At 47.2% G+C, this 115,343-nt stretch carries 114 protein-coding genes, 1 riboswitch and 1 other annotated feature (1 of these 116 running past the window's edge); of the genes, 42 read left to right on the forward strand and 72 right to left on the reverse strand.

Annotation, left to right across the window (positions count from 1 at the left end; genetic code table 11):
• Positions 1 to 383, reverse strand: a 383-nt coding sequence (locus tag BLQ44_RS10120) for a helix-turn-helix domain-containing protein (protein ID WP_143004712.1), incomplete at its 3' end; no start/stop codon positions are given.
• Between the two features lie 293 nt (positions 384 to 676).
• Here BLQ44_RS10120 and BLQ44_RS10125 point away from each other — a divergent pair.
• Together BLQ44_RS10125 and BLQ44_RS10130 are read left to right on the forward strand one after the other, a co-directional pair.
• Positions 677 to 823, forward strand: coding sequence for an anti-repressor SinI family protein (locus BLQ44_RS10125; protein ID WP_093193991.1), 147 nt, complete (start codon positions 677 to 679; stop codon positions 821 to 823).
• Positions 824 to 901: 78 nt separating this feature from the next.
• The gene (locus BLQ44_RS10130; RefSeq protein ID WP_093193782.1) at positions 902 to 1,186 is read left to right on the forward strand and encodes a hypothetical protein; all 285 of its coding nucleotides are present in this window, start codon (positions 902 to 904) and stop codon (positions 1,184 to 1,186) included.
• A 63-nt stretch (positions 1,187 to 1,249) separates the two neighbouring features.
• Here the strand turns inward: BLQ44_RS10130 and BLQ44_RS10135 are convergent, their stop codons facing one another.
• The 8 genes from BLQ44_RS10135 to BLQ44_RS10170 all read right to left on the reverse strand — a co-directional run bounded on the left by BLQ44_RS10135 (position 1,250) and on the right by BLQ44_RS10170 (position 8,307).
• Positions 1,250 to 1,831 (reverse strand): anthranilate synthase component II, encoded by a 582-nt coding sequence (locus BLQ44_RS10135; protein WP_093193783.1) that lies wholly within the window; start codon positions 1,829 to 1,831, stop codon positions 1,250 to 1,252.
• Between the two features lie 37 nt (positions 1,832 to 1,868).
• Positions 1,869 to 2,675, reverse strand: a complete 807-nt coding sequence (gene trpA, locus BLQ44_RS10140; protein WP_093193784.1) for a tryptophan synthase subunit alpha — start codon at positions 2,673 to 2,675, stop codon at positions 1,869 to 1,871.
• Positions 2,672 to 3,859, reverse strand: a complete 1,188-nt coding sequence (trpB, locus tag BLQ44_RS10145; RefSeq protein WP_093193785.1) for a tryptophan synthase subunit beta — start codon at positions 3,857 to 3,859, stop codon at positions 2,672 to 2,674. Before trpB ends, trpA begins: the two co-directional genes overlap by 4 nt.
• Positions 3,834 to 4,493 carry a phosphoribosylanthranilate isomerase gene (locus BLQ44_RS10150; RefSeq protein WP_093193786.1) on the reverse strand — a complete coding sequence of 220 codons (660 nt, stop codon included), beginning with the start codon at positions 4,491 to 4,493 and terminating at the stop codon, positions 3,834 to 3,836. Before BLQ44_RS10150 ends, trpB begins: the two co-directional genes overlap by 26 nt.
• A gap of 2 nt (positions 4,494 to 4,495) precedes the next feature.
• Entirely contained in the window at positions 4,496 to 5,254 is a 759-nt protein-coding gene (gene trpC / locus BLQ44_RS10155) for an indole-3-glycerol phosphate synthase TrpC (protein WP_093193787.1), read from the reverse strand.
• Positions 5,244 to 6,263: an anthranilate phosphoribosyltransferase gene (gene trpD / locus BLQ44_RS10160; RefSeq protein ID WP_093193788.1), complete on the reverse strand. Its 1,020-nt coding sequence runs from the start codon at positions 6,261 to 6,263 to the stop codon at positions 5,244 to 5,246. The genes trpC and trpD overlap by 11 nt, the downstream gene beginning before the upstream one ends.
• The gene (gene trpE / locus BLQ44_RS10165) at positions 6,260 to 7,747 is read right to left on the reverse strand and encodes an anthranilate synthase component I (protein WP_093193789.1); all 1,488 of its coding nucleotides are present in this window, start codon (positions 7,745 to 7,747) and stop codon (positions 6,260 to 6,262) included. Before trpE ends, trpD begins: the two co-directional genes overlap by 4 nt.
• Before the next feature lie 359 nt (positions 7,748 to 8,106).
• Positions 8,107 to 8,307: a hypothetical protein gene (locus BLQ44_RS10170; RefSeq protein WP_093193790.1), complete on the reverse strand. Its 201-nt coding sequence runs from the start codon at positions 8,305 to 8,307 to the stop codon at positions 8,107 to 8,109.
• Between the two features lie 122 nt (positions 8,308 to 8,429).
• Here BLQ44_RS10170 and BLQ44_RS10175 point away from each other — a divergent pair, with 122 nt between their 5' ends.
• From BLQ44_RS10175 to BLQ44_RS10195, 5 genes are all read left to right on the forward strand, one after another.
• Positions 8,430 to 9,008, forward strand: coding sequence for a TetR/AcrR family transcriptional regulator (locus tag BLQ44_RS10175; RefSeq protein ID WP_093193791.1), 579 nt, complete (start codon positions 8,430 to 8,432; stop codon positions 9,006 to 9,008).
• Between the two features lie 13 nt (positions 9,009 to 9,021).
• Positions 9,022 to 9,360, forward strand: a complete 339-nt coding sequence (locus BLQ44_RS10180; RefSeq protein ID WP_093193792.1) for a DMT family transporter — start codon at positions 9,022 to 9,024, stop codon at positions 9,358 to 9,360.
• A complete protein-coding gene (locus BLQ44_RS10185; RefSeq protein WP_093193793.1) occupies positions 9,360 to 9,674 on the forward strand; it encodes a DMT family transporter in 315 nt (104 codons plus the stop codon). Before BLQ44_RS10180 ends, BLQ44_RS10185 begins: the two co-directional genes overlap by 1 nt.
• Before the next feature lie 688 nt (positions 9,675 to 10,362).
• Complete coding sequence (bshB2, locus tag BLQ44_RS10190) at positions 10,363 to 11,049, forward strand: bacillithiol biosynthesis deacetylase BshB2 (protein WP_093193794.1); 687 nt, start codon at positions 10,363 to 10,365, stop codon at positions 11,047 to 11,049.
• Positions 11,050 to 11,149: 100 nt separating this feature from the next.
• Positions 11,150 to 11,908, forward strand: coding sequence for a FixH family protein (locus tag BLQ44_RS10195; protein WP_093193795.1), 759 nt, complete (start codon positions 11,150 to 11,152; stop codon positions 11,906 to 11,908).
• Positions 11,909 to 11,991: 83 nt separating this feature from the next.
• On the opposite strand, the gene typA is transcribed toward BLQ44_RS10195, so the two are convergent.
• A complete protein-coding gene (gene typA / locus BLQ44_RS10200) occupies positions 11,992 to 13,833 on the reverse strand; it encodes a translational GTPase TypA (RefSeq protein ID WP_093193796.1) in 1,842 nt (613 codons plus the stop codon).
• 113 nt (positions 13,834 to 13,946) lie between these two features.
• Between typA and BLQ44_RS10205 the strand changes: the two genes are divergently transcribed.
• The 3 genes from BLQ44_RS10205 to BLQ44_RS10215 are packed head-to-tail and all read left to right on the forward strand — an operon-like array spanning position 13,947 to position 16,557.
• On the forward strand, positions 13,947 to 14,864 hold the full coding sequence (locus tag BLQ44_RS10205; protein WP_093193797.1) for an RluA family pseudouridine synthase: 918 nt from the start codon (positions 13,947 to 13,949) through the stop codon (positions 14,862 to 14,864).
• 56 nt (positions 14,865 to 14,920) lie between these two features.
• Positions 14,921 to 15,874: a TIGR03571 family LLM class oxidoreductase gene (locus BLQ44_RS10210; RefSeq protein ID WP_093193798.1), complete on the forward strand. Its 954-nt coding sequence runs from the start codon at positions 14,921 to 14,923 to the stop codon at positions 15,872 to 15,874.
• Complete coding sequence (locus tag BLQ44_RS10215) at positions 15,871 to 16,557, forward strand: DUF5694 domain-containing protein (protein ID WP_093193799.1); 687 nt, start codon at positions 15,871 to 15,873, stop codon at positions 16,555 to 16,557. Before BLQ44_RS10210 ends, BLQ44_RS10215 begins: the two co-directional genes overlap by 4 nt.
• Positions 16,558 to 16,599: 42 nt before the next feature.
• Here the strand turns inward: BLQ44_RS10215 and BLQ44_RS10220 are convergent, their stop codons facing one another.
• Entirely contained in the window at positions 16,600 to 18,222 is a 1,623-nt protein-coding gene (locus tag BLQ44_RS10220; protein ID WP_093193800.1) for a BCCT family transporter, read from the reverse strand.
• Positions 18,223 to 18,390: 168 nt separating this feature from the next.
• Here BLQ44_RS10220 and BLQ44_RS10225 point away from each other — a divergent pair, with 168 nt between their 5' ends.
• On the forward strand, positions 18,391 to 18,657 hold the full coding sequence (locus BLQ44_RS10225; RefSeq protein WP_093193801.1) for a hypothetical protein: 267 nt from the start codon (positions 18,391 to 18,393) through the stop codon (positions 18,655 to 18,657).
• Here BLQ44_RS10225 and BLQ44_RS10230 read toward each other — a convergent pair.
• The 9 genes from BLQ44_RS10230 to BLQ44_RS10265 all read right to left on the reverse strand — a co-directional run bounded on the left by BLQ44_RS10230 (position 18,650) and on the right by BLQ44_RS10265 (position 27,726).
• Entirely contained in the window at positions 18,650 to 18,904 is a 255-nt protein-coding gene (locus BLQ44_RS10230) for a hypothetical protein (protein WP_093193802.1), read from the reverse strand. The two genes, BLQ44_RS10225 and BLQ44_RS10230, sit on opposite strands and share 8 nt — an antisense overlap.
• A gap of 87 nt (positions 18,905 to 18,991) precedes the next feature.
• Complete coding sequence (gene mbcS, locus BLQ44_RS10235; RefSeq protein ID WP_093193803.1) at positions 18,992 to 20,557, reverse strand: acyl-CoA synthetase MbcS; 1,566 nt, start codon at positions 20,555 to 20,557, stop codon at positions 18,992 to 18,994.
• A gap of 120 nt (positions 20,558 to 20,677) precedes the next feature.
• Positions 20,678 to 21,529, reverse strand: coding sequence for a YitT family protein (locus BLQ44_RS10240; protein ID WP_093193804.1), 852 nt, complete (start codon positions 21,527 to 21,529; stop codon positions 20,678 to 20,680).
• A 131-nt stretch (positions 21,530 to 21,660) separates the two neighbouring features.
• Positions 21,661 to 23,370, reverse strand: coding sequence for an ATP-binding protein (locus BLQ44_RS10245; protein WP_093193805.1), 1,710 nt, complete (start codon positions 23,368 to 23,370; stop codon positions 21,661 to 21,663).
• 103 nt (positions 23,371 to 23,473) lie between these two features.
• On the reverse strand, positions 23,474 to 24,343 hold the full coding sequence (locus BLQ44_RS10250; RefSeq protein WP_093193806.1) for a DNA-3-methyladenine glycosylase family protein: 870 nt from the start codon (positions 24,341 to 24,343) through the stop codon (positions 23,474 to 23,476).
• A gap of 20 nt (positions 24,344 to 24,363) precedes the next feature.
• A complete protein-coding gene (gene pdaA / locus BLQ44_RS10255; protein ID WP_093193807.1) occupies positions 24,364 to 25,143 on the reverse strand; it encodes a delta-lactam-biosynthetic de-N-acetylase in 780 nt (259 codons plus the stop codon).
• 64 nt (positions 25,144 to 25,207) lie between these two features.
• Positions 25,208 to 26,512 (reverse strand): Na+/H+ antiporter family protein, encoded by a 1,305-nt coding sequence (locus tag BLQ44_RS10260; protein ID WP_093193808.1) that lies wholly within the window; start codon positions 26,510 to 26,512, stop codon positions 25,208 to 25,210.
• Between the two features lie 100 nt (positions 26,513 to 26,612).
• On the reverse strand, positions 26,613 to 26,762 hold the full coding sequence (locus BLQ44_RS16570; RefSeq protein ID WP_176757500.1) for an SE1561 family protein: 150 nt from the start codon (positions 26,760 to 26,762) through the stop codon (positions 26,613 to 26,615).
• 574 nt (positions 26,763 to 27,336) lie between these two features.
• Complete coding sequence (locus BLQ44_RS10265; protein ID WP_093193809.1) at positions 27,337 to 27,726, reverse strand: OsmC family protein; 390 nt, start codon at positions 27,724 to 27,726, stop codon at positions 27,337 to 27,339.
• A gap of 148 nt (positions 27,727 to 27,874) precedes the next feature.
• On the opposite strand from BLQ44_RS10265, the gene BLQ44_RS10270 reads away from it, so the two are divergent.
• Positions 27,875 to 29,044, forward strand: coding sequence for an MFS transporter (locus BLQ44_RS10270; RefSeq protein ID WP_093193810.1), 1,170 nt, complete (start codon positions 27,875 to 27,877; stop codon positions 29,042 to 29,044).
• On the opposite strand, the gene BLQ44_RS10275 is transcribed toward BLQ44_RS10270, so the two are convergent.
• From BLQ44_RS10275 to BLQ44_RS10305, 7 genes are all read right to left on the reverse strand, one after another.
• The gene (locus BLQ44_RS10275) at positions 29,041 to 30,027 is read right to left on the reverse strand and encodes a metal ABC transporter solute-binding protein, Zn/Mn family (protein WP_093193811.1); all 987 of its coding nucleotides are present in this window, start codon (positions 30,025 to 30,027) and stop codon (positions 29,041 to 29,043) included. The two genes, BLQ44_RS10270 and BLQ44_RS10275, sit on opposite strands and share 4 nt — an antisense overlap.
• Before the next feature lie 69 nt (positions 30,028 to 30,096).
• Positions 30,097 to 30,510: a Fur family transcriptional regulator gene (locus tag BLQ44_RS10280; protein WP_093193812.1), complete on the reverse strand. Its 414-nt coding sequence runs from the start codon at positions 30,508 to 30,510 to the stop codon at positions 30,097 to 30,099.
• Complete coding sequence (locus tag BLQ44_RS10285) at positions 30,507 to 31,364, reverse strand: metal ABC transporter permease (protein WP_093193813.1); 858 nt, start codon at positions 31,362 to 31,364, stop codon at positions 30,507 to 30,509. The genes BLQ44_RS10280 and BLQ44_RS10285 overlap by 4 nt, the downstream gene beginning before the upstream one ends.
• A complete protein-coding gene (locus BLQ44_RS10290) occupies positions 31,361 to 32,134 on the reverse strand; it encodes a metal ABC transporter ATP-binding protein (RefSeq protein ID WP_093193814.1) in 774 nt (257 codons plus the stop codon). Before BLQ44_RS10290 ends, BLQ44_RS10285 begins: the two co-directional genes overlap by 4 nt.
• 114 nt (positions 32,135 to 32,248) lie before the next feature.
• On the reverse strand, positions 32,249 to 32,941 hold the full coding sequence (locus BLQ44_RS10295; protein WP_093193815.1) for an amino acid ABC transporter permease: 693 nt from the start codon (positions 32,939 to 32,941) through the stop codon (positions 32,249 to 32,251).
• 12 nt (positions 32,942 to 32,953) lie between these two features.
• On the reverse strand, positions 32,954 to 33,835 hold the full coding sequence (locus BLQ44_RS10300; protein WP_093193816.1) for a transporter substrate-binding domain-containing protein: 882 nt from the start codon (positions 33,833 to 33,835) through the stop codon (positions 32,954 to 32,956).
• 164 nt (positions 33,836 to 33,999) lie between these two features.
• Complete coding sequence (locus BLQ44_RS10305) at positions 34,000 to 34,467, reverse strand: low molecular weight protein-tyrosine-phosphatase (RefSeq protein WP_093193817.1); 468 nt, start codon at positions 34,465 to 34,467, stop codon at positions 34,000 to 34,002.
• A 138-nt stretch (positions 34,468 to 34,605) separates the two neighbouring features.
• On the opposite strand from BLQ44_RS10305, the gene BLQ44_RS10310 reads away from it, so the two are divergent.
• Positions 34,606 to 35,949, forward strand: coding sequence for an alanine/glycine:cation symporter family protein (locus BLQ44_RS10310; RefSeq protein WP_093193818.1), 1,344 nt, complete (start codon positions 34,606 to 34,608; stop codon positions 35,947 to 35,949).
• A 458-nt stretch (positions 35,950 to 36,407) separates the two neighbouring features.
• Here the strand turns inward: BLQ44_RS10310 and BLQ44_RS10315 are convergent, their stop codons facing one another.
• From BLQ44_RS10315 to BLQ44_RS10325, 3 genes are all read right to left on the reverse strand, one after another.
• Positions 36,408 to 38,255 carry a CAP domain-containing protein gene (locus BLQ44_RS10315; protein WP_093193819.1) on the reverse strand — a complete coding sequence of 616 codons (1,848 nt, stop codon included), beginning with the start codon at positions 38,253 to 38,255 and terminating at the stop codon, positions 36,408 to 36,410.
• A 135-nt stretch (positions 38,256 to 38,390) separates the two neighbouring features.
• Entirely contained in the window at positions 38,391 to 38,756 is a 366-nt protein-coding gene (locus BLQ44_RS10320; RefSeq protein ID WP_093193820.1) for a DnaJ family domain-containing protein, read from the reverse strand.
• 16 nt (positions 38,757 to 38,772) lie between these two features.
• Complete coding sequence (locus BLQ44_RS10325) at positions 38,773 to 39,516, reverse strand: YkgJ family cysteine cluster protein (protein ID WP_093193821.1); 744 nt, start codon at positions 39,514 to 39,516, stop codon at positions 38,773 to 38,775.
• Between the two features lie 136 nt (positions 39,517 to 39,652).
• On the opposite strand from BLQ44_RS10325, the gene mreBH reads away from it, so the two are divergent.
• The 6 genes from mreBH (at position 39,653) to BLQ44_RS10355 (ending at position 43,778) form a co-directional block, all read left to right on the forward strand.
• The gene (mreBH, locus tag BLQ44_RS10330; RefSeq protein WP_093193822.1) at positions 39,653 to 40,660 is read left to right on the forward strand and encodes a rod-share determining protein MreBH; all 1,008 of its coding nucleotides are present in this window, start codon (positions 39,653 to 39,655) and stop codon (positions 40,658 to 40,660) included.
• Positions 40,661 to 40,860: 200 nt separating this feature from the next.
• Positions 40,861 to 41,139: an AbrB/MazE/SpoVT family DNA-binding domain-containing protein gene (locus BLQ44_RS10335; RefSeq protein ID WP_093193823.1), complete on the forward strand. Its 279-nt coding sequence runs from the start codon at positions 40,861 to 40,863 to the stop codon at positions 41,137 to 41,139.
• Positions 41,140 to 41,151: 12 nt separating this feature from the next.
• Positions 41,152 to 41,451 carry a hypothetical protein gene (locus BLQ44_RS10340; protein WP_093193824.1) on the forward strand — a complete coding sequence of 100 codons (300 nt, stop codon included), beginning with the start codon at positions 41,152 to 41,154 and terminating at the stop codon, positions 41,449 to 41,451.
• 36 nt (positions 41,452 to 41,487) lie between these two features.
• Complete coding sequence (locus tag BLQ44_RS10345; RefSeq protein WP_093193825.1) at positions 41,488 to 42,405, forward strand: ketopantoate reductase family protein; 918 nt, start codon at positions 41,488 to 41,490, stop codon at positions 42,403 to 42,405.
• Positions 42,406 to 42,555: 150 nt separating this feature from the next.
• Complete coding sequence (locus BLQ44_RS10350) at positions 42,556 to 43,206, forward strand: hypothetical protein (protein ID WP_093193826.1); 651 nt, start codon at positions 42,556 to 42,558, stop codon at positions 43,204 to 43,206.
• 188 nt (positions 43,207 to 43,394) lie between these two features.
• Positions 43,395 to 43,778, forward strand: coding sequence for a hypothetical protein (locus tag BLQ44_RS10355; RefSeq protein ID WP_093193827.1), 384 nt, complete (start codon positions 43,395 to 43,397; stop codon positions 43,776 to 43,778).
• Positions 43,779 to 43,852: 74 nt separating this feature from the next.
• On the opposite strand, the gene BLQ44_RS16795 is transcribed toward BLQ44_RS10355, so the two are convergent.
• Both BLQ44_RS16795 and BLQ44_RS10360 read right to left on the reverse strand, forming a co-directional pair.
• On the reverse strand, positions 43,853 to 43,978 hold the full coding sequence (locus BLQ44_RS16795; protein ID WP_281241407.1) for a hypothetical protein: 126 nt from the start codon (positions 43,976 to 43,978) through the stop codon (positions 43,853 to 43,855).
• 68 nt (positions 43,979 to 44,046) lie between these two features.
• Positions 44,047 to 44,505: a DUF2188 domain-containing protein gene (locus BLQ44_RS10360; protein WP_093193828.1), complete on the reverse strand. Its 459-nt coding sequence runs from the start codon at positions 44,503 to 44,505 to the stop codon at positions 44,047 to 44,049.
• Positions 44,506 to 44,632: 127 nt separating this feature from the next.
• On the opposite strand from BLQ44_RS10360, the gene BLQ44_RS10365 reads away from it, so the two are divergent.
• Positions 44,633 to 45,241, forward strand: coding sequence for a spore coat protein (locus tag BLQ44_RS10365; RefSeq protein WP_093193829.1), 609 nt, complete (start codon positions 44,633 to 44,635; stop codon positions 45,239 to 45,241).
• Positions 45,242 to 45,297: 56 nt separating this feature from the next.
• Here BLQ44_RS10365 and BLQ44_RS10370 read toward each other — a convergent pair whose 3' ends face one another.
• The 7 genes from BLQ44_RS10370 to BLQ44_RS10400 all read right to left on the reverse strand — a co-directional run bounded on the left by BLQ44_RS10370 (position 45,298) and on the right by BLQ44_RS10400 (position 51,216).
• Positions 45,298 to 46,272, reverse strand: coding sequence for a quinone oxidoreductase family protein (locus tag BLQ44_RS10370; RefSeq protein WP_093193830.1), 975 nt, complete (start codon positions 46,270 to 46,272; stop codon positions 45,298 to 45,300).
• A 3-nt stretch (positions 46,273 to 46,275) separates the two neighbouring features.
• Entirely contained in the window at positions 46,276 to 47,346 is a 1,071-nt protein-coding gene (locus BLQ44_RS10375; RefSeq protein WP_407690373.1) for a phosphotransferase family protein, read from the reverse strand.
• A 5-nt stretch (positions 47,347 to 47,351) separates the two neighbouring features.
• Positions 47,352 to 47,762 (reverse strand): acyl-CoA thioesterase, encoded by a 411-nt coding sequence (locus tag BLQ44_RS10380; RefSeq protein ID WP_093193832.1) that lies wholly within the window; start codon positions 47,760 to 47,762, stop codon positions 47,352 to 47,354.
• A gap of 5 nt (positions 47,763 to 47,767) precedes the next feature.
• The gene (locus BLQ44_RS10385) at positions 47,768 to 48,334 is read right to left on the reverse strand and encodes a TetR/AcrR family transcriptional regulator (RefSeq protein ID WP_093193833.1); all 567 of its coding nucleotides are present in this window, start codon (positions 48,332 to 48,334) and stop codon (positions 47,768 to 47,770) included.
• 17 nt (positions 48,335 to 48,351) lie between these two features.
• On the reverse strand, positions 48,352 to 49,131 hold the full coding sequence (locus BLQ44_RS10390; protein ID WP_093193834.1) for an SDR family oxidoreductase: 780 nt from the start codon (positions 49,129 to 49,131) through the stop codon (positions 48,352 to 48,354).
• Positions 49,118 to 50,347: an acyl-CoA dehydrogenase family protein gene (locus tag BLQ44_RS10395; RefSeq protein WP_093193835.1), complete on the reverse strand. Its 1,230-nt coding sequence runs from the start codon at positions 50,345 to 50,347 to the stop codon at positions 49,118 to 49,120. Before BLQ44_RS10395 ends, BLQ44_RS10390 begins: the two co-directional genes overlap by 14 nt.
• A gap of 242 nt (positions 50,348 to 50,589) precedes the next feature.
• Positions 50,590 to 51,216, reverse strand: coding sequence for a FusB/FusC family EF-G-binding protein (locus BLQ44_RS10400; RefSeq protein ID WP_176757501.1), 627 nt, complete (start codon positions 51,214 to 51,216; stop codon positions 50,590 to 50,592).
• 167 nt (positions 51,217 to 51,383) lie between these two features.
• Between BLQ44_RS10400 and BLQ44_RS10405 the strand changes: the two genes are divergently transcribed.
• Positions 51,384 to 52,508: an NADH-dependent flavin oxidoreductase gene (locus BLQ44_RS10405; RefSeq protein ID WP_093193837.1), complete on the forward strand. Its 1,125-nt coding sequence runs from the start codon at positions 51,384 to 51,386 to the stop codon at positions 52,506 to 52,508.
• Positions 52,509 to 52,546: 38 nt separating this feature from the next.
• Here BLQ44_RS10405 and BLQ44_RS10410 read toward each other — a convergent pair whose 3' ends face one another.
• Positions 52,547 to 52,873: a thioredoxin family protein gene (locus BLQ44_RS10410; RefSeq protein ID WP_093193838.1), complete on the reverse strand. Its 327-nt coding sequence runs from the start codon at positions 52,871 to 52,873 to the stop codon at positions 52,547 to 52,549.
• Positions 52,874 to 52,970: 97 nt separating this feature from the next.
• Positions 52,971 to 53,180 (forward strand) — a binding site (T-box leader).
• A 43-nt stretch (positions 53,181 to 53,223) separates the two neighbouring features.
• On the opposite strand from BLQ44_RS10410, the gene argS reads away from it, so the two are divergent.
• Together argS and BLQ44_RS10420 are read left to right on the forward strand one after the other, a co-directional pair.
• A complete protein-coding gene (gene argS, locus BLQ44_RS10415; protein WP_093193839.1) occupies positions 53,224 to 54,843 on the forward strand; it encodes an arginine--tRNA ligase in 1,620 nt (539 codons plus the stop codon).
• Between the two features lie 70 nt (positions 54,844 to 54,913).
• Complete coding sequence (locus BLQ44_RS10420; RefSeq protein ID WP_093193840.1) at positions 54,914 to 55,144, forward strand: hypothetical protein; 231 nt, start codon at positions 54,914 to 54,916, stop codon at positions 55,142 to 55,144.
• A 48-nt stretch (positions 55,145 to 55,192) separates the two neighbouring features.
• Here BLQ44_RS10420 and BLQ44_RS10425 read toward each other — a convergent pair whose 3' ends face one another.
• From BLQ44_RS10425 to msrA, 3 genes are all read right to left on the reverse strand, one after another.
• Positions 55,193 to 55,657, reverse strand: a complete 465-nt coding sequence (locus tag BLQ44_RS10425; protein WP_093193841.1) for an SRPBCC family protein — start codon at positions 55,655 to 55,657, stop codon at positions 55,193 to 55,195.
• Positions 55,641 to 56,747 (reverse strand): ethanolamine utilization protein EutH, encoded by a 1,107-nt coding sequence (locus tag BLQ44_RS10430; protein WP_093193842.1) that lies wholly within the window; start codon positions 56,745 to 56,747, stop codon positions 55,641 to 55,643. The genes BLQ44_RS10425 and BLQ44_RS10430 overlap by 17 nt, the downstream gene beginning before the upstream one ends.
• Before the next feature lie 742 nt (positions 56,748 to 57,489).
• The gene (gene msrA, locus BLQ44_RS10435; RefSeq protein WP_093193843.1) at positions 57,490 to 57,960 is read right to left on the reverse strand and encodes a peptide-methionine (S)-S-oxide reductase MsrA; all 471 of its coding nucleotides are present in this window, start codon (positions 57,958 to 57,960) and stop codon (positions 57,490 to 57,492) included.
• A 122-nt stretch (positions 57,961 to 58,082) separates the two neighbouring features.
• A riboswitch (SAM riboswitch) is annotated at positions 58,083 to 58,203 on the reverse strand.
• Between the two features lie 181 nt (positions 58,204 to 58,384).
• Between msrA and BLQ44_RS10440 the strand changes: the two genes are divergently transcribed.
• Positions 58,385 to 58,870, forward strand: a complete 486-nt coding sequence (locus tag BLQ44_RS10440) for a DinB family protein (protein WP_093193844.1) — start codon at positions 58,385 to 58,387, stop codon at positions 58,868 to 58,870.
• A gap of 214 nt (positions 58,871 to 59,084) precedes the next feature.
• Positions 59,085 to 61,814: a phosphoenolpyruvate carboxylase gene (ppc, locus tag BLQ44_RS10445; RefSeq protein WP_143004715.1), complete on the forward strand. Its 2,730-nt coding sequence runs from the start codon at positions 59,085 to 59,087 to the stop codon at positions 61,812 to 61,814.
• A gap of 51 nt (positions 61,815 to 61,865) precedes the next feature.
• On the opposite strand, the gene BLQ44_RS10450 is transcribed toward ppc, so the two are convergent.
• Both BLQ44_RS10450 and BLQ44_RS10455 read right to left on the reverse strand, forming a co-directional pair.
• Positions 61,866 to 62,921, reverse strand: coding sequence for a C45 family autoproteolytic acyltransferase/hydolase (locus BLQ44_RS10450; RefSeq protein ID WP_093193992.1), 1,056 nt, complete (start codon positions 62,919 to 62,921; stop codon positions 61,866 to 61,868).
• 89 nt (positions 62,922 to 63,010) lie between these two features.
• Positions 63,011 to 64,387 (reverse strand): Glu/Leu/Phe/Val family dehydrogenase, encoded by a 1,377-nt coding sequence (locus BLQ44_RS10455; RefSeq protein ID WP_093193846.1) that lies wholly within the window; start codon positions 64,385 to 64,387, stop codon positions 63,011 to 63,013.
• 156 nt (positions 64,388 to 64,543) lie between these two features.
• Between BLQ44_RS10455 and BLQ44_RS10460 the strand changes: the two genes are divergently transcribed.
• Positions 64,544 to 65,605 (forward strand): NAD(P)/FAD-dependent oxidoreductase, encoded by a 1,062-nt coding sequence (locus BLQ44_RS10460; RefSeq protein ID WP_093193847.1) that lies wholly within the window; start codon positions 64,544 to 64,546, stop codon positions 65,603 to 65,605.
• A gap of 361 nt (positions 65,606 to 65,966) precedes the next feature.
• On the opposite strand, the gene BLQ44_RS10465 is transcribed toward BLQ44_RS10460, so the two are convergent.
• The 5 genes from BLQ44_RS10465 to BLQ44_RS10485 form a co-directional block, all read right to left on the reverse strand.
• Positions 65,967 to 66,344, reverse strand: coding sequence for a RidA family protein (locus BLQ44_RS10465; protein ID WP_093193848.1), 378 nt, complete (start codon positions 66,342 to 66,344; stop codon positions 65,967 to 65,969).
• Between the two features lie 82 nt (positions 66,345 to 66,426).
• On the reverse strand, positions 66,427 to 66,657 hold the full coding sequence (locus BLQ44_RS10470; protein WP_093193849.1) for an excisionase family DNA-binding protein: 231 nt from the start codon (positions 66,655 to 66,657) through the stop codon (positions 66,427 to 66,429).
• Between the two features lie 58 nt (positions 66,658 to 66,715).
• Entirely contained in the window at positions 66,716 to 67,837 is a 1,122-nt protein-coding gene (locus BLQ44_RS10475) for a CapA family protein (protein WP_093193850.1), read from the reverse strand.
• Positions 67,838 to 67,958: 121 nt separating this feature from the next.
• A complete protein-coding gene (locus BLQ44_RS10480) occupies positions 67,959 to 69,797 on the reverse strand; it encodes a monovalent cation:proton antiporter family protein (RefSeq protein ID WP_093193851.1) in 1,839 nt (612 codons plus the stop codon).
• A 92-nt stretch (positions 69,798 to 69,889) separates the two neighbouring features.
• On the reverse strand, positions 69,890 to 70,198 hold the full coding sequence (locus tag BLQ44_RS10485) for a CHY zinc finger protein (RefSeq protein ID WP_093193852.1): 309 nt from the start codon (positions 70,196 to 70,198) through the stop codon (positions 69,890 to 69,892).
• Positions 70,199 to 70,290: 92 nt separating this feature from the next.
• On the opposite strand from BLQ44_RS10485, the gene BLQ44_RS10490 reads away from it, so the two are divergent.
• From BLQ44_RS10490 to rpoN, 8 genes are all read left to right on the forward strand, one after another.
• Positions 70,291 to 71,538, forward strand: coding sequence for a cytochrome P450 (locus BLQ44_RS10490; protein ID WP_093193853.1), 1,248 nt, complete (start codon positions 70,291 to 70,293; stop codon positions 71,536 to 71,538).
• A gap of 120 nt (positions 71,539 to 71,658) precedes the next feature.
• On the forward strand, positions 71,659 to 72,225 hold the full coding sequence (locus tag BLQ44_RS10495; protein ID WP_093193854.1) for a TetR/AcrR family transcriptional regulator: 567 nt from the start codon (positions 71,659 to 71,661) through the stop codon (positions 72,223 to 72,225).
• Between the two features lie 143 nt (positions 72,226 to 72,368).
• A complete protein-coding gene (locus tag BLQ44_RS10500; RefSeq protein WP_093193855.1) occupies positions 72,369 to 73,262 on the forward strand; it encodes a BKACE family enzyme in 894 nt (297 codons plus the stop codon).
• A complete protein-coding gene (locus BLQ44_RS10505) occupies positions 73,259 to 74,209 on the forward strand; it encodes a 3-hydroxyacyl-CoA dehydrogenase NAD-binding domain-containing protein (protein WP_093193856.1) in 951 nt (316 codons plus the stop codon). The genes BLQ44_RS10500 and BLQ44_RS10505 overlap by 4 nt, the downstream gene beginning before the upstream one ends.
• Positions 74,206 to 74,673 (forward strand): thioesterase family protein, encoded by a 468-nt coding sequence (locus tag BLQ44_RS10510; protein ID WP_093193857.1) that lies wholly within the window; start codon positions 74,206 to 74,208, stop codon positions 74,671 to 74,673. Before BLQ44_RS10505 ends, BLQ44_RS10510 begins: the two co-directional genes overlap by 4 nt.
• A gap of 154 nt (positions 74,674 to 74,827) precedes the next feature.
• Positions 74,828 to 76,354 (forward strand): Ppx/GppA family phosphatase, encoded by a 1,527-nt coding sequence (locus BLQ44_RS10515; protein WP_093193858.1) that lies wholly within the window; start codon positions 74,828 to 74,830, stop codon positions 76,352 to 76,354.
• Positions 76,355 to 76,373: 19 nt separating this feature from the next.
• Positions 76,374 to 78,422 (forward strand): RNA degradosome polyphosphate kinase, encoded by a 2,049-nt coding sequence (locus tag BLQ44_RS10520; RefSeq protein WP_093193859.1) that lies wholly within the window; start codon positions 76,374 to 76,376, stop codon positions 78,420 to 78,422.
• Positions 78,423 to 78,461: 39 nt separating this feature from the next.
• Positions 78,462 to 79,736, forward strand: coding sequence for an RNA polymerase factor sigma-54 (gene rpoN, locus BLQ44_RS10525; protein ID WP_176757502.1), 1,275 nt, complete (start codon positions 78,462 to 78,464; stop codon positions 79,734 to 79,736).
• Positions 79,737 to 79,763: 27 nt separating this feature from the next.
• Here rpoN and BLQ44_RS10530 read toward each other — a convergent pair whose 3' ends face one another.
• Positions 79,764 to 81,293, reverse strand: a complete 1,530-nt coding sequence (locus tag BLQ44_RS10530) for a BCCT family transporter (RefSeq protein ID WP_093193861.1) — start codon at positions 81,291 to 81,293, stop codon at positions 79,764 to 79,766.
• A 258-nt stretch (positions 81,294 to 81,551) separates the two neighbouring features.
• Between BLQ44_RS10530 and BLQ44_RS10535 the strand changes: the two genes are divergently transcribed.
• Positions 81,552 to 82,532 (forward strand): acrylyl-CoA reductase family protein, encoded by a 981-nt coding sequence (locus BLQ44_RS10535; RefSeq protein ID WP_093193862.1) that lies wholly within the window; start codon positions 81,552 to 81,554, stop codon positions 82,530 to 82,532.
• A gap of 42 nt (positions 82,533 to 82,574) precedes the next feature.
• Here the strand turns inward: BLQ44_RS10535 and BLQ44_RS10540 are convergent, their stop codons facing one another.
• The 8 genes from BLQ44_RS10540 to BLQ44_RS10575 all read right to left on the reverse strand — a co-directional run bounded on the left by BLQ44_RS10540 (position 82,575) and on the right by BLQ44_RS10575 (position 93,514).
• The gene (locus BLQ44_RS10540) at positions 82,575 to 84,170 is read right to left on the reverse strand and encodes an amidohydrolase (RefSeq protein WP_245688151.1); all 1,596 of its coding nucleotides are present in this window, start codon (positions 84,168 to 84,170) and stop codon (positions 82,575 to 82,577) included.
• Positions 84,171 to 84,230: 60 nt separating this feature from the next.
• Positions 84,231 to 85,682 (reverse strand): aldehyde dehydrogenase, encoded by a 1,452-nt coding sequence (gene aldA, locus BLQ44_RS10545; protein ID WP_093193864.1) that lies wholly within the window; start codon positions 85,680 to 85,682, stop codon positions 84,231 to 84,233.
• Between the two features lie 564 nt (positions 85,683 to 86,246).
• Positions 86,247 to 87,506, reverse strand: a complete 1,260-nt coding sequence (locus BLQ44_RS10550) for a PucR family transcriptional regulator (RefSeq protein ID WP_093193865.1) — start codon at positions 87,504 to 87,506, stop codon at positions 86,247 to 86,249.
• 82 nt (positions 87,507 to 87,588) lie between these two features.
• Entirely contained in the window at positions 87,589 to 89,178 is a 1,590-nt protein-coding gene (locus BLQ44_RS10555) for an ABC transporter permease (RefSeq protein ID WP_093193866.1), read from the reverse strand.
• A complete protein-coding gene (locus tag BLQ44_RS10560) occupies positions 89,178 to 90,074 on the reverse strand; it encodes an ABC transporter ATP-binding protein (protein WP_093193867.1) in 897 nt (298 codons plus the stop codon). The genes BLQ44_RS10555 and BLQ44_RS10560 overlap by 1 nt, the downstream gene beginning before the upstream one ends.
• On the reverse strand, positions 90,071 to 90,703 hold the full coding sequence (locus BLQ44_RS10565) for a TetR/AcrR family transcriptional regulator (RefSeq protein WP_093193868.1): 633 nt from the start codon (positions 90,701 to 90,703) through the stop codon (positions 90,071 to 90,073). Before BLQ44_RS10565 ends, BLQ44_RS10560 begins: the two co-directional genes overlap by 4 nt.
• A 320-nt stretch (positions 90,704 to 91,023) precedes the next feature.
• Positions 91,024 to 92,571 (reverse strand): L-glutamate gamma-semialdehyde dehydrogenase, encoded by a 1,548-nt coding sequence (gene pruA / locus BLQ44_RS10570; protein ID WP_093193869.1) that lies wholly within the window; start codon positions 92,569 to 92,571, stop codon positions 91,024 to 91,026.
• A 25-nt stretch (positions 92,572 to 92,596) separates the two neighbouring features.
• Positions 92,597 to 93,514 (reverse strand): proline dehydrogenase family protein, encoded by a 918-nt coding sequence (locus BLQ44_RS10575; RefSeq protein WP_093193993.1) that lies wholly within the window; start codon positions 93,512 to 93,514, stop codon positions 92,597 to 92,599.
• A 365-nt stretch (positions 93,515 to 93,879) separates the two neighbouring features.
• On the opposite strand from BLQ44_RS10575, the gene BLQ44_RS10580 reads away from it, so the two are divergent.
• Complete coding sequence (locus BLQ44_RS10580) at positions 93,880 to 94,860, forward strand: P1 family peptidase (protein WP_093193870.1); 981 nt, start codon at positions 93,880 to 93,882, stop codon at positions 94,858 to 94,860.
• Here BLQ44_RS10580 and BLQ44_RS10585 read toward each other — a convergent pair.
• The 3 genes from BLQ44_RS10585 to BLQ44_RS10595 form a co-directional block, all read right to left on the reverse strand.
• Positions 94,845 to 95,786, reverse strand: coding sequence for an ArsA family ATPase (locus BLQ44_RS10585; protein WP_093193871.1), 942 nt, complete (start codon positions 95,784 to 95,786; stop codon positions 94,845 to 94,847). The two genes, BLQ44_RS10580 and BLQ44_RS10585, sit on opposite strands and share 16 nt — an antisense overlap.
• 14 nt (positions 95,787 to 95,800) lie before the next feature.
• Positions 95,801 to 96,067, reverse strand: coding sequence for a cory-CC-star protein (locus BLQ44_RS10590; protein ID WP_176757503.1), 267 nt, complete (start codon positions 96,065 to 96,067; stop codon positions 95,801 to 95,803).
• Positions 96,068 to 96,140: 73 nt separating this feature from the next.
• Positions 96,141 to 97,877: a carbon starvation CstA family protein gene (locus BLQ44_RS10595; RefSeq protein ID WP_093193872.1), complete on the reverse strand. Its 1,737-nt coding sequence runs from the start codon at positions 97,875 to 97,877 to the stop codon at positions 96,141 to 96,143.
• A 408-nt stretch (positions 97,878 to 98,285) separates the two neighbouring features.
• Between BLQ44_RS10595 and BLQ44_RS10600 the strand changes: the two genes are divergently transcribed.
• From BLQ44_RS10600 to BLQ44_RS10610, 3 genes are all read left to right on the forward strand, one after another.
• A complete protein-coding gene (locus BLQ44_RS10600; RefSeq protein ID WP_093193873.1) occupies positions 98,286 to 99,464 on the forward strand; it encodes an MFS transporter in 1,179 nt (392 codons plus the stop codon).
• A gap of 80 nt (positions 99,465 to 99,544) precedes the next feature.
• Positions 99,545 to 100,732, forward strand: a complete 1,188-nt coding sequence (locus BLQ44_RS10605; RefSeq protein WP_093193874.1) for a CynX/NimT family MFS transporter — start codon at positions 99,545 to 99,547, stop codon at positions 100,730 to 100,732.
• Positions 100,733 to 100,746: 14 nt separating this feature from the next.
• Positions 100,747 to 101,949 (forward strand): MFS transporter, encoded by a 1,203-nt coding sequence (locus tag BLQ44_RS10610; protein ID WP_245688152.1) that lies wholly within the window; start codon positions 100,747 to 100,749, stop codon positions 101,947 to 101,949.
• Positions 101,950 to 101,973: 24 nt separating this feature from the next.
• Here BLQ44_RS10610 and BLQ44_RS10615 read toward each other — a convergent pair whose 3' ends face one another.
• Both BLQ44_RS10615 and BLQ44_RS10620 read right to left on the reverse strand, forming a co-directional pair.
• Positions 101,974 to 102,522: a glutathione peroxidase gene (locus BLQ44_RS10615; protein ID WP_093193876.1), complete on the reverse strand. Its 549-nt coding sequence runs from the start codon at positions 102,520 to 102,522 to the stop codon at positions 101,974 to 101,976.
• A gap of 161 nt (positions 102,523 to 102,683) precedes the next feature.
• Positions 102,684 to 104,339: an SLC13 family permease gene (locus BLQ44_RS10620; protein WP_093193877.1), complete on the reverse strand. Its 1,656-nt coding sequence runs from the start codon at positions 104,337 to 104,339 to the stop codon at positions 102,684 to 102,686.
• Positions 104,340 to 104,518: 179 nt separating this feature from the next.
• On the opposite strand from BLQ44_RS10620, the gene BLQ44_RS10625 reads away from it, so the two are divergent.
• Positions 104,519 to 105,670, forward strand: a complete 1,152-nt coding sequence (locus BLQ44_RS10625) for a LysM peptidoglycan-binding domain-containing protein (protein WP_093193878.1) — start codon at positions 104,519 to 104,521, stop codon at positions 105,668 to 105,670.
• A gap of 213 nt (positions 105,671 to 105,883) precedes the next feature.
• Here BLQ44_RS10625 and BLQ44_RS10630 read toward each other — a convergent pair whose 3' ends face one another.
• On the reverse strand, positions 105,884 to 106,456 hold the full coding sequence (locus BLQ44_RS10630; protein ID WP_093193879.1) for an NUDIX hydrolase: 573 nt from the start codon (positions 106,454 to 106,456) through the stop codon (positions 105,884 to 105,886).
• Positions 106,457 to 106,515: 59 nt separating this feature from the next.
• Here BLQ44_RS10630 and BLQ44_RS10635 point away from each other — a divergent pair, with 59 nt between their 5' ends.
• Entirely contained in the window at positions 106,516 to 107,268 is a 753-nt protein-coding gene (locus tag BLQ44_RS10635) for a CPBP family intramembrane glutamic endopeptidase (protein WP_093193880.1), read from the forward strand.
• 50 nt (positions 107,269 to 107,318) lie between these two features.
• Here the strand turns inward: BLQ44_RS10635 and BLQ44_RS10640 are convergent, their stop codons facing one another.
• The 7 genes from BLQ44_RS10640 to BLQ44_RS10670 form a co-directional block, all read right to left on the reverse strand.
• Positions 107,319 to 108,338: a sensor domain-containing diguanylate cyclase gene (locus BLQ44_RS10640; RefSeq protein WP_093193881.1), complete on the reverse strand. Its 1,020-nt coding sequence runs from the start codon at positions 108,336 to 108,338 to the stop codon at positions 107,319 to 107,321.
• A 158-nt stretch (positions 108,339 to 108,496) separates the two neighbouring features.
• Positions 108,497 to 109,264, reverse strand: coding sequence for a LamB/YcsF family protein (locus BLQ44_RS10645; RefSeq protein WP_093193882.1), 768 nt, complete (start codon positions 109,262 to 109,264; stop codon positions 108,497 to 108,499).
• Positions 109,261 to 110,274, reverse strand: coding sequence for a 5-oxoprolinase subunit C family protein (locus tag BLQ44_RS10650; protein WP_093193883.1), 1,014 nt, complete (start codon positions 110,272 to 110,274; stop codon positions 109,261 to 109,263). Before BLQ44_RS10650 ends, BLQ44_RS10645 begins: the two co-directional genes overlap by 4 nt.
• Positions 110,271 to 110,972, reverse strand: a complete 702-nt coding sequence (gene pxpB, locus BLQ44_RS10655; RefSeq protein WP_093193884.1) for a 5-oxoprolinase subunit PxpB — start codon at positions 110,970 to 110,972, stop codon at positions 110,271 to 110,273. Before pxpB ends, BLQ44_RS10650 begins: the two co-directional genes overlap by 4 nt.
• Before the next feature lie 26 nt (positions 110,973 to 110,998).
• Complete coding sequence (locus BLQ44_RS10660; protein ID WP_093193885.1) at positions 110,999 to 112,222, reverse strand: NADH:flavin oxidoreductase/NADH oxidase family protein; 1,224 nt, start codon at positions 112,220 to 112,222, stop codon at positions 110,999 to 111,001.
• A gap of 17 nt (positions 112,223 to 112,239) precedes the next feature.
• Entirely contained in the window at positions 112,240 to 113,322 is a 1,083-nt protein-coding gene (locus BLQ44_RS10665) for an AI-2E family transporter (RefSeq protein WP_093193886.1), read from the reverse strand.
• A gap of 93 nt (positions 113,323 to 113,415) precedes the next feature.
• On the reverse strand, positions 113,416 to 115,071 hold the full coding sequence (locus BLQ44_RS10670) for a SulP family inorganic anion transporter (protein ID WP_093193995.1): 1,656 nt from the start codon (positions 115,069 to 115,071) through the stop codon (positions 113,416 to 113,418).
• A gap of 247 nt (positions 115,072 to 115,318) precedes the next feature.
• On the opposite strand from BLQ44_RS10670, the gene BLQ44_RS10675 reads away from it, so the two are divergent.
• Positions 115,319 to 115,343 carry the 5' end (the start) of an alpha/beta hydrolase family protein gene (locus BLQ44_RS10675; protein ID WP_093193887.1) on the forward strand. Its footprint extends 776 nt past the window's final position, so only the first 25 of its 801 coding nucleotides appear in the window; its start codon is at positions 115,319 to 115,321; its stop codon lies beyond the right edge, outside the window.

Below are 115,343 nucleotides of genomic sequence, written 5' to 3' on the forward strand. Positions count from 1 at the left end.
AATTTGATCCTGTTTCCGACGACAGCGATGTTGCCATTCGTATGTTTCGTCGTATAGGATTGCACCGGGTTCTTTTTCGATTTGAAGCGTGGGGCTTCGGTTTGCTTTTTGAAGAAGCGCTGAAAACTGTCGGCCAAGTGCCGGACACTGGTCTGGACAGCGATACTGTCCACGTCTTTCAGCCAGGGACGTTCCTGTTTCAAAGCTGGCAGTTGTTTCGAACAGGCATGGTAAGACATCCCTTTGCCCGTTTCCCTGTAGGTCGTGTTCCATGTTTCGAGGAAATGATTGAAGACAAAGCGGGAGCAGCCGATTGTTTTCGCGATTTGTATCTCCTGCGTTTTATTCGGAAAGATACGGAACTTATATGCTTTGTGAATCATGTCGCTGCCCCCTTCCCCTAGCATGAATGCTTGATATAGGTATATACCCCAAAAACGGGAATATATGTTCGTTTTTTGTTTTAAAAAATACGTCGGACATCTGAGGCTATCAAAGACGCCTCCTCGTCCGAAGGCGATTCATCTCCCCCCTACGTCGTTGAGGAGGGAGTCTTCTTGCCTAAAGCTGATAAATATTCTACCAAAAAAATTCAGATAAATGCAATTATTTGTGTTTCTATTTTCCCAAAAAGGAGATATAATAAAAGCATCCTATAGAGTGGGGTGTGATATCTTTGAACAAGACGTTGGATGCACAATGGGTAGAGTTACTTAAAGAAGCCAGGAACATGGGGCTTGCTCCGGAAGAGATCAGAGCTTTTCTCACTATGTCGAACCTGGAGAATTCACCCAAGAGAAAAACGGCTAATCCCCTGAGTTAACAGCCGACCAGCGACATCCCCCACTCTCCCTATACTAAAATCACGAGATCTCCTATAATAGTTATAGGAGGTTTTTTAATGAACGAAAAGGACGAATGGATCATAAAGAAATACAAAGAAGAAGAAAAGATGATGATTCTGCTGTTCAGTCAGTGGTGTATCAATATAGGGGAAGATCCTGAGCATGTCTATCATCAGGCCTACCCTTACCAGGAGACGAACCCGCTGTTGAAGGAAGTTCTGCCGGAGACCCTCCCCCCTAAAGAAGCTGATTCCATACCTACTGAGGTGTTGCTTGATGCTTTGTCCGCTTTCGGTAATGAGGATCTTGCGTTTGTAGTAGCGGAATTGGATGGAAAATGATAGAGAAAAACCCGCTTTATTCCAGATCCCAGGCGAAGGATTTGAAACAAGGCGGGTTTTCTTTTAAGCCCCTACTGCTATATAAGCAGCAAGCATATTTTTGATCAATTGTTTCCCTTCCACCGTTCCGATGGATTCAGGGTGGAACTGCACACCTTCAAGCGGGTATTCTCTATGGCGGATTCCCATGATGACGCCTTCCGATGTGGCTGCTGTTATGTCGAAACAACGCGGAAGGGTGTGTAAATCGACGATGAGCGAATGATATCTCATCGCTGTGAGCGGCTTCGGTAAATTTTCATAAACCACCGAAGCATCGTGATCGATAGGGGAAGACTTTCCGTGCATCAGCTCATCTGCACGGATGATCTCTCCTCCGAAATGGTAGGCAAGCGCCTGGTGACCGAGGCACACACCGAAAATCGGAATATCCTTATAAAATGTGCCGATCACCTCTTGCGTGCGTTCCATCTTCTCCGGGGACTGGGGTCCTGGAGAAAGGATGATCAGGTCGGGAGAGAGTTGTTTAATTTCTTCTACCGTTACGTCATCGTGACGACGCACCGTGATATCCTCTCCCATTTCTCCTATATATTGAACCAGATTGTATGTGAAAGAATCATAATGATCGATCATATAAATCATCTCTGCTCAGCTCCTCTCTACTGCGGTCTTAAATCACTTAAGCCTGAACAAGTTCGTTTACTTCATCCGAAAAATGACGTAACCCTTCCTGTTCATCCCCGCTTTTCTCAACCTCTAAACTCGATTCAATCAATTTCACGATTTTACTTCCGATGATGAAGCCATCCGCATGCTTTCGCATCAGCTGAACCTGATCATTGGAGGAAATACCGAATCCTACTGCTACCGGCACGCTGCTGTGCTCTTTCACTTTCTCGATGAAAGACAACGTCTCAGGTGCCATCTCTTTTCTCTCCCCTGTGACTCCCAGGCTCGATACGCAATACAGAAATCCTCGGGCCTGTTCTGCAATCCTCTTGATCCGTTCCTCGGAGGTAGGGGCTACAAGGGAAATAAGCTCGATATCCTTTTCTTTCGTTCTTTCATTCAGATCTTCACTTTCTTCGAGCGGGAGGTCAGGAATCAGCAGCCCTTCCACCCCGTTTTCCTCAAGCGCATCGATAAACGCCTCATGGCCATATTGCAACACGGGATTGTAATAGGTGAAAATGACCACAGGAATATTGAGGCCTGCCTTTCTCAGCTCAGGCACCATTTCTACCGCTTTACGAAGAGACATCCCGGCATCCAGCGCACGTCTTGCGGCTTTTTGGATCACCGGTCCATCTGCGAGCGGGTCTGAGTAAGGGACACCGAGTTCAAGAACATCGGCTCCCGCTTCCTGAAGGCGAAGCGCGTATTGAATCGTTTTGTCCGGATGAGGATCCCCTGCGACGATGAATGGGATGAACAAGTCTTTCTGTTTCGTCAGTTTCCCCTGAAATAGTGTTTGCTGTTTCATCATTGCAGTCCCTCCTCTGTGAAATGTTCCATGAGGGTCGCCATATCTTTATCCCCACGCCCGGATACATTAATGACAATCGCCTGGTCCTTCGACATCTCTTTCGCTTCTTTGATCGCCTGAGCAATGGCATGAGCGGACTCGATAGCAGGGATGATACCCTCTGCGCGGGACATCCGCTTCACAGCATCCAGAGCTTCATCGTCCGTAATCGATTCATACCGGACACGCTTCGTCTTGAAAAGATTCGCGTGTTCCGGACCGATGCCCGGATAGTCGAGCCCTGCCGAAATGGAATACGGTTCGACTATCTGGCCGTTCTCATCCTGCATCAGATAAGTGAGAGAACCATGGATGACTCCCGGTGTCCCTTTTGTGAGAGTAGCGGCATGTTCAGGCGTATCCACGCCTTTACCGGCTGCCTCGATGCCCACAAGCTCCACCTCATCTTCGAGAAACGGATAGAACATACCGATGGCATTACTTCCTCCCCCGACACAGGCATAAATCCGGTCGATGTCACGCGTCATCTGTTCTTTGGTTTCATCCCCGATGATACGCTGGAAATTCCGGACCATTCTAGGGTAAGGGTGTGGACCTACGACCGAACCGATCAAATAGAAGTGATCTTCACAATTCGCCACCCAGTAGCGGATCGCTTCATTCGTCGCATCTTTCAACGTTCCATTCCCGCTTGAAACGGAGATGACTTCTGCCCCGAGAAGTTTCATCCGGAACACGTTGAGTTCCTGCCTGCGAATGTCTTCTTCTCCCATAAATACTTTACAGGATAGTCCAAGCTTCGCTGCAACAGTGGCAGAGGCTACACCGTGCTGACCGGCTCCGGTTTCAGCGATGATTTTGTCTTTTCCCATACGTTTGGCAAGAAGGGCCTGGCCGATTGCATTATTAAGCTTATGAGCACCTGTGTGAAGCAGGTCTTCACGTTTAAGATAAATTTCCGCCCCACCCAGTTCCTTCGTAAGCTTATCCGCATAGGTAAGCGGCGTCGGACGTCCGGCATATTCTTTCAATTCCTCATTGTATTGTTTCAGGAAATCTTCATCCTGCATCGCTTCATCAAGCGCGCTCTCGAGCTCCTCTAAAGGGGCCATCAGTGTTTCCGGAACGTATTTGCCACCGAAATCACCATATCTTCCTTTATGATTTGGCATACTTGTAAGCATGGCCCACCACCTCTTTCGTTATCAGTTGAATTTTATGAAAGTCTTTCTCCCCGTCTGTTTCGATGCCACTGGAAACATCGATTCCTTCAGGCTTATGAGTCATCAACTCTTTGATATTCGAAGGATTGACACCCCCGGCCATCAGGCAAGGCACATTCTGTTTGTTCGCTTCTTCCTTATAACGGGGGATGGCTTCCCAGTCGAACGTCACCCCTGTGCCTCCGTAGGCACCTTTCACTTTCGAATCGATGATGAATCCTTCAGCCACTCCACTGAACAGGCGCATGATGGACAGCCCATCCTGATTGTGGTGAATCGCCTTCCATACAGGCATAGGGAACGACTCTTTTATTTTAAGAAGTTCTGATACGGTTTCGTTCCCATGAAGCTGAATCACGTCAAGCGGTACGAAACGAAGTACCTCATCTATTTCATCGATCGTCGGATTGACGAAAACCCCGACCAGCTTTTGAGAAGGACGGATACGTTTCACCCATTTCCCGATTTTCTCCGGGAATACGTAACGTCCCGCTGACTTAACAAAAATAAAGCCCAGGTGAGTGGCGTTTGAGAACGCCCCTTTCTCGATGTCCGATTCTGTCTGATTTCCGCAAAGCTTGATCAATGGTTCCATGCTCAGTCATCCTCCTTCAATAGTTGGCGCACCGCTTTCTCTACATCATTCTGTCGCATCAAAGATTCACCGACGAGCACTGCTTCTGCTCCTGACTCTCTTACTTTTTTTACATCTTCATTCGTATAGATTCCGCTCTCTGAAACGAGAAGAGCCTCCTCGGGCACAGAAGCGGCGATTTCGGCTGTCTGTTCGAGCGTCGTGTGGAAGGTGTTCAAGTCGCGATTGTTCACTCCGATCACTTCCGGAGTGAATATATCCAGAATACGCTCCAAAGTTTCAAGCGCATGGACTTCGACAAGCACTTCCATACCAAGACGATAAGCTTCATCGTAGAGTTCCTTCAATTTCTCCGCCTCGAGCGCCTCTCCGATAAGCAGGATCGCATCCGCTCCGATTTCCCTGCTTTCCTGGACTTGAAGCGAATCGATGATAAAATCCTTCCTCATGACCGGCAAAGAGACGTGTCGTTTGATCTCCGTCAAATAGTCGGGCGATCCCTGGAAGAAAGAACGATCCGTCAAGACGGAAATAGCCCTGGCGCCACCTCTTTCGTAAGCTTCCGCAATGGCTACCGGATCAAAATCTTCCCGGATGATGCCTTTCGAAGGAGAGGCCTTCTTCACTTCGGCAATCAACCCTGCCGGAACTCCCTGTCGCAAAGATGCAGCAAAAGGAGTCGCTTTCTCTCTTTCCTTCGTGCCGTATGGGGTCAGCTGACTTATTTCTTCTCTTTTGACGTCCAGTATTTTAGTTAGCATACGTTCCGTTCTCCTTCGTGAGCTGTTGATAGTAGCTTTCGATCTTCCGGCTTTCGATCGCCTGTTTCACCTGTTCAACGCCATCCGCAATGCTCTCCGCGCCACCTGCCACATACAATCCTGCGCCTGCATTCATCACGGCGATGGACTGAGCCGCTTCCGGTGCTTCTCCTTCAAGGACCTTCCTTATCAGTTCAGCACTTTCCTTTGAAGATTCGATCTGCACTTCTTCTATAGGAAATGTGTGATACCCGAAATCCTGAGGATGAACGGTGAACCTTCTGATCTCCCCATCCTTCAACTCTACGATATCCGTCTTACCGGTGATGGTAATCTCGTCGAGCCCATCCTGGCCAGTGACGAACAACACATGGTCTGAGCCCAGCTGTTTCAGGGCTTCCGCCATTTTTTCGGCATAGTTCGTGTCGTAAACACCCATCAACTGCCGTTTCGCGTTCGCGGGGTTACACATCGGGCCGAGAAAATTGAACACTGTACGGAAACCAAGTTCTTTCCGCGCGGGAGCTGCATGTTTCATCGCCGGATGATAAACCGGGGCATACAAAAACGTAAGTCCCTGTTCTTCTATCCGCTTCGCTCCGTCTTCCGGCGTCGACTCGATCTGAATACCGAGTGTCTCGACAACATCTGCACTTCCACTAGTGGAAGAAACTTTACGGTTCCCGTGCTTCGCAACCTTCGCCCCCATTCCGGCCAACATAATGGAAACAGCTGTCGAAATATTATAGGTCGACGCTCCGTCCCCTCCTGTGCCGCAAGTATCGACAAGGTCCGAATCCGGCAAAGGGAAATCTCTCATGTGTTCACGCATGGCTCTGGCGAAGCCAGTAATTTCACTTGCCGTTTCCCCCCGATATCGCATCAGGCTAAGTAGACTCGCCAATTGCGCGGTCGTTACCTCTCCATTCATAATTTCATTCATCAGGTCGAATGCTTCCTGTTCTGTGAATACGTGTCCTTCTACGGCTTTTGTTACGTATTGATTCATTCTGTCTCCACTCCTTCTCGGCTCGTCTCGAATGCCTGCTCAGCTACAGCAAGTGCATACTTCAGTGCACTGGCCTTATTTACCGTTTCCTGGTATTCCCCTTCTGGATCGGAATCTGCCACAACTCCGGCTCCCGCCTGAATGTACACCTGATCTCCCACTTTCGTCATCGTACGGATGGCGATACAGGAATCAAGGTCCCCGTCCAGTCCGAAATAGACGATACCTCCCCCGTAAATATGTCGAGGCGTCGGTTCCAACTCTCTGAGAATCTGCATGGCTCTTACTTTCGGCGCTCCTGATAGGGTTCCAGCCGGAAAGGCAGCCATCAGGGCATCTACAGAAGAGACGTCTTCCTTTATCTCCCCCGTCACCTTGCTTATGATGTGCATCACTTTAGCGAAGAGGCCGATTGTCATATAGTCGTGCACCTGGACCGTGCCGTATTTCGCTACTCTTCCGACGTCGTTCCTGGCAAGATCGACAAGCATACGGTGTTCTGCCTGTTCTTTCTCATCCGCAAGCAACTCCTCGGCAAGAGCACGGTCTTCTTCTTCCGTTTCTCCACGTTTCCTCGTGCCTGCGATGGGGTGGATTTCAAGTTGCCCTTTCTCCACGCGCAAGAGCCGCTCAGGTGAACTTCCAATCACCTCGATGTTACGGAACTTCAGGTAAAACATATAAGGAGAAGGATTGACCTTCCTTAATACCCGGTACAACTCGAAGCCCGATTTCGTCGTCTTCGCCTCGAATCGCTGTGATAAAACCGCCTGGAAAATGTCGCCGGCCTTGATATATTCCTGGATGCTCCGGACATCCCCCAGAAATTTCTCTTTCTCATAGTTACTTTCGAGTTCCACTTCTACCGGAGCAGTCGATTCATCGATCAAAAATTCCGGAAGATAACTCCCTTTCAGAATCCTCCGCTTCACTTTCGCTATGCGTTCTTTCGCATCGCTGTAGGATTTCTTCTGATCTTTCCCATCGGCAAAAGAAATGATCGACGTTTTTTCTGTGCGATGGTTATGAGCGACGATGGTGCGACAAAAAACGAAACGATAGTTCGTCTGTTCGTTATCCACCGGAGCTACCGGTTCAAAATCGGAAATGGCATCGTATGCCACGTAACCGACACAGCCGCCCTTGAAAGGAAGAGGGATTTCCGGAATCTTCACCTTCAACTGTTCAAGCAGGCCTTCGTACGCTTCTTTAAGCGACGGATAAGCGACCGTATTGCCGGATTCTATCGACTCTACGAGGAAGTCTCCTTCTTCCTGATAGATCGAATAACTGGGATCGAGACCGATGAAAGAATAATTCGACCAGTCCGACTGGCGATCTCCACTCTCGAGCATATACACTGCTTCCTCTTCGAGCGCAGCGAACATGTGGATGGGAGTAAGGGTGTCTGTAGTGAATGTGTCTGTAACGGGAATTGTAAGATACTTCTGGGCATCTTCTTGAAATGATTCGAACGTAGTCAATTGGCTCACCTCTCCATAATGAATAGGATGGAGAATGAGATAATGAGGGATGTTAGAGAGGTAGTAAAGGAAGATATGACATGGCCTTTAGACGGCTCCTTACGTCCGTCGTTTTCCATGTTCTCTCAGCTCTCCTGATTCTCGGCTCATCTACTCTCATTCCCGACCTCAAAATATAACTTTCGAACAGTTTATAAAATTCAGAAGTAAAAGTCAAGGAACCTGGCGACTAAGGTAGTCTGCTGTTTGTCTGATTATTCTGTCAACCACGGAAAAGGAAGCGCTATCACAAAAAAAGAACGGGAAACCCCGTTCTTCGTTAATAAGTAACCAATGATTTAAATTGTGAATGCTCAGAATTAGGTCAGCATTTCTTCATCCCGGTCCACTTCCACGTTTCGAATGTTACCCAAGTCGTCGAAATCGATGTATAGAGTCTCTCCCGGTTCTACAAATGCTTCCAACCGTTCCCGTAACACCAAAACTTCATCAGATTCCGCGTCTTCCTGAACGAGTACAGCAAATTCTTGTTGGAATCGATCGAGCTTGTAACGGTTCATAACCTACTCCTTCCTTTTAGATGCTCATACCCGAATTTTGTCGAACCTAAACAATCTTGACCGGAATTCGACTAACATGCTAAGATAGACTAACAACCGTTAGTTAGTTTTGGAGGGATAACGTGACGCAGGACAGAATCATTCAAATCAGTATCGACTTATTCGCAGACTCGGGGTATCAGAATACCAGTCTTTCCGATATAGCCGAAGGTGTCGGCATCAAGAAACCGTCTCTTTATAATCATTTCGACAGTAAGGAGGCTATTTTTCTGGCCGCATTGGAAGAAGTGAAGAATAGAGTGGTCCAGGTGATCCATCAGGAAATCACCTATTCCGACAAGGAAACGACAGAGCAAAAGTTACAGCAGATTTTTGATAAGTATACCGAATTGATGACGGATTCCACCGAGGGGCAGCTATTCAAACGACTGACATTTTTTCCTCCAGAGGAATTTGCCGAAGAAATCAAACAGGTGTTTTTAAGAGTAGAAGAAGAAATTACCGCAACCATCACTCCCGTACTCGAGGAAGGTATGAACAAGAATCACATACGTCCATGGAAAATCGGCACATTACTGACCGCCTTCCACACAATGATGGATGGGTTGTTTCTTGAGGAACATTATTATGGAAAAAACGTGCTTTCGGAACGCAAAAAGGCGTCCTGGGAGGTATTTTGGTCCGGAATAAGCGCGACGTAAGGAGGGACGCACCATGGCATGGATGATTATAGGTGCTATGTTTGAAATATTATGGGCTATCGGTCTGAAACTTTCAGAGGGTTTTACGGATCCTTTCTACTCCGTGTTGACCGTTATCTGTATTCTGATCAGTTTCGCTTTCTTCACGAAGGCACTCACAGTCGTAGATATAAGTACAGGCTACGCCATCTTTACAGGAATCGGAGCTGCCGGGACCGCTGTGGCGGGGATGATTCTTCTCGGAGATGCGTTCGACCTGAAGAAAGTGTTTTTCATTCTGCTTCTCATTACGGGAGTCATAGGGTTGAAGCTTTCCTCGGAAGATCATTACGTGAAGGAGGAGGTGTCGTAATGGCATGGATGTTTTTGATGGTCGCAGGGATCGGTGAAATTTCGGCGATGTTCTTTTTGAAAATGTCGGAGGGGTTCAAACGGCTCCTCCCTTCTCTTCTTGCTTTAGTGGCCGGAGGAATGAGCTTTTACTTTCTTTCCCTATCTCTCCGTGATCTGCCTATAGGTACCGCTTATGGCATATGGACAGGAATCGGGTCAGCAGGGACCGTAATGCTCGGAATTCTGTTTTTTAAAGAACCCGTCACCAGGAAACGCATACTTTTCCTCTGCTGCATCATTTCCGGCATTATAGGATTGAAATTAGTGTCGTAATTCCTGTAGGATAGATGGTGAGCATTTTTTTGTTGGGGGAACAAAAATGAAGAAAGTCTTACTCGTCCTGTTTATGATGATCATTTTCGTTTTTGGTATGATCGGCTATACCAATATCGATTCACCACCATCTGTAAACGACGAACAAACAGAATCGTTCAACTAAGGCCTGTCTGCTTTCAGACGGGTCTTTTTTTGTAAGATCAGACTGCATCGAAATCGTCTGTTTATATATATGCGACGGTTTTAAAGCTTACGTTCCAGAAAGTGTCGCATAACAATTGTTATCCGACACTTTCTGATCAAAAGAAATCAATAACATTCTATATTGCTTTTTATAAGGTGTTTTTGCTCATCAGATTTTGGAAAATCATCTTATAAATTCGTCCTGCTCCCTCCGGAACAACTTCTAAGCGGACTTCTCCGCTTTCCCTCCATATCCAGGTACATTACCCAGAAACCCGAGCCATAAGCGGGGTGATTCCACATTTATCATCTCTAGCTATAAAGTCCAGAAGTCCGTAACATAAGTGGGCAGCTCCGTTTCGGAGAAGAACATCCGAAAGCAGAGCTGCCCACTTATGTTAGAACTTCTAAGCGGACTTTTCCGCTTTCAATTTGAGCATATGGATTTTCATCCGTCCCCCCATCACTCATAATAATAGGTAGGTAAAGGAGGCAGAGTTTTATGATTAAAAATGAAAAAGGTGTATTGGTGATTTTTCCGCACCCGGATGATGAAGCTTTCGGCGTCAGCGGGACTATATCTTCTTATATCAACCAGGGGACGCCGGTTACTTACGCCTGTCTGACTCTGGGTGAGATGGGTAGAAACCTCGGGAATCCCCCATTCGCTACCAGGGAATCTCTCCCTGAAATAAGAAAACGTGAACTGGAGCAAGCAGCAGAAGCGATGGGACTTACAGACCTTCGGATGATGGGATATCGGGATAAGACACTTGAGTTCGAAGATGAAGATAAGTTGAAGAATCTGGTCACAGAACTTCTGGAAGAACTCTCCCCTTCTCTCGTCATCAGCTTCTATCCTGGCTTCGCCGTTCATCCGGATCACGAAGCTACAGCACGGGCTGTGGTCAGAGCTATCCGAGAAAAGAATGAAGAAGAAAGACCTGCCCTGTATGCTCTCGCTTTCGCTAATGATACAGAGGAAAAGTTAGGGCAACCTGATATTGTGCACGATATCAAAGAAGTCCAGGAACAAAAGTTGAATGCTTTGAAAGCTCACGATTCACAAACTTCCCAGCTTCTTCATGATCTGGAAGAAGGAGTTCGCACCGGTAATCCCGAAGCATTGAAATGGGTGACACGTGAACAATTCTACACTTACAAGTGGGAGCACGATTCCGTAGACTGATCCTTTCCAAGGGGATCAGTTTTTTTACGGAATGTTCACAGACGAATGAATGAAAGCGTGATATGCTTGAGAAGATAGATTTAAAAAGGAGTGAATAATCATGATGAGAAAGGTACTTCCTTTTCTTTTATTCATAGTACTACTGGCCGCATGCGGGTCCACTGATTCCGAAGAAAACACTTCTTCTTCCCAGGCAGCAGAAGGAGAGCAGGAAGAAATGGCAGCTGCCCCTGTCGATGTAGAAATAGAACTCCCTGAACAGCCTCTTCCTCTCAAGAAGAACGTCGATATTTTCGCTAATGTAACGCAGGGCGAGGAACCTGTGAATGATGCAGAGTACGTAGAGTTTGAAATATGGCACACCGAAGACGGACAGGAATCCTCTGAAAAAATCCAGGCCGTCCAATCAGGAGAAGGCAGTTATACCATCCAATACAATTTCTCAAAAAGCGGTTCCTACCAGGTCATCGCCCACACCCAGGCAAGAGGTCTGCATACCATGCCACAAATGGAAGTGATGGTCGAAGGGAAGGAAGAATCAAGTGAAGGACACTCCCATTCTCATACTTCCACCCCTTTCGAAGTATCCCTTGAACACAAAGAAGCAGAAGAAGGGACAGTTCTCACAACCACCATCAAGAAAGACGGTACAGCTTTTGAACAGGCAGAAGTCACCTTCGAAATCTTCAGTGACCAATCAGAGAAACACGAATATGTAGACGCTGAAGAAACAGAAGCCGGCATCTACCAAGCTACACACTCTTTCTCATCAGATGGAACGTATAACGTCCAGGTCCATTTCGAAAAACCGGATGAAGAGATTCATCAGCATAAGAAGAAAGAAATCACTATTCCGTAATCACAAGACGGTCGACCTTCCTATCGGGCATAAGCAAAAAAAGAGCCGGAGACTTTAAAAAGTCCCGGCTCTTTCCTTATGCTTTATTCGTCAGCGTTTTGAAGCTTGTTCTTCTTAGCTGCACGTTCCCGCGCACCTTTTTCAAGAATCTTTTTACGCAAGCGTACAGATTCCGGAGTAACTTCACAATACTCATCATCATCCAGGTACTCGATCGCTTCCTCAAGCGTGAGGTCGCGTGTTTTCTTGATCGTATTCGTCGTATCTTTGGTTGCTGAACGCACGTTAGTCAAGTGCTTCTCTTTCGTGATGTTGACTGCAAGATCGTTTTCACGTACGTGCTCTCCGACGATCATACCTTCATACACTTCTGTAGTAGGCTCGACGAAAATAGTACCTCTGTCTTCAAGACCCATAATACCATAGGTAGTCGCTTTTCCTTGTTCCTGTGAAACAAGCACACCACTACGACGGCCGCCGACATTTCCTTTTTGAAGCGGCGCATATCCATCGAATGTGTGGTTCAGAATACCATATCCGCGAGTCTGCGTCATGAATTCTGTAGAATACCCGATCAGGCCACGGGAAGGTACAAGAAACTCAAGGCGGACCTGGCCATTTCCGTCGTTGACCATGTCCTGCATTTCACCTTTACGCATACCGAGGGATTCCATAACAGCACCCTGGTATTCTTCAGGTGTATCCACCTGAACGCGCTCCATCGGTTCACACTTCACACCATCGATTTCTTTGATGATTACTTTCGGTTTTGAAAGCTGAAGCTCGAACCCTTCCCGGCGCATGTTCTCGACAAGGATGGACAGGTGCAATTCTCCACGTCCGGAAACAGTGAAAGCATCCGGAGACTCTGTAGGCTCTACACGTAGACTGACATCTGTCTCCAGTTGCGTAAGAAGACGTTCTTCAATCTGGCGAGCCGTCACGTATTTACCTTCCCTACCGGCAAATGGACTGTTGTTTACAAGGAACGTCATCTGCAGGGTAGGTTCGTCAATGCGTGGAATTTCCATAGCCACCTGATGATCTTTCGACGTGACTGTTTCTCCCACGTTAATGTCTTCAAGGCCGGCCAGTGCGATAATATCTCCGGCTTTCGCTTCTTCGATTTCCACCCGCTTGAGGCCGATGAAACCGAATAGCTTGGAAATCCGGAAATTCTTCACAGAACCATCTTTCTTCATCAGGGATACGTTATCGCCGACTTTGAGCGACCCTTGGAATACACGGCCAACCCCGATACGTCCAAGGTAATCGTTATAATCCAGTAGCGTTACCTGGAACTGAAGCGGTTCATCTTTCGTATCCTGTGGTGCCGGGATGTTGTTCATGATCAGATTGAAGATCGGTTCCATCGTTTCTGACTGATCATCTGCTCCTTCTCCGGACGTACCGTTCAGCGCGGAAGCTGCAACAACCGGGAATTCAAGCTGCTCATCATCAGCTCCTAGCTCAATGAAAAGGTCAAGAACTTCATCGACGACTTCGTTCGGGCGGGCATTCGGGCGATCGATTTTGTTCAATACTACGACAGGCGTCAATTTCTGTTCCAGCGCTTTTTTCAAAACGAAGCGTGTCTGTGGCATGCAGCCTTCATAAGCATCCACGACCAGTAGAACACCATCTACCATTTTCAAGATACGTTCCACTTCTCCGCCGAAATCGGCGTGTCCTGGAGTATCGAGAATGTTGATTCGTGAATCTCCATATTGAACGGCTGTATTCTTGGATAAAATGGTGATGCCGCGTTCTTTCTCCAAATCATTGGAGTCCATGGCTCTTTCATCCACGTTTTCGTTTGAGCGGAATGTTCCTGAATAACGTAACAATTGGTCTACTAACGTCGTTTTTCCGTGGTCGACGTGTGCAATAATAGCTATATTGCGAATATCTTCTCTAAGTTGCACGGTGATAACACCTCTTTCTACTCGATTCAATTTCAACCTATCAATTATAACATAAATTAGACATATTACAACAAACTAGCTACAATGGATGCAAACCAGGGAGGGGACAACCGATGAGAAGGCGATATGAATGGCTTTATACGATGATTCCGAAAAGTTGGGAAGGCCTGACGATAGAGAAAGTGATGAAGCGAAAATGGAAACTCCCCCGGAAATTGCGTCATGATTTCCGATCGGGCGGAAAAGTCCTCCTGAACGGGGAGCATCCTCACTGGAAGACCGCAGTCGTTCATGAAGGAGATGAGCTTGGACTTCGATTGTTCGAGCCTTCCACGGTTCGTATTCCGGCTGTGGATATGAATCTCGAAGTGCTTTTTGAAGACGATCATCTTCTGGTTGTGAATAAGCCGGCGGGTGTGTTCACACATCCGAACGGAGCAGAGGATGGAGCCACTCTATGGAACGGAGTCGCTTATTATTCTGAGCAACAATCCCTTCCTGTATTACCGAAATACATCCATCGTCTGGACCGGCATACATCTGGAGCTGTGCTTTTCGGAAAACACGACCTCGCCATTGCAACACTCGGAGAAATGATGAAAAAGAGACGGATCACCAGAACGTATATAGCAAAAGTACATGGAACGATGGAAGAAGACGAAGGACGGATCGACTCCCCTATCGACAAAGATCCCGCACATACGACGAAACGGAGAGTAGACGAAAACGGGAAACAAGCTGTGACTAATTACTCCGTACTTTACAGAGACGATGAGCATACGCTGATCCGACTTCATCTTGAAACCGGCCGGACTCACCAGATAAGAGTTCACTTGAGCAGTATCGGGCATCCTCTTCTCGGAGATTCCCTTTACGGAGGCAGCGGAGATCAGCAGGGACGCCAGGCTCTTCATGCCGCTTCTCTTTCGTTCGTTCACCCTTTTACAGAAGAAAGCATCACCTGCTACGCTTCCGTCGAGACCTCCCCTTTTTTCGAAGAGGAAGACCTTTCCTTCCTTAAATCGAATTAGTGGGCATCGATCCCGTCCTTCCCTATAATTAGAAGCACGAAAGGAGCGATCCTAAAATGAATGGACATAAAGGATTTTCATCCATGTTTCAGGAAGGACGATTGACCCTGGGTTTGAACATACCTATCGAAGCTCATGGCAGTAATGTCCCAACGCTGGAACATCAAATCGAAAGAGCTCAATTGGCAGAAGCGGCCGGCTTCTCTTGTCTCTGGTTCCAGGACGTTGTATTGGAAGATCCTACCTTCGAAGATCCTGCAACCGGTCAGATTCTCGATAGCCTCACCTACCTTACATATCTCGGGGCGCACACTTCTACCATAAACCTCGGTACTGCAGCTGTCGTCACGCCTTTGAGACATCCGTTACGGCTGGCGAAAGAAGTCGCCAGTATCGAACGACTTTTTCCCGAAAGACTGATGCTTGGAATATCTTCCGGTGACCGTCGCAAAGACTTCGAAGGATTGAATGTGCCCATCATGGAACGCGGCAGGCTTTTCCGGGAAGCGTTCGACTATTTTAATGACGTGATAAGCGAGGAATTCCCTTCTGTTGAATCACCGATGGGGAAGATCGATAAATCGAACCTTGTACCAAAGCCTACGTCACGCATCCCCTTACTGATGACCGGGTACTGTCAGCAAACGTTCGACTGGATCGCAGAGCACGGAGATGGATGGATGTTCTATCCCCAACCCCCTGAGAAACAGAAAGAAGTGATCAACTCGTACAGGGAGAAAGCCGCGGCTTTTCATCCAGAAGTCTTCCGCCCGTTCATCATGCCTTTGCCTATACAGCTTTCTGAGGATAAAGATGCCCCTCTGTCTAAAATTCCAGCCGGATACCGGGGTGGTCGTCAAGCCATCACTGACATACTTCGGGAGTACAGAGACATTGGTGTGAATCACATCATGTTCAATCTTTCTAAAAGCGAACGTCCGGTCGAAGAAGTGATTGACGAGTTCAAAGAATTCATCATCCCGTCCCTAAGAAAGGATAAAGAAGTATGAGCCATCTACTACTATTAGGAATACCGAACTTCGCAGTACACACGCATCTCGTCCAGGAAGATCGTCTCTCTTCCCTCGCTGAGTCGTTCGCATCCTTCGAACCTACTGCCATAGCAATCGAGAAAAACTACTACGTGGAAGAGGAAATCAATAAACAGTTACAAGCCTATATCAACAGTGATGCTACCCTGGCTTATGACGCCATGGAACAGTTCGCTTTTCGGACAGCCACAAAAGCGGACATTCCCGCTCTGCATATGGTGGATGAAGTGGTGGACATGTCGAACCCTTCTCTCGATCAGGTATTTTCATGGGCCGAGGAATATCAACCCGCCTTATTAAAAGAAATCATCACAATCAAACAAGAGGCGGATCGGTGGCGACAGGAGGACTCTTTGCCGAACTATCTGAAACATACCAACAGCAAAGCGTACATCAGTCTCGTTCAGAACCTGCATGCGTCCCTGAACATCGTCGGAGACCGTCATCATCAAGTCGGAACGTCCTGGTTGAAACAATTGTATGAAAAAAACCTGGCTGTGGCTGCCAATATAGAACGACTGAGCAGTAAGGAAGAAAGGATCATCGTTTTTGTAGGAGAAGAATCCCTCCCCGTCCTGACCCATTTATTAAATCAAAGCGGACGTACCATTCTTGAAGCCCCTTCCTCCTATTTGACGTAAAAAAAGCCATTCCTTTCTGAACAGAAAGGAATGGCTTTTCGTTTATTCTTCGTTATCGTCTTTGCCTCTCAATACGTCCGATCCGCCACGACGCTTCGTCTGTTTTCTCCAGCGTTTAATATGGATCGTCGGAGATTCATAATCATCTGCTGCTTTGATATCTTGAGTGGAAGCTCTCATAAACGACCACGCAAGCAGGAGCATGATGAAGATCAGCGGGAATCCTCCTACGATACTTGCCGTCTGTAAGGTATCAAGCCCTCCAAGGAACAGGAGTACAAGTGGCATGATACAAAGAGCGAATGCCCAGAACAGGCGGTTCCAGCGTTTCGGTTCTCCGTCGATCTCCTTCTGTACGACAGAAGCGAGAATGTAGGAAGAAGAATCGAAAGTAGTCGCAAGGAAAATGATCGCAAGTATGGTGAATACCAACACGAGGAAATTAGCGAACGGCAGCTGAGCAATGATCTCGATGATCGTCGCCGGTGCTCCGTTATCACTCATGAAGGCAATAGCATCGAATTGACCTGTCAACTGCATGTACAGTCCGAAGTTCCCCATGATACCGAAAAACAGTACGCACCCAAGAGTACCATACACGATTGTACCGAAGATCATTTCACGGATCGTACGGCCTCTGGAAATCCTTGCGACGAACAACCCTACAAACGGTGCGTACACGAGCCACCAGGCCCAGTAGAAGATCGTCCAGGATTCAGGGAACTGTGTTTCTTCAAATTCACCCAGTGTTCCGAATGGTTCCATCCAGGTAGCCATCTTGAAGAAGTTATCCAAAAGAATACCAAGAGAGTTGAATGTGGTTTCTAAGATAAACCGTGTCGGCCCGAAGATAAGGATGAATCCTAAGATGAATAACACGAGCCACAGGTTGATGTCACTGAGCACCTTGATCCCTTTCTTAAGACCGGAATAAGAACTTACCGCAAAGATTCCGGTACAAACAAGCATAATGACTGCCTGCATACCCAGAGTCACCGGGATACCTGTAAGGTAACTGACCCCTTCAGCGATCATCGGGGTTCCGAGTGCCAATGTCGTTCCGGCACCTCCCATGAGACCGAACATGAATAGTACGTCCACGATATTTCCGACAGGACCATCCACCCATTTGCCAAGAACCGGACGTACGGCTTCACTCACTTTAAGTACAGGTTTCTTTCTTACGTAAAAGAAATATGCGATAGGCAGCGCAGGAAGAGTATAGATCGCCCACGCTATAGGTCCCCAGTGGAAAATCCCGTAAGCTGTAGACCATTGGATCGCTTCTTTCGACTCAGGTGTAAGACCGAATGGAGGTCCCTGATAATAATACACCCACTCGATTACTGCCCAGTACAGAATACTGGAACCGATTCCTGCGGCGAATAGCATCGCTGCCCAGGAGAATGTATTGAACTCAGCTTTTTCCCCTTCTTCTCCAAGTTTTACATGTCCATTCTTACTAAAAGCTACGAAAATCAGGAATGCGAACACCAGGAGTCCCATCACCATATAGAGAACCCCGAAATTACCAGTCATGAAAGTATTCGCCTGACTGACAATCTCCTTCCCGGCTTCCGGGAACAACACAAGTGGAATAGTTACTAACATTAAGAGCGCCAGCGCGCCTGCAAATGTAGGCCAATCCATAATTCGTTTATTCACTTTTCGTCATCCTTTCCTTCGATTAGTATTGTAACGCCCTTGCACACGGTTTAGTATTGTAACAAAGCCTCTGGATAAGTCAAAGGTTGTTTCATCCTTTGTTTACAATTAGTGTCTAATATTGTAATTTTTTACCGAAAAAGTGCTTAGGAAAGGAAACAATCAATTATGAAAAAGTTTATAGAAAAATGGAAAGTGGATTCTCTCTACGTACCGCTTCTCATCGTGTACCCAGCAGGGTTCTGGCTTCTTCTTGGTAATACAGAATGGCATGCTACGACCCTGACCCTTTACATCGTGTGTGTCCTGTTTTTATCTTTTGCAGGATTCACAGAAACTTACGGAGATTCCACGAAAGAAATCGTATTCGGTTACATTTATCTCGTAGGTGCTGTCTTCTTTGCCATCGCCGGATTGTGGATGTGGCTTATATGAAGAATAGGAATGGCAGGATCAGTGGTATGGTGATGATGACTGTGACGATCAGCCATTCCGTACGTTTCTCTCCGGTTATCTGTTTGTAATAGGATATACCCCAAGCCAGAAGTAATAAACCCGTCATGACAATGCTCCTGAAGTGCAAGTCGCCGTCTTTATTATTAGTGAAAATAAAGATGCCTCCTTCGATAAGGATAAGCATCCCCGTCATTATATTAAACGCGTGATGGAATGTTCTACTCATTCTGCTATCTCCTTTCTCCCTTTATCATACCTCACTTCCCTTCCCTGAATAAACGAAAAACCACCCCTAATCAAAGGGGTGGCTTCCTCACTTCTCTTTATTTCTGAGTTCCACTCTGCGTATCTTACCGGAAGTCGTCTTCGGCAATCCTTCGATGAACTCGATTTTTCGCGGGTACTTATAAGGAGCAGTCTCTGCTTTCACGTGATCCTGGAGTTGTTTAGCGAGAGAGTCACTTGCAGTTTCCCCCTCCTGCAAAACGATGAATGCTTTCACGACATTCCCGCGAACTTCATCCGGACTTGCGACGACTGCACATTCCTGCACAGCAGGATGCTTCACAAGCGCATCTTCTACTTCGAATGGACCAATCGTGTAGCCCGAACTGATGATGATATCGTCACTCCGGCCTTCGAACCAGAAGTAACCATCTTCATCCTTCTTCGCCTGGTCACCAGTTACATAATAGTGACCCCGTTGTGACATCTTCGTCCTTTCCGGGTCTTTGTAATACTCCTTAAATAGAGCCGGCGTGTCGAGGTGAACAGCGATGTCCCCTACTTCTCCCGGTGGGGCAGGCTCTCCTTCTTCCGTGATGATTTCCACTTTGTTCCCAGGAGTTGGGCGTCCCATCGATCCAGGACGTACTTCCATGTCCTTCATAATCCCGACGAGAAGCGTATTTTCTGTCTGCCCGTACCCATCACGCACCGTAACGTTGAAGTGATTCTGGAAAGTATCGATCACCTCTCTGTTCAATGGTTCTCCCGCGGATACTGCACTATGCAGATGGTCGAGGGAATAGTCATCAAGATTGTCGACTTTCGCCATCAGGCGATATTCCGTCGGTGTACAGCACAATACGTTCACGCCATAGTCCTGCATCAACTGCAAGTACGTTTTCGGGTCGAATTTGCCTTGATAAATAAGCCCACATGCGCCGGTACCCAGTACAGAAAGGAAAGGCGTCCATATCCATTTTTGCCATCCAGGTCCTGCCGTAGCCCAGACGACATCGTTTTCGTTGATCGCGAGCCACTTATCTGCAGCCGTCTTCAAATGGGCGTACCCCCACCCGTGAGTGTGAACCACCCCTTTCGGATTCCCGGTCGTTCCAGAAGTATAGGGAAGGAAGGCTGTATCGTCCCGTTGTGTTAGAGCAGCTTCCAATTCTTCCGAAGCTGATGTCACACGTTCTTCCAAAGAGATCCACCCTTCCACTTCTCCTCCCACGGAGAACAGGTGCAGGTTCTCTACACCTTTCACATCATCGAATTGCCCTGTGAAGGGATGGTAACAGGCGACAGCCTTAGCCTCCCCGTGATCGATTCTATACTGTAAATCCTTCGTCCTCAGCATTTCTGAACTGGGAATGACAATAATTCCGGTTTTCAATGCAGCAAGATATACTTCGTACGCTTCGATGGTTCTCGGAATCATGACGAGAATCTTATCACCAGATGCAAGCCCCTCCTCTAAGAAAGCGTTTCCAATCCTATTCACTCTTTTCATTAGTTCCTGATATGTAGTCTCTTTCTTATGCCCCTCACTATCGAGCCATATTAAAGCTTTTCGTTCTTCCCCTTGTGCGTATTTCTCCATTTCAGAAATAATGTTGTACTGTTCCGGTGCAATAAGTTCTTCGCGATTCATCCAATCCCTCCATCTATATCATTATCGCTTATATTATACCTAAAATTCAGATTTTTTTAAATCTAAAAAAGACAGAACCGCTTCCTTCGTCAAAAAGGCAGTTCTGTCTTTACACAATTCTCAGGAGGCCAACCGTTTGAAGTTTTCCCCTAGAATTTCATTCATTTTATGCACAGTGATGAATGCATGCTCATCAATCAACGTCATATATTTCTTAAGTTTCGTATATTCTTTCCTGCTGAGTACCGTAGTGATGACTTCTTTGTCTTCTTTATTGAAAGCTCCCTTGGCCTCGTGGATCGTTGCACCCCGGCCAAGCTTATCCACGATGTAACTGCGTACTTCATCGCTTTCTTCACTGATGATGACGACTTCTTTGTTGTCTTCGAATTGATCAAGGGCATAATCGATTACGAGCCCATTCAATATGACACCGAAGAATGCGTACATTCCGACAGCAGGACCGAATACGAACACTGACGATACGGCAATCGCAATATCCGAAATCAGTACGCCCTTCCCTACTTCAACAGAAAAGTACTTATTCAGAATCATTGCGATGATATCCGTTCCCCCGGTCGAAGCCCCCTGGTGGAATACTACCGCCATTCCGGAAGCTGCAATAATCTGACCGATGATCAGTTGGATCAGGATATCGTCGCTCAGAGCCTCCTGAATCGGGAAGTACGTTTCAAGCCCCCATACCATGAAGGACAAAGCGAAGCTTGCATAAATCGTCTTCGCGCCGAATTGGAAACCGAGAAAAATGATTCCGACAATAAATAGAACAATATTCAATATAATCATAATAAGTCCGAGGGAGAGCCCTGGGAAGATAGTATTCATTACAATGGATAGGCCACTTACACCACCTGTAGCCAAATCATTCGGTGATAGAAAATAAGTGACGTTTACGGCTACAAATAAAGCGCCTAAGTTCATCAGCAAAAAGCTTTTTATATGTTTCCACATGGAATAACCCCCTCGTTTCATCCGTTTATTTTATCTCACAAAGACGGATTATAACGAGGTTTCAACCCTTTGTAAACAGCTTTGATGCAACTATTATAAGTAATCGGATACAATGGGAAACTTCTGAAAATTCAAGGATTTCCAGGGAGGGTAACGGTCACTGTAGTCCCTTTCTCTTCTTCACTCTCATAGTGGATGGAGCCGCCTAAATCATCTACGATTTTCTTAGTCACCATAACTCCGAGACCCGTACCTTTTTCTTTGGTCGTGTAGAAAGGTTCGCCGATATGGATCAATGCTTCTTCAGGAATGCCAATCCCGTCATCCCTGACGACGATTGCCAGACTGTCTTCCTTCCGATATGTTTCCACCACTATTTCCCCTTTTTCACCAACTGCTTCCACGGCATTCTTCACCAGGTTCAATAGCACTTGCTTCAACCTTTTTTCATCTGTAAAAAGGATTGAATCTTCGGAAGCATTCTTATAACTAAGAGAAAGATCATTATCTTCCGTGTCTTTTTTCATCAGATTCAGTGTATAGGAAATGATCTCGGAGACATCTACTTCCTTTTTCTCGGTTTTGGAACCCGGTTTTACAAGAAACAGAAAATCCTGAACGATCGTTTCCATCCGTTCCACTTCTTTCAGCACCACACTCTGATATTCCTTCTGCATTTCCGGGTTGGCTTCTCCTATCTGAAGAAACCCTTTGATGACCGTCAGCGGATTTTTGATTTCATGAGCGATCCCCGCACTCATTTGAGAAATGACGGAGAGGTGATCCGATTTCCGTTCCAGATAGGCAGCTTTTTTATCATTAGTGATATCTCTGGTCGTCCCCACCACATATTGATTTCCTTCGTGAATGAGGGGAAACCCTGTAACCCTGACCCATCTTACGCTTTCTCTTCCTGGGACCCGGACATCGACTTTCGACTTCCTTTCACTCATCTGTTCCAGTGATTGATCCAACCTCTTTCTGTCAGCAGGATGGATGAACTGTTTCAACGTCTCCGGAGCTTCATTTCCGGAGATGCTTTCTCCGAAGAACCTTTTGATCGAAGGGCTCAGATAGTGAAATTGTCGGAAGGAGGGGTCTGCTATCCAGAACACATCATTGGTGTGCTTTTCCATCAGATGGACGGTTTCTTCTGATGGGATAGCGCCTTCTTCTTTTCCGCTCTTTTCATGACCGAAAACCGCCAATCCCTGATGGGAAGGATAGACACTGAAATGGCACTCCTCTTCATCATGAGAAAATTGGAAGTCCTGTTTTTGATTCGTATCTCTGGCGAAGAGACAGTTTCTTATGAAGAGCGAACCAGTTTCGCCAACCATGACTTTCGACAGTTTTTCATAATAATGTTCAGATAAAGATACCTCGGCCATCTCTTCCATCAATGAATTCACATAGATGATCTCCAGCTTTTCGTTTAAAATCAGAAGTCCCATGGTAAGCTTCTCTTCTAAAGGAACAGAAGAAGTTACGGACGGCGGAGAGGAGGATGGTTGAAGAATCGCTATCCATTTATGGGCATTCATCCTTTGAAGACGGCACACGAAATCCCTTTGGTTCACACAAACGGAAAATCTCTGAACCCCATCGTTCGCCGTATTTTCCAATGATTCGGTGAACCGCTTCCGATCATCTTCTCCCATCATAGAGAGCCAATCATTTATGGAAACTATGGAAGAACTTATACTATTTTTAAATTTATTCGTCACATTCATTTCCTTTGTCGCCATATCTCCTATGCAGGCAATCGAATCATTCAAATCGAGAACTTGCATCATTTCATCGATATCAAAAAGATCGGTACTCTTTTCTTTGATTTTCAATGGCAAACCTCATTTCTATAAAGAATCCGATGATTATAAGGAAACGCATCATTCATTATAACGCATGAAAGGAAATTTTTGAATATTTAGTGACAAATAGGTATTATTTTTTTCCCATCAGACTTCGCCAGAGCAACAAAGCCGCATAACTTCGATAAGGCGCCCACCTTTCACTTTCCGGAATCATTTCCGACCGATCAGGCTTCGTATCCAAATCGAAATATTTCTTCCATGCATTCTGTATTCCTACATCTGCTTCGGGAAAAAGATCCGGACGCCCCAGTCCCGTCATCAGCCAGTTTTGAGCTGTCCATTTCCCGATCCCTCTTATTTTCGTCAGGCTATTCTTTGTCTCCTCATCCGTCATGGAATAAAAACTATGTAAATCCACCTCCCCCTTTACGATCTTCCGTGAAGTATCGATGACATATTCCGCTTTTCTCCCGCTGAACTGAAGCTTTCTCAAATCCTCGTAAGATAAGGATGCTACGGTTTCCGGAGTCGGATAAAACCACACACCCCGCCATTTGTAGCCATATTCCTGTACGAATCGGGTGCTCAGCGTATAAGCGAAGGATGTATTCAGCTGCTGATGTATAATGACCCTCATCAACGCATCGTAAGGATGGAAACTTTTCACTACAGGTGTCGCGGGAAATTCTTTTTGAAGTTCAGCTAAAGAAGTCTCTTTGAAATGGTCCTCTATTTCATTTATATTACGATTCCATAGAAATATGTCGGAAACACGTTCCAAAAGGTAGTCTTTCTCCTTTTCCCCTTCTAAGAGAAAGACCGGCTCTTCAGTGGTTCCTATTGATGTGACACGAACTACATCCCTTACATCCCTATCAGAAACAGGTATATCCACCCACTTCTTTTCTCTGTCCAAGTGAATCAAAGGGTCTTCCTCCATCCGTTCCAGAACAAAATCAAAATCATACTTGAATGGCAGTGTTACTGTTTCCCTCCACATTCTCCCCTCTCCTTTCTATATCAGCGAATTCCACTCATCGGGAGCAGCACGTTTTCTTGTGCCAGCAATTCATTCAATGTCCCGAATTCGTAGCCCCTTTTTCTCATTTCATCGATGAATGGGGCAAGGGCGTCCTTATTATCTTCAGAGACCGTATGAAGTAAAACGACCGCTCCCGGGTGTACCTGCTCTACAAGGGTCTGATAAGCATGCTCCCATCCTTTTTGACGGTCGGTATTCCAGTCCACGAAGGCGAGAGACCAGAATGCGTGAATATACCCCATTTCTCTGGTCCACTCCAGGGATCGTTCATTGAATGTACCTTTCGGCGGGCGCAAAAACGTCATAGTCTCCTGAGACGTAAGCTTCTTCACTTCTTCTTCCAGTTTCTTCACATCCTGCTTCAATTCCTCTTTTGAAAGCGTCGTGAAATCACGATGGCTGTAGGAATGGTTCCCAATCAAATGACCATCCCTGTTCATCTGCTTTACTAGCTCTGGAGCGCTCTTCACGTAGTGTCCCGTCAGAAAAAAGGTGGCCGGCACATCTTTTTTCCTTAATACTTGAAGTACTTCTTCGGTGTAGCCCTGCTCATACCCGTTGTCGAACGTCAAATAAATTTTCCTATTTTCCCCATTCCCTTTATACAGAGCGTCAAACGGTTCTACCAGTGATGTATAACGACCGAATTCAGGTGCCACCTCTTTTTCGTCGGATTTCTTATACCCCCAGCTTTCTGCATAGCCTACGGTAGGGAGACATAAAATGAATATGCAAAGAATCATCAACTTTCTCATCATAATAAAAAACCTCACTTTTTTCTTTAGTGTGCAAAAAGTGAGGCATTCTTATAGGTGGCAATTATTAGAACAACAAGCTGGCTGCCCAGCCGAAAATAACGAGCGGAATATTGTAGTGCAGGAATGTCGGCACACATGTATCCCAGATATGGTTGTGACGACCGTCCGCATTCAGCCCTGAAGTCGGGCCAAGTGTACTGTCCGATGCCGGAGAACCTGCGTCACCAAGGGCTCCCGCTGTTCCGATCAATGTCGCAATAGCCATCGGAGAATAACCGGCCTCGAGACAAATAGGCACAAATAATGCAGCGAGAATCGGTACCGTTGCAAAGGAAGAACCTATCCCAATGGTTACGACAAGTCCGACCAGAAGCAGAACGAGCGATATCACCGCTTTGTTATCACCGATCATCCCTGTGCTCGAAGCTACCAGCGCCTCGACGGATGCCGTTTCCGTAAGCACGTTTGCAAAACCTGCTGCAGTAAGCATGACGAAAGCGATAAATCCCATCATACTTATACCTTCTCCCATTGTTCTATCTCCATACGTAAACGGCACGACACGGAACAAGAACATGACGATCAAGCCGGCAAGCGCAGCGAAAATCAGATTTCCCCATACCGCCTGGATGATCAGGGTGATGAGGATCGCTACGATGGTAAACGCATGTTTTGCGTTAAAGGATACTTTTTCCCCTTCCGGAATAGCAGAAAGTCCGGTTCCATCAGAGGGACGTGCCTCTTTCGGTTTCCGATACGTGATAAGAACTGCGATGAGCAATCCTACAACCATACCGAGCCCCGGGATAAGCAGAGAACGGGCGATTGTTCCTATCGAAGCTTCCACGCCATTGGAGGCCATCGCATCCTGGATCGTCTGATGGAAAATCAGACCGAACCCGAGTGGTATCGTTACATATGGCGCTTTCAGACCGAAAGTAAGAGCCGTCGCAACCGCCCGTCGATCCAGTTGCATTTTATCGAACATATGAAGAAGCGGCGGAATCAAAATCGGAATAAAAGCGATATGCACAGGTACGACGTTCTGCGAAAGACTGGCTACGGCCGCAATGATGAAAACGAGCCATGTCTTTTTATCTTTCAATACGCGTAACAATGTCTGGACCAGTAAGGTCGTAATACCTGAAAAACTGATCGCAGCTGCAAAAGCCCCGAGCAGAATGTAACTGAGTGCCACCTGAGCCTGGTCGCCCATCCCGGCAATGAACAGATCAAGGGCTCCAGTAAGAGACTCCCCGTTCATCACCCCTGCAGTAAGACCTGCAGCGATGATCGCTACGATGACATTGACACGAAGTAAACTTAATATAGTAAGGACAAGAACAGATATAATGACAGCTGAAGCCATTTGAACAACTCCTTTTCATCACGTTAACGATTTATCATGATAAAGAATGACATCAAAAAAATCAACCCTTTCAAAAAATGTCTGAAAAGGTTGAAAACATTCAGTTGATCTTTTCTTCTAACTCATCCAGCATGCGGATGAGCTTATCGATTTCCTCGATATCCGTTTCGGCAGGATCCAGTTGATCCACCCGATCCGCAAATTGAGCCAGTCTCAGCTTCAAATCAGCCATTTTCTCCTGTTGATTCATAAAAATCCCCTTTGCTGTCCGTAGTTCTACACCATCATAGTACAGATTATGAAATATGAAAAGCGGAGACATCCCGCTTAGAAGCTCTGGCCTAAGTAGACCTGTCAGACAAAAGCGTTCTTTCTTTTTTCTGATCTGGGCTACTTAGGACATGTGCTTCTGGATGTCGTAGCTAGACTAATGAAAAGCGGAATCACCCTGCTTAGAAACTACAGTCATAAGCAACTCGGTCAACGAAAGGCGACTTTCCTTTCTTTGATCCGAGTTGCTTATGGCTCGAGTTTCTGGGTGATGCAGCTAGACAAGTGAAAAGCGGAGAAGGACGTTTAGAAGCTCTGTCGCCAGGGTTATCCGGCAAAAAATACTTCCATCAACGAAGAAAGTGAGTCATACCATACAGTATGACTTATTTTATCCTGAATAATCACCTGAATCATCGCATAACAAATATTATGATGCAGGAATCTCGAAAACACTGGCAAAACCGTTCCATAATGATCCAAGCCACATCCTCGCCCCACAAAAAAAGAAGCAGATCAACTCTGGATCTGCTTCTCGTCGCTTTCATTAACCACTAACTAAGCTCAATACATTCGATCGTTTCTTCGATTTCGATGCTATCTTTCACCGACTGTACCATAGAGCAATTCTTTCTCGCGACTTCGAGGTTCTTCGCCAACTTATCCTGATTGAGACGATACCCTTTCACGACGTAATGGAGCTTCACCTTTTCGATCCGGTTCGCTTCATCATTATTCCTGGTAACTTCCGCCGTCAATTTAATATCTTCATATTTAATGCGCTGCTTATCAAGGATTTTGCGGTACACACTTAAGCTGCATCCGGCAATCGAGGATACCATCAATTGATAAGGACGAAACCCGTGGTGTTCATCACTTGCGATATTAAGCTGACCGAATTCAAACGATGTGCGTATTCCTTCATCCTTTAGATAGAAATCCATCTTCACCACTCCTTCACTCAAAAAAATGGGTCTTATCTAATATTATAACCGTTTCTTCTCTATCTCTAACATTTTAATTCCTTCTCTTGAAAATATTCCTCACACTCGCTTATTCTTAGAGAAGTGTGTCAAAAAGGGGGACAACTATATGGTAACCGCACGCAGACGCTTTTGGATACTTATCGGACTGGTGACGATTTCCGGTTTCTCTCAAGGGATGCTTCTCCCGTTACTGGCTGTCATTCTTGAGCAGAATGGTGTCTCAAGCTCTATAAATGGCATCCATGCTACCGGACTCTACATAGGGATCCTTGTCGCATCACCGTTCATTGAAAAACCTCTACGCTCTTTCGGTTTCAAACCGATCATCTTATTCGGAGGGGTTCTGGTATTCACTTCCCTGTTCCTGTTTCCATTCTGGGAATCTCTATGGTTCTGGTTCGTTCTGCGAGTTACGATCGGTATCGGAGATCAGATCCTTCACTTCGGGACACAGACATGGATTACGACAACAGCTCATAAAAAGGATCGGGGGCTGAGCATCGCCTACTACGGATTGTTTTTCAGTCTCGGTTTTACGCTTGGCCCGCTGATGACCAATCTCTTATCCGTCAGTACTTTCGCACCGTTCCTTCTTTCTTCTTTTCTGAGCCTCGGCGTGTGGATGTTCATGTTGAAAGTCAGAAATGAATTTCCGGAAGAAGATTACGCCTCCGCTCATGGGACAAGCTCTCTGGGACGATTCATCAAGGCCACGAAACTTGGGTGGATTGCATTTCTTGGGCCGCTTTGCTACGGGTTTCTCGAAGCGGCTCTGCATGGAATCTTCCCTGTGTACGGCTTGCGGCTCGGTCATGAGGTACAAATGATTTCCTTCATCATCCCGGCTTTTGCGGCGGCAAGTCTGTTCTCACAAATACCTCTAGGCCGATGGAGTGACAAAATCGGTCGCCCACAGGTTATCCGATATGCATTAAGCGGCGGGATTCTCGCTTTTCTTGTCGCTTCTTTCTTTGAAGGATCGGTGGTGGCGCTTTTCCTTTGCTTTGCATTCGCCGGCCTCTGCGTAGGTTCTTTGTTTTCCCTGGGTATTTCCTATATGACGGACTTACTTCCGAGAGAGTTATTACCGGCAGGCAACATTCTTTGCGGCATGTCTTTCAGTATAGGCAGTATTCTGGGACCGTTCCTTTCGGGAATCGTACTTGATTTCTTCCCTCAGGTTTCTCTTTTCTTATTAATTGTAGGATTACTCGTAGCAATTCTACTCGCCTTTCTTTTCAAAAAAGATGTCACTATAGCAGAAGACCCGGCTTAAGCCGGGTCTTCTTCATAAAGAGCCTGTTCGAGAACTTCAATGTTCTTCTGCATCAAGTCGAAATAATTCTCATCATTGTCGATTTCATCCTCTGTACGTGTTGCCAGGTTATGCAGGTAGAGAGGCTCCGCCCCTATTTCCTCCTGAACAACTTCTGCCGCTTTCGGCGAGACGTTCTTTTCGAATAAAACATAATCAAGCCCGTGCTCCTTCGCCGTTTCAATCACATGTTCAAGTTCCTTCTGGGATGGTTCATTCGTGGAAGACAGCCCCGAAATAGCAATCTGCTTAAGTCCATAAGCCTCTTCCCAATACCCATAAGCAGCATGGGACACTACCACTTCTTTCGTATCCGCTTCTTGGATAGTAGTAGCCATCTGTTCATCGAGTTCGGTCAACTGTTCTTTCAACGTCTCCGTGTTCTGCAGGAACGTTTCTTCCTTCTCCGGATACATCGCTATGAACTCTTCTTTAAGACTCTCAGCCACTTTCGTCATGACCATCGGATCGAGCCAGATGTGAGGGTCCTCCCCTCCTACAGAATGGTTATGACCAGCATGATCATCGGCAGCGCTCTCCTCTTCCGCATGGTCTTCTTCGTGTGTATCCTCTTCTCCATGACCTACTTCCTCCAGACCTTTCGCAACAGGAAGGGTCGTTACGCCTTCTTCATTCAATGTCTCAGCTATCGTCGCTGCATATGGCTCGAACTCATCTTTCGTATAAATGAACGCCTTCCCTTCAGCCATCTGGACCATCTCTTTGGTAGTAGGCTCATAGGTATGGGCATCGGATCCTGCAGGGAGAATCGATTCCACTTCCACTTTATCCCCTACAATTTGTTGAGCTACGAATTCCAGCGGATAAACCGTAGTGTACATCGTATCTTTTTGATTCCCTTCCCCTTGCTCCCCTTCTTCACTGCCACACGCAGCAAGAAGGACAAGGATCAATAGCGAAAGAAATGTCGTGACTTTTTTCATTTTCGCACCCCTTAATCGTAATTATTACTATTCCCTGTGAAAAGCCATGCCTGCGATTCCTCGCAGGCATCAGCCACATTGAGGGCATTTCCCGTATATTTCGAATTTATGATTTTCCACTTCATAGCCTCTCAAATCCTCTTTCAATCCTTCCATCGGACAGAATTCGATCAACTTGGTTTTACCACAGTCCGTACAGATGAAATGGTGATGGTGATGATTAGTTCCGCAGCTCAAACGGAAATGCTTCTCTCCTTCAAGCTCGGTAGCCTCGAGAACTTTTTCTTCGGAGAGCAGATACAGATTTCGATAGACGGTATCAAAACTGACACTCGGAAACTCTTCCTGCATCTCTTTCAGAATTTTCTTAGCTGGTACGTACTGATCATAAGCAGCGAATATTTCAATTATCCGCTCCCGCTGTTTCGTCTTCTTATATCCCTTTTCCTTCAACTGTTGCAATGCACGGTCTTTCGTATTCATGATGTTTCTCCTTTCCACCATTCTTCGGAACGAAGTCTTCGGTACAAAATACTCAATAGCAATATTACAACAGCAGACATGACAATCGTACCTCCAGGAGGAACGTCCAATTGATAAGCGCTGAACAACCCTGTAACAACCGCGACCTCCCCGAACAATACGGATAACCCGATTGTCTGCTTGAAACTTACGGACATTCGGAGAGCCGCTGCAACGGGTAGCGTCATCAATGCAGATACGAGAAGAATCCCGACGACCTGCATCGCAGAAGCGATTACGAGCGCTACCATCACGATGAATAGAAAATGAATCGTTTTGGCATTCACACCAGCGATGGTTGCATGCTCCTCATCAAAAGAAAGCACGAAAAGCTCTTTATAGAAAAGCATGACGATCAGAACCACAAGTGTTGTAATAATGACTACAACCCACACGTTATCCCTGCTTACGGCTGTGACACTTCCAAATAAGTAACTGAATAAATCCGTATTGAACCCATCAGCCAAAGAGATCAGAATGACGCCCAATCCGATACCGCCGGATAACATGATCGGAATGGCCAATTCTTCATAATGCTTGTATACTTTCCTCAGCTTTTCGATGAATACTGCTCCTATCACGGAAAAAGCCATCCCCATGTACATAGGGTTCCAGTCGTTCACCGCACTTACACGTTTCTCAATCAACAAGCTTGCAGCAATACCGGTCAGCGTAATATGAGACAAGGCATCCGCAATCAGCGAAAGCCGCCGAACCACAATAAAAACCCCGAGTAAAGGGGCTACAAGGCCGATCAATAAACCGGTGATCACCGCGTTCTGTAAAAATTCGTATTCGAACAATGCGTCTATCATGAATGCGTCACCTCATGGTTATGGGAGAGCTGATGAATCGAATGACCATACATCTCACTCATTTCTTCATCCGTCATATCGTGATAATCCTCAGAAGAACCATGGAAATGAACAGATTTATTCATACAGGCCACGTGCGTCGCATGGCTCGTAATCGTACCGATGTCATGGGTGACCATCAAAAGGGTCAAATCCCGTTCCCTGTTCAACTTGCCTAACAAGTCGTAGAAAGCGGTCACGTGCTCGCTGTCCACCCCTACCGTCGGCTCATCCAGTATGATGAGGGACGGATCACTCACAAGAGCACGAGCGATAAACACACGTTGCTGCTGACCCCCGGACAATTCTCCGATGGAGTAATGGGCGTATTCCTCCATCTCCACTTCTTTGAGAGCTTCATACACTTTCTCTTTATGCTTCTGATTGAAAAGCTGGAATATACTCATACGGGAAACGAGGCCGGAACGCACCACTTCATACACAGTAGCCGGAAAGCCGGAATTGAAGCTGTTCGCTTTTTGGGAGACGAACCCGATTTCCTGCCACATATTGAATTTCTTCACTGATTTCCCAAAGAGACGTATATGTCCTTTGTTCGGCTTCTCAAGACCCAGCATCAGTTTGATCAGCGTGGATTTCCCGGATCCGTTCGGGCCGACAAGTCCGAGAAACTGTCCTTTATGAATGGCAAGGTTCACATGTTCAACCACCCATTCCTTATCGTATTTGAAGGCTACATCCTCAAGCTCGATCAGCGGTTCCTGAACCATGGATTTCCCTCCTTTTCTATCTTTCATTTATTAAATAAGAATGATTACGATTTAGATTATATAGCAGCTTCACAAAAAAGTAAAGAAAAAACGCCACCGTGGGCACGGTGACGTCTAGATGTAGCGGTTGTACCGCTTCTCCAGATAGTTCTGGAAAAGCGAGAATATCAGCGTCAATCCCCAATACACAAGGGCCGCCGTAATATACATAGTCATCGAATCGACCGTTCTTCCCGCCGCCATCTGTGCTTTGTTCAAGATCTCAGGCACCGTAATCATCGCAGCAAGAGATGTCGCTTTCAACAGGTCGAGGAACACATTAGCCAAAGGCGGAATCGCTATACGCGTAGCCTGTGGAACGATGATTCGCTGCAACGTTTTCCAGTAGGAGAAACCGAGGGCCTGAGAAGATTCCCACTGCCCCTCGTCCACACTACTTAATGAAGAACGGATGATTTCAGCGACATAGGCAGCGCTATTCGTACCAAACCCAAGAATCGCAGCAGAGACAGCGTTGATTTCTATCCCGACTGCGGGAAAACCGAAATAAATGACGAACAAATATACCAGAATGGGCGTTCCGCGCATGAAGGAGATATAAAATCTTGCAGGGAGCTGCAACCATAGCATATTCGAGGACCTTGCCAACGCGAGGAAGAACCCGAGCACGAGACCCAGAATCATGCCGGCCAGGGCCACGAGCACCGTGTAAGGGACACCCTCGAGAATCAAAGGCAAGTTCTCTATGGAACGCTCCAGATTGAACATCTTTCCCGGTTCAAATTCATCTATTTCTATGCCTATCATCAGACTCTCTCCCTATAGGTCAAGTTCGTCCATAGAAGGGATGTCTTCCTCCGGAGGCTGGGAGACATCCGCGTTGTAGAACTTCTCCGATAGTTCTTTCAATGTACCGTCTTCTCTCATTTCATTCATAGCTTCGTCGACTTTCTGCTTCAATTCTTCCGCGTCTTTAGGAAGAACAACTGCGACTTCTGCTTCATTGAACTTGATATCAGGATGGATCTGTACATCGATATCAGGAAGTGCTTCTACAGCAAGCTTTTGAAGATAGTAGTCGTTGATGATGAAATCCGTACGACCGTTTTCCACATCTCTAAGGTACACATCATTCGTTACGTTGTTGTATGTTTTGAGTTCAGCACCGAGCTCCTCAGCAAGCTGAGAGTGTGTCGTCGTAGCTCCGCCGCCGTGGACTTTTCCGGGAATATCTTCGAACGTTTCAATTCCTGACATGTCTTCTTCACGGACGATGATCGAGGTGAACGAGTACTTATACGGTTCACTGAAAGCGAAGTCCCTTTTTCTTTCTTCCGTGATTTCGAAATCGTTCGCTACCATATCCACTCTTCCGTTCTTGAGAGCAGGAAGCATACCGTCCACACCGATCTCTTCGAATGAAATATCGATATCAAGACGTTCTCCGATTTCTCTCATCACTTCCACATCGTACCCCGTAAGTTCATCAGAACCTTCAGGATAGTAGGTAGCTGCAATCAATGTACCGGAAGTAGCAACGGTAGCTCCTTCTTCCTGCAACTCTTCGAATAGGGACTGTTCTTCTTCAGCGTCCCCATCATTATTTTCTGCGTTATCAGAACTTCCTTCTTCACTCGTTCCGCAAGCGGAAAGCAGAAGAACGAAAGCGATCGTCAAAAATGCCAAAAGACTTCTTTTCATCTGTCTACACACCTTTCTAGTTTTTTACTTTCACTACTATAGCAAGATACTGTATCAACAATCAATCACACAGTTTGCATTTTTTCATTTTTTTCGACAATAATACGTCTGCGCTTATCTCTTCACTGTACCCACTAAAAAAAGACAGGAAGAACCTGTCTTTCTTAAAGGGTATGTTCCCTTTTTATTGCTTCGAGCAGACGTTCACACCCTTCACGAACAAGACTGTACGTTTCATCGAAATTCCCCGTGAAATAAGGATCGGGCACTTCACTTTTAGGAGCATCCGGCACATAATCCATCAATTTCTGTACTACCACACCATCTTTTTCTCTGATCGAATGTATATCTCTCACGTTGTTATTGTCCATCGCAATGAGATAATCGAAATCCTCCCAGTCCTCTTCCTTGATTTGTCTGGCAGTGATCCCTTCCGTACTTACTTCATTCTTTTCCAGAATGTCCCGCGTCCCTTTATGAGGAGGGGAACCGATATGCCAGTGCCCTACACCAGCAGAGTCGACCTCAATCTTCTCCTCTAACCCTTCCTGTGCAAGTTTACTTCGAAAAATGGCTTCAGCCATCGGAGATCTACAAATGTTACCTAAACAAACGAATAAAACACGAATCACGATATATCACTCTCCTCTTAACCATCAATTATAACGAAAATGCCATGTATGTTCATCTTTTACCCAAAAAGCCTTGACTTTTCATTGAATTTTCGAAATATTTAGTATGTAAGCATTTTCCTTAAGGAGGGAGTACATATGTCGTTGAACGATTTTTTAAGCACGTTAAGTGGATGGGTATGGGGATGGCCTCTGCTCGTTCTACTTGTGGGGACAGGGGTCTACCTGACACTGCGTTTAAGCTTTCTGCAGTTCCGAACTCTTCCCTACGCTCTTAAGCTCGCATTCAAACCGAGTACCCAGCAGAAAGGTGAAAAAGGGGATATCTCCCACTACCAGGCATTGACCACAGCACTGGCAGCAACCATTGGTACGGGTAACATCGCCGGGGTAGCTACAGCTGTCGTTCTTGGTGGCCCGGGAGCTGTCTTTTGGATGTGGATCACCGCGGTATTCGGAATGGCGACGAAATACGCAGAGGCGATTCTGGCCGTCAAATACCGGGTGGAAAACAAAAACGGGGAAATGTCCGGAGGTCCGATGTATTATCTGGAAAGAGGCCTCGGCCAAAAATGGCTGGGTGTTCTTTTCGCATTTTTTGGAGCGATTGCAGCTTTTGGTATCGGGAACATGGTTCAGGCGAACTCTGTGTCTGACGCTATGGCAGAAACGTTCAGCGTTCCGACCTGGATTACAGGAGTTCTTCTTCTCGTCTTTGCCGGTCTCGTACTTCTTGGAGGTATTAAGAGTATCGGTCGAGTCACTGCATTTTTCGTGCCGATTATGGCCGTCTTTTACATCATTGGAGCACTAATTATCATTATTACAAACTTTGAACTTGTCGGTCCCGCTTTCGGTACGATTTTCACAGATGCCTTCACCGCTAATGCTGTGGGTGGCGGGCTCTTAGGTACAGCTATCCGCTACGGGGTAGCACGTGGTGTTTTCTCGAACGAAGCCGGGCTCGGTTCTGCCCCTATTGCTGCCGCGGCGGCTCGTACAGATTATCCAGGACGCCAGGCACTTGTATCTATGACTCAGGTTCTTATTGATACCATCATTGTATGTACCATGACCGGTCTTACTATCGTAATGGCGGATCAGTACGGAGGTGGAGCTGATGGTGCAGCATTGACTACCGAATCCTTCAGTTTATTCCTCGGAGATATCGGCGGCTACATCGTCACGATCGGATTGATTTTCTTCGCCTTCTCCACCATCGTCGGCTGGTCGTATTACGGAGAGAAATGCTTCGGCTACCTTACGAATGATAGAGGCCTTGGTATTTACAAAGCGGTCTTCGTTCTGTTTGTATTCATCGGGGCAGTCATCGAGCTGAGTACCGTATGGACATTTGCAGACGTCATGAACGGGCTCATGGCCTTCCCTAACCTTATCGGCCTTCTCCTTCTCTCAGGCGTCGTAGCTTCGGAAACCAAACGATTCCTGAAAGTCGCAAAAGAAGAACGCCGCTCTGCGTAATGGAAATGTGGAGAAGTCCGTTTAGAAGTTCTAACATAAGCGGACGGCTCTGGCTTCGATTGTTTTTTATCGAAACAGAGGTGGCCGCTTATGTTATGGACTTCTGGACTTCGCAGCTGAACAATGGAAAGGCGGAGCCATCCCGCTTAGAAGGTCTGAGCTAAGCAGACCTATCAGACAAAAAGTGCTCTTTCTTTTTTCTGATTGGGCTGCTTGGATCACGGGCTTCTGGATGGCACAGCTAGACATGAAAAGCGGAGAAGAACGTTTAGAAGTTCAAGGATAAGCAGTCGAGCTTTTGCTTCGAGTGACTTTTCTCGAAACAAGGTTGGCTGCTTATCCTTCGGCCTTCTGTTCTTCGCAGCTAGACACGAAAGGCGGAGCCATCCCGCTTAGAAAATGAATAAGCAAGAAAAAAGCAGCTTCTGTAAAAAACAGAAGCTGCTTTTTCTGATAAATTATTCGACAGTAAAAGCCATACGCAACCCATCCTCCATCATCTGGTTCGTAGCAGCTTCCATCGGTTCAATGATAAGAAGGTAATCTCCATCTTCGTAATCACTGGTCGGAGAGACAACCGCTTCTTTCTGGGATTCACCTTTCCATCCAACAGAAACATCAATTTCTTGACCTGATTCATCAATGACGTAAATATAGCGGTTAATATTATCCACTTCTTTCATGGATTGATTGAAAGCTATCGTCCACTCTTTATTAGCAGAAGCCACTTTTTCGGCTGAACTCCAGTCAGAAAAGTTGCTCCACAACGCTTCTCTTTCCACTTCTTTTTCCTGTGGACTGAATTCCGTTACGACCCATGGACTATCATACTGATAAGAGAGATCCTGGTCATTGCGAATAGTAAGATCATATACCTTCGTCTCCTCAAAAAGAGGGCTGGTGACTGTCATCTGGTAGTTCCCGGTTTCAAGCTTGCTGGAGGTCGTTTGACTCCCTGCCTCTTTTCTCATGAATTCTTCTCCGTCTTTCGTTAGAACGATTTCTGCATCAGGATCTACACCTGAATCCCATTCTTCCTTCAAAAACGTCGTTCCATTCTGTTCTTCGAAATGGACCGAGCGGATAGACAAGGAAGATGCAGTCGTGAACGACCATGACCGTGAAACATCTACAGACTCCGTCTCACTATAGGAGACCGATGCATCTACATCCACTTCATAGGTCATTCCAGGGGTCAAGGGCTCCTTCGGAATAAGAAAGGCATGCGTTTTGTTCCCTTCTTCCTCCATAGATGGGAGAACATCATACACTGGTACCCTCTCCCCTTTTTCATTTTTAAGAGTTGCCTGTGCCACTTGAAGTTCATCCTGCGGCGAACCGAAGTATCCGAAGCTTATAGGATACCCCGTCCACACAGCGTCCTTATTATAGAATCTCAATGGATTCGGAACTTCAAAGGCATACCAGGATAACTTCACATCCTGTTGATTGTCGGAAGGATAAACGACGGTTTCAGGACTTTGAATAACTCCGGAACCTCCGTAGTTCGCTACGAAATCACCGGATTCGTTGTATCCTGTCCCTATTTGTGAAAAACGCGGATCGATTAGACTCATGCGATGATAAGGAGCGTCAAAAAGGCGGTGGATAGCGTCTTTGGAATTCTCCTCCTGGAATGCGATTCCTTCCCCGATAAAGCCGGAATAATTGAAATACTTAGCCCGGTCCCCTACCTGATAACCGGTGAACCAGTCACTCTCCGGATTCCGTTGTGTATGTCCATCTTCCGAGTGTTCCTCTAAATAATTAGAATGTCCTTGCGCGATTTGCTGCAATTTATCGTTCGAAGATAAGAGTGGCAGGGATAGATCATCTCTGTAACTATTGATCGTTGTGACCGCTTCACTCTGTATGCGGTTCAGCTTTTCCGTGTCCGCTCCTTCTAATGGGCGAACAGGTGACTCATCAATAGAGAAAGACCACGACCATTCCTCGACTTTTCCGCCGCTATGCAATTCCACTCTGACGTGATTGTCTCCGGTCAACTCCCCGGCCTGGTATGTCAATTTATCCGTAGCAGGGTTATAGGATGCTTCCACTTCTTCTCCGTTCAGAAACATCTTTAAAAGAAAGGACTCTCCACTATTTGCATTTACAGAAATGTAGTAAGTAATATATGGATTCGTCTTCGTTATCAAACCCTGGGGTGTACCACCTTCACGGTAATATTCCCATTGGAGCCCGGTGTCGTCCTTCTCCATCACCTGGAGATTATCCTCTGCGCTTACTGGAGTTATTAAGAAAAATGTCCATAAAATGAATAAGGCCATGATCGTTCGTTTCATGCTGTCTCTCTCCTTTTGTCTATCTATTATACACGAATATTACAGAAGTATTACAATTACGTATAATTTTGTTTACCCTTCCTATCACTCATTTAACCTAAAAAAATACAACAGTGACAAATCACTGTTGTATTTCTAGAATTTCTTCGCTATTGATCCTTTATAATGACCGTACACCCGGGACCCGGACATTTTTCTCTTTTCCATAAGCATTTGGAACCGGAGACGCTTCTCCGTAAGTTTCTGTTCGGTATTGTTTTTTTCTTCCGGGTCTGTAATGTTCTCCAGTAACTCTTCCAGTTCCACGACTTCCTTCTTTACTTGCATCTCTTCAGGAAGCATGCCTGCATTCTTCAGTACACGGTAGCTGTTTCTCAATTCATCAGGAACGTGGGCGAATTCGTCTTTAGGGAGCGGTTCCCCTTTCCCAGGTAAATCATCGAAATCTCCATCTCTGACCGCTTTCTTAATTTTCTCTTCAATAATATGATCGAGGCTCATCCCTCTCCTCCTTCATTCACGTGACCATTTCTCCCTGCCTATATTTCTGAATCCAACCAGGCAGATAATCATAATTCCAGGCATCCATAGGATAATCGACCGGTAACTCTTCCCCGTTTTCATAGAGAGCCTGCAAAAGTTCGTTCATCGACTGGAAATAGAAATTATAAAGAAAATCATAGCTGAACGTTTCCTTAGGCATGTGTTCCGTAGCACAAACAGTAGGATCTGAGTAATTTACATAGGTTCGACAAGGGACCGGCCGTACTTCATAGGCCATGCACAGCTGATTCTCTTCATCCAGCATAGGACAGGGAAGATTCAGCTTCTTGTATTTCAGTTTCATATCCGGATCGTCTGGATCAATCTCTAATGCTGTGTCTATTTTTCGTGAAAATTTATCATAATACGCTTCCCAATGTTGAAAAATGTTCTCCTTTCTTTCCGGAGACATATGCTCGATGGAACGGAAGAACAGTTTCGCTTCCATCTTGCTGACGCGGATAGGAAAATAACAGCAAAAGGCACATCCCATGAAACAATTCGGTTTCATATCGAGGAAAGTGTCTATGTCTCCCATCGTCCGGTCCACGCTTCCGAGAAGTCTCTCGAACCCTTCGAGCACTACAGTGTCTGTATCTTTTTCACTGTTCAAGAGTTCGTCTACGATATCTTCAAATATAGATATATCGAGTTCGTAGGACGCATTCAATTGTTCACTTTTCTTCAGGATGTCATCATACGTCAAATAGCTGGACATCATCTCTCACTCCCGTCCTCATCTCTTTCCATTAATAATAAAAGAAAATGTCGTCAATTTCCATCGTCACCCCCATAAATAAATGGTGCTATCAGAATAGTTTTAGGAGAATCTATCATCAATGGAGTGACGTCACATGTTAGCCAATGAAGAAATCGGGATCGATCTCGGTACAGCAAATATACTTATCTATTCGAAATCGAAAGGAATGCTTTTGAACGAGCCTTCCGTCGTAGCTTACAACACAGATACGAAGTCAGTGATAGCCGTCGGAGAAGAAGCGAAACAAATGGTAGGAAAGACTCCCAGAAATGTCATACCTGTGCGACCATTGAAAGACGGAGTCATCGCCGACTTCGATATGACTTCCCAGATGCTCAAAGCTTTGCTTAAGAAAGCAGGGAAATCTTCCGGCCTTACTATACGAAAGCCCACCGTCGTGGTATGTACCCCATCAGGCTCTACATCCGTGGAAAGACGTGCCATCGAAAACGCAGTGAAAAGCTACGGAGCAAAACAGGTTCATTTGATTGAAGAACCGATCGCTGCAGCGATCGGCGCGGACCTCCCTGTCGACGAACCGCTCGCGAACGTCGTCGTCGACATTGGTGGAGGAACGAGCGAAGTGGCCATCATATCGTTCGGTGGTGTCGTATCAAGCAACTCTATTCGTGCCGGAGGAGATCTCATCGACGAAGAAATCGTCACCTATGTACGAAAACACTACAATGTGTTGATCGGGGTACGCACGGCCGAACTGATCAAAATGGAAATCGGATACGCTCCTGTGGATCACGAAGAAAAAACGATGGAAGTACGGGGACGGGACATGGTAACAGGACTGCCAAAACCGATTCATTTATCCTCTACAGAAATACAGGAAGCGCTGAAGGAGATTCTGGCCCAGCTTCTCGAAACGATCCGTACCACGCTTGAAAGCTGCCCTCCTGAACTGAGTGGAGATATCGTCGATCGCGGTATCGTACTGACCGGAGGCGGATCACTTCTGAACGGCGTGCAGGAGTGGCTATCCAGTGAAATCGACGTACCTGTTCACATGGCTCCTAACCCATTGGAATCGGTAGCGATCGGAACCGGACGCTCTCTGAAAATGATCAAAAAGCTGCAAAAAGCGAACAAATAGTACAGCTCCCTTCCACTTGGTAAACATTCCTATAATAGAAGCGGCGAACACCCTCTTATTCATTTGAGTAAGAGGGTGTTCTTTTCTTTTAAAGAAATATCCGTTTCCTGTATCGAAAATTGTTTAATAACCTTCCTTAACAGGAATTAGGGGTAAAGAATGAAGCAGTATAGCACAGTATAGGTAAAGGAGCGTCTTTTATGAAGAGTACAGGCATCGTAAGAAAAGTGGATCACCTGGGACGTATCGTAGTCCCCAAAGAATTGAGAAGATCATTGGATATCAGTGAAAATGACCCGATGGAAGTATTCGTCGATGGAGAAAGGGTCATTCTACAAAAATACCGCCCGGCCAAAGAATGTATTGTTACTGGCGAAATCGCTGATGAAAACAAAGAATACACGGGTGGAATCGTCTTGAGTGACAAAGGTGCCGACCAGCTTCTGAAAGAATTGCAGGAGGCACTTGATAAAAAATAAGGAGGTAAAACGATGAGTGCGACTACCCTTTTGAAATGGATTACAGGAATTTGTGAGGCGCTTCTTGCTATCCCTATAGCCGGAGGAGCATTTATTCTAAGTGGCGGCTGGCAACCACTGTTATTTATGTTCGTTTTTCATTTAATCGTTCTTATTATATCCATTAATCAAAAACAGTTCAGTTCCGGAAGTGTGGTAGGCATGATAGCGAACGCAGTAGGAATCATTCCGATCATTGGATGGATCATGCATACCATCACGGCTATCATACTTATTGTAGATGCCGGAATGTCGACAGCCAAAAAGGGATAAATAACTTGAGCAGTTACTAATCAAGGAGGGGTTTCTTTGAAGATAGTAGTAATGGGGGCCGGGGCTCTCGGTGCTTACTTCGGAGCGAGATGGCATGATGCCGGTCATGAAGTCATCAACCTCGTTCGTGAAGGTAGAGCGGAACAGTTGAGAACACATGGCCTCAAAATCAAAAGCAATGTGGAAGACACGGAATGGAAGGATCCAGCAGTCGTCGAAGATCCTTCCTCTATCGAAGATCCAGATTTGGTTGTTTTGGCAGTAAAGGGGTACCACCTCGAAGGAACCATTCCCTGGCTCAAGACTCTCGTCAAAAAAGGAGCCAAAGTACTGCCCTTGTTGAATGGAGTTGAACATTACGAAATTCTGGAGAAAGAGCTAGGGGAAGAAGCCGTCCTGGGTGGGCTCGCCTTCATTATTGCAACCCTGGATGATCAAGGACACGTCATTCACACCAGTGATTTTCATGACATTGTATTCGGCCCTCTGCACCCTTCCCAGGAGGCGATATGTGAGGAATTATCTGTCGCAAGCAACCAGGCTACCTTGAACAGCAGAATGAGCTCGGAAATCCTCGAGGAAATCTGGAAGAAATATATGTTCATCACTGCTTTTTCAGGTATTACCACAGCAATGAATACACCCATCGGGGAAATCCGCTCCTCTCCTCCTACCTTCCGTATCGCTAAACGGATGCTTGAAGACATGCAACGACTGAGTGTCACAAGAGGGGTGAAAATCGGTCAAAAAGAAGTGGACCAAGCCTTCAAACAGCTTCAGAACCTCGATGATCATATGACATCTTCTATGCATCAGGACAGAAGAAAAGGACTTCCACTTGAAGTTGAACACCTCCATGGCGGAGCGATACGTCTGGCTGAAGAAAAAAGTCTCACTCTCCCTTACATCGAAACGATTTATGGCATTTTGAAACCTCATGATGGGATGGAGTAAGAAAAGTGGAGTCACCCCGCTTAGAAACCTCAGTCAGCAGAGTGTTCAAACGAATATATCCCGTTTCCAAGCTGTCCACCTTCTCCGGGGGACAGCTATTTTTTTCTGGTCAGTAAGTGCTATAATGGGACTTCAGAGGAGGACAACAAGATGAATCGGTGGAAAAGAAGGCCAGGAAAAACTACATACGAAGTATTTATGGTCCTTCTTGCGGGCTTATCTGTCGCCACAATCTGGCAGGAAATGCAGTATGACAGCTTCATCGTTTGGGGAACATGGGCGATTTTCTTTCTCGATTTTCTCTATCGCCTTTTCAAAAGTGAATCCAAATGGGATTTCGTCAAAAAACATCCTTTCATCGTCATTGCTGCGATCCCGCTGGATGCTGTGTTCCAACTCGCCCGGGTGGCACGCATCCTCCACTTACTTCGATTGAAATCGATCACCAAGTACTATACCAAACCTTTCCTGCGATTTCTGAAACGTCAGCACTTGGGCTTTGTAGCAGGGTTCATGGGACTGTCCATCTTCCTTTTGATTATCCCGTTGACCTGGCTGGAAGAAGAACTCGACACCTATTCCGATGCTTTCGTAGGGGCTATTCTGTCTATTACATTTTTCGGAAGGACGAACTTCGACCCCGCCACTACAGGAGGACAAATTATTGTCGTCGTGTTCACCATTATGGGGGTTATCTTACATGGACTTATCATATCATCCGCCTTTGATTTTATCTCCTCCACTGCCCAGTTTCAAAAAGCGAAAGAAAAAATAACAAGTTTTATTAATAAAAAAATATAATTTTACGTTTTCAAATGAGTAAGAAGGGTAACATAGTACAGAAGGCGCTATTCGGAAAAGACTTCCCCCTACAATATTTTCGACAGAGCCTTCACGACTTCTTCCCTTTTCCTTTATCGATAGATAGAGGAAAGGGCTTTTCTATTTGTATGACCTTTTTGTATATACTTACGAAGGAGAGAGGAACAATGACCAACTATTTAAAGCAGATCGAGCCCGTGGACGTACGTTATCTCATTGACCTGAAAGAAGTGAAGGATATTGTTGCTGATATGCTGGGAGAGGGGAATTCTGTCGTTAGCATCCGCGTCTCCTATGATGAAACAGATGACGAAACAGGGGCAGAACTGATTCGTCCGATGGTCGAACTTGAAGAAATAAGTGGTCTGACCGAAGCGGATAGGCATGCTGTTTTATCGTCAGGTTTGAACCTGGATGCCCCCTTCGATAATGGAGATCAAGTATTCCGTACCATATTCGGGCCATCTCATGTTATAACAGCCGCTACAGAAGACGAAGATGGCTCGTTCTTCACCGTCGAAGTCCCGTATGAAGAGTACAGGAACCTATAATTCTCCCGCACATGCTCCTCTCACTTTTTCCATAAGATAAAAATCGGAAGCCCAGTCAGGAGCTTCCGATTTTTTTATGAATCATCGTCTTCGCTGTTTTCTTTGTTGCCTTTTGCATACTTGCCTTGACGACCATATTCTTTATTCTGTTCTTCTGTACGGTTCTCACCGCTCTTGCCTTGATTGTTTTTATCAGCCATGATGTTTCCCTCCTTTTAAAGTTTTGCACGTATTTTGTTTACCCTTGTTTTACTTAATTAAACATTTATTACTTATTATAGGATATATTTTCTTGGATACTTCCATCTTTCTTGTGGATAATAACATTCGTTCCTTTATTCCCTGCTATTTCTTTCGCCCTGTTTATAGCATCTTCTTTCTTTCTAAACACATCAGAAGGCTGCTTGGCATCTTGAGCTTTGACAGCCCATCCATCTTCATGTGAGATTACGTGCTCTCCTTTTTCCAGTAATTTCGGTCGATTATTCTGTGGATTCTCTTCATCTCTCGTACGAAGTTCCTCGTCCGTCATTTGCTTGACTTTGTTGATATCATTTTCAGAAGCGTTATCGTACCACTCTTTGGCTTGCTCGGTCGCTATCGGGATAGCCTGGTTCTCCGAATAACCTTCATCAAGCATGGCGTTCGCAATCGTAATCGCTTTCTTTTTTTCTGCAGTATCAAGATTCTTCAAAGAATCAGGGTAATCCTGAGTGTCCCAAGGCATACATAACCCTCTCCTTTTCTTCACTTTCTACTTATGTACCGCATCTTTCCATCTTTCAAACAAATTTTACATAATTTTTGAAAGAAAGGTCACACTGAAAATGAATACAAAATAGGGAGGAAATATTATGCACAACCAGTACCATTCGCAATCTGAAGAGAATAATCGTCAACCTGCCGGCCAATATGGTGGTCATGAAGTCTTCGATGCTCATGAAGTTCTCTCCGGAGTCATCGGAATTCTGGATCATTATAAGCTTTACGAGCAGCACGTTCAGGATCCTGAGTTGAAAACGATGATCAATCGTCAAAGTTCGTTTCTTCTGACGACATACAACACAATGGTCGAGACGTTCCATACCGGAAAACGCCCTTCCACACCGACATTGGTGTACAATATGACTCAAGAGAATAACGTTTCCCTCGGAATGACACCGGGTCAGCCGAAAACACCGGCCCAAAGCGTACAGGAATTGAATGACGAAAACATTTCAGGATTCATGCTCGGTCAGACGAAAGGGATCGCCTCTTCCTTGACGATGGCTGCTCTTGAAGTAACGAATCCTGTCCTACGTCGCGTTTTCGCCGACAGCGTTCCGAACATCATAGAAATGGGTTATGAGATCTTCCTTTATCAGAATAAACACAACTACTATCAGGTTGCTCAACTTACACACGAAGATATGAATGCTATGGTTCACAGTTATGATTCGACCGGGGGAAATCAGCCTCACTGATCCCTCCATTAAATAAGCCGGACAGAATCCCATCAAGGGTCTGTCCGGCTTTTTTATTAGGGTTTCATTACCAGTTTGCCCATCGTTTTTCTGTTCTCCAGATCTTCATGCACTTGCTGTGCATCTGAAAGCGCATATACGCCACCGATGTGAAGCGTCAGTCTCCCCTGATCCAGAAGAGTGAGCAGTTCTTTCAGGCTTTGTTGAACCAGTTCCGGCTTCTTCATGATCTGGGGCAGGAAGAAACCGATCACGGAAAGGTTCTTATTCATCAGAGCGGTAGCATTCAATTGAGGTGGTACGCCGCTGGCTGCTCCATACGTCAACACACGACCAAACGGGGCCATCGCCTTCACTGTTTCTGTAAATACGTCGCCGCCTGCCATCTCAAGTGCTACATCGATTCCTTTTCCACCGTTCTTCTCTATCACTTGCTCTCTCCAGTTTTCCTGGGTATAATCCACGCCTTCATCTGCTCCGAGCTTTTTAGCGAAATCAAGCTTTTCTTCCGAGCTCGCCGTTGCGATGACTTTTCCTGCCTGGAAATACTTGGCGAGTTGAACGGCAATCGTCCCTACACCACCGGCTGCTGCGTGAACCAGAATACTTTCTCCCGGTTCGAAACGTCCCATCGTCTTGATGAGATGATAGGCTGTCAATCCCTGCAGGGGAAGAGCTACTGCCTGTTCATCAGATACGCCTTCAGGAATCGGAATAAGGAACGAAGCAGAAGCTTTCACATACTCACTGTAGGCTCCGGATTCGACCAATGTAACAATACGGTCGCCCTTTTGTACGTTCTCTACTCCTGCCCCGATTTCTTTGACGACTCCGGCCACTTCAGCTCCGGGAACGAACGGCAACGGAGTCGGCACTACGTATGCCCCCCGGCGTCTTGCCGTATCGGCAAAATTCACACCTACTGCCTTCACTTCCAATAAGACTTCCCCTTCTTCCGGTTCAGGGGTATCGATATCCACTTCTTCGAGTACATCCGGTTCTCCATAATTCGAAAATTGTATAGCTTTCATTGATTATTCTCCTTTGCTCTTCATTTCAAGCCCTGCCTGAACAGAAGCCTGTTTGATAAGTCTATTCACAAAGTGGTTCATATGGCGAAAACGCGGATCGTCCGTCTGCCCCTTTTGATACCTGTAGTAGATCTGCTGAACGATTCCTGCTAACTTGAAATACGCGAAGGCGAGATAAAAATCCATATGACGAAGATCCCGTCCACTCTTTTCGGCATAACGCTCCATGAATTCTTTCCTCGTATAAAAGCCTTCCTCTGTTGTCAGAGGAGGTTTTCCGAGACCCTGTTTCAAATCTTCCGGGTCGTCAGCTTCAATCCAGTAACTCATTGCGGCCCCCACATCAGCAAGAGGATCTCCTACGGTAGTCATTTCCCAGTCAAAGAGTCCGATCATTCTATCCGGTTCATCTTTTGAAAACATCGCATTGTTCAATTTGTAATCATAATGGATGATCGTACTTTCTTCATTGTCCGGAATGTGATCGAGCAGCCATCTTTTCAGTTCTTTCCCTTCCTCTGAGTCCGGGGTGTGGGCTTTGTCGAACCTGCGTATCCAGCCTTCTACCTGTCTTCCCATGAATCCTTCCGGCTTAACCATGTTTTTGATAGGTGTTTTTGTATAATCGATATCATGTAATTCGACGAGTCGATCCACCATTTCCCGGGAAATATTTCGAGCCAATTCTACAGAAGGTGTCACGCCCTCCGGCCATTCTGTATCATAAACGACGCCATGCTTCCTTTCCATGATAAAGAACGGCTTCCCGAGGAGATCTCCGTTTTCAAAATCCATCGGTGCCGGTGCAAGAGGAAAGAAAGGGTGAACCGCATCTATCACTTTATATTCTCTTTCCATATCGTGTGCTTTTTGAGCAACAGGACCTTTAGGAGGGCGCCTCAGTACTGCTTCCCATTCTCCGGATTTCAATTCATAAGTAAGATTTGAGTGTCCGGCTCCGAATTGGCGAATATCGAAAGGCCCATCAGGATAACTTGGGAAATTCTGCTTCAGGTACTCTTCCAGTTTCTCCTTATCCAGTTCTTCTCCTTGTCTCACTTCACGTGTATCCACAGGATTCATCCTCCTTCTGTCGTAGTCAGCTCGTAGGAAGCGAGTCGATGTTTCATCCATTCAGGCATTTGTTCACTCTTCTGTGCGGTAAAATCGAATTGGACGACTACGGACTTTCCTTCTGCTACCAGATCTCCGCTTTCTTTCTCGTACATATTCTGTTGCAGATGAAAGCTCGAGTTTCCTATTTTCGTGACGAAACTTTTGATGGTAATCGACTGCCCGAAATACAACTGACGGATGAAATCGCACTGAACGGAGGCTACAACGAACTTCCACTCCCCGTCTCCCACCAGACTCAAGTCTTCAAAAAAATGTATCCGTGATTCCTCCATATAGACGAAATAATTATTATTGTTTACATGTCCTAACTGATCGGTCTCTGAAAACCTCACTTTGATTGAATGCTCATGCATGTTCGTCATCTCCTCTGTTCCATCCCCTGCAACAAAATGGTCGTATACATATCAGCTAATTGCTCTTCCGCAACCTCGCCATCCGGTTCATACCAGAAGTAGCTCCAGTTCGTGATTCCTAAAATCATATACGAAACCATATCTGCCCTGAGTTCTTTTCTGAATTCGCCTCTCTCGATTCCTTCCTGTACAAGTTCTTCGATATTTTGCTGAAACAAATCGCGTTTCTTTCTGACATAAGCCAATTTCTCTTCGCTCAGATGTCTCATTTCCCGGAAGAATATCATGGCACTGTTCACACTCGTCCGTATATTCCTGAGCATCATCGTCACAAGCGCATGTAACTTATCCCGGGCAGAAAAATCCCTCTCCATGATTCTTTTCTGCTGCTCCAGCAAATCGTCGATGAACTGTTCATGAATCTGCACAAGAATCTCTTCTTTGTTCTTGAAATAATAATAGAATGTTCCTTTCGTAAGCCCGAGCTGGTCCACGATATCCTGGATCGACGTTTCCTTGAATCCCCGTTGACCGAATAACGAAATACTTGTCTCAATAATTTTATGCTTCACGTGATGTCACTCCTTCTTCAGCAAGTCGCATGCATCCCCCCGTCTACCGTGAGGATTTCCCCAGTCACGTAATCGGAAGCTTTCGAAGCAAGGAAAAGGGCCGCTCCTTTCAGCTCTCCTTCCTGACCGAAACGATTCATCGGCGTACGTTCCAAGATGAATTCCCCGTTCTGACTAAGAAGCCCTTCGGACATTTTCGTCGGAAAGAAACCCGGAGCCAGTGCATTCACCTGTATGTTGTCCTTCGCAAGCTTCACTGCCAGGTCTTTGGTGAATGTCATGACGGCTCCTTTACTCGTATTGTACCCGATTGTATCCATCAGTCTTGAATCCGCCCCACCGAAACCGGCTACAGACGAAAGATTGATGATTTTCCCGTATTGCTGTTTTGTCATTACTTTAGCCGCTTCTTTACTCATTAAAAACGTACCCGTTACATTGACGTTCATAACTTTCTGAAAAGCCTCCGTCGGCATCTCCAGTGCAGGCGCTCCCCAGGTTGCTCCACTATTATTGATAAGAACGTCGATCGTGCCGAAAGTCTCTACCGTTTCCTCGATCACCTTCTTCACGCTTTCTTCATCCGTCACGTCACAAGCGAGTGCCAACGTCTTTATGTCATGGTTCTTCTTCAATTCTTCGGCCATCGCCTCACAGTTCTCCACTTTTCTTGAACATAAAACGATGTTAGCCCCGGCTTCCGCAAGTCCCTCTGCCATCTGGGCACCCAGACCACGTCCTCCTCCGGTGATGACAGCTGTCTTTCCATCCATTTGAAACCATTCATGCACGTGCATAGGTATCCTCCTTATATTTAGAAAGCTCCAGTTTCGCGACCTGGCGTTTATGGACTTCATCAGGTCCATCTGCAAGCCGCAGCGTTCTGGCATTGGCATAATTCATCGCTATCGTGTAATCATCACTCACACCCGCTGCTCCGTGGGCCTGGATAGCGCGGTCCATCACTTTAAGAGCCATCTCAGGAGCGGTGATTTTGATCATGGCAATCGCGGCTTTCGCCTCTTTATTGCCCAGGGTATCCATCTGATAGGCGGTCTGCAGAGTCAAAAGCCGGGCTTGCTCGAGCTCTCTCCGGGAATCGGCTATCCACTCTCTGATGACTCCCTGATCCGCGAGAGGACGATGGAAAGCGACACGGTTTTGAACGCGCTTACATAAATCTTCAAGCGCTCGTTCGGCTGCTCCGATCAATCTCATACAATGATGGATTCTCCCAGGTCCGAGTCTCCCCTGGGCGATTTCGAACCCGCGTCCTTCTCCAAGAATGAGATTTTCTTTAGGTACCTGTACATCTTTGAATTCAATCTCTGCATGACCATGAGGGGCGTGATCATATCCGAAGACGTTCAGTGGGCGCTTGATGGTGACCCCTTCTGCATCCATCGGCACAATGATCATCGATTGCTGCTTATGTCTCGGAGCTTCCGGATCTGTTTTCCCCATAAAAATTGCAAAGGAACACCTCGGGTCCATGGCTCCTGTCGACCACCATTTCGTTCCGTTCAGAAGGTAATGATCCCCTTTATTCTCGATCTGTGAAGCTATATTCGTCGCATCGGAAGAAGCTACATCAGGCTCTGTCATAGCAAAACAGGACCTGATTTCCCCATTCAAAAGGGGGTGCAGCCACTTTTCTTTTTGCTCTTCGGAACCGTACATCGACAGAAGCTCCATATTTCCGGTATCCGGTGCATTGCAGTTGAAAATCTCCGGGGCGAGCATGGACCTGCCCATCTCTTCGCACAAAGGGGCGTATTCGACATTGCTCAGCCCGGCTCCGTGTTCTTCGTCAGGTAGAAACAGATTCCACAACCCTTCCGACTTCGCCTTCTTTTTCAACTCTTCAACAATCGGTGGAACCTCTCCCCAGCGACTTTCTTGAGCCTCTAATTGCTTCTGAAACACTTCTTCATTCGGATAGATGTTCTCTTCCATAAACGAACGTACCGCTTCTCTGTACCTTTTCGTCTTATCATTATATGAAAAGTCCATAGTCTTCCTCCCTTGCTGTGCATACTAACCAGTTGGTATGTTAAGTGTATAATAAATTGTCAAAAAATTCAATGATCAAAAGTGGAGACACCCCGGATAGAAGTATTCACCGGGTCCGCAAAATCCTCCCGAAGGTCCGCAATTAAGTGCCTAAACTTGTCGAAAGTCCGCAAAAACAAACTGAGTGTCCGCAAATACCCACGGAAAGTCCGTATTTAACAAAAAAAGATAGGGGAGTTCCCCTATCTTTTCAAGTCATCCATGAAATTATATAAATGCTCTCTGGTTGTCATGTTCTGGTTACACTTAATGCTATCTTTACATACATAATTCCCTTTTCTCCTGAATTCGGTCGTGTCAGTTACGAACAACCCCACGTGCTCATGTTCGTGACAAATGGAGCAGATATTCTTCTGACCCGTGTACGTAAACGACCCTTCCATACCGACAAGTTCCCCGTCTCTGTAAGTCACGATGAATTTACGATCAAGACCCGGGTCGAACCAGCTCAGATAAGTCATATCACGGGCATCCACATTTTTCCCCAGTACAGGTGGTTTCACTTTCAATAGGTATGGAAATAATCCCTTCACCTCTTCATCGGAAGGCATCCGGAACGATTGGACAAGCGGCAGGATTCTCGCGTAGAACATCTCTGCATCCGTCCGGTCCTCAAGGTACGTAATACCTTCAAGAACGCGCTGCTGAAGCTCGGTCAGCCCTTCGAAAACGCTCGACATCTTATCTCTCGCCATCGCCTGGACGGTTTGAACCATTTCTTTGTCATTGATCAGCGCATTTGTCTGCACAATGTGACCGACTTGTTTCTGTATATAATGAAATTGATCACTTCGGATAAATGCTTCCATTACCCATGCCCCTTTCTGGAAATATATGAACGGTTGTCCAACCATGTCAAAACGCAATTTACTTATTAAAAGAATAACACGTTTCACTAATATGTACGTAACTAAGCGCTTGCGCCCCGGCATCCATGAGCACTTTATAAGACCAGTTCTCCGTTCGGTGATACACTATGCTATGGAAAAGGAGGAATTCCATGTTTGAACCTTATACATTGCCTTCGGGCGCAGAACTCAACAACCGGTTGTTACTCGCTCCGATGACGAATTTCCTGTCGGAAGACGATGGCCGGGTATCTGATAAAGAATTGAACTATTATAAACGAAGATCCAAAGGACTCGGCGCAGTCATCACAGCTTGTGCCAACGTGAATGCACAGGGGAAAGGTTTCGACGGGGAAATCGGCGTAGACCGGGACGAACTGATTCCAGGATTGAAGCAACTGGCGGATGTCATCCATGGTGAAGGAACCAAAGCGATTCTTCAGATTTATCACGGGGGACGGATGTGTCCACCTCACCTTGTTCCGGAGGAGACGCCCGTCTCAGCAAGTGCGGTTGCAGCTGAAAGAGAAGGAGCTGTCACCCCAAGGGAAATGACAGACGACGAAATCGTACAAACCATCGAAGACTTCAAGCAAGCTACAAGAAGAGCCATTGAAGCCGGCTTCGACGGAGTAGAAATCCACGGAGCGAATACGTACTTGCTCCAGCAATTCTTCTCCCCTCACTCCAATCGTCGCACCGACAGATGGGGCGGAGATGTGTTCGAACGTATGAGATTTCCGCTCGCTATCGTGGATGCAGTAGAAGAAGCGGTGCAGGAGCATGCCTCTTCTCCATTCATTACGGGGTACCGCCTGTCACCGGAAGAACCTCATACACCCGGAATCACTCTTGATGATACTCTGAAGTTCTCCAACGAACTGGCTAAGAAAGAACTCGATTATCTCCACATTTCTTTGCGTACTTTTCATCAGCCTTCCATCCGTGAAGAAGGAGGAACTTCGGTCATCCGTCAGATTCAGGACGAAGTAGGAAATCATATTCCTGTTATAGGTGTCGGTGCCCTTATGACGAAAGAAGACGTGGAACAGGCCCTTCAAACGGTCCCGCTGATCGCTCTTGGAAGAGAAATGCTGATTGACCCGGATTGGGCTGTGAAAGTGAAAGAAGGCCAGACCGATCAGATAGCTATAGAGATGGACCATGAGTCTCAGGAGGAAGTCATGATCCCTGAACCGATGTGGACAAGAATCCTTAGTGTTCCAGGTTGGATTCCTCAAAAAAACAAATGACACAAAAAGAAGAGCCACTTCGAAAGGGCTCTTCTTTTTCATGCATTCATCGCATCCTGCAGTTTATTCAACTGATGATCGAGTTCTCCTACCGGGACGAACCGGGCTTCCCGGATCAGTTCCCGACCTTCCGAATAAACGAGCACGACCGGGACCGTAAACACTTGGAATTCCCCGGAGATTTCAGGTATTTCAGAAGCATCCAGATGCACCGCTTTAATGTCAGGGTAACTTTCAAGCAGTTCTTCGACTTGTGGCTTCAACCCATGACAGACCGAGCAGGCCGGCTGCGAAATGTACACAAGAGACAGCTTTTCGTTATTGATGATTCGTCTTGCTTCTTCGAGATTATCCAGCTTTTCCATCGTTTCATCACCTCTCTTTCTCTTTTTCCCGAATATCCGATATTTAATCTGATGGTTGATTTTTGAATCAGCTTCGTCTATAATCCTGTTTAACCATATACTGCCTGTGATGAAGAGAGTACTTTCTTTTTTCTTTCAAAGCGATCCGGGGTCTGGTGTAAGCCTGGAAAAGAATCAGAGAGGAACCGGACTTCGGAGGTGCGGAAGTGAAATGAAGTAGCTTATCGCCGGGATGACCCCCGTTATCATACCAAAGTGGCCTTAAGGCTAGAAGAGTGGTACCGCGCGGCACCCCCACGTCTCTTTCGGACGTGGGGGTTTTTTGTGTACAAGAAAAAAGGAGTGTTTCCATGGAAAAAGAAATCATCTCTCTCCAGCTCGCTCATCTGCTGGGAGAAAGTTTTAAGCAAAAGGATATTTATGATCAACTCGAAAAACCGAAGTATAAAGATCACGGGGATGTGGCCTTCCCATGCTTTTCACTGGCCAAACACTTACGTACAAACCCTAAGCAAATTGCAGAAGACCTGAGCAGCAAACTGGATCACCCTATTTTATCTAAATCGGAAGCAGTGCACGGGTATGTGAATATTTTTCTAGACCAAGATTTTATGACCGAACATATTCTGAGCCGGGTTCTTACAGAAGGGTACGGCTCTCATTCCTTCGGTCGTGGGGAAAACGTGGTTATTGACCTGTCCGCTCCGAATATTGCCAAACCTTTCTCGATGGGTCACCTGCGCTCCACCGTCATCGGCAATTCTCTGGCAAACCTTGCAGAAACATGTGGCTACACACCAGTGAAAATCAATTATATCGGCGATTACGGAACCCAATTCGGTCATCTTCTGGCCGCTTATAAAAAATGGGGAGATGCTGAAGCTGTTCGTCAAGCTCCGTTGAAAGAGTTGTCTGAGATTTATGTGCGTTTCCATCATGAATCAGAAAGTGATCCTTCTTTGATCGAAGAGGGTCGTGAGTGGTTCAAACGTCTTGAGCAAGGGGATGAAGAAGCTCTGGCATTGTGGAAGTGGTTCCGGGAACTATCCCTCGAAAAGTTCCAGGACATCTATGACCAACTTGATGTATCCTTCGACCTGACCCGCGGAGAATCGTATTACAGTGACAAAATGGAGACGACGATTTCTTTACTTGAAAGCAAAGGGTTGCTCGAGGAATCAGACGGGGCTCTTGTTGTGAAGCTGGATGAGTTCGACCTTCCTCCCTGCCTCATAGTAAAAAGCAATGGTACTACGACTTACGCGACGAGGGATGTCACTGCTGCCATCGACCGTTACCAATCCTACTCTTTTTCGAAGAGTTTATATGTTGTCGGAAATGAGCAGACCCTTCACTTTCAACAGATCCGAAGAGTTCTCGAAAAAGCAGGTTTCGCCTGGGCTAATGACATGTATCACGTATCTTTCGGTATGATGCTGCAGGACGGAAAGAAAATGTCGACAAGGAAAGGCAGAACGATTCTGCTCGAAGACGTGCTCAAAGAAGCGGGGAACCGTGCCGGGGACAACAAAATCGGAACAGGTGCCGTCCTGTTTCATGACTTGAAACATTACAGACAGAATGACGTGGAATTCTCTCTCGAAGACATGCTGACGTTCGAAGGGATCACAGGTCCTTATCTCCAATACACCTATGCGAGAGCTTTATCTCTGCTCAATAAGACATCTTTTGAAAAGAAAACAGGGTTATCAGATCCCGGCGCCTGGGAGCTTGTGAAGCAGCTTCATGCCTTTCCGGATGAGACGGCGCGGGCTTTCCATGAATTCGACCCTTCGATTGTAGCGCGTTACCTTCTTGGATTAGCAAAATATTTCAACCAATATTATGCAGGGACGAAGATTCTTCAGGAAGATCAATTGGACGAACGTCTCACTCTTGTCTACGGCGTGACGCTCGTGCTCAAGGAAGGCCTTGGCATATTAGGTATCGAGGCAGTGGAAGAAATGTAAAAACGTTGCGTTCTCCCCTTCCACCTAGTATGTTGAAAGTAGAAGAACTTCTCTACGAAGGAGGAGCACAATGTATCCACTTTATTATACGATTGCTATCATCATCTCTTTATTTGCGTTGATTGCCACCATTTCTATCGGCAGAAACATGATGAAACAGGAACAAACACAGGATAGTGAAGAAGAATTGGAAAGCCTGAAAACGGAACCTGCCAAGAATACAAGCATACGACTTCTAAGTGTCATCTACACTATAACCTTTGTCATTACAATCGCTCTTTTATGGATTTTTGTGTTTTAAACAAAAAAGTCAGGCATCTGCTCATCTCGGGCAAAGCCTGACTTTTTATTATTCCGCCGATTGTCCATACTCTTCCTCCGCCACACGTTTCACCCTGCGGACGAAATTCGTGACAGCCTGATCATTCGAAAATAGAATAAGGACCCGCAAATACCAGCGCCTCGGTCGATTCGAAGACAGATAAGTGAATTTCGTTTTCTCCTCTCCCATCTTTTCGAGAAGATAGGTGGCCTGGATATCGTAAACCCCGGCCAACGTGTACGAATATGTTAAGCGTTTCTTCGATTCCTCGTCCTCGTGCTCAACTATGGTAACTTCATATTCTTCTGTCCGTTCTCCAACACCGTAGGACTGTCTGTATACATTCCCTACAGCCTCACCGGAAGAATGAATCATGCGATGTTCGACGATATTCGGCATGACTTTTTTCATTTGTTCCACGGATTGATCGAAGTACTTCCAGACTTGTTCAATCGGAGCATCTATTTCAATCGTTTCAGACCAACGTTTCATTTCCTGTCTCCCCTTCTTCCTTTTTGGTTACCAGCCATGCTATACCTACAGCGAGCATACCTGCACTCAATTTACCGATCAGCACCGGAATCACCATCTCTTTTTCTATTCCGGCAACAAACGCAATATGTGCCCCCAAAGCGAAAGCACCGCTCACGGCAAAGGCGGAATTGATCACTTTCCCCCGGGGCTTCATGTCTTTGATTGTCACAAGCATAGGAATATTGTGGGCGAGCGCAGCCAAGATGCCGGTCATCGCCGTTTTGTCCACTTTGATGATCGGTCTCATATAAGTGAATGGCTTGTCGAGCACCCGCTCTAAAAATGCGACGAGAGGAAAGGCCCCTGCCAGGGTGACTGTAATTTTTGCAACAATGATCGCCCCTTCTGACAGAGGAGCAAGCCCCTGGATCAAGGAAATGCCAAGCAACGTTTCCAGGGTGATAGATACAAGTCCAATCGCAATGAGCACCTCTATCATTTTACCAAAGGCTGCGAAAAGACGGATGGTGATAGCTGTGAATAAACCAAGACCTATGGATATGAGGACTGTGAGAAACAAGGAAGGAAGTAAGTTTATAAGCATCCAACCGAATGGATAGCCTGCTAGAAATCCTCCTGCGAAACAACCGATAGGAATTGTCGTGAACCCTATCAACACACCTTTCGCGAAGTAAGGATAATCCTGCTTATGCAACACAGCCAAAGCTACGGGTATCGTGAACACGACGGTAGGCCCCATCATCGTACCCAGCAGCGACCAGGAAAACACCGCTGCCGCTTCACTCTCCGCCATCGACTCTGCCAGCGGATAGGCTCCGGTATCGATAGCAAGTAGCATCGAAGGAAACATTCCCGGATCAGCTCCAAGCCGCTCATACAGAGGAACAATCACCGGCTCCAGCCAATCAGCCAGCACCGGTGCAAAAGAAATGATACCGATCATTGCGAGAGCAAGGGTACCCATCATTTGAAATGCTTCATAGAAACGATCTCCGAGACCGAGACGTTTATTCAATATGTAATAATCAGTAGCTCCAAGTACCATAAACAGGCACATAGCCCCAATTACCCAATCGTTCAAAGACACACCCTCACCCCCACTTCATTTATTAGTATAGCAGAGAATGAAAAGCGGAGTCACCCCGCTTGGAAACCTCAGTCATAAGTAGACGGCCCTGGCTTTGGATGCCCTTGTCCAAAACAGGGGTGGCTACTTATATTACGGGCTTCTGGATGGTGCAACTAGACAGAATGAAAAGCGGAGTCACCCCGCTTAGAAACCTCAGTCATAAGTAGACTTGACTTCTTTTGGGTGCCCTTTCCCGAAAAAGTCGAGTCTACTTATGGCTCGGGGTTTCTGGGTGATGCAGCTGGATCATGAAACAGGAAAAGTGGAACCATCCCGCTTCGAAGCCCGGAGCAAGTATGCATTCCTCGATTATCCTATTAATTTTGAGCGTAATCGTGTAAAACCACAGCAATAATCGAAGAATCCGACATGAAACAAGCGAATCTGATCAAAAGTGTTGCATTACTATTTTTTTAAAGTGATATAAGGCTAATCCCAAATGAAAAACACCTCAAAACAGCCACCCTTACAGGAAAAACACCCTTCGACTTCTTCGCCAACCATTCAGAACACTCCGAAACCGCACGAACGGTTCATTAAGTGCGAAACGGTGCGCTCACGGCAGAGCAACAAACCACGAACGGTCCATTCCATCAGAAATGAACCGCTCCCGCGATGGAACTTTCTCTGAACAGTCCAAACAATGATCCTCTGCCGACTTTGACCAATAAAAAAACCCCGGCTCGATAGGCCGGAGTCTTTATACTGCGCTGCACGCAGCGCCATATTTTTTCACATATTGCTGATGATATTCTTCCGCTTCATAAAAGGTGGAAGCTGCTACTACTTCCGTCACAATCGGACGCTTGAAGATTTCTCTTCTGTTCCACTCGCCGATTTTCGAAACAGCCAGCTGTTTCTGGGCTTCGTTTGTATGGAAGATCACGGAACGATATTGATGTCCGATATCTTCGCCCTGACGGTTCACGGAAGTCGGGTCGTGAGCTTCAAGGAAATATTCTACAAGCTCTTCATACGTAATCACCTTCGGATCGAACTCGATGCGGATCGATTCCGCGTGACCTGTCTTTCCTGTCTTCACTTGTTCATATGTCGGATTTTCAATAAACCCGCCTGTATATCCTACTGTCGTATCTGTTACTCCGTTAAGTCTTTCAAAGAATGCTTCTACTCCCCAGAAGCACCCTGCTCCAAAAATAGCTGTTGCCATCCTTCATCTATCCTTTCTTCCTAACTCCACTTCTATCGAGAGCTTAGACGACGGCCTAACAATCAAAAGCCCCCTCTTCTCATCCAAGAAGAGGGGGTCGACGTTATAATATCCGTACGATCCTCTCATCTTTTAGAGTGTGTACCACTCTACAGGAATTGGCACCGTTCGTACTGATGGTTACATCAGCAGGATGGTTGCCGGGCTTCAAAGGGCCAGTCCCTCCGCCTCTCTGGATAAGAAGTTTCGTTATTAATTTTTAAGTTATTTTCCATAATACAACGAATGATTCTCAAAGTAAAGAGAAAAACCTGAAAAATTTCAACCGATCAAAACAGGTTTCATGAGCCCTATTTACGTGTATTAAGAAAAGAGATTCTCAAACTTCTCTCCAATAACCAAGAAAAAGGAAGGATGACTACCTATGTATGGTCTTGAAGATAAAAGGAAGATCCTCAATGAATATATCGAAAAAGTCCCTGAAGAAGAAGCCGGAAAGAAACCTTCCGAAGATAAATGGTCGGTTCTGGAGATCCTCGAGCACCTCTATCTAATGGAAGGATTCATCGTCCAGAAGATCGATGAAGTCATTAAAAACGGAGACGTCAATACAGCTGAAACGAAACCTATTGAACGCACGACTAATCGTTCCTATAAAGTCGAAGCGCCGGAAGCACTTCGTCCTAAAGGAACATTCTCTTCCCTTGAAGAAGCGAAGGACGGACTCAATAAGACGAGAGAAGCGACGACATTTCTTCTGCACAACAAATCGGAAGAAACGTTGCAGAGTTATTCCTTTCCCCACCCTTCCTTCGGCAACATGAATCTTGAACAGTGGGTCGAGTTCATCGGCTGGCACGAACTACGTCATCTCGATCAAATGAAAGAAGTCAGAGAGAAATCGGAGTAATACGTCCAAATCCCCCATTTTTCCGGGGGATTTTGCTATTTTAGTCGGCGATGGACCTCTTTAAGGTTTGACTGTAAAAAATATTCTGATAATATTATGAAAATACGAGACTTTTCCTTAATCGTCTCTCCCCTCCGAAATTTATCCACTATTAAAACTACAGAATGTACAGGAAGGTGAAATTGTGACTACACAACAAACAACCAATGAACATATGACGCCTCTGCGACGGGATATCCGCGTTCTCGGAGAAATGCTCGGGAATGTCCTTGTCCACCAGGGAGGCCAGGAATTACTAGATAAAGTAGAAAGAATCCGCAAGCTTACCAAGGATTTAAGAAACCAACCCGACTCTTCCAACTACGACACGCTAAAAACAGAAATCACTGATTTACAACCACCGATGCGTTCTCAGGTGATCCGTGCTTTTTCCATCTACTTTCATCTGGTGAACATCGCTGAACAGAACCATCGTATCCGCCGCCGCAGAGAGTATCAGCTTCGGGATGATCACTCGGTCCAGCCGTTTTCTCTCGAGAGCGCTATACAGAACCTGAAGGAAAATGACTATTCCAAAGACGTCATTCAGAATGTACTTGAGAAATTATCGCTTGAACTGATCATTACGGCACACCCTACAGAAGCAACGAAACGAACAGTCCTTGAAATTCAGAAGAGAATTGCAAACATTCTGAAACAACTGGATACAGAACAATTGACACATAGAGAAAGAGAAGACCTTCTCGACAGTCTTCAAAATGAAGTGACTGTCCTCTGGCAGACAGATGAACTGAGAGAACGAAAGCCGACGGTCATGGATGAAGTGAGGAACGGACTCTATTACTTCGACCATACGCTTTTTGATGTTTTACCTGATATCCATCAGGAGCTCGAGCATCAGCTTCAGGATCAATACCCGGAAGAAGACTGGTCTGTGCCGAACTTCCTTCACTTCGGATCCTGGATCGGTGGGGACCGTGACGGAAACCCGAACGTCACTCCGGAAGTGACATGGGAAACATTGAAGAAACACCGTGAACTGATTCTGGAGAAATACGAAGATTCTCTCATCGATTTAATGAAACGATTCAGCCAGTCCCTGGCCCATATCGAAGTTTCCGATCAGTTGCGTCAATCCATCGAGGAAGAAGAGACGTGGATTCCTGAAGATAAAGTGTGGCGTGTGGATAAAGAAATTTACCGCCGTAAGTTCGCCATCGTCCTCGAACGACTGCGTGAGGTCGGACAGTCGGACCTCGGGTATAAGAGTGCAGAAGAATTGCTCGAAGACCTGCAGATGATCCAGGAAAATGCCCTAAAGCATCAGCCCGGTAATCGCGAGCTTAAGAGCCTACGTAAATTCATACGTCAGGTTGAACTTTTCGGCTTCCATTTAGCGACGCTGGATATCAGGAACCATAGCGGGGAACATGAAGCGGCTATGACAGAGCTCCTTCAGAAAGTCGGCATCACGGAGGATTACGCTTCTCTTTCCGAGGAGCAGAAATTGGACACCCTCCATCAGCTTCTGAAAGACCCACGCCCTATTTCCTTGTTGAACGAAGATTATTCGGAAGCGACTCAGCAGATACTGAATGCTTTCCATATGATTCGTGATGCTCACAAGGAATTCGGAAAACGTTCCATTCAGGTTTACCTGATCAGTATGACCGAGGCAGCCAGTGACGTACTGGAAGTTCTCGTTCTTGCCAAAGAAGCCGGAATTTATCGACTTCACACGGATGGTACGGTAGAGAGTGACCTGAACGTAGCTCCTCTTCTCGAGACCGTCAATGACCTGGTCGCCGGTCCTGAAATCATCAAAACGCTGTTCGAAATGGACGCTTTCTCCAAGCACCTCTCCGAACGTGGGAACCAGCAGGAAATCATGCTCGGTTATTCGGATGGAAGTAAAGATGGCGGAACCCTTACCGCCAACTGGAGATTGTACAAAGCGCAGCAGGAAATTCATGAAATGGCTCGCGAGTACAATATCAGCCTGAAATTCTTCCATGGGCGCGGTGGCTCCCTCGGACGCGGAGGCGGACCACTTCATCGCAGTCTCTTGTCCCAACCTGCAGAAACGCTTGGGGATGGAGTGAAAATCACAGAGCAGGGGGAAGTACTTTCCTCGAGGTATCTACTTCGCGATATTGCCTACCGCAGTCTCGAACAGGGAGCATCGACGCTTCTTGAAGGTGCTGCCAACGTATCCCGCGAATCGGAACAGGCTCATCACAGGGAAGAATCCTGGGAGAATGCAATGGAAGAAATCTCTGATGTATCTCTCGAGAAGTACCAATCTCTTGTATTCGGAGATCCTGACTTCCTGACGTATTTCAACGAAGCGACCCCGCTCAATGAGCTCGGGGAACTGAATATAGGCTCGCGTCCGATGAAACGGAAAGACAGCTCCAAATTCGAGAACCTTCGTGCCATTCCATGGGTATTCGCCTGGACGCAAAGCAGACAGTTACTTCCGGCATGGTTCGCATCCGGTACCGGTCTCGCGGATTACCGCGATCAGAGCCCGGAGCACCTGGAACTGTTGCAGCAAATGTATGAAAACTGGCCGTTCTTCCGTTCTACAATCAATAACCTGCAGATGGCATTGACGAAAGCGGATATTCAGACAGCCAGAGAATACAAGTCCCTGGTGAATGATGAAGCTGTCGGTCAGCGGATTTTCGATACGATTGTGGAAGAATATGAGCGGACAAAAGAAGTTCTTCTGCAAATTACAGAAGATGAAGAGTTGTTGGATCACCAACCTACGATTCAGGACTCTGTTCGTCTCCGTAACCCTTATGTCGATCCGATGAATTTCCTTCAAGTGGAATTGATTAAAGATCTGCGGAACACCGATGATCCGAATGATGAACTTCTGACAGAAGTGCTTCTGACAATCAGCGGCGTAGCGGCAGGACTCCGCAACACAGGGTGATTCAAGCATTCAAAAAAACCGGTTCTTGTTGAACCGGTTTTTTTATGTGCATTATTTGCTCCAGTGGGCTCCTTCATCGATATGAACAAATGGAACAGCTGTATCCACTTCTCCTTCCATAAAGGACTGCGGAACACGCTCTCCTTTCAACCATGCCGAAAAGTCGAACTCTACAGGAGAACGATCGCCTCCGAGTGCGAACCAGATCGTCCCTGTTCCTGGTAGATAACCGGAAGTGTGAATGGTTCCTGCCCATTGATCGTATAGCTCAGAGAACACGCCCTTATCCCTATCATTCAGCAATCGGAATGCTTCTTCGGCTGAAGACGGGAGGGATTGCTTCATGGTATCCATACGACGTTTGGAGTCTACAAGGTGATACCTGTTTTCCTTCGTCAAGATTTCAAAATGATTGGTACACACACTCGTCTGTCTGACTTCCACTCCCCGCGGGGACGCTTCCACTACATATGAAACGTCAGATGAATCGAAGACGGTGTAACTGAAGGAATGACGGTGAGGGATTCGCTCCAGCATAGCCACGGCTTCTTCGACATCTCTGCACGTTTCGAGAACCATTCTTCCGATCATGCAGCAAATAAAACCCGGTCCTGGGCGCTTGCGGTTCATAAACGTATAACCGAGGGCAAGCCCGTGTTCGTTCATCCCATCCATTCGCCCGGTAATTCTTTGCGTGGGACCCGCCGTAGCATAACCTGCGTCCGTCGGTTGGAAAAATGCAAATCTTCCTTCATAAGTTTTGGGCATGTAATCGTAATTCCGGATCATATACCCTTCCCCTGTGAGAATAGAACAACCAGATTTCTTATAAGGGACCCGGTAGCCTCCGAATTCCATGAGTACCCGCTTCATCGGCCACTCCAGAGCATCCCGAAGACCTTCAAGCTCCCTCCAAATCCCCGGAGCAAACTTCTCTATTACTTCTTTCACTTCCTGTTCTTCGACATCGAATCTCGGAATACGCACATCCCACTGTTTTCTCCTGTTCCGGACAGTAAGGGTATTCTTGATTTCCAGTCCTTGAGAGAAGCCGAAGTCATAATGAGAGCCTCTGAACTGAATGATGTCGCTATGTATCTGTTTCATGGTTTCACCTACTAATCTTTTCCTTCCATTGTAAGGAGGTGACGACAAAAACGCAAAAATCCGGGGAGAATCTGCCCCGGATTTCTTCATCAATATAATTTACCCTGTCTGAACATAATGGTGGAAAGCTTGGTTACTGCATGGATGTAACAATTCTGTCGCAGCGGGAACGGATCCCCGAAGAATTGTGGCAATACGGTATCCATTGTGTTCTTCATTTTGTCGAACAGTTTTTCGTAAATCCGCTCTTCTCCCATGAATTGTGTTTCTCTACCCTGTATCCATTCGAAGTAGGAAACGATAACACCACCGGCGTTGGCCAGGATATCCGGAATAATAAGAACACCCTTATCACTCAGATATTTATCCGCCCCTTCTGTTACCGGTTTGTTCGCCCCTTCGATAACAATCTCCGCTTTAATATTCTCCATATTGTCTTCATGGATCTGATCTTCAAGGGCTGCGAGGAGAAGGACATCGACATCAAGTTCCAAGAGATCGTCTCTGTCTTTGATGCTCGCAGCGATATCATTGTCTTTCAATTCTTTATCTTCGGTAGGAAGCTCGCCGTCATGCTCTTTCGCATAATCTACGAGAGACGGGACATCAAGCCCCTCTTCATTATAAAGCATGACATTATGGTCACTTACAGCGACGATTTTGTTTTGTAGATATTCACACTTATGAGCTTCAAGCGCTGCAACAGAACCCAGGTTCCCGAACCCTTGTACAGCCATACTCATTTTCTTTTTTGCATACTTTACGGCTGTATCAGCAAAAATATTATCATTCTTGGATAGCCATTTCTCATTTTCCTTCACATAGTCATGCATCAGATAACGAAAAGAGAAGTAAACTCCTTTACCAGTGGATTCCCTGCGTCCCTTCGAACCACCGTTCACGATACTTTTCCCGGTAAAGCTATTCCGGTACTGCTCACCCGGGTGGATGGTTTTGAATTCAGCCATCATCCAGTCCATCTCCCGTTCTCCGGAGCCCATGTCCGGAGCCGGGATATCCTTATCCGGTCCTAAAATATCATTGAAATACTGCACATACTTTTTACAGATGAGATTCAGTTCTTTGACGGTATAATCTTTCGGATTGATGACGACTCCACCCTTAGCTCCGCCGAAAGGAACCTCATGAAGAGCATTCTTCAGTGTCATCAGTTTGGAGAAATCCGATACCTCATCTTCTGTGACACTCGGGTGGAAACGGATCCCGCCTTTATATGGTCCCAGAACATCATTATGTTGAATCCGGAATGCTGGCACCCGGACTACTCGTCCATTTTCTAAAGTCACACGAAGAAATGACTTATGTACGTGATTCGGAGTAGTCAAAATGGAAACAAGTGAATTGTAGGCCTGTTCCCTCGTTTGTGCTTTCAAGTCTGGCAGAAAGTCTTCGTCATCCATAATCGCTTTGAGTGAATTCTCTATAATCGTGCTTTGTTTATCCATTTTTTTCTCCCCTTTCTTTACTAACCTTTCCCGACTTTCCCGAATAAAAACCATACTTTTGAAATTTTGCCTAGTCTTCCGTTCCTTTTTTTGATAGTCTTTAATGAGAGTGAAGAAACCGTTTACTAATTAATCGCAACGAAGGTGGGTTTAGTCATGACCGATTTAGTGATATTAGGAGGAGGCTACGGGGGATTCAAAGTTCTATACGACGCTATGGAAAATGGTATCCCTGACGATGTCCATATCACAATGGTAAACCGGAATCCATACCACGCCATGAAAACGGAGTATTATGCCCTTGCTGCCGGAACAACTTCAGACCGAAGCGTGCGTGTTGATTTCCCGGTTCACGAAAAAATATCTTACGTATTTGATGAAGTGACGAAAATAGATGTAGAACACGATCAGGTTCTTCTTGACGGACGGGAAGAGCCACTTTCTTTCGACCAGCTGGTCATTGCTCTCGGATGTGAAGATAATTATCACGGCATCGAAGGAGCGAAAGAATATACGGAGAGCGTGCAGACGATGTCGAGCACTCGTCGCGCCAGTTTTGCCATCAACAATTTGAAAGCATATGGAAATATGACGATTGTCGGCGCAGGCTTAAGCGGCATTGAAGTCGCTGCCGAAACGAGAGAGAGTCGTCCGGATTTGAACATCCGCCTGTTAGACCGCGGAGACACAGTATTGAAAGCATTCGACGAAAAAATCCAGAACCATGTGGAAGATTGGTTTGCGGAGAATGATGTGAATGTCATCCACGGAGCGAAAGTCGAATATGTAGAAAAAGACGGTGTCTGTAACAATGGCATCTGCTATATGAACGACGTCACGGTCTGGACCGCTGGTGTCCTCCCCCATCATTTGGCACGGGAACTCCCTTTCAAGAAAGATGAACAGGAGAAACTTATTGCCAACGAATTCTATCAGATCCCTGAAAAAACCAATGTCTATGTACTCGGAGACTGCGTGTCATCAGAACTATCCCCGAGTGGACAACTTGCCGGAGAACAGGGAGAACGAATCGCCGAAGTTCTGAAATACGTATGGCGCGGAGAAGAACCGAAGCAACCTTCGAGAATCAAGCTGAAAGGAACACTCGGATCCCTCGGAAAAAGCGACGGCTTCGGAAACATGATGAACCAGCCGCTCACCGGAAAAATCCCACGCCTCGCCAAATCCGGCGTCCTTTGGCTTCATAAACGGCATTGATGGAAAAGCGGAAGCACCCCGCTTAGAAACCTCAGTCATAAGCAGCCCGGTCAGACAAAAAGCGCCTTTTCTTTTTTTCTGACCGGGCTGCTTATGGCTCGAGTTTCTGGGCTTCGCAGCTAGACTAATTAAAAGTGAAGACACCCCGCGGATATGAGACACTTTTTTCAGAATGAATAAAAAAAGCACCTGATAAAAAAATATATAGAACACTTTCCACTTCAAAATGAGCCAAAACCGTCGCATACAAACTTTTATGCGGTGGTTTTTCTAATCTCATCGAGAAAACTATCCCATAAACACCGGACACAACTTCCCGATATAAAAAAGGAACCGGCCACACAAGCCGATTCCTCCCTAATTACTTCTTCACAATAGCTTCCATCTCCACCTTCGCACCCTTCGGCAGCTTAGCCGCCTCGATGGCAGCTCTTGCCGGGTAAGGTTCTGTCAAAAAGCTTGCGTAAATATCGTTGACCGTCTGGAAATCATCCATCGAATCGAGGAAAATACCGATTTTCACGATATCGCTGTACGTTTTACCCGCTTCCTCGAGAATCGCTCCGATGTTTTTCATCACCTGATCCGTCTGATCTTCCACGTTATCCGAAACGAACTTTTGCGTCTCAGGATCAAGACCGATCTGACCGGAAATGAAAATGAGATCTCCTGTATCCACCGCCTGCGAATAAGGGCCTACCGCTTGTGGGGCTTTGTCTGTCTGAATCACTTTTGTCATTGTTATGTACCTCCTCTAACTTTTCATTGTCTCAAGCATACAATCCCACAAAAAAAAGCACAAGCCGTGAAGGCTTGTGCTTCTAATCTTCATCATTGATGATCGGATCCGCCGGAATCGGCTCATTGAGAAACTGCTGAATCTGATCCTGGTATTGCTCCATCTGTTCCCAATAGAGAGTGAATTGGTCCGAGTTCACTAAAAATTGCTCTCCATCATGCACAGCTCTTATCTTTCCGGACACGATACACGAATACACATAATCCTCAGGCAGCTCCAGGTACTGGGCCGTTTCTTCAATTGTACGGTACATGAAAGACACCTCCAATTGAATAGTGTGTATCTATTTTCTTCATTATACCATATGTGACTCAGTATACGCTCGCTTTCTCTATTCTATACTGATTGAACACAATATTCGCCGAACGTTCTTCGAGACGTTCAAGCGCCCGTTCCTCATTCGCTACGGGCACCATTTGATCATTTTCTATAATCATAGGAACGAACGAAGGGTAAATCCCGCCGTCTTCTATTTCCACCTGCAAGTACCCGGTGTAGGCCGTTTCGTTTTCTACATAATCAGGAAAAAGGAAATTCCCGAGCGAATACGCAATAAAGCCATCGTTGTAATACTCGAATCCCTGGAGAACGTGAGGATGATGCCCGACAATCACATCAGCTCCGGCATCCACCAATCTATGAGCGATCCTCTGCTCCTCCGGCTGAAAGGAAGTCTGTCGTTCATCTCCCCAATGGATTTGAACAATCACATAGTCACTGGATTGTTTCGCTTCTTTGATAAGCGCCTCCATCCGCTCCACCTGATATCCGCTCGCTATCCCCGGTCGTTCCGGCCCGGCATACCAGTCTACGGTGGGCAATACTCTGGAAAAAGAGAGAAAATGGATCGTTTCGCCTTTCTTCTCCATTTTCATTCCCCGGTAAGCTTCTTCTTTGTTGCGTCCAGCTCCAAGAAAAGGTACGTCCCGCTTTTCCATTTCATCGAGTGTATCCAATAGTCCGACCCTTCCATAGTCAAGGGTATGGTTATTCGCAAGAGAATATGCATCGACCCCTACTTTCTCCATACCATCCAGCGCTGCGGCATCTGTGCGGAACGTATACAATTTCTGTTCTCTTTCCCCCCTTGCAGTAACAGGGGTTTCGAGATTTACGAAGGTGTAATCGTCTTGACGGAAGGCATCTTCCACGTATTCAAAGGGATAGGTGTATCCATGTTCTTCGGTCGTATGTATCGTAGATTTTTCGAAAAGCACATCCCCGGTGAATGTCAGAGTGAGAGCATCCTTGGCTATTTTCCACTCTTTTTTCTTCTCCCCCGCGATACGCTTCCCTACATCTTCTGAAATCTTCTTCCCTTCCAGATCGCCGGCTTCTATCTCATCCGAAAATGGGCCGGTCATCATCACTATGAGCATCAAGGTTGAAAAGGTAGCCACAAACACGCCGAGAGCTATCATCACTTTCTTCATATATATTTTCTCCTCTACCAGTACTTCCTAATACAGTATGCCATCCCCTCATGTATATTTCCATACAAGGAACAAAATCCCTTATCAATTTACAAAAAAAGAAGGACAGCCGCAGCTGCCCTTATTCCAATAGATATTCGAGTTCATAAATATTCTCATGGTTGCCTGTGACGATCAATCTATCTTCGAGTTGAAGTTCCGTATCTCCATGAGGAATGATTGATTCGTTCCCTCTATAGATACGTACAATAATCGCATCCCCGAAGAATGGAAAGTCTCTCAACTTCACCCCATGGAATTCTTTATTTGTAAGCGGGACTTCCATAAGCCCTTCTTCTCTCGTTGCGAATATGTCAGCAATGTGCGGAGAAGCGATCATCGCTTTCATCATCGCTCGCGAGGAGAAGATAGTAGAGAATACGTTGATCCCTTTCTCTTTCAACATCGCCTGCTTATTCGGGGATTCGACTTTCGTGATGATATTCTCGATTCCCCACTCCGCCGCTTCGAGAGCGATCGTCGTATTCAGTTCATCGTCATTCGTGGAAATGACGAGAACATCCGCATCGAACACATCATGTTTCCGGAGTTCCTCGATAGAATATTCTTCAAGCTTCTCTACGGTGAAGTCAGGGTTCCCCGGAAGTTCTCCACTTTGGTTACGACGGGCATGATAGAGGTAGACATCATATCCTTCTTCACAAAATTCCTTCGTAAGAGGCATCGTAATCTGGTTGGCTCCTATGATTTTCAAGCGTTTCTTCTCTTCCGCAGTCTCCAGTAGCGGGAAGACCTGCTTGAAAAGAATCGGCGTAATGATACAAGCGATGATCGCCAGCAGAATCAAAGAAGAAGCCATCTGACTGTCGATGACACCGATTCTCTCCCCGATTTTCGCCGCTGCAACCACCAGAGATAATGTGGAAGTGAGCAGAAACCCGGATCCGAGAATCGTACGCCAGTCATACCATTTTTTCAGAACGAGTACCGGGAGCAGTTTCGACAACAGCAACCCGAGGAATAATAAAGGAATGAGCAGGAAGACCGTCGGATCACTGAACAATCCCCAGACATCAAGCTCCACTCCGACCATCACGAAGAAGATCGGGATCAGGAATCCATATCCGAAAGAATCCAGTTGCTGGACCATTTCTTTGTTCGGAGACAACAGGGAAACGAGGACCCCGGCAAGGAAAGCCCCAAGAATGTTCTCAGCCCCGAGGGACTCAGAGAGCCCGACAAGCACCATGATAAGCGTAAACACTGCTCTTGTCCCGATCTGGACCGTTCCCGTGGACAACGTTTCGAAAAAGCTCTGGCTTTTGAAGAACTTGGCGAGAAAATAGATCCCGATTCCTGCGATGAACAACAACAGCAGAAGCCACATATTCCCGCCTTCCTCCTGAAAGGAGACGAAGACCGCAAGCAGAATCATCGTAACGAGATCTGCGATGACCGCCACCAAAAGAATGATCTGTCCGATGCCGGACTTCATGATATCCGCTTCTTTCAACGTCGGCACGACAACCCCGAGAGAAATCGTCGAAATGACAAGCATCATGAAGAAGGCATTGTCGACAAGGCCCATGAACGATAGTCCAAGGGAGATCACGTAAGACAAACCGAGAATCAGAAGAAAAATGATCACTGATATTCCGAAACGGTTCGGTTCCAGCTGACCATTAGGAAGCTTCTTCCTCTTCCCTGATTTGAAGATAGAAAAATCTATTTCCAGTCCACTCAGGAACATGAGAAAGATGAACCCAAGCGTCGACAGAATATCCAGCCATTCGTTCGGTTCTATAAGATTAAAGCCGCTTTGACCGATAATCAACCCGACGATAATCTCAGCCACAACTACGGGGAGAAGAGTAAGGTTGAACTTCTTCAATACAATCGGTGTCAAAAAGGCAGCCACTAATACGATGATTAGTGAGGTAACAGAAATGTGCTCTTCCATGAAAAGCTACCCCCTTTTAAAAAATTGCGTGTAAAGCCCCCCTATTATCGTCGGTGAAACCTTCTCCGTCAAGACATTTCTTTTTCCCGAATCTATTCGAAATAGTAATGATCATGAAGTTGGCATCCCGGGTTGAATTCGTGTCCGCATGATGGACACTGAACACTGGATCTGTACGTCTTGATAGACAGTTCCTCATGGCAATTCCCACATAGAATCGCTTTTTCCGATTGCAACGCTGCAGGCCATACTTCCACGTCGTGATCCGCCGTTTCCTCGTGACATTTGATACATGCATAATACTCCTTGCAGCAATAGAAACGTATAGCCACAATATCTTTCCGGGTATGATAATGGTGACATCTCGTTTTGGCATCCAGGCCTATTCCTTTCACTTCCATTCCGCTCACCCTTTCAAGTACTATCGATTGTAACAAATGACAGATATCGATAATATTAGAATATACTGATACATAGGAAGGAGCAACCAATCATGTCCTATCAACCTGCAAAAGACAAAGGATTCGACCGTTCTCTCGGCATTTTGAAAGACGGCTATACCTTTGCTCAGAAACGCCTTCAAAGTCAACACCTGGATGTATATGAAACGAAGCTATTAGGAGAGAAAGCTGCTCTTCTCGGCGGTGAAAAAGGGGCAGAGCTGTTCTATGATAACGACAAAATGAAACGCGGCGGTGCCATGCCGGCGTTCATCCTGAAAACCCTATTCGGGGAAAACGGCGTACAGACGATGGACGGCAACCCTTTCGAACACCGAAAGCGTCTCTTCCTTTCCCTGATGACCCCGGAAGCGCTGGATAACCTTTTTGAAATCACTACGAAACATTGGAATCTTGCTGTGGACCGCTGGAAGAAAAAGCGGAAAGTCGTCCTCTACGACGAAGCACTCTATCTCCTTATGAGAGCTGCCTGTGAATGGGCTGGCGTTCCTCTAAAAGAGAAAGAGGTCGAAAAACGTGCCAATGACTTCGCACTGATGATCGACGGCTTCGGCTCTCTCGGACCGAAACATATCCAAAGCAGAAAAGCGAGACAGCGTTCCGAACAGTGGATCGAAGACCTTATCCTCGACGTACGGAACGGAAAATTGGAAGCGGAACAAGGCACGGCGATTTTCGAAATGGCGATGCACCGCGATCTTGAGGGGAATCACCTGGATCCAAGGATGGCGGCTATCGAACTCCTGAACGTGATCCGTCCGTCTGTGGCCGTCAGCAAATTCATCGCTTTCGGCGCCGTAGCTATGGAAGAGTATCCTGAAGAGAAAGGGAAAGTCGCAAACAGCGAAGACTACCTTTACTATTTCGCTCAGGAAGTGCGCAGGTTCTATCCTTTCGTTCCTTACCTTCCTGCCCGTACGAAAAAAGACTTCACCTGGCAGGGATATTCCTTCACAGCGGGTCAGCTGGTGCTGGTCGATGTGTACGGTACGAATCATGATCCGCGTATCTGGGAAGAACCTGAAACGTTCAACCCTGACCGCTTCCGCAACTGGAACGGCGGACTGTTCGACCTTATCCCTCAAGGAGGCGGAGATTATGAGAAGAATCACCGCTGCCCGGGAGAATGGGCGACACTGGAGATATTGAAAGCCAGTTTCCAATACATGTCCCGCCACCTAAGCTACAAGCTGCCGAAACAGGACCTCGGCTATAGCCTTACAAAAATGCCTGCGATCCCTAATAGCGGATTCATCATGAAAAAGGTCGAGAAAAAATAGCGACAACTCCCCGTCTGGTCAGTCAGGCGGGGAGTATTTGTTCCAGCTGACCATGGATTTGCGTATCCACCGTCCGGGTAGTATAGTAATATCGTCATCTTATAGATAGGAGGGTCGCTCGTGGCTCGTCACTCCAGAAAAATAGAAATATTGGATGCGGCTTCCCGCATCGTCAGTCAACAGGGAATCTTCAACCTGACCTTAGAAGCTGTCGCGAAGGAAGCGGGAATCAGCAAAGGTGGACTCCTTTACCATTTCAAAACGAAGGAAGCGCTCGTAAGCGGCATGGTCAAGCATCTGACCGATAATTACAGGGAGAAAATCGAGGCTCACGTCGAGGCGGACCCGGAAGAGATAGGCAGATGGACACGCGCTTTCCTTAACGTCACATTCAATCACGTCTATCCGAACAAAGATTGGAACGCCGGCCTTCTTGCTGCTAAAGCCGTCAATCCTGCCCTTCTTAAGCCGCTCCATGATGCCTACAAAGATTGGCAGCACAAAATAGAGAACGATGGCCTCGATCCTACCGATGCCACGTTGATCCGCTTAAGCACAGACGGGATATGGCTGTCAGAACTTTTTGATGTCTATCAGATAGAAGAAGAGAAAAAGGAGCAGGTTTACAAGAGACTTTCCGAATGGCTCCATGCTCTTCAAAAGAAAGAAGTACCTTTTTCGGAATAGATTCACCTTTATATAGAAGTTGACCTTGAGGGTCAGCTTCTTTTTTTACTATTCCTGTTGAATAACAACCGTCCGGATGGTATAGTAACTACCGTAAACAAAACCGTCCGGATGGTATAGTAAAATATAGAGGAGGTACTACATTGAATAACAAAATTATGCTGACAGCAGCTGTGACAGGTGCTGGAGATACCCTCAAAAAGAATGAACACGTTCCTGTCACACCAAAGGAAATCGCGGATGCCGCAATCGCTTCGGCCAAAGCGGGAGCAACCGTCGCCCACGTTCACGCCCGTGACCCGGAAACCGGAGGAATCAGTCACAATGTGGATCACTACAGAGAAATCGTGGATCGCATCCGTGAATCTGAAACGGATGTCATCATCAACATCACTTCAGGTGGCGGAGGAGACTTCATACCGAGCCTCTCCACTCCAGCTGCAGGCGGAGAAGGCACCGATATTCAGACACCTTCTGAACGTCACGCTCCCGTCGGAGAATTGCTGCCTGAAATGTGCACCCTGGACTGCGGAAGCGTAAACTTCGGGGATATGATCTACATGAGCCCTACAGACTGGCTGCGAGAACAGGCGGAACTTGTGCAGAAAAGCGGTGTGAAGCCGGAACTGGAGTGTTTCGACACCGGTCACATCCGCTTCGCCAATCAGCTGATCAAAGAAGGACTCATCGATGATGATCCGATGTTCCAATTCTGTCTGGGGATCCCCTGGGGGGCAGATGCCGATGTAGAGACTATCAATTACATGAAAGGCCGTATCCCGGATAACGCTCACTGGTCGGCATTCGGCATCGGTCGTATGCAGATGCCTATCGCAAGTCAAACGGCCCTTCTCGGCGGGAATATCCGTGTGGGTCTTGAAGATAATATTTACTTGAGCAAAGGGGTTCCGGCTACGAACGAACAGCTCGTGGACAAAGCCGTAAAAATGACACACGCGCAGGACGCAGAAATCATGACTCCCGCCGAGGCAAGGGAAGCCTATAACCTTAGAAAGCCGGGAGGGACTCATCGATGAATAAGAAAATCGCCGCCGTCATCGGGACCGGTGTCATAGGAAATGGATGGATCATCCGCCTACTTGCACACGGGTATGAAGTGAAAGCATTCGATCCCGCAGAAGGGGCTCAGAATAAAACGAAACAAGCGATCCGTGATGCCTGGCCTTCTGTTACAGACCTCGGTCTGGCACCCGGTGCAGACCCGGAGGCTGTAACATTCTATGATTCGATGGAAGAAGCCGTTTCAGGGGCAACCCTTATCCAGGAAAACGTTCCGGAACGTACCGATCTGAAACAGAGCGTCCTGCAAGAAATCTCTGAGGTGGCTGCACCGGAGGCTATCATCGGATCAAGCACCTCCGGTATAAAACCGAGCATTCTTCAGGAAGGTGCCGTGAATCCGGGTAGAATTATCGTAGCTCACCCTTTCAATCCGGTCTATCTTCTTCCTCTGGTCGAACTGGTCGGGGGCATGAACACTGAAAAGCCCACTATGGATCAGGCGTTTAGCTTATACGAAGGCATCGGAATGAAACCGATGATTGTGGACAAAGAAATCGAAGGTCATGTGGCAGATCGGTTGATGGAAGCCCTGTGGAGAGAAGCGCTTCACATCGTCAATGATGGCATAGCCACTACCGAAGAAGTCGACAAAGCCATCACGTACGGGGCAGGGCTCCGCTGGGCGCAAATGGGACCTTTCCTCACTTTCCACCTTGCTGGCGGAGATCAGGGGATGCGGCACATGCTCGAGCAGTTCGGCCCTGCCCTAAAGTTACCCTGGACGAAACTCGAGGCGCCGGAGCTTACCGATGAACTGAAGGAAAAAGTGATCGGAGGGTGTGAACAACATGCGGGGGATGTTTCGATAGCAGAGCTGGAACGAAAGAGAAACGAGTTCCTCGTCAAACTGCTCGACCTCGTCGAAGACTATTGGCCGGAACAGAAGGAGACTCGCGTATGACCATCTTCCGTTATAATACAACTGTCCACAGGGATTGGGTCGACTACAATGGACACATGAACGACGCAGCTTATGCAGCTGTCTTCAGTGAAGCTGTCGATGCCTGGATGGGATTCATCGGACTGGACGAAAAGCACAGGCAGGAACTCTCCTATACGATTTTCACGCTGGAGACGCACCTGTGTTATTTACAGGAAGCTCACGAGGAAGATCCGATTCACGTCAGCATCCAGGTACTTGATGTTGATCATAAGCGTATACACGCCTTCTTTTCCATGAAGAACTCCGAGGAAGAAACGATCGCGACAAGCGAACAAATGCTGATGGGGATGAATACAGAGACAAATCGCCCGGATGCTTTCCCTTCTACTATTCAAGAGACACTGGACAAAATATATAAAGAACATACCTATTTGGATAAACCGATTCAAACTGGACGGGTCATCGGAATCAGTCGAAATTGAACTCCCCCCACCTTCCTGTTATATAGCAGGAAGGTTTTTCATTAAGACTCCCCTCTCTATCAGAACCATCCCCCACCTGTTTTCTTAACACAATATTTAGACAAGTCCCACCTGCCCCGTGCTATACTATAGGTAAAAAGAAGTGAGGGTTTCGATGAAACGATACAGTGCGGTCATCGACATAGGATCGAATACGATGAGACTTGTCATTTATTCTCATGAAAACTATTCAAGAATCCAGGAAGTGGAGAACGTAAAAATAGTCGCCAGATTACGCGCCTATCTGGATGACGATAAACGATTGACCGGTGAAGGGCAATTCATCCTCCTCGACACACTAAAAAGCTTCCAGAAAGTCATCGATACATATGACATCGATCATTCTTTCTGTGCAGCCACAGCAGCTATCCGCCAAGCGAAAAACCACGAAGAAATAGAGGAAAAAGTGAAGAAAGAAACAGGAATGACTATGAAGGTACTATCCGAGGAAGAAGAAGCGTATTATGGATACCTCGCGGTCGTGAATTCCACGTCCGTCGAAGAAGGTTTCACGATAGATATCGGTGGTGGCAGTACGGAAATCACCTATTTCAAAAATAGAAAACTCGTATTTTCCCATAGCTTCCCGTTCGGTTCCCTGACGCTCATGGAGTTTTTCGATGCAGACAAACCCTCTACGAAGCAGGTGAAAAGAGCCAGAACCTACATCTTCGATCACTTGGAGGAACTCGAGTGGATCAAGGAAAAGAATATACCGATTATCGGTATCGGCGGAAGTGCACGGAACATGGTGGAAATCGACCAGACATTCAAAGATTATCCCCTTGCAGGGCTTCATGAATATGAAATGTTCGATACGGATATCGCTCACATCTCCGAACACTTGACGACGCTGAACAGGAAAGAACGGGAGAAAATCGAAGGACTGTCCAAAGACCGCGCTGACTCCATTCTTCCTGCCATGCAAGTATTCTACTGCTTGTACGACCTTACTGAGGCCTCCAGTTTCGTACTGAGCAGAAAAGGACTGAGGGACGGACTCCTGTACGAACAGCTTACGAATGAAGGGGAAGAGCATCTTTATGAAAATGTACTCGATAACAGCCTGAACGACTTGATCGAAGAGTATGAACTTTCTTCGATGCAAGTCACCTATGCCAAAGAAATGACGCGCAAGCTGTTCGAGGCTCTCGTAAGCCAGGGAGCCTCGCCTTACCTCACCTCGAAAGACTGGGCTATGGTCGAACGTGCCTGCATGGTGTATAACCTAGGCAGCTATATCGACTCCGAATCCAGTTCCCAGCACTCGTTCTATCTGCTCGCCAACCGTACCATCGACGGGCTGATGCATGTAGATCGTCTGAAGCTTGCGTTACTGGCTTCTTTCAAAAGCAAGAGTGTATTCAAGCAATTCATCCGCCCTTATAAAAACTGGTTCCTGAAATCCGAACGCAAAAAATTACAGACACTCGGCTCTATAATAAAGTTGACGTATGCGCTCGACTCCACCAAAAGAAGAATCATTTCGGACATAGACATTACTGTCAAAAAGGATGTAGTCCGAATCCGCTGTTTCTGCACGGATGATTCCAAGCCAGAGATGTATCAGGCAGAGAAGCAGAAGAAACATCTGGAGAAAGCTCTGAAAATGCCTATCCGCATATCATTCCAAAATCAATAGAAGTGCAGGTGAGATGGAAATGACTTACAACAACAATGACCTTGATCAACCCTTATTTTATAACAACCGTGAACTCAGCCTGATTTCTTTCAATGAACGTGTGCTGAGGGAAGCCGTCGAACCGACGAATCCGATTTTGGAACAGCTCAAGTTCGTCGCCATCTTCTCCTCCAATACCGATGAATTCTTCATGGTACGCGTTGCCGGCCTGCTTGATCAGATCAAAGCCAATTTTACGAAAAGAGAGAATAAGGCAGGTCTTACGCCGAAAGAACAGGTGGCCCGAATATCCACGGAGATGACGCGTCTGTTCAGGGATCAGTACCACATTTATCACTCCCTCATGGACAGACTTCAGGATTATGGATGGGATGTTTTGCGTAAGCCGGAGGATCTGCATGAATTCGAAAATTATTTCGATGAATTCATTTACCCGGTTCTCACACCGATGGTCATCGACGCCCACCGGCCTTTTCCGATGCTTACCAACAAAGCCATCCATATCGGAGTCAAGCTCACGGATCATGATGGCGATACGAAGACGGCATTCCTGAAAATTCCGGACCTCCTTCCACGCCTTATGTATTCGCCGACCCAGGAAGCTTTCGTATTCATTGAAGATATCATCGCCCATTATGCTCATAAGCTCTTCGGTGGGTTTACCATCGATTCTTTCACCACCTTCCGCATCACTCGTAATGCGGATTTGACCATTCACGAAGAAGGAGCGAGAGATCTTCTCGCTGAAATAGAGAAAGAGTTGAAAAACAGGGAGCACGGGGCGGCCGTTCGTCTTGAAATAAAGGGGAGCCCTTCTTCCTCCATGCTGACTCTGCTGAAAACAGAACTGTTATTAGAGGAAAGGGATATCTATTATCAGGACGGGCCTCTGGATCTTACATTCCTTTTCGACTTCGTGAAAGAAAGAACCAAAGCGAACCCTTCCCTTGCTTACCCTCCTTTCGAACCTCAGCAGCCGGCCTGCCTGAAACCGAAGGAGAATGTATTTACTGCAGCAAGGAAAAGAGATCTGTTTTTCAGTCATCCTTATGAATCCTTCGACCCCATCGTTTCCTTCGTTACAGACGCAGCGGAGGACAAAAACGTGCTCGCTATCAAACAGACCCTCTACCGGGTGAGCGGAAATTCTCCTATTATCCGGGGTCTGAAGCGCGCCGCGGAGAACGGAAAACAGGTGACGGTGCTTGTCGAACTGAAAGCACGCTTTGACGAAGAGAACAATGTCCAGTGGGCCCGTGTGCTCGAGGAAGCGGGATGTCATGTCATTTACGGATTTCCTTCATTGAAAACCCACAGTAAAATCACCCTGGTCGTACGGAAGCGGGGAAAATCCATCGAACGGTTCGTCCACTTGGGAACAGGAAATTATAACGATCAGACAGCCAAACTTTATACGGACATGGGACTGATTACCAGCAAAAGCACCTTCGGGGAAGATGCGACGAATTTCTTCAACTTTGTGAGTGGTGCCACGACGCATCCAAAGTTCCATCACCTTTCTATTGCGACAGAGGATCTGCAGAACGACCTGATCCGGCTGATAGAAAATGAAATCGAGATTCATCGTGAACACAAAAACGGAAGAATTATTGCCAAGATGAACTCCCTGACAGAAAAAAGTATCATCAAAGCCCTGTACCGAGCTTCACGGGAAGGGGTACAGATCGATCTTATCGTCAGAGGAATCTGTTGCCTCCGCCCCGGAATACCCGATGTCAGTGAAAACATCCGGGTCCGGAGCATTATCGGAAGGTTCCTCGAACATAGTCGTATCTACTATTTTCATAACAACGGGGACGAGAAATATTTCCTCTCTTCGGCAGATATGATGACGAGGAATATGAGCAAGCGGATTGAAATCATGTTCCCTATTCTCAGTTCTTCCGTTCAACGCGCTGTGCGGGAAGTTCTCGACCTGCAGCTCATGGATGATATGAAAGCAAGGGTCCAGGACAACGAAGGAAATTACATTCCTTTGCGAGGGCGTACGTTGAACAGTCAGCTTGTACAATTGAAACTGGCCTACAAAAGAAGCGGCAAAGGCTGAATGAGCAGTAACAACAGGTGAAAGAAAGGAGGAATGAGGATGGAACTCGCTCTTTCACAAAAACAGGTTCAGCACCTGAATATGACCCCTTCTCTTCAGCAGGCGATCCATCTGCTGCAACTGTCTTCAATCGAATTGAAAGAATATATCGAAAAGGAATCACTCGAGAACCCCTGGATCGATCTGAAGGAACCTTCTTTCTCTTCGGTGGGCGCGAACCAGCAGGGTGCTGCTCCCCTTTTTCAGGGAAATCAGAAACCTGATCTTCATCAGCACCTACAGCAACAAGCGACGTTCCTTCCCCTACCGGAAGAAGAAAAGAATATCGTTACCCATCTCATCCTTCATTTGAATGAAAACGGATATTTGGAAGAAACCCTGGATCAGATTGCCCATGACTACAATATTTCTGAGTGTAGTGCAGAACGCTCCCTGTCTCATGTACAGAATCTTGATCCTGCAGGGGTGGGAGCCCGTACGCTGAAGGAATGCCTGCTGCTCCAGGCATCAAGGTACTATCCTGAAAATGAGAAGCTCTCCCGACTCATCTCGGATCACCTGGAGAAAACGGCGGGTGGAGAGCGGGAATACTTATGTTCCAAACTCTCCATCACCACTGAAGAACTCAACGATTGTCTTGCCAATCTCAAGTCTCTTCACCCGAAACCGGGGCTTCAAGTCGGCGCGACGAACTCCTCCCCTCTAATGCCGGACGTGTACATCAAGGAACAGGAAGGAGCTTATTCGGTTTCTCTCAACCACCAATTGGTTCCGAAACTTGAATTGAACCAGGATTATAAGCGGTTGATGAACGAATATAAAGAAGCGTTCGCCTACTTACAAGAAAAATACAAGAAATTCACCTGGCTCCAAAAGAGTATAGAACAGCGGCAATCGACTATATTGGCGATCACCCAGTCCATTCTGCACCATCAGCCAAGGATGCCGGCGGAAGGGATTGGCTCCCTATCCCCTCTCACAAGGAAACAGGTGGCAGACGAACTGGAGATCCATGAATCCACGGTCAGCCGGGCCGTCCGCAATAAAATCGTCACAACCCCAGCCGGCACTTATTTCATGGAGGAACTCTTTCCTTCCTCCACAACAAACGGTTCCTCTTCCGCAGTTATCAAACATCGCATCCACCAGCTTGTGACGAAGGAGAACCCCTCTTCCCCTCTTTCTGATCAGAAGCTGGTTCAGTCCTTGGGGAAAGAAGGACTCCATGTATCAAGAAGGACAGTAGCGAAATACCGTGATTCCTTGCACATACTCCCTTCCAGCAAACGCAAAAAAGCGCCGATCCCTCACTAGGATCAGCGCTTTTTGTTGTATCAGTATTTATTGTTTGTTGATGATTCCCTGTTTCACAGCCATTTCTTTTGCCACACGCGGCCCGAGCCACAGGACAGGCAAGAGAAGAATAGAAACCGGAACCGCCGTAACGACGATAAAGTTCTGAAGCGCTCCTACACCACCGTTACCGATGATCAGAAGGATTGCTGCCACAGTACCCATCAGGATGGACCAGAAGACACGGACCCATGATTTCGGGTTCCCTTCTCCTGTAACAGCCATGGCAATCGTGTAAGACATCGAGTCACTTGTTGTTACGACGAAAAGAATCGTCAGAACAAGGAACAATGGCGAAATGACAGAAGCCAGCGGGAATTGCTCCGTGATCGCGAACATGGCAGCTGCGTTCCCTGAATTATTCAATGGTTCGGAGATCACGCCAGGGTTCTGCAGTTCGTAGAAAATACCGGAACCACCAAGTACCGTAAACCAGAATGCAGAAATGAGTGGCGCAAGAACAGAGATCGCCAAGATGATCTGACGGATCGTACGTCCTCTGGAGATACGACTGACAAGAATCGCCATCATCGGTCCATACCCGATGAACCAACCCCAGAAGAATACAGTCCACCAGCCGAGCCAATCTTTATCTCCGCGATACGTAGCCATCGTCACAAATTCTTGTACATAATGACCGAACCCGGCTACATACTGGTTGATGATGAATAAGCCAGGGCCGAAGATCAAGACAAAGCCGATCAGACCAAGAGCAAGACGAACGTTGAAATTACTTAGCTTCTGGATTCCCTTATACAAACCGGTAAGTGCTGAAATCGTCGAAATAAGGATGACAGCACCGATTACTGAAAGCTGCGACGCGAAATTATCAGGGATACCGAAAATCGTCTGCAACCCGTAGCTGGCTTGAGTACCAAGGAATCCGATAGGACCGATTGTACCTGCAGCTACCGCGATTACTGAAAAGGCATCTACGATCGTTGCGAACCAGCCGGAACGGATTTTCTCACCGAAAATCGGGTAAAGCAACGTACGCGGCTTAAGAGGCATGCCTTTCTGATAGTGACCATACATCATGACGACGGCACTTACCGTACCGAGGATCGCCCATGCGAGAAAGCCCCAGTGCATGTAACTTTGAGCCAAGGCAGGAGCGATAGCAGCACGAGTACCTGCTTCGATTCCTCCCTGGGATGGTGGGACAGTAAGGAAGTGCGTAATAGGTTCAGCAGCCGCCCAGAACACACCGCCACCTGCGAGAAGGGTAGCCATGATGATCGAGAGCCATTTATAAAGGCCGATCTCAGGGCTATCCAGGTTCCCCATTTTCACGTTTCCGTACTTTGAAAACGCAAGGTACAACCCTACGATGAATGTCGCAAGCATGAGAAATTGCCAGAAGGCACCAAAATATTTTGCCGACCATGCAAACCCGGCATTAACGAATTCTTTAACACTATTGATATCTATAATTGCAAATAACACGAACAGAAGGAGAGCTCCTCCACTTATCGCAAATACGGGCCAATCGATTCGCCCTTGTTTATCTTGTAACATAACAAACTCCTTTGAGGTTTTTTATAACACAATCAAATACATTAACAGTATTATGTTCTTCTGTAAAGTAAAAAATACAGATCGATTTTCTCCTTAGAAAACCGGATATCAGGCATTCACACCTCCTTTTCAAATTTTCACTATCCCCTACCAATACCCAACGAGACAGACCTTAAACAGGAAGAAAATTGGGGATAGGTTTCATGAAATTCTTTTTCGGCTAAATGAGTAGAAGAATCAATGAAGGAGGAAAAATTCATGGAGGAATTCAAGGCACTTGTACTTGAAGAAGATAAACAATTGCACGTTCGTTCGCGTACGATCGATGATTTACCAGACGGAGACGTCACCATCGAAGTGGCTTATTCAAGCATCAACTATAAGGATGCCATTGTCGGAAATCAGAACCAGATCGTTGAGCAGTATCCTCTGGTACCCGGAATCGACTTATCAGGAACCGTAGTGGAGTCGAAGGATCCATCTTTTGAAAAGGGACAGGAAGTCATCGTAACCAGCTATGCGCTCGGTACCGGGCACGACGGAGGTTACAGTCAGTATGCCCGCGTTCCGAAAGAATGGGTCGTTCCGCTTCCTGATGGAATGACGTTGAAAGAGGCGATGATTCTCGGTACAGCTGGTCTCACTGCAGGGCTTTCCATCAAACGCCTCGAAGACAATAGTCTCACACCGGACAAAGGAGAAGTTCTCGTAGCCGGTGCCACAGGCGGTGTCGGAAGTGTAGCCGTCAATATCCTCTCGGAGAATGGCTACAGTGTCACTGCAGCCACCGGCAAAGAATCCGAACATGATTATTTGAAAAAGCTCGGAGCCTCCTCTGTCATTCATCGAGATGAAATCATGGATACAGATGGAACGCCGACCCGGAAGAAACGTTGGGCCGGAGCCGTCGATCCTGTCGGAGGAAACACGCTCCAATATATCCTGACTACGTTGCAGAACGGCGGTTCTGTATCTACCAGTGGTCTTGTAGGAGGCATCCAGGTCTCCACAACAGTTATGCCGTTCATTGGTCGAGGTGTGAACTGGCTCGGAATCGATTCAGTCACTTGTCCGATGCCTGAAAGAAAGGCGACGTGGGAGAAACTTGCGGGAGAATGGAAACCATCTCTCCTAGAAGATGACATGCTTAATGAAGTGACCCTGGAAGAAGTTCCGGACGTATTGGAACAAATCTTGCAAGGGAACGTACGTGGTAGAACCATCGTCCGCTTAAAATAAAAGGCTAACAAAAATGCTGCCGGAAGACCGGCAGCATTTTTATTATTCCGTATATGTCTGCTTCCCTTTTTGCCAGGTTTCTACTACTTTAATGTGCTTCAACTCTTCCGGCTTCACTTCAAGCGGATGCCGATCGAGTAATACGAAATCCGCCTGATACCCGGGAGCGATTTTTCCTTTTCTGTGCTCTTTGAATTCCAGGTACGCCGGAGCGATACTCATTCCATAAAAACTCTCGTCCACAGACAATTTCTCCTGAGGCATCCATCCCTCTTCCGGGCGATTATCAAGATCCTGCCGGGTCACAGCTGTGCCGATCGTAACCATAGGGTTGATCGAACCTATCGGCAAATCAGAGCTCAACGTAATCGGGATTCCCGCTTCCTTCATGCTTTTATAGGCATCGGCATAAGGAAGAAGTTCTTCTGGAGTCCATTTGTCTTTTTTATCCCATTCTCCCAGCAGGAAGGATGGCTGCGTCTCGATATAAGCACCGCTTCCCGCTATTCTTTCAATCAGATCAGGAGCAAGCGTCTGCGCGTGAATGATACGGTGACGCAGGTCATGAGTAGCTGCCCCCTCCTGTTCCAATGCCTCAACAGCCTGTTCGACAGCACGGTCCCCGATGGCGTGCATCGCCACCTGCATCTGGTTCCGAGCCGCATAGAGCACCATGTCATTGATTTCTTCCTGACTGTAAATAAGCGGCCCACTCTTCGACGGATTATCCGGGTACGGGTTCCGCATCGACGCCGTATGCAGACGCTGCGTTCCATCGAGAAAGATTTTGATCGACCCTACCGTCACTTGGTCCGTCCCGTCTCCTGTCCGCATCTCTTCGTTTTCCACGAATTCCACAATATCATCCATGTGGAAGGAATAATGATGCAACTGAACATCAATCGGCAGCTTCCCTTCTTTCTCCAAATCCGTATAAGCTTCATACAATCGGGCGAAGCTTCCTATAAAGCTCCGGTCATCCGTATGAACCCCTGTTATTCCGTGAACAGTTAAATGAGGAAAAGCGGATAAAAGCGCTTCTTTCGCATCCTCTTTGTCTCTTCCCCAAAATCTGTGATTGATGAAATGAACAGCTGTATCTTTGAAACGTCCATTCATGTTCCCGGCAGTATCCCTCTCTTTGAACGCTTCCGGAATCCGGTCGAATTCTTTCTCTTCAGCCAATAACTCCATGGCCCGTTCGCTGATGACACACTCATGTCCATCTTCATGAATGAGATAAATATAAGCATTTACCTGAATGTCATTAAGGTCTTGGGCCGTGAGCGGTTCCTCTCTATCTTCGAAAAGATCATCATTGAACCCTTTTCCGAATATCCACTGGCCTTCTTCGAGGGAATCATAGTGATTTTCAATCATTTCTTTCATTTCCTGAAAGCTTCGGGCTTCTCTCAAATCCAATTCTTTTACGAGTAGCCCATAGCGAAGAAGATGCATATGGGAATCAGTGAACCCCGGGGCAAGCACACGACTTTCTCCATCAATCACCGGCTCCTCTCCCTGATAAGGGCTCGGGTAAATGGCCTGTATGTACTGGCCGTCAAACTCTACGGCATATAACTCTTCCGGATTCTCTTCTCCCTGAGGCTGGTAGAGACGTACGTTATCTATAATCAAAAAAATTCCCCTTTCCTTATTAAAGTTCCTGTACCCTGAAGAGGGTACAGGAAGCATCAATTACTTCTTATCATTTTTGTACTGCATATATACAACCTGGGTTACGAGGAAATCTTCCATCCCGTGTTTTCCATCTGCACCACCAAGACCGGATTTACGCATACCGGCATGATAGCCCTGAACGGCTTCGAAGTTCTCCCGGTTCACGAATGTTTCACCGAAGCGGAGTTCGTTCACGACACGCATCGCTTCGTTCATGTCATCCGTATAAACGGAAGAAGTCAGACCATATTCCGTGTCATTTCCTTTTTCAATAGCTTCATCAAGCGTCTGGAACGTGGTGATCGGAATGACAGGGCCGAAGATTTCTTCTGTAACGATTTCCATATCGTGAGTAACATCCGTCAGAATCGTCGGCTTATAGAAGTACCCGCTATCTACATCAGCACGTTCTCCACCTGTTACAACGGTAGCCCCGTTATCGACAGCTGTCTTCACCATTTCTTCCACTTCTTCCAGGCGGTCTTTGCTGACCAGAGGTCCTACATCGGCGTCTTTGTCTTTACGAGGGTTACCGATTTTTTTGGATTCGAAGGCTTCTTTCAGTCTCTGCACAAGTTCCTCTTTCTTGCTTTCATGCACATATACACGCTCTGCGTTCGTACATGCCTGTCCATTGTTCGCAAGACGGGAGGTGACAATACTTTCTGTCGCAATATCAAGGTCGGCATTTTCTGTAACGATGGCAGGGGCCTTGCCTCCAAGCTCGAGGTTCACTTTCGTAATGTTCTGAGCCGCCGCTTCCATCACTTTCGTTCCTGCCGGGATACTTCCGGTCATCGTAACCATATCGACATCTTTATGAGAAGCGATCGCATTCCCGAGTTCCGAACCTGTACCGGTGATGTAGTTATAGACACCTTTCGGAATATCATCCATGCTGTCGACGATTTTCGTGAATTCGGCAGCAGTATTCGGCGTCTGCTGGCTCGGTTTCAATACGATAGTACAACCGGTCACGAGCGCTGTTGCGACTTTACGCGCCAGAATGAACATCGGGAAGTTCCAAGGCACGATTCCTCCGATGACACCGATCGGTTTCTTATATACAAAAATATTTTCATTTGCACGATCACTCGGTACAATTTCACCTTCGATTCTACGCGCCCATTCGGACATATAACGGAAGTAATCGATAGCAAGGTCGATTTCGCCACTGGCAAGTTCGTAATCTTTCCCCTGCTCTTCCTGCAGAAGATCGATGAATGTATCACGCTTCGCTTCGATTTCATCACCGAGACGACGTACGATCTTCCCTCTTTCTATGTTCGGGGTCAGTTCCCATCCCTGCTGTGCCTGCCTGGCTGCTTCTACCGCTTTATTCACATCATCTTCTGTGCCCTTCGGCGTTTTCGATATAATCTCGCCCGTCGCCGGGTTTTCTATCTCAATCCAATCATTCCCATTCGACTCTACATATTCTCCGTTGATATACAGCTTATGTTCGATCACTTTATCATCCTCCTAATGTTGTATAGGGGATGTTCCACCATATGTAAAAAGTTAAACAAAAAATAGAAATGCGGAGAAGGCCTGCTTAGAAACTTCAGCCATAAGCAACTTGGTCAACGAAAGGCGCTCTTCCTTTCTTTGATCCGAGTTGCTTATGGCTCGAGTTTCTGGCCTTCGTAGCTAGACACGGAAAGTGAAGAAGAACGTTTAGAAGCTCAAATATAAGCAGACGAGCCTGATTTCGGATGATTTTTTTCCGAAACAGGGTTGGCTGCTTATATTTCGGGCTTCTGTTCTTCGCAGCTAGACATGAAATGCGGAGAAGCCCCGCTTAGCAAGGAAGTGGAAGATATGAGATCTTTTTCATCCCGTCAGCAAAAAAAGCACCGCATAACTTTTAGTATGACTCACTTTTTTCGAGAGACAATTACAAACTGTAGTATAAAATTTAGTATGAGGTACTTTTACCATCAATCTTTTCAAAAACACCGCAAAAGCCCATTATACCAGCCCAGGAGGGACTCCACTCCTCAAATAAAAAATGCATGCGGCAATCGCATGCATTCAGGAAATAGCGCTCTGATAACGCTGATAATAAGAAGTCACATTATTGAGAAGAAGCAGTTCGGTATAGAGATAGGCTTTCATATTGAAATCCTGGAAATCGATCGACGTGAGCTCCTGAATCTGCTTGATCCGATAATTCAGGGTATTAGGGTGAATGAATAGCTCACTCGCCGTCTGCTTCCCTTTTGTATTATTCGCCAGGTACATCTCGAGCGTGCGAAGCAGTTCCGTCTGTTTATCCTGATCATTCTTCATCAACCTCAGCAAATCTTCGCTGTAATAATCATCGGAACTGTTCTTTTCATAAAGAGCCGCAAGATAGCGGTAGGTGCCGAGCTTCGAAAATTCCCTCGGCATCATCTCCGGGCGTGGAGAAATGAAGCTTGCAATCTCGATTACCTCAAGCGCTTCCAGAAAACTTTTGCGCGCTTTGGAGAGGGAGTCATACTCTTTCCCTATGCCGATTAGAAAGTAGTAGAAATCCTCTTCGCCCACTTCCTTCTTCACCCGATCGACAAAATCCCGGGCTTTCAGAAGTGATTCCCCTTCTTTATCCGCTTCGATCAGAAGGATAAGCTGATACTCCGACTTTACGAAGTACATACGGTACTCCTGCTTATAAGTCCGGACCATCCGTTCCAAATAATCAAGCATGTAACGGTATTTCCCTTCCGTTACAGAGAAGGCGAGAACTGACGAACGCTCAGGAAGACTCAACTTCACGAGAGCCGCTTCCTGCTGGAGCTGACTTTCCGTAGAAAACTCGTGATTCAGCAGTTTCCACAACACTTCATCTTTCTTGTTATCTTTTTCGTTCGTCTTTTTGTGGAGATCATAAATCATCTTTCCGATATAAGAAGCGATATCCTTCAGGAAGTCGAAGTCTTCCTCCTTAGTGAATTCATGGGATTCCTGCACCCAGATATAACCGAGTGTCTGGCCCATGTGTTTCGCAGCGATCACTACACGTCTTTCGAATCCGAGTTCTTCGATCGGATGGACGCGTATCGGTTCACTCACCCGCTCTAAGCGCTGCACGAACCCTTCTTTCTTCAGGCGATCGATGATGAAAACCGGGCATTTCTTCGATAAAATCGTTTTCTGCTGCGTCTGATCGAAATCCTCTACGGAAGAACTGTAGGAGACGAGCTCAAAGTTTTTATTTTCGATAATGACCGGTTTCTTCACCTTCGTACTGATGATTTCCGTCGCTTTGTGAATGTCCTCCACCTGCATCAGAAGTTCTTTCCATTCCATTTATTTCTACCCTTTCCCGAACAAGGTTTCGCTCGGTACCATTATACCTATTTCCACGTGAAATGAACAAGGAAATCGACAATCACCCCTCCAAATCACGTGTTTGATAACCTCGGAATCCCAAAACGATTAGCACCAACGCCATCGCACTCAAAAATATGATCGGGGTCCATGCCATCTCTTCATTCGGTAATTCAGGGACGAATCCGAATGGAGACAGGTACTCCATCCATTCCGGAAATTTGAACAATCCTCCAAAATACAGCACGATGAAAGCATATAACAGATATGCCCACACAAGCCCCGCTTTTCGCGGCACGAACCCGATCAGCACAACACTCACTCCAATCATGGCGTAAAGGGCCGGAAGATAGGCAGCTCCTGCTCCCAGAATCGTTCCGAACGAGAAGGGATCTTCCATCACGGAAATCGCAGCGATCCATAATCCGAAAAATGCAAGGAAGAGCATGACCGCCCCCTCCACCATAGCGATGAGCAAGTAGCTGACAAAAAAGCGGGCTCGTGATAAGGGCTTGGAAAAGGGAAGATCTCCTCTCCCTCTTTTCTCCTCCTTATACAATTTCAACATGGCCATAAGGGCAGGGATCGTAGCCATTATAGATATGACCACTATGAGCATAGACAGAAACTGGTCCGTAAAAGAATCCGAAGACTCTCCCGGCAGCATCTGCTGAAGAATCTGATTCCCTTCGAAAAATGTTTCCAGGTCACCGAGAATAGAACCGTACGACAAACCGACGAGCAGCATAGCTACACTCCAACTGATAATGCCGGGGCGCTGGAGACGAAACGCAAGTCCGACAGGCGTCCCGAGCCACGAGGAAGCTTCCGTTCGTCCGGACCTGGACGGCAGAAAGCTCGCATCCAAGTCGCGGATCGAAACCAGGTATCCCGCCAGGACAAACAATACTAGTCCCCCAGCGAAGAGCGGCACGACTGTCCACCATTGATTGCTGACAAACACTTCCGCTCTGGTCGTCAAATGAAGAGGGGAAAACCAGGAAAGCGTCTCTGCACTGACATCCCCTACCGCTCTCACAAAGTACGCGATGAGCAACAGTCCAAAAGCAAGCCCGAAAGAACTTCTCCCGTTATCCGTAAGCTGTGCCGTTACAGCCGTGATTCCGGCGAACAATATCCCCGTACCGCCGAGCACGGCTCCATATAGCAAAGACCCGTTCCCGTCGATACTTTCTATTCCAAGAACGACCAGCCCTGAGAATATGAGCAGAAGGAGGAGTAGGTTTACCGTAAGAGAATAGAGGAAAACGGCAAGCATATTGGCACCTTTCCCCGTAGGCAAAGCACGGACCAGTTCCAACACCCCTTCTTCCTCTTCCACACGGGTGTGTCTGTTCACCAATAAAATGTTCATAAGTCCCACGACGACTGCTGTAAGAAGGATCATTTCATGAGAGGTCATCGCTCCCACGGTATAAGAATCGAAATCCCCCGGTCCCAACATGGCTATGATTGCCGGGTTCCCCATCGTCTGTCCCATTACATCCCGCTCCGCCTGCGTCGGATAAAGGTTTTCAAAAGATATGGGTACGGCGACCGTGATAAGGGTGAAAGAAAGAAGCCAGATCGCTATTTTCAAACGATCGGTTTTCAATAGAAAGTAGAACAATCTGCCACTATTATGAAACATTATCTGTCACCTCCACCGCTTCCTTCGTAATGGCGCATGAATAGATCTTCAAGTGTCGGAGGAGCGCTCTCGATTTTTTTGATGCCGAAAGCACCCAACTCGGCCATAACCGTTTCCATCCTCTCTGTATCCACCTGAAAGGATACGCCACTCTGACGTTTTTCCACGTCGTGTACGCCTTCCCACGTTTCCAGGTTATCGATAGGACGGGAGGTTTCTACATATAAATTCGTACGCGTAAGGTGACGCAAATCCTCGAGGGTCCCTGTTTCGATCATCTCTCCGTCGCGGATGATTCCCACACGGTCACAGAGCTGCTCCACCTCAGACAGAATATGACTGGATAACAGAATGCTTTTGCCCTGATTTCTCGCTTCCTTCACGTATTTCTGAAAGGTACGTTCCATAAGCGGATCAAGCCCGGATGTCGGTTCGTCAAAGATGTACAAATCCGGTTCGATGGCAAACGCTGCAATCAGGGCCACCTTCTGCCGATTCCCTTTCGAATACGTACGGCACTTTTTCGAAGGATCGAATTGAAACGCTTGAATCAACTCGTCTTTTCTCCCTTTATTCTTCACCCCGTGGAAACTCATAAGAAGATCGATGACTTCTCCGCCGGTCAGGTTCGGCCATAGGTTCACATCTCCCGGCACATAGGCGAGTCGTCTGTGAATGGCGACGGCATCTTTCTTTGCGTCCATACCGAGGACCTCTGCCTGCCCGCCACTTGGATTCAGCATACCGAGAAGAATCCGGATGGTCGTCGACTTTCCGGCACCGTTCGGACCGATGAATCCGTAGACCTCCCCTTCTTTCACTTCCATATTCACCTTGTTCAATGCATTCACTTTTCCAAACTGTTTGGACAAGTCGACGGTACGAATCACAGTCATTGTCTCTCCTCCTTATAGAACGTGACTTTCAACACATCGAGATACTCAAAGAATTCTTTTACATACGAATCGAAATCACTCAGCTGGATCAACTGCTGCTTCAGTTCTATTCTCAAGCGTTCTTCATAGCCTCCGAGGAAGTACTGGATGATCTGAAACAGCTTTTCGCTGGATACATCTTCGCGGAACAACGTATAATCTATATCTTTATAAATGAGGGCATAGCCGTTTTCCTGAAGAGAGGCATATTGCTCTTTCAAGCGCTCCGGCAACTCATCCATGTCGGAAAGGAAAAAGGTGCTCGCAAATCTGAAGACAGCAGGATGTTTCACATACACTTCCCATTTGAGCCGGGTGACTTCTTTCATCCGTTCGATGAAATCCGTCTCGCTGATGTCGATTTCAGACATGTACTCTTCCTGCATGATCGTTAGGCTGTATTCCACCAGATAGTGGTACAGCTGCTTTTTATTTTTGAAATAATAAAACAGCATCCCCTTCCCGATACCAGCCTGTTTCACAATGTTATTCGTCGAAGCTTTCTCATATCCTTCTTCTGCAAACTCCAGAAGCGCGGCCTCGAGGATTCTGCTTTTTTTCTCTTCATCAAGCTCTTGGAATTTCTTCATAGGCACCTCTCCTATTTTAGTAGACCACCTCGGTCGATTTAAGTATACTCCTTTAGACCACCCCGGTCAACAAGAAAATGGAAACTGAACGGGTGCTCTGAATGGCCATCCGGGTTATGAGTCGATTTTTTTCAATACTAAAGAAAAATCGTTCCATAACCTGCATTATGAAACGATTTTCGGAAGCTTCTCGTTGAAATTATTCTATTGCTTATTTTATGCGATACTTTTCTACTTGTAATCTGCAGAAAACATCCCATTAAACTCTGGAACGCAAAAAAACCTCCCCGTAAAAGGGAGGTTTTCGTCTATTCAAGATCCTAGAACATTTCGGAAATCGTCTTCGCTTGCATGTGAAGCATGATATAGTCCGGTCCACCGGCTTTGGAGTCCGTACCGGACATCTTGAAGCCACCGAATGGCTGGTATCCGACGATTGCGCCTGTGCAGTTACGGTTGAAGTAAAGGTTTCCGACGTGGAAGTCGTACTTCGCTTTCTCCAGATGAGCACGGTTGTTGGAGATGACCGCACCTGTCAAACCGTATTCCGTGTTGTTCGCTACGTCGATCGCTTCATCGAAGTCACGTACTTTCGTGAAGCAGACGACCGGTCCGAAGATCTCTTCCTGCTGCATGCGGGATTCCGGATGAAGATCAGCAAAGATGGTAGGCTCGATGAAGTAGCCTTTCGAGTCATCGCCTTTACCACCTGTGACGAGACGACCTTCTTCTTTCCCGATGTCGATATACTTCATGACCTTGTCATACGCGCCCTGGTCTACGACAGGACCCATGTAGACATTGTCTTCAGTAGCGTTACCGACAGTCAGTTTTTCCGTACGCTCTTTGACCATATCCAGAAGTTCGTCATAGACGTCTTCATGAACGACGGCACGGGAACCGGAAGAACACTTCTGACCGGAGAAGCCGTAAGCCGAAACGACGATCGCTTCAGCAGCGATTTCGAGATCCGCTTCTTTGTCGACGACGACCGTATCTTTACCGCCCATTTCAGCGATGACCTGTTTCAGGTGCTTCTGTCCTTCCTGAACAATAGACGCACGCTCAATGATACGTGTACCTACGTCACGGGAACCTGTGAAGGAAATAAGTCCGACTTTCGGATGGTCGACGATTGTATCACCTACTTCTCCACCGCTTCCAGGGATGAAGTTCAGTACGCCTTTCGGAAGACCTGCTTCTTCAAGGACTTCGACGAATTTAGCTGCGATGACCGGGCTGTTCGAAGCCGGTTTCATCACGACTGTGTTCCCTGCTACGAGCGGAGCTACAGTCGTACCTGCCATGATTGCGAGAGCCAGGTTCCATGGTGGAATAACGGCCGTTACGCCAATCGGCTGGTAGATATACTGGTTGTGCTCGCCTTCGCGGCTTTCCACGTGCTTGCCGTTCTTCAGTTCAACAGCCTGACGACCATAGTATTCAAGGAAGTCGATCGCTTCCGCTGTATCCGCGTCCGCTTCTTTCCAAGGCTTCCCTACTTCATACGCGAGGTACGCAGAGAATTCATGCTTACGACGACGGATGTTCGCTGCCGCACGGAAAAGGATTTCAGCACGTGCTTCCGGGTCGAATTTTCTCCACTCTTCGAACGCGTTGGATGCAGATTCCACCGCTTTCTCTGCAAGCTCTTTGTTCGCTTTCGACACGACGCCAACGACTTCTTTCGTGTTCGCAGGGTTCGTCGATTCGATTTTTGCATCTGTACGGATACGCTCTCCGTCAATCAGAAGATCATGCTGTTTGCCGAGCTCTCCTTTGACATACTTGAGCGCCTCTTCAAACGCTTCTTTGTTTTCCTTTACTGAGAAATCTGTGAACGGTTCGTGCTTGTATGGTGTTACCATGATACATTCCCCTTTCCTTTAATTATTATCTCGAGAAAATTCCTTTGACTGCAAAGGCTATATTGGCAGGGCGTTCCGCCAGGCGTCTCATGTAATAGCCATACCATTCCATTCCGTATGGCATGTAGACGCGGACGGTATACCCTTCTTTCGCTAAATCATGCTGCAACTTGTTCCTCATGCCATAAAGCATCTGGAACTCGAAGCGATCTTTCGGAATGCCTTGTTCTTCGGCCAATTCCTTCGTGAAATTGATCATTTCTTCATCATGACTGCCGACAGCCGTATAGTTGCCGTTCAGCATATGTTTCTTGATCAGCTGCTTCAAATTGCGGTCTACCATGTCTTTGTCCTGGAAAGCCACAACACCGGGTTCTTTGTAAGCACCTTTTACCAGGCGCAGATATGGATTGTATTCATCGAGTTCGTCCAGGTCTTTATCTGAACGATACAAGTATGACTGGATGACAAGTCCGACATTCGTATACTTGGCTCTCAGTTGTTTGAATATATCGATCGTAGCCTGACATCGGCTCGAATCTTCCATATCAAGCTGGAGGGTCACTCCCCGTTCCCGGGCCTTATCCAGAATCATCTCCATATTCGTAAGCACCAGTTCACGGCTGATATCGAGACCGAGAGACGTCAATTTCACCGACATCTCACAATCAAGCTTGTTATCCGCCATCGCATCGATGGTCTCCACCGCTTCCTGCGCCCGTTCGCGGGCCTCGGATTCAGACTCCACGAACTCGCCCAAATGATCTACCGTCACTACTAACCCATCCTCGTTCAGTTGTTTGATAACTGGAATTGCCTGAGAGAAGGTCTCTCCGCCGACCAACTTATCGACACCGAATCGGGTTCCGTACCGTTTTGCCAAACGGTCGAGTGTTTTATTATTTGATAAAAACAAGAAAAAATTCTTCGTGATGGCTTGCAAATTCAACACACCCTTTCTTCCCTTACCTCCCTGAACTCGTGATGAGTTAGTTAGCAGATCCTTTTTGAACTCTTAAGAAAATTATAACTATTGGAAGCGGATTCCTCAACGTGTCCGAGTCACAAACATGTAAGGGGTCTTTTATAGTTTAATCACAATGACCGAGAAAAGTGGATGCAACTAGGCATTGCCATTCTCGGGGGAATATCATTCTGCACTCGATGAATAAGAAGTGATTTTTTGTGTTTCAATCACTGTACAAGGGGTGTACCCCGTAATGATTCCTTTCACACACAATGATCGAATTAAATCGCTGTCTTATCTCCATGGTACAATACTAATCGGAAAGAAAAGGAGGAAGCTGAATGGAAAAAGGAAAAAAGAATGGCATCACAGATGTAGCAGGGGTCCGGGTAGGACACGAAACGTTGAACGAAGGAAGCGCACAAACCGGAGTGACAGCCATCCTTCCTCATAGTGGAAATCTATTCAAAAACAAAGTGACGGCCGCCTCGCATATCATCAACGGCTTCGGGAAAACGGCAGGACTCATCCAGCTAGAAGAACTCGGTGTCCTCGAAACACCTATCTTGTTGACGAACACCCTTGCAGTAGGTACCTGCTTCGATGCGCTCGTAGATCATGCTTTAGAAGAGAACGGAGACATAGGCAGAACGACAGGAACCGTCAACCCGGTCGTCGGCGAATGCAACGACATGCTCCTAAATGATATAAGGAAAAGAAGCGTCACCATCGAACATGCCCGTCAAGCGATCCGTAATGCAGCGGAATCCTTCGAGGAAGGGTCCGTCGGTGCCGGACGTGGCATGATGTGCTACTCCTTGAAGGGAGGCATCGGGTCGTCCTCCCGGGTCTTGTCCATAGAGGGGACCACAAACACGATAGGGATACTCGTCGTCTCCAACTTCGGTTTTATGAGGGATCTGAACGTTCATGGATCTCCGGTGGGACAGTACTGGTGGGGAAAGACCCGGACAGAAGAACATGAAGATAAAGGGTCCGTCATGATCATTGCCGCAACAGATGTCCCTATGAACCATCGGCAGTTGAAGCGGGTATTGAAACGATCGGTGACAGGTCTCGCCCGTACCGGCTCGGTCATCAGCAACGGAAGCGGAGATATTGCAATCGGGTTCACTACGGCCGAAACTTCCCAGTCAGTTGCTGAGCACCATTTGGATGAAGCATTCCGCGCCATAGGGGAAGCGACCGAAGAAGCTGTGCTCCGTTCTCTACAACAAGCCTCCCCTGTAACCGGAAGAGATGAATTCCGCCCCTCGACTTGGAAGGAAATGATCGAGACGTATCCCTACCCTTTTTCCTGAGTCATGGAACGATGAAGATGGCTACTGAAAGCTTCCAGCTGCTTGAGGGTCGCTACATCTTCTTCGAATAACGGTATCTCTACAAGATGCTGATCGGTGAACGTCTCTCTTATCTTCGCCAGATGGTCCTTTTCGATCTCCCGACGCTTCTCGAGGAATTTTCCGTCCGCATGAGCAGGTAACACTTTATTCACGAAAATATCGCGGATATGGAAATGATGCTGATGCAGCTGCTCGATCGCTTGCTTCGTTTCCAAAATAGAAAGCCTTTCCGGAATCATGACAAAGATGAAATTGGTCTGACTCTCGTCCAGCACGATTTCACGGACGGCTTCGAACTTCTCGCGCCGTTTCTGAAGTACATCGTAAATCGGGTCTTCAACAGGTTCCCCGTCGTTCAGAAGCTGCGTGTAGTTGTCATTCGTCTTCTTCCGTTTCTCGAGCATTCCGTCGATCCACACCGTCATCAGCTCAGGGAGCGTCAGGAGACGGAGCGTATGTCCGGTAGGGGCGGTGTCGAAAATGATCTGGTCGAAGTCATCTTTCTCCTCGAGAATGATTGCCGTCAGACGGTCGAACAAGGCGGCCTCCTCCGCTCCCGGAGAAGCACTAGCCATATCGATCTGGCGATGTACTTCTTCGACCATTTTCGATTTCACCAACCCCTGCAGGTTCTGTTTCACTCCTTCGATATAACGCTTCGATTCTTCTTCGGCATCGACTTCCATGCCCCACAGGTTCTCCGTCAACTGCTCCTTTTCATGAGTGAGCGACGTATGGAAGATGTCACCGAGATTATGAGCGGGGTCCGTCGATACGATCAGCGTCTTCTTCCCTTCCTTCGCTCTCACCAGGGCGAGGGCTGCGCTTGTCGTAGACTTTCCGACGCCTCCTTTTCCTCCGATAAATATAACTTTTTCATTCATATAGTCATTCTCCTTTAACAGCAGCGTATTCCTTCAAGGGGAGATTTCTCCATCCCCATCCGTAAATGCCAATCGTGGAACTTCTCGATAATATACGGATAAAGTTCTAACGTATAATAGAAGGCCGGATTCGGAATGCCGAGCATATCCGAATACAGCAGAAGAAGGAATAAATCATCCTCATCCCTGAGCTCCCGGGCAATCTCTGTGCGGTGCGGGAGGCTGAGTACTTCCTCGTAGTAATCCACAAGACGTTTGATCATCGATTTCCGGTCAGGCATCCTTTCATCCCTCCTTTCTGAAAAACGAGAGAAAAGCCACACGATGTTCGTGCGACTTCCTCCAGTCTTTCTATTATGCGCTTTTCTCCGCGCTATCCTTTTCATCATTCATGAGTACGGAGATGGACGTAATCATGATCCAGATTGCAAAGATCATGACAATCGCTCCGAAGGTGAACAGCAACCAGTCCGAACTTTCTGCCCAAGGCGCCCAATCCGTAAACACCTGGGACACCATCGCCCAAAGCGTCATGAACATCAGGAAGATCATCGGCACCATGGCCGGCCAATAGTTTCTGCCGAGACGCTTCAGCCATACGGAGATGAGCAGAAGACTGATTCCCGCGAGAAGCTGGTTGGACGTTCCGAACAACGGCCATAGAAGGTAGCCTCCGGAACCGAATCCGTTCGGTCCTTCCGGAATAAGCGTCAATGCCGCACTCGAGACAACGGCTACCGAAGTCGCTACGTGCATTTTCGTAAGAGAAGGTACATTATATTCTGTACCTAGCTCGGATATGATGTATCTCATAAGTCGTACAGAAGAATCGAGAGTCGTCGCGGCAAAGCTGACAACAATGACGGAAACGATGGTCGCAGCTGCCTGCGCAGGAATTCCAAGACCTGTAGCCAGTTGCGCTGCCCCCTGAACAAAGACGCCGAGGCCGGCACCGCTCGCTTCTGCAAATCCGCTATACGTGTTCGCGAACTCCCCGGATGTCGGGAAGAAGGTGACAACGGCAATGATGGAAATAAGCGCGAGCGCCCCTTCTCCGACAGAACCTAGGTACCCGACCATTCTGGCATCGGTTTCTTTATCCAGCTGCTTCGAAGAGGTCCCCGAAGAAACGAGACCGTGGAAGCCGGAGATAGCACCACAGGCGATCGTGATGAACAGAAGCGGGAACCAGGACGTATCAGCTGTACCGTTGCTTACAGGCGCTGTAACTTCAGGGTTCGTGAATAAAAGACCGAGATAAAGCAGTCCGAGACCTACGATCAACTGATGGGAGTTGATGAAATCGCGTGGCTGCAACAGTTTCCATACAGGCAGCGTAGACGCGATATACACGTAAGCCATAAGAATGACGATCCAGACGAAGAAAGCCATCGATGTGGCTGACATACCGAACGCGGTCGTACTTCCTTCCCCGCCGAAGTAACTTACAAGGTCTATCTGCAGGGCAGGAACGTAACTGGCAACAATGGCTGTAAAGTACATGACCGCAAGTGCTGCAATAGAAGGAAGCAGCATACTTCCCTGTCTTTTATAGACGCTGTACCCAATCCAGACAGCCAGCGGAATTTGGATGAACACTGACAGAACCGCTGAAGGATTCGTAATGAACAGATTCGCGATAACCCAGGCGAATACGGCGTTGACCATCAGGACTAATAGAAGAATGATGAATAAGAACAATATTTTCGCACGCTGACCGATCAACGTGTTCGCAAGCGTCCCGACGGACTGTCCTTTATGTCGTACAGATAGGACAAGCGTTCCGAAATCGTGGACCCCGGCAGCGAATACGGTACCAAGAAGCACCCATAACACAGCTGGAAGCCACCCCCAATAAACGGCAATCGCCGGACCGAGAATCGGTGCTGCTCCTGCTACAGATGTAAAATGGTGCCCCCATAACACCCATTTATTCGTAGGTACGAAATCCACCCCGTCTTTATATTTATGTGCAGGGGTCTGATAGTCAGGGTCGAGCTTATAGATCTTCTCTGCAAGAAACTTGGAATAATAGCGATATCCGAGTGCCAGAACGATGATACCGAAAACCGCGAGCCATATACCACTCATGCTACTGCCTCCTTTTTTACTTATTTTGTAATGTATACGCTTTCAATGCAAAAGTAATTATACTACCTTTTGAACGGGCGTTCAACACATGATACTGATTTTTCTAAATATTACAACTAAAGGGTTCTTGTGGATTTGAATAACTTTCGATATACTGGAAACAGAATTCTTCAGAAGGAGGGAAAGAAATTGTCTACGTTCGGAAACATGAGCCAAGTCGCTCGTTTCAACGCATTCATGGCTACAATTTTTGGCATTTTCACCGTTCACGGGACACGTATGTCTTTTTTCGGAACAAATGCCTTATATGAATGCCGAACGTAAAATTTCTTACCCTACCCCTGCTCCACAGGTAAGTTTTTTACCTGTGGGGCTTTTTTTGTGGATAGGGCCTTCAGGAGGATCCTAATGAAACGGAATATAAGATTCATCTATCTATACATTTTCTTAGCTCAACTATTTTTCGACCGGGCACTGTGGGTCATTTACTTGAACGAACAGGGCATGAGCATGACGGAGATCGGGGTCATCGAAGCCCTTATGCACCTGTCTGTCGTGCTTTTGGAAGTGCCGACGGGAATCATCGCCGACCTTTACGGAAGGAAAGTCAGTCTCTTCATCGGTAATGTGATGAGTATCGGATACGGTACGTTCATGCTCGTCGGAGATTCCTTCTCCCTCTTCGGGTTGGCTCTCGTCACTCTCGGTGTATCCGTCACCTTCCAATCCGGGGCCGAGGAAGCCCTCGCCTACGATACACTGAAAGAATACGGAGAAGAGAAGAAATATACGAGCATTATGGGAAACATGATTGCGCTTGCTCTCATTTCCCTAAGCATCGCCAAGCTTCTCGGCGGATGGCTCGCCGAAATCGACTTCACCTACGTCTATGCAGGAGTCATCATTTCGCATATCGCGGCACTCGTTCCGATATTCTTCCTTCATGAACCTCCGAGGGAAAAACCGGAGAAGATGTCCATACGCGAGCAGTGGCTATCTCAGCTGAAGACAGGGACACAAGTATGGAAGAAGCATCCATCGATTCATGTGCCAATCGTCTTTTTCGTCAGTCTGGGAGCTGTCGCTGTCATCATAGTCTTCTATGGTCAGGAGTATTTTGTGAGACTCGGACTCAGCCCGCTATGGATCGGAGCCATCTTTACAGTAGAAGGACTGATCGGGGCGTGGATGGCTAAAATGGCTTATAAATTGGAAGAGAAATGGTCGTTCTTCTCTATCACCAAATACGGCTACCTTCTGTTCCTCTTATTCTTCATTCTGTTCATCTGGAGTCCCGTCTGGGGAATCGTGGGTTCCTTTCTGATTTTGTGTCAGCTACTGACGCTGTACGAACCGATATTTTCGAACTTTATCCAGAACCGGTTGAACAGCTCGATCAGAGCGACGTTCTTTTCGATGATCAGTGTCGTCGAAAGTTTCGTGACAATGCTCACTTTCCCCCTGTTCGGATGGATCATCGATATTTGGTCCTTTGAGACCGGCTTTCTCGGAATGCTTGGGCTATTGGCTGCCCTCTATGTCTGGCAGTCTTCCGCTTTAGAAAAGAATAGGCATCAGCTTACTTGAAGAGAGGGCTGTCCCGATAGGCAACGGGGCAGCCCTCATGCTATAGTGAGGGAAGGAAATCTGTGGAAAGAAGGAAAAACATGACGAATAGAAAACTATACACAACACTACTTATACTGGGAATCATCCTCGTATCTTTTAATCTGAGACCGGCGATCACTTCGGTCGGCCCTGTCATCGGACTCGTCCGGGAAGATTTGAACCTGGCGAACTGGAGTGCAGGTCTTCTGACGACGTTACCTCTTGTCGCTTTCGCCTTCACTTCTCCCGTCACTCCGAGAATCAGCGCAAAGTTCTCCAGTGAACGGACGCTGTTGGCAGGGATGTTCTTTATATTCATCGGCGTCGTAGCCAGACTGATCCCTAATACATTCATTCTCTTTGCAGGAACATTGCTTGCAGGAATCGGAATCGCCGTCTGCAACGTACTCTTGCCCGGCGTGGTGAAAGAGAAGTTCCCGAACAAAGTCGCATTCATGACCGGTGTGTATGTAACATCCATGGGAGTATTCGCATCCGTCGCTTCCGGCGTCAGTATCCCTATCGCTTCCGGACTTGGATGGGGGTGGACCAATACCCTCGCCATATGGGCGATTCCAGCTCTTCTTGCTATGATTCTATGGATCTATCTTATCTGGAAAGAGAGGAACACCGCTAAAGAGGAGGAATACATAGCTTTAGAGGATTCGAATGTTTGGAAATCCCCGCTTGCCTGGAAAATCGCAGCCTTTATGGGACTGCAGTCTTTTCTGTTTTACGTAACCGTCGCATGGCTTCCGGAGATGCTTCACGCCAGCGGAGTCACGATTGCCACAGCCGGATGGATGACATCTGCTGCCCTTTTCATAGGGCTGCCTGCGAGTTTTCTCGTTCCGGTCATCGCCGAGAAATTCGAAGACCAGCGATACGTCGTTCTTCTTCTCGGCTGCATAGCCTTAATTGGATATTCGAGCCTCTGGATCGGCAACTCTTTACCTTTATTGATTCTAAGCATCATATGCATCGGTATCACCTTAAGTGGAAGCTTCGCCTTAGCTCTCGCTTTCCTCGGGATGAGGACGAAATCGGCTCGCCAGGCTTCCGCTCTGTCCGGAATGGCTCAGGCATTCGGCTATGCGCTTGCCGCTATCGGTCCGATGCTGATCGGTCTTCTTTTTGATATAAGCGGCAGTTGGACGATTCCGATCATCACCTTGCTCATCGTTTCTCTCGGGGTCATCGGATTCGGTATGGAAGCCGGGAAGAACAGATACGTGGAGGAATCATGAAGGGAGAGAGACCTGTGACAGACACAAAACCCTACACACCGAAGGACACGAAATTCTGGCAAGTCACCTTGAGTCTCGCACTCGCTTCTTTCTTCATTTTCGCAAGTATGTACGCGGTCCAACCTCTGTTCCCGGTGTTCGTCGAAGAATATGATATAGGAATATCAGCAGCAAGTCTTTCGCTTTCTTTCACGATCATCGGGTTGATTGCAGGACTGATCATTCTCGGGTTCTTCTCTGATCGCCATGGACGGACGGTTTTCATGAAAGCAGCGGTGGCCGGTGCCACTATTCCTTTTTTGATCATCCCGTGGACCGATTCGTTCGTTCTGCTTCTCCTGTTCCGGTTCATTCAGGGAATGGCTCTGGCCGGTCTTCCGGCTGCCGCCCTGGCGTATCTCAATGAAGAAATGGACAGACAAAGTGTACACGTCGCCACGGCCCTATACATATCCAGTAATGCTTTGGGTGGGATGGCCGGACGCGTGCTCGCCGGCGCTGTTACGGATTTCTTTTCCTGGCAAACCTACTTCTACATCCTCGGTGCTATCGGTACTACGATGTTTTTACTAATGCTTTGGTTGCTTCCGAATTCCCGTTTTTTCGAGCCGAGCGACCTCTCATTCGGTCATGACCTGCGCGCCTTTTCCTATCATTTGAAAAACCCGACATTGCTTCTCATTTTCGGATTAGGCATCGTTTTCCAGACGAGCTTCACCGGGGTGTGGACGTTTCTTCCGTTCCATCTTCAGGAAGAGCCCTTCTCCCTATCTCTCGGAAGTATCTCTCTGTTCTACTTCGCTTACGGACTGGGAGTGGTCGGCTCTCCCCTTGCCGGATGGTTCGCAGGTCACTTTGAGCTTCCAAGAGTCCGCATTGCAGGTATTCTCCTTCTCTGCACCGGAATATTCATGATGCTGTCGACTTCCCTGTGGATCGTTTCTCTCGGGCTCGGGCTCATCTGTCTGGGCTTTTTCACAGCGCACTCGCTTACCGCTTCCTCGGTCGGGGAACTGGTCTCCCATCATAAGGGAAGTGCTTCAAGCCTGTATCTCGTGTCTTATTACATCGGAGTCGTAACAGGCAGTTCGATGCTCGAACCGCTGTATGAGAGATGGGGATGGCAAGGACTCATGTCGTTCTTGGCGGTGCTTCCTCTCCTTTATATAGCAATCGTCAGCACCGTCACTTCTTCTCAAAAAAAAGCCCCCGAGTAGACTTCCATACTCGGGGGCTCGTCATTAAGCCAGTGCTTTTTGAATATCTTCATCCATGTCCCACGGCTCTGTCGTAGATTCGAAACGTTCCAGGACGTTGCCTTCCCGGTCTACGAGAAACTTCGTGAAGTTCCATTTGATGGAATCCCCTTCCATGTAATGAGGATACCTATCATTGATGATGGAGGTAAGAAGCTTGGACGTCGGGTGCTCCATATTGAATCCCTGGAACGGCTTCTGGGAGGCCAAGTATGTAAACAATGGATCCGCCTCCTGGTCGCGGACATCGATCTTCTTGAAAATCGGAAAGTTCACTCCGAAATTCATCGCACAGAACTTCGTAATCTCCCCGTCTTCCCTCGGCTCCTGTTCAGCGAACTGATTGGATGGAAAGCCTAATATCTGCAATCCTTCTTCCTGATAGCGTTCCTGGATTTTCTGAAGGTCCTCCAGTTGCGGAGTGAATCCACATTTCGTCGCTGTATTGACAATCAGAAGAACTTTCCCTTTATATTTCTCCAGATTAGCGGTGAATCCGCTGGATGTTTTCACTTTGTATTCATGTACACTCATGTATAATCCCCTTCCTCAAGCTACTTTTTATCACGTTGAATGCATACAATTTCTTGTATACCTTTTTCAGTACATAAGTAAACCTTTTTACCTAAATAAAAAGACTTAAAAACCCGCCGGATCTATTCGACGGGCTTTGTTCCAATGAAGGTATGAGCAATTTATTCTGTCTGCTGGAACATCTCAGGAACTTCGGTCAAATCGATACCCCAGGCGACAGGGAGCCAGAAGTAGACGGCTATCGTTACAATCAGAATACCGACAAGGTTCAAGGCAGCCCCCGCTTTCGCCATATCCGGAATCCTCAAATATCCTGAACCGAAGACTACAGCGTTCGGAGGCGTCGCCACCGGTAGCATGAACGCCGATGAAGAAGCGACGCCGGCTGCGATCATGATAGCGTAGGGATGCACTCCGAGCGCAACGGCCAGCGATGCCATAATCGGATACATCATATTCGCCGTCGCTGTGTTGGAAGTGATCTCCGTCAAGAAGATGACCATCGCCGCCACAACGAGAAGAACGACAAAGAGATTCACTCCTTCGAGGAATGTCAGCTGATTCCCGAGCCATTCCGAAAGACCGGATGCACTGAATCCTCCGGCAATCGCAAGTCCTCCACCGAACAACAGCAGAATGCCCCAAGGCAGTTTCACTGCAGTATCCCAGTCGAGAATACGTCCTCCCCGTATATTCTTCGATGGAACGATGAATAGAATCGCCGAAGCCGTCAGAGCGATGACTGCATCGTTTATATTTTCATTTACATATTCCTGGAGTAAGAACGAACGAGTAATCCACGACAGCGCTGCAAGAACGAAGACGACGAGGATGACTTTTTCCTCGAAGCCGGCACGACCGATGTCATCTTTCTCTTTCTTGATGACCTCCCTGCCTCCGGGCAAGGTCTTCAATTTCAGAGGATACGCCACCTTGATCAGATAGAACCAGGCAAGGAAAAGAAAGCTCCATGCGACCGGTACGCCGAACAGCATCCATCGCGCAAAAGAAATCTGTACCCCGTACAAGTCTCCCGCAATCGCTGCAAACGCCGTATTAGGAGGTGTCCCGATCAACGTCCCGATCCCCCCGATGGAAGCGGAATAAGCGATTCCGAGCATCAAAGCTTTCCCGAAGCCGAAGTTCTCTTTGGAAGTATCGACCGATTCATCATCTTTCAATTGCTCGGACACCTGATAAATGATGGCAAGTCCGATCGGCACCATCATCATCGCCGTAGCTGTATTGGAAATCCACATGGACAGGAAGCCTGTCGCCACCATAAACCCGAGAATGATACGCTCTGTATTCGTACCGATCAAAAGAATAATGGTGAGAGCGATCCGCTTATGAAGATTCCACTTCTCCATCGCCAATGCGATCATGAAACCACCCATGAAGAGGAAGATGGTGTCATCTCCATAGGAGGAAGCGGTGGCATCCATCTCCCATCCGCCCGTAAGCGGAAATAGAATGATAGGTAACAACGACGTCAGAGGAATCGGAACAGCTTCCGTCATCCACCACGTCGCAATCCAAAGCGTACTTGCAAGCACCGCCTGCGCTTCCCCGGACATACCTTCCGGCTGAAAGAAAAGAAGTGTCAGCACAAACAATATAGGTCCGGTGAACAGACCGATTCGCTGTGCCTTATTGTAACTTGGACCTTCTCCCCCGCTTTCCGGTTTCGGACTTCGTTCAGAATCCGTCCCTTTCCCGGAGGAGGTGCCGCTGTGATTCGGTTTCACGAAGAAACTGAGTAACTCTTTCGCCTGATTATGCTTCTCCCATAACCAGTTCAATGCTGTCGTACCCATATGGATCCTCCTGTCCTCAAGTATTATGTATGCGTTCACATTTTGCAATTGTACCAGAATTTCGACAATTTTTGTATAATTATTGCTTAAACGGAAATCTTTACCGGTACCTGAATAAGGACTTTCCCGGGAGAACAGGGTATAATAAAGACATAATCCCCTATAGTGAGGTGGCAACGATGATACGTAAAACACCCCTGTTTTTTCTGATTGTGTTGCTGATGCTCGCTTTCCCTCTTACTGCTTATGCTGCCGCATCCTCCTTCATTACAAATGGCACCACATCCTCGAAAGAAGTCGCCCTTACTTTCGACGATGGCTCCGACGGTACGAATATAGGCAGAATCCTCTCTATACTCGACCGGGAGAACACGACAGCCACCTTTTTCCTGACAGGAAGAGGTGCCGAAAATCACCCTTCTTCCATTCGATCCATTGTTGATGCCGGTCATGAAATCGCCAACCATTCTTATTCCCACCCGGATTTCACTACTCTCTCCGCCACTGAGATGAAAAATGAATTATCGCGCACAGAGGACACTATACGCTCCACGACAGGACAAGCCCTTTCTCCTTTATTCCGTGCTCCGTTCGGGGCCGTCAACGACCAGGTCCTTCAGGTTGTCGGTGATGCAGGCTACCCATATACCATCCACTGGGACATCGATACGCTGGATTGGAAAGGCCTATCAACCACAGAAGTCTACAACAGAATTATGAACAACGTAGAAGCAGGATCGATCATTCTTATGCATACAGGAGCAGGAGCTTCCGGGACCCCGGGGGCTATCGAGAGAGTGATTCCCGAATTGAAACGACAGGGCTATAGTTTCACTACTGTCTCTCGGATCCTGGGACTGGAACAATCTTCGACCCATACCGTCCAAGCCGGAGATACGCTATATTCTTTGGCCAAAAGATACGGTACGACCGTTGAAGCACTTACCTCCGCTAACGGGATCACGGATGTTACGAACATACAGATCGGAGAAGTTCTCACCATTCCTTCCACTACCGGAGGCGGGAGCTCAGATGGAGATGGATATACCGTCAAACGGGGAGATACCCTTTACAGCATCGCGAGAACATACGGCGTCTCCGTCTCTGCCATTGTGGAAGCGAACAACATCCTGAACCCTGCGTTGATCCGTGTCGGTCAACAGCTCAAGATTCCGGATGCCTCTTCGTCCCGCTATACCGTCAAACCAGGCGATAACATGTACAGGATCGCTCTTAATCATGGCGTTACACTCGCCGAGCTCGCTCGCGCCAATTCCATATCTTCGCCCTATCTTATTCACCCTGGTCAGGTACTCATTATTCCGAATTGAATAGAAGGGCGGGCGCGTTATCCTTCATTCATTTGATCCAGAAATGAAAAAGTGTCTCATAACTCTTTCAATGCCACATTTTTGTTTAGGGACCCTGTCAAAAGTGTGGCATATAGAAAAATATGAGGTGCTATTTCCGCTCAGAACTTGTAAAAACACCTCATAACACTCCAAAAAAGCCCCGGTCACCACATGCGACCGGGACTTTCTTATCTAATCGATCAACTCTTTCTCCACTGCTTCGATGATCCTTCTATAGTAGTCATTCTCGTGCGGTACGAAAGCCTCCCGGGTAAGGCTCATTTCTTTTTCTCCAGAAATGACATCCGTTTCCCCGTTCCAAAGAGCCTTGAAGTCCTGCCACAGCACACGGTCCACGTCCTTCACTTCCTCTTCCTGTAACGTGAATTGGGTAAGAGAATGGGTGCATTCATACATATGCTCATGAGCGAATTCTTTATCTTTCCCGATCCATGTATCCAGGAGAGCTACCTTTTTCATATCTTCATAGGTAACATCAAGCCCGAGTTCTTCTTTCACCTCTCTCACCCCGTCCCTCACGGATTCATCGGCTTCGATGTGCCCGGCCGCGGTAATATCGTACAGTCCCGGATAGTCCTTCTTCTCGGGACTTCGTAATTGCAGGTACAGGAACCACTGCCCCTCGTGCCTGCTCACACACCAGCAATGGAACACTTCATGCCACTCTCCCTGTTGGTGTGCCTGTTCTCTCGGCATTGTCCCTTTATACTCAAAGGCTTCTGTAAAAATTCTGATATACTCCATTGCATCTCTTCCTTCCCCTCGATAAGTGGTATAATTATGTAAAAAGGAGGTCCTTCCGCTTGAGCAAAGATCTGAAGATTTCCCTCATCCTCGCTTTCCTCAGTTTCATAGCTGGATTTATCATCGTTCCGTACCAGTTACAGATGATGCCGGAGATCAGAGATATGCTGACGATCTCTGTACCACTGGCAACGCTCCTATCTTCGGTTCAATTATTCATTCTATCATTTCTTCTGTCGTTCGCCGGAGTCAAATTGGCCCGCCGTGCAGCATTGACTCTGCCTTTCTTCCACTCCCTCGCTTCCGGGGAAAAATTCTCCCTGGACCGAAGAGGATTCATCAGAGCGATTGTTGCAGGGCTGCTTGTCGCTTTTCTGATCATCGCTTCCGACCGCTTCTATTTCGCGGACCACATCCCCTACTTACAGAGCAATCCTCCGGAGTTCTCGGCTCTTGCTCTCATAGCCGGTGTGCTTTACGGAGGTGTGGTTGAAGAAGTGCTGTTACGCTTGTTTCTCATGTCCGCCCTCGTCGCTATCGGAGCGATCATTTTCAAAAAGAAACCCGCAGCTCTCTACTGGAGTGCCATCATCCTTGCTTCTCTTCTGTTTGCAGCAGGGCACCTCCCGGCAACAATTACGCTCTTTGACGGACTTACGCCTTTGATCATCTTCCGGAGTTTCCTGCTGAATGGAATAGGAGGATTATTTTTCGGTTATCTTTTCTGGAAGCATGGCTTCATCTATGCCGTCCTCGCTCATATGCTTACTCATGTGTTCATGCAGCTTCTGTTCATTCCGGCATTCTACTGACCCGGTTCATTTTTTAGACAACGAAAAAAAGAGAGAAGTGTTTCCTCTCTTTAAGACCAGACCGTTATTCTGTTACGACCTTCCCGCTTGGATTCAAACAAGGCTTCGTCCGCTTTATGCATGATGTATCTGGCTTTCAGCAGATGATCCGCTTCGTTGCTGAAAATACCGATGCTGATGGTGACGTTTATATCCAGCCGACCGGCTTCATTCGATACGGAAATCGGCTCTTCGGCAATCACGGCACGGAGGCGGTCGGCAATTTCTTCCGCTTCTTTCTTATCGCTCGGATAGGCTAAGAGCATGAATTCCTCGCCACTCAACCTCCCGAAGTCATCACTCTCTCTCGTATACCTATCGAGACGTTTCGCAACTTCCCGGATCACTTCATCTCCGACGATATGTCCGTGTTCATCATTCACCTGCTTGAAATGATCGATGTCAATGATCAACACAGACAACGCCTCATCTTCCCGGTCCGAGAGAGCCATCTTTTTATAAAGCGCAGAGAGGACCGCATCCCTGTTAAGGACTCCCGTCATGGAATCGTAGGTCGTCTTCTTCTCCAGCTTCTCATTCACTTTCTCCAGACGTTTCGCTTCCAGGTGAAGTTCGATTTCATCCATGACTACCTGGGCAAGTTTCCGGAGAGCTCCGGCCCCTTTCTCTGAAAGCGAGCCGGGCTTCATGTCCATGGCACTCAATACCCCGATGCTATATCCATCATGAGTTGTAAGAGGAACGCCGGCATAAAATTCGATCCCTTCGCCTTCTGCTGCCAGGTGCCCTATAAATCCAGGATCTTTGCTGGCATGTTCAACGACGTAGAGCTCGTCCTGAACAATGACACGGTCACATAGTCCCGGCCTTCTTTTCACTTCTTCGATCTCCACCCCGTACGTCGATTTGAACCATATACGATCGGCATCCACAAGACTGATCATGGCAACCGGTACATTCACAAGCTCCGTCACCAGCTCCGTAATCCGGTCAAAAGCTGTATCCGGAGACGTATCAAGAATGTCATAGCGTTTCAGGGCTTCCACGCGTTCCTTTTCGCGTTCCTCCATGCTGTCCACTTCCTAGTTGAACCAAATTTTGTTCATTGAATTACTACTATAGTACCACAACGAATATGCATTCTAACCTTTTTCGCAGAATAAACAGCGAAATTTCACTTTCTCCTGCTATTATCCTGCTTTTTTTCACCTATACCTCCGTTTTTCTTTCATCGTCTGCTCCTGGGGGCAGTCACCTTGATCCCCTCATCGGTCAGAGCATTGCGGATAAAACGGGCGAAATCGATGGCTTCTTCATTATCACCGTGGATACATACCGATTCTGCCTTGATCCCTATATACTCACCATCAATCGTCCTTACTTTCTGGTCAAACACCATATCATTCACCTGCTGCAGAGCCTTTTCAGAATCTTTGATTACTGCCCCCTCTTGGGTACGGGGCGTTAACGTACCGTCCGCTTGATACGTACGGTCGGCGAATACTTCACTCACGGTCCTCACTCCTGCCAGCTCGCCCGCTTTGATCAATTCGCTTCCGGCGAGTCCGTAGAGAATGACGTCTCCTTTCGCATCCCTTACCGCTTCCGCTATCGTCTTCGCAAGAGAGGCATCCGTCGCCGCCATATTATATAGGGCGCCGTGAGGCTTTACGTGCTGAAGGCTAGTGCCTGCTGCCTCGGCAAAAGCCTCCAAAGCCCCTGTCTGATACATAGTAAGGGCATACGCATCCTCCGGCGTTATGTCCATTTTCCTTCTCCCGAAACCTGCGAGATCGGGGAGCCCCGGGTGAGCCCCGATAGCGACGTTTTTTTCGGCGGCCATCTGTACCGTCTTTTTCATCGTCATGGGATCCCCGGCGTGGAAACCGCAGGCGATATTAGCAGAAGTAACGTACGACAACACTTCCTCATCTTTTCCTTTTGTATATACGCCGAATCCTTCTCCCATATCACAGTTCAGATCGATGACACTCATATATGACCCTCCTCCACTTTCCTTCTGATGGCACTCCGGCACCAACGGATATACTGCTCCTGTTCCAAAAGGAGACGTTCCGCTTCCCGGTGAGGGATCATCATGAACCTCACCTTGTCACCCGGCTTCACTTGTCCCAGTTTGGAAAAATCCGCACTCGCTACTTGCGCCAGTTTCGGATATCCTCCTGTCGTCTGTCGATCCGCCAGTAAAACGATCGGCTGACCATTCTGAGGGACCTGGATCGTTCCGAACGTCACCGGTTCGGAGATGATTTCTTCCTTTACGGATAGGTTCAGAGGCTCTCCCTTCAGTCTGATCCCCATCCGGTCGGATTTCGTATCGACCTGGTACGCTTCTTCTGTAAATGAACGGATGCTTTCCTCTTCAAACAAGTGATGGTGGCGGCCTTCAAAGACCCGGATCGCTTCTCCCTGATTATTCATTGGCACCGCCATATCCGAAACCCACCAGTCGGAAGCAGCGAAGGGTCCGTTTATTCTTTTTTCTGTCAGCTGATCCACTATCCGTTCACTCATTGCTGAAGAACGGTTCCTTTCAAGGGTGCCCCCTTTCTGAAAGGCTCTTCCTTCGTGTCCGCCAAAACCGGCCTGTAGATATGTCGAAGCGCTTCCAAGGAATTCGTCCGCTTGGAATCCGCCCGCTACCGCTATATACGTACGGGCCCCTTTCACCGCGTTCCCGAACCGAAGCTCGTTTCCTTTGTGTACATACACCGGGCGCCACATTGGTACCGGCACCCCGTCTATTCGTGGCTGCATATCCCCACCGGTAATGGATAAGAGAGCAGCTTCCCGGAAATGAAAAGCAGCGCCCTGCAGTGTCATCTCCAGAGTCGCATCATTCTCATCATTTCCTATGACGATGTTCGCAAGTCGATGTGCTACGGTGTCCACTGCTCCTCCGACACTCACTCCGTACTTTTGATATCCTGCACGTCCGGAGTCCTGTATAGTCGTGAACAATCCTGCTTCAAGCACTTCTATCATTCCTCTTCCTCCCATTGTTCATATGCTTCTCTCGTAACGGAGAAGAACCTGACTTTGTCCCCCGGCTGCAGATAAGAAGGAGGGGTCTTCTCAGGAAGGAACAGGGAGAGGGGCGTTCTTCCGATCAATTGCCAGCCCCCGGGCGTTTCCAGAGGATAGACCCCTGTCTGCGACCCGGCGATCCCTACGGAACCGGCAGGGATCTTCAATCTTGGCTCTTCTTTTCGTGGCATCGCAATCTCCCCGTCCATTCCTCCAAGGAACGGAAAGCCCGGCGCGAACCCGAGCATATAGACGAGATATTCCCGGGACGTATGCTTTTCGATGACTTCGTCTTCCGTCAATCCGTTATGTTCAGCAACAGCGGGAAGGTCAGGACCGAAGTCGTCCCCTCCATAACATACCGGAATATCTATCGTCCGGCCGCTACTTGCCTCCCTTCCAGCGATAGAATCAATGCAGGCTGACACATATGCAGCAGCCCTTTCGTAAGGAGAGGAATGAGGATAGGTCTTACGCAACTGCATAGCGTCATAGTATACAGCGACCCCCGTATAAGAAGGGACCATTTCCGTAATCCAGGTGGCATCCATCTCTTCCACGATCGCCTGGACACGGTGATGAATGTCCGGACTGATCTCCTCCCCTACTATTATAAATAAGGACTGATCACCGAGCGGTTCAATGATATGTTTCATAGACACCTCTCCTTCGATCTTCGACGTCAGACCCGACGTTTCTTCAGGATACCTGTTCCGTTTTCCCATAAAGATTTCAACAGAGACAGCTTCGGTGAGAAGTTCGGCTTCGCTTCCTGCCCTTTCCCGATGCGATCGAGCTGTTGGCTGAACCACATAATCTCCATCATTCCTCCCTTATCAATGGCAGGAATGCCGGTTTTCACGGCAGGGAGATCCAGAGTCTCGAGTTCCCCTTTCAGCAATTTGTCGGGGATGGACGGGTCGACCGCAAGCGGACGGGCCAGACCGATCATATCCGTCCCTCCGGCAGCAAGGGCTTGTTCCATTCCTTCTTTCGTACGAAAACCGCCGGTGACCGCAATCGGGATGGTCGTCTCCTTTTTCAGCCGTTCGGCGTACTCAAGAAAGTAGGCTTCCCGCTTCGACTCCGTCGTACCTTTCCCGGTCATCACCGCTTTTTCATACGTTCCTCCGGATATTTCAATAAGGTCGATTCCGAACTCTTCCAAAGACTTGATGACGTAGATCGATTCTTCTTCTGTGAATCCGGCCTTCATGAAATCGGCGCTGTTGATCTTGACCCCTACCGGATAATCCTCTCCCACCTCGGAACGGACGGCCCGGCACACCTCTCTCAGGAAACGGGCACGGTTCTCGATCGGGCCTCCCCATTCATCCGTGCGCTGATTGTGCCTCGGAGAAAGGAACTGACTGATCAGATAGCCGTGGGCTGCATGGATCTGTACCCCGGTGAATCCCGCTTCTTTCGCAAGCAAGGCTGTTCTCTTGAAGCGTCGTATCACTTCATGGATGCCCGCTGTCGTCAGGGCGCGCGGTGGTGCAAAGAAACGTTGAAGATCCGGGGAAAAAGGGATAGCAGAAGGCGCATGTCCTTCTTTCACCAGCCCCCGTACGACCTGCTTCCCGGGATGATTGATCTGCATCCAGAACTCATTCCCGTTCTTCTTCCCCGCTTTCGCCCACTTCCTGAACAAGTGCAGGTCGCTGGCGTCTTCGAGTACGACGTTTCCGGGTTCTCCGAGTGCGTCGCCCGTAATCATCACATTTCCCGTAACGACAAGACCTGCGCCTCCTTCGGCCCACCTTTCATAAAGGTGGATCAATTCCTCTGTGGGGGCATGGTCTTCAGAAGCCATCCCTTCGCTCATCGCGGATTTCATGAAGCGGTTTTTGACAATCGCTCCTCTCTTCTCAAGCAATAGCGGTTCGGACAGATAATAGGTCATGGTTCCCTCTCCTTTTCTTAAACAGTCGCGTCTTCTTTGGATTCTCGGTACATCTGAAAATACCTGTAAAAATTATAAAGAAGCACTTTGATCACTGAATACAACGGAATAGCAATGACCATTCCGATGAATCCTCCGAGCGGTGCGGCTACGACAAGTAACAGAATGATCGTGAGCGGATGTACGTGAAGACGCTGCCCGAGAACGACGGGAGCAACAAGGTTTCCTTCGAGCTGTTGTACAATCACGAGAATCGCCAGGACGTAGATGGCCATGACCGGATCCTGCATCAGAGCCACAACCACAGCCGGCACGACCCCGATGATCGGACCGAAGAACGGAATGATCGCCGTCATGACGACGAACAAACCGAGAATAAGCGCGTAATCAAGTCCAATGATCAGGTAACCGATATACATGAGTACCCCGTCCACAAAGGCGACCGTCGCCTGACCGATGATATAAGCGGCAATCGTCGCATCGAGCTTCCGGAACAACGACGTCGCTTCTTCCCTCTTCTTTCCGGAGAACGGCTTCGTCAGAAAGGGAACGAGTTTCCTTCCATCTTTGAGGAAAAAGAACAGAACGAACGGAACGATAATGATGACCGTAGCAGCACCGGCCACCGTGGTGAACGTCTGGGCGAAGTGTTCACTGATATCCTGCCCGAGGTTACTTACGTACTGCGTCACCTGTTGCTTCAGGGAATTTGTCGACAGCATCCCCATGTCGTTCTCCTCGAGTCCCTTCCTCGCTTTCTCCGCGGTTTCTCCGAGCTTACTCGGCAGATGGGATATATCCTCGACCTGTTCCTGGATGGTGGTAGCCAGAAGTCGTCCAGCTGTCGCTATCAGCGCCCCCAGCACGGTGAACAGGATGATGATGGATGCGAGAATCGGAATCGACATCTTCCTCGACATCCATTCCACCACCGGTCTCGTCAGATAGAAAAGAAATCCGGCAATCAGAATCGGATAGAATAACGTCTGGAACACAGTCAGAAATGGACTGAACATATCCAGTAATTGCATGAAGAACACGGCAATCAGAAATAGGATAAATGCCGTTATGTATTTGAAATAAGGGTGTCTCCACCACATATACCATCAACTCCTTTCTCTTAGATTTTCACCTAATCGCACCCCCTTAAACCAAAAAAAGCCCACCCTTTTCAAAAGGGCGGACTTCTTCCATCAATAGCTTACAGCTTCCTTGACTTCCATATGCCTGATGCGATCTCCATATTTGCCTTCCCACCCGGCACGTTCCAGAAGATCACGGACCGGTCCTTTCACCTGAGCCAGGTGAATGTGTACGTCCGCTTCTTCGAATTCATCGATCAGTTTCTCCAGTTCGTCCACCGCGACCGCATCCATCCGGTTCACGCCGGAGAAGTCGAGAATTACCTTCGTCACCTGCGGACGTTCGCCTAGAATCTTCCTTATCTTTTCTTCGACGAAAGCGAAGTTGGCAAAATACAGCGAGGCATCCATCCGGAAGATGAGCGTATCTGTGTGCTCCAACGCCTCCGGATACCGCTTCACATTCCGGTATACTCCCTCTTTCTCTACATAGCCGAGAACAGCCGTGTGCGGATAAGCACTATTCCATACGAACAGCAGAATTGCTGCCCCGGCACCGATCAGGATCCCTGATTCGATACCTGTCACGAGTGTCGCTACGAAGGTGATGACCAGTACCCAGCCGTCCGCTTGTTTGATGCGGAACAAGTGCTTCGCTTCTTTCACATCGATGAGCCCGAATACAGCTACCATGATGATCGCTGCAAGGACAGCGTTCGGCAAGTAGTAGAACCATCCCGTGAAAAATAGCAGCGTGATCATGATCAGAACAGCGGTGATGATCGAAGCGAGTCCGGACTTCGCCCCTGCCTGATAGTTAACAGCCGTACGGGAAAACCCGCCGGTAACAGGCGATGCGGAGAAGAACGAACCGACGATATTAGCCGCTCCAAGACCGGTAAGTTCCCGGTTGGATTCCACCTTATATTTCTCTTTGGAGGCGATGGCTTTGGCAACCGCGATCGACTCCATGAAACCGACGAAAGAAATCGTGAGAGCAATCGGCAAGAGAGCCATCATGGAATCCATGCTGAAGGCAGGAAGACTCAACGCCGGCAGTCCATCCGGAACATTCCCGATAATACTCACGCCGCGTTCCTCCAGATTGAAAAAGTACACGAGAAGCGCACTCAGAACAACGACGACGAGCGGTCCCGGAATACGCGGCACTTTCTTTTTGAAAAAGATGAGCAGCCCGATACTCCCGATTCCTATGGCAAATGTGATCCAATTGATTTCAGATATTCTCGTCACCGCATCCGACAGTATGATGAATATGTTCTTCTGACCGGCGAGATCGACACCGATCAGGTTCTTCAATTGACTGAGACCGATGATCAAAGCAGCAGCAGACGTAAATCCGCTGATGACCGCATGAGAAAGGAAGTTCACGACAAACCCGAGCCTGAACAGTCCCATCGCCAGCTGAATCACCCCGACCATGAGCGAGAGAAGCAGTACAAGAGAAACATATTCCCCGGACCCTGGCTCGGCGAGTGTAGATACCCCCGATAGTACCAAAAGAGAGACCATAGCCACCGGCCCTACCGCCAGTTGCCTGGAAGACCCTAAAAGTGCGTAGATGATAAGAGGAATGGTCGAAGCGTACAACCCGATCACCGGAGGCAATCCGGCGAGCATGGAGTAAGCCATACCCTGAGGGATAAGCATGATCGCTACAATCAACCCGGCCGTAAAATCATTTTTCAAGTAATTCTTGTCGTAGCTGAACAACCAGTGATTTTGAAACATTTTTTTGTTGAACATCGTTTCACATCCTCTTCCATTTCTTTTGATGAACGGAACTTCCTGACTTCTTTCTATTTTAACCCTGAATGACTCCCTCATTCCTATATCTACGACCTTCACTTTTATACCCCTATGGGTATTATTATATAGCAACCGATCGGAAAGTCAACTCACTTTTCTTCCGAGAGAAATTCACTTATTTCGAAGCTGTATGGGTTTGCTGATGAACAGAAGAGGTGTAAGATTTCAGAAGAGGTGAAAAAATATGCAGAAAATCTATTACGGTGAAA

It is taken from the genome of Salimicrobium halophilum, assembly GCF_900100295.1.
Taxonomy (GTDB): Bacteria; Bacillota; Bacilli; order Bacillales; family Halobacillaceae; genus Salimicrobium; species Salimicrobium halophilum.

Coding starts and splice junctions, on each gene's coding strand:
- trpD (WP_093193788.1), bottom strand. CDS start 6,263: ATGAATCAATACGTAACAAAAGCCGTAGAAGGACACGTATTCACAGAA.
- BLQ44_RS10590 (WP_176757503.1), bottom strand. CDS start 96,067: ATGCCTGACCGGAAATCGATGATCAAACGTCTTGTGGATTACTACGAG.
- pdaA (WP_093193807.1), bottom strand. CDS start 25,143: ATGATGAGAAAGTTGATGATTCTTTGCATATTCATTTTATGTCTCCCT.
- BLQ44_RS10650 (WP_093193883.1), bottom strand. CDS start 110,274: ATGATAGAAGTGCTTGAAGCAGGATTGTTCACGACTATACAGGACTCC.
- BLQ44_RS10450 (WP_093193992.1), bottom strand. CDS start 62,921: ATGAAACAGATACATAGCGACATCATTCAGTTCAGAGGCTCTCATTAT.
- BLQ44_RS10340 (WP_093193824.1), top strand. CDS start 41,152: ATGAGTGCGACTACCCTTTTGAAATGGATTACAGGAATTTGTGAGGCG.
- BLQ44_RS10170 (WP_093193790.1), bottom strand. CDS start 8,307: ATGAACCGTTACAAGCTCGATCGATTCCAACAAGAATTTGCTGTACTC.
- BLQ44_RS10640 (WP_093193881.1), bottom strand. CDS start 108,338: ATGGAGGAACGCGAAAAGGAACGCGTGGAAGCCCTGAAACGCTATGAC.
- BLQ44_RS10485 (WP_093193852.1), bottom strand. CDS start 70,198: ATGGAAGTGAAAGGAATAGGCCTGGATGCCAAAACGAGATGTCACCAT.
- BLQ44_RS10585 (WP_093193871.1), bottom strand. CDS start 95,786: ATGAATGAAAAAGTTATATTTATCGGAGGAAAAGGAGGCGTCGGAAAG.
- BLQ44_RS10335 (WP_093193823.1), top strand. CDS start 40,861: ATGAAGAGTACAGGCATCGTAAGAAAAGTGGATCACCTGGGACGTATC.
- BLQ44_RS10310 (WP_093193818.1), top strand. CDS start 34,606: ATGTCGTTGAACGATTTTTTAAGCACGTTAAGTGGATGGGTATGGGGA.
- BLQ44_RS10405 (WP_093193837.1), top strand. CDS start 51,384: ATGCTATGGAAAAGGAGGAATTCCATGTTTGAACCTTATACATTGCCT.
- BLQ44_RS10280 (WP_093193812.1), bottom strand. CDS start 30,510: ATGAATACGAAAGACCGTGCATTGCAACAGTTGAAGGAAAAGGGATAT.
- BLQ44_RS10260 (WP_093193808.1), bottom strand. CDS start 26,512: ATGGCTTCAGCTGTCATTATATCTGTTCTTGTCCTTACTATATTAAGT.
- BLQ44_RS10325 (WP_093193821.1), bottom strand. CDS start 39,516: ATGTCCAGCTATTTGACGTATGATGACATCCTGAAGAAAAGTGAACAA.
- BLQ44_RS10515 (WP_093193858.1), top strand. CDS start 74,828: ATGAAACGATACAGTGCGGTCATCGACATAGGATCGAATACGATGAGA.
- BLQ44_RS10520 (WP_093193859.1), top strand. CDS start 76,374: ATGACTTACAACAACAATGACCTTGATCAACCCTTATTTTATAACAAC.
- rpoN (WP_176757502.1), top strand. CDS start 78,462: ATGGAACTCGCTCTTTCACAAAAACAGGTTCAGCACCTGAATATGACC.
- BLQ44_RS10360 (WP_093193828.1), bottom strand. CDS start 44,505: ATGCCTTGGGACACTCAGGATTACCCTGATTCTTTGAAGAATCTTGAT.
- BLQ44_RS16795 (WP_281241407.1), bottom strand. CDS start 43,978: ATGGCTGATAAAAACAATCAAGGCAAGAGCGGTGAGAACCGTACAGAA.
- BLQ44_RS10420 (WP_093193840.1), top strand. CDS start 54,914: ATGTATCCACTTTATTATACGATTGCTATCATCATCTCTTTATTTGCG.
- BLQ44_RS10250 (WP_093193806.1), bottom strand. CDS start 24,343: ATGTGGAGGGAAACAGTAACACTGCCATTCAAGTATGATTTTGATTTT.
- argS (WP_093193839.1), top strand. CDS start 53,224: ATGGAAAAAGAAATCATCTCTCTCCAGCTCGCTCATCTGCTGGGAGAA.
- BLQ44_RS10285 (WP_093193813.1), bottom strand. CDS start 31,364: ATGATAGACGCATTGTTCGAATACGAATTTTTACAGAACGCGGTGATC.
- BLQ44_RS10475 (WP_093193850.1), bottom strand. CDS start 67,837: ATGAAGAAAGTGATGATAGCTCTCGGCGTGTTTGTGGCTACCTTTTCA.
- BLQ44_RS10455 (WP_093193846.1), bottom strand. CDS start 64,387: ATGGATAAACAAAGCACGATTATAGAGAATTCACTCAAAGCGATTATG.
- BLQ44_RS10410 (WP_093193838.1), bottom strand. CDS start 52,873: ATGGAAAAGCTGGATAATCTCGAAGAAGCAAGACGAATCATCAATAAC.
- BLQ44_RS10605 (WP_093193874.1), top strand. CDS start 99,545: ATGACGAATAGAAAACTATACACAACACTACTTATACTGGGAATCATC.
- ppc (WP_143004715.1), top strand. CDS start 59,085: ATGACGCCTCTGCGACGGGATATCCGCGTTCTCGGAGAAATGCTCGGG.
- BLQ44_RS10490 (WP_093193853.1), top strand. CDS start 70,291: ATGTCCTATCAACCTGCAAAAGACAAAGGATTCGACCGTTCTCTCGGC.
- BLQ44_RS10550 (WP_093193865.1), bottom strand. CDS start 87,506: ATGGAATGGAAAGAACTTCTGATGCAGGTGGAGGACATTCACAAAGCG.
- BLQ44_RS10215 (WP_093193799.1), top strand. CDS start 15,871: ATGAGCCATCTACTACTATTAGGAATACCGAACTTCGCAGTACACACG.
- BLQ44_RS10580 (WP_093193870.1), top strand. CDS start 93,880: ATGGAAAAAGGAAAAAAGAATGGCATCACAGATGTAGCAGGGGTCCGG.
- BLQ44_RS10230 (WP_093193802.1), bottom strand. CDS start 18,904: ATGAGTAGAACATTCCATCACGCGTTTAATATAATGACGGGGATGCTT.
- pxpB (WP_093193884.1), bottom strand. CDS start 110,972: ATGAAACATATCATTGAACCGCTCGGTGATCAGTCCTTATTTATAATA.
- BLQ44_RS10620 (WP_093193877.1), bottom strand. CDS start 104,339: ATGGGTACGACAGCATTGAACTGGTTATGGGAGAAGCATAATCAGGCG.
- BLQ44_RS10180 (WP_093193792.1), top strand. CDS start 9,022: ATGGCATGGATGATTATAGGTGCTATGTTTGAAATATTATGGGCTATC.
- BLQ44_RS10395 (WP_093193835.1), bottom strand. CDS start 50,347: ATGGACTTTTCATATAATGATAAGACGAAAAGGTACAGAGAAGCGGTA.
- pruA (WP_093193869.1), bottom strand. CDS start 92,571: ATGGTAACACCATACAAGCACGAACCGTTCACAGATTTCTCAGTAAAG.
- BLQ44_RS10225 (WP_093193801.1), top strand. CDS start 18,391: ATGAAAAAGTTTATAGAAAAATGGAAAGTGGATTCTCTCTACGTACCG.
- trpC (WP_093193787.1), bottom strand. CDS start 5,254: ATGCTAACTAAAATACTGGACGTCAAAAGAGAAGAAATAAGTCAGCTG.
- BLQ44_RS10560 (WP_093193867.1), bottom strand. CDS start 90,074: ATGACTGTGATTCGTACCGTCGACTTGTCCAAACAGTTTGGAAAAGTG.
- BLQ44_RS10535 (WP_093193862.1), top strand. CDS start 81,552: ATGGAGGAATTCAAGGCACTTGTACTTGAAGAAGATAAACAATTGCAC.
- BLQ44_RS10510 (WP_093193857.1), top strand. CDS start 74,206: ATGACCATCTTCCGTTATAATACAACTGTCCACAGGGATTGGGTCGAC.
- BLQ44_RS10615 (WP_093193876.1), bottom strand. CDS start 102,522: ATGAGTGTACATGAATACAAAGTGAAAACATCCAGCGGATTCACCGCT.
- bshB2 (WP_093193794.1), top strand. CDS start 10,363: ATGATTAAAAATGAAAAAGGTGTATTGGTGATTTTTCCGCACCCGGAT.
- BLQ44_RS10565 (WP_093193868.1), bottom strand. CDS start 90,703: ATGAAGAAATTCCAAGAGCTTGATGAAGAGAAAAAAAGCAGAATCCTC.
- BLQ44_RS10670 (WP_093193995.1), bottom strand. CDS start 115,071: ATGTTCAACAAAAAAATGTTTCAAAATCACTGGTTGTTCAGCTACGAC.
- BLQ44_RS10275 (WP_093193811.1), bottom strand. CDS start 30,027: ATGAAAAAAGTCACGACATTTCTTTCGCTATTGATCCTTGTCCTTCTT.
- BLQ44_RS10265 (WP_093193809.1), bottom strand. CDS start 27,726: ATGGATTTCTATCTAAAGGATGAAGGAATACGCACATCGTTTGAATTC.
- BLQ44_RS10665 (WP_093193886.1), bottom strand. CDS start 113,322: ATGTGGTGGAGACACCCTTATTTCAAATACATAACGGCATTTATCCTA.
- BLQ44_RS10270 (WP_093193810.1), top strand. CDS start 27,875: ATGGTAACCGCACGCAGACGCTTTTGGATACTTATCGGACTGGTGACG.
- BLQ44_RS10555 (WP_093193866.1), bottom strand. CDS start 89,178: ATGTTTCATAATAGTGGCAGATTGTTCTACTTTCTATTGAAAACCGAT.
- BLQ44_RS10600 (WP_093193873.1), top strand. CDS start 98,286: ATGAAACGGAATATAAGATTCATCTATCTATACATTTTCTTAGCTCAA.
- BLQ44_RS10290 (WP_093193814.1), bottom strand. CDS start 32,134: ATGGTTCAGGAACCGCTGATCGAGCTTGAGGATGTAGCCTTCAAATAC.
- BLQ44_RS10470 (WP_093193849.1), bottom strand. CDS start 66,657: ATGTACCGTACAATTGAAGAAACGGCCCAGTACCTGGAGCTGCCTGAG.
- BLQ44_RS10210 (WP_093193798.1), top strand. CDS start 14,921: ATGAATGGACATAAAGGATTTTCATCCATGTTTCAGGAAGGACGATTG.
- BLQ44_RS10465 (WP_093193848.1), bottom strand. CDS start 66,344: ATGACAAAAGTGATTCAGACAGACAAAGCCCCACAAGCGGTAGGCCCT.
- msrA (WP_093193843.1), bottom strand. CDS start 57,960: ATGGCAACAGCTATTTTTGGAGCAGGGTGCTTCTGGGGAGTAGAAGCA.
- BLQ44_RS10390 (WP_093193834.1), bottom strand. CDS start 49,131: ATGCACGTGCATGAATGGTTTCAAATGGATGGAAAGACAGCTGTCATC.
- BLQ44_RS10460 (WP_093193847.1), top strand. CDS start 64,544: ATGACCGATTTAGTGATATTAGGAGGAGGCTACGGGGGATTCAAAGTT.
- mbcS (WP_093193803.1), bottom strand. CDS start 20,557: ATGAATCGCGAAGAACTTATTGCACCGGAACAGTACAACATTATTTCT.
- BLQ44_RS10130 (WP_093193782.1), top strand. CDS start 902: ATGAACGAAAAGGACGAATGGATCATAAAGAAATACAAAGAAGAAGAA.
- BLQ44_RS10150 (WP_093193786.1), bottom strand. CDS start 4,493: ATGGAACCATTGATCAAGCTTTGCGGAAATCAGACAGAATCGGACATC.
- BLQ44_RS10195 (WP_093193795.1), top strand. CDS start 11,150: ATGATGAGAAAGGTACTTCCTTTTCTTTTATTCATAGTACTACTGGCC.
- BLQ44_RS10530 (WP_093193861.1), bottom strand. CDS start 81,293: ATGTTACAAGATAAACAAGGGCGAATCGATTGGCCCGTATTTGCGATA.
- mreBH (WP_093193822.1), top strand. CDS start 39,653: ATGTTAGCCAATGAAGAAATCGGGATCGATCTCGGTACAGCAAATATA.
- BLQ44_RS10595 (WP_093193872.1), bottom strand. CDS start 97,877: ATGAGTGGTATATGGCTCGCGGTTTTCGGTATCATCGTTCTGGCACTC.
- trpB (WP_093193785.1), bottom strand. CDS start 3,859: ATGCTTACAAGTATGCCAAATCATAAAGGAAGATATGGTGATTTCGGT.
- BLQ44_RS10315 (WP_093193819.1), bottom strand. CDS start 38,255: ATGAAACGAACGATCATGGCCTTATTCATTTTATGGACATTTTTCTTA.
- BLQ44_RS10320 (WP_093193820.1), bottom strand. CDS start 38,756: ATGAGCCTCGATCATATTATTGAAGAGAAAATTAAGAAAGCGGTCAGA.
- BLQ44_RS10355 (WP_093193827.1), top strand. CDS start 43,395: ATGACCAACTATTTAAAGCAGATCGAGCCCGTGGACGTACGTTATCTC.
- BLQ44_RS10400 (WP_176757501.1), bottom strand. CDS start 51,216: ATGGAAGCATTTATCCGAAGTGATCAATTTCATTATATACAGAAACAA.
- BLQ44_RS10185 (WP_093193793.1), top strand. CDS start 9,360: ATGGCATGGATGTTTTTGATGGTCGCAGGGATCGGTGAAATTTCGGCG.
- BLQ44_RS10625 (WP_093193878.1), top strand. CDS start 104,519: ATGATACGTAAAACACCCCTGTTTTTTCTGATTGTGTTGCTGATGCTC.
- BLQ44_RS10300 (WP_093193816.1), bottom strand. CDS start 33,835: ATGAAAAGAAGTCTTTTGGCATTTTTGACGATCGCTTTCGTTCTTCTG.
- trpA (WP_093193784.1), bottom strand. CDS start 2,675: ATGATGAAACAGCAAACACTATTTCAGGGGAAACTGACGAAACAGAAA.
- BLQ44_RS10240 (WP_093193804.1), bottom strand. CDS start 21,529: ATGTGGAAACATATAAAAAGCTTTTTGCTGATGAACTTAGGCGCTTTA.
- BLQ44_RS10370 (WP_093193830.1), bottom strand. CDS start 46,272: ATGAAAGCTATACAATTTTCGAATTATGGAGAACCGGATGTACTCGAA.
- BLQ44_RS10425 (WP_093193841.1), bottom strand. CDS start 55,657: ATGAAACGTTGGTCTGAAACGATTGAAATAGATGCTCCGATTGAACAA.
- BLQ44_RS16570 (WP_176757500.1), bottom strand. CDS start 26,762: ATGAATCAACAGGAGAAAATGGCTGATTTGAAGCTGAGACTGGCTCAA.
- BLQ44_RS10505 (WP_093193856.1), top strand. CDS start 73,259: ATGAATAAGAAAATCGCCGCCGTCATCGGGACCGGTGTCATAGGAAAT.
- BLQ44_RS10205 (WP_093193797.1), top strand. CDS start 13,947: ATGAGAAGGCGATATGAATGGCTTTATACGATGATTCCGAAAAGTTGG.
- BLQ44_RS10645 (WP_093193882.1), bottom strand. CDS start 109,264: ATGAGTGTCATCGATCTGAACTGTGATATGGGAGAAGGATTCGGCGTA.
- BLQ44_RS10365 (WP_093193829.1), top strand. CDS start 44,633: ATGCACAACCAGTACCATTCGCAATCTGAAGAGAATAATCGTCAACCT.
- BLQ44_RS10135 (WP_093193783.1), bottom strand. CDS start 1,831: ATGATTTATATGATCGATCATTATGATTCTTTCACATACAATCTGGTT.
- BLQ44_RS10660 (WP_093193885.1), bottom strand. CDS start 112,222: ATGACCTATTATCTGTCCGAACCGCTATTGCTTGAGAAGAGAGGAGCG.
- BLQ44_RS10295 (WP_093193815.1), bottom strand. CDS start 32,941: ATGATAGGCATAGAAATAGATGAATTTGAACCGGGAAAGATGTTCAAT.
- BLQ44_RS10350 (WP_093193826.1), top strand. CDS start 42,556: ATGAATCGGTGGAAAAGAAGGCCAGGAAAAACTACATACGAAGTATTT.
- BLQ44_RS10440 (WP_093193844.1), top strand. CDS start 58,385: ATGTATGGTCTTGAAGATAAAAGGAAGATCCTCAATGAATATATCGAA.
- BLQ44_RS10480 (WP_093193851.1), bottom strand. CDS start 69,797: ATGGAAGAGCACATTTCTGTTACCTCACTAATCATCGTATTAGTGGCT.
- BLQ44_RS10380 (WP_093193832.1), bottom strand. CDS start 47,762: ATGCATGAGCATTCAATCAAAGTGAGGTTTTCAGAGACCGATCAGTTA.
- BLQ44_RS10630 (WP_093193879.1), bottom strand. CDS start 106,456: ATGGAGTATATCAGAATTTTTACAGAAGCCTTTGAGTATAAAGGGACA.